Source organism: Galliscardovia ingluviei, from assembly GCF_014635685.1.
GTDB classification, from domain to species: domain Bacteria; phylum Actinomycetota; class Actinomycetes; order Actinomycetales; family Bifidobacteriaceae; genus Galliscardovia; species Galliscardovia ingluviei.
This window is the reverse complement of record NZ_BMDH01000003.1, coordinates 1-115,343: the sequence shown is the minus strand read 5'-3', so window position 1 is coordinate 115,343 and position 115,343 is coordinate 1. Positions and strand designations below refer to the sequence as shown.

95 protein-coding genes, 2 tRNA genes, 1 other RNA gene and 2 pseudogenes (1 of these 100 running past the window's edge) are annotated in these 115,343 nt (G+C 46.3%); 56 read left to right on the top strand and 44 right to left on the bottom strand.

Translation table 11 applies throughout. The annotated features are described in order from the left end of the window. A protein-coding gene (locus IEU85_RS06565; RefSeq protein ID WP_188355456.1) for a transglycosylase domain-containing protein crosses the window boundary here: on the bottom strand, positions 1-907 show its start. 1,505 nt of this gene lie to the left of the window's left edge; the window shows 907 of its 2,412 coding nt (coding positions 1-907); it begins with the start codon at positions 905-907; its stop codon lies off the left edge, out of view. Positions 908-1,192: 285 nt separating this feature from the next. On the opposite strand from IEU85_RS06565, the gene IEU85_RS06560 reads away from it, so the two are divergent. The 21 genes from IEU85_RS06560 (at position 1,193) to IEU85_RS06460 (ending at position 22,399) form a co-directional block, all read left to right on the top strand. Further along, the gene (locus IEU85_RS06560) at positions 1,193-3,526 is read left to right on the top strand and encodes a sulfatase-like hydrolase/transferase (RefSeq protein WP_229714810.1); all 2,334 of its coding nucleotides are present in this window, start codon (positions 1,193-1,195) and stop codon (positions 3,524-3,526) included. Between the two features lie 72 nt (positions 3,527-3,598). Continuing rightward, positions 3,599-3,695: signal recognition particle sRNA small type (gene ffs / locus IEU85_RS06555), an RNA gene on the top strand. A gap of 108 nt (positions 3,696-3,803) precedes the next feature. Continuing rightward, the gene (locus IEU85_RS06550) at positions 3,804-4,286 is read left to right on the top strand and encodes a hypothetical protein (RefSeq protein ID WP_188355455.1); all 483 of its coding nucleotides are present in this window, start codon (positions 3,804-3,806) and stop codon (positions 4,284-4,286) included. A 240-nt stretch (positions 4,287-4,526) separates the two neighbouring features. Beyond that, positions 4,527-4,757, top strand: coding sequence for a hypothetical protein (locus tag IEU85_RS06545; RefSeq protein ID WP_188355454.1), 231 nt, complete (start codon positions 4,527-4,529; stop codon positions 4,755-4,757). Then, positions 4,727-4,924, top strand: a complete 198-nt coding sequence (locus tag IEU85_RS08905; protein WP_188355514.1) for a hypothetical protein — start codon at positions 4,727-4,729, stop codon at positions 4,922-4,924. Before IEU85_RS06545 ends, IEU85_RS08905 begins: the two co-directional genes overlap by 31 nt. 9 nt (positions 4,925-4,933) lie before the next feature. Next, positions 4,934-5,395 carry a DDE-type integrase/transposase/recombinase gene (locus IEU85_RS06535; protein ID WP_188355513.1) on the top strand — a complete coding sequence of 154 codons (462 nt, stop codon included), beginning with the start codon at positions 4,934-4,936 and terminating at the stop codon, positions 5,393-5,395. A 687-nt stretch (positions 5,396-6,082) separates the two neighbouring features. After that, a complete protein-coding gene (locus tag IEU85_RS06530; RefSeq protein ID WP_188355453.1) occupies positions 6,083-6,601 on the top strand; it encodes a hypothetical protein in 519 nt (172 codons plus the stop codon). Further along, positions 6,598-7,272 (top strand): class I SAM-dependent methyltransferase, encoded by a 675-nt coding sequence (locus IEU85_RS06525; RefSeq protein ID WP_188355452.1) that lies wholly within the window; start codon positions 6,598-6,600, stop codon positions 7,270-7,272. The genes IEU85_RS06530 and IEU85_RS06525 overlap by 4 nt, the downstream gene beginning before the upstream one ends. 138 nt (positions 7,273-7,410) lie before the next feature. Next, positions 7,411-8,655, top strand: a complete 1,245-nt coding sequence (locus IEU85_RS06520; RefSeq protein WP_188355451.1) for an aminotransferase class III-fold pyridoxal phosphate-dependent enzyme — start codon at positions 7,411-7,413, stop codon at positions 8,653-8,655. 3 nt (positions 8,656-8,658) lie between these two features. Next, positions 8,659-9,702: an iron-containing alcohol dehydrogenase gene (locus IEU85_RS06515; RefSeq protein WP_188355450.1), complete on the top strand. Its 1,044-nt coding sequence runs from the start codon at positions 8,659-8,661 to the stop codon at positions 9,700-9,702. Beyond that, entirely contained in the window at positions 9,695-10,897 is a 1,203-nt protein-coding gene (locus tag IEU85_RS06510) for a YcaO-like family protein (protein WP_188355449.1), read from the top strand. Before IEU85_RS06515 ends, IEU85_RS06510 begins: the two co-directional genes overlap by 8 nt. An 81-nt stretch (positions 10,898-10,978) precedes the next feature. Continuing rightward, on the top strand, positions 10,979-12,235 hold the full coding sequence (locus IEU85_RS06505) for a phosphatase PAP2 family protein (protein ID WP_188355448.1): 1,257 nt from the start codon (positions 10,979-10,981) through the stop codon (positions 12,233-12,235). A gap of 95 nt (positions 12,236-12,330) precedes the next feature. Next, positions 12,331-15,285 carry a type I DNA topoisomerase gene (gene topA, locus IEU85_RS06500; RefSeq protein ID WP_188355447.1) on the top strand — a complete coding sequence of 985 codons (2,955 nt, stop codon included), beginning with the start codon at positions 12,331-12,333 and terminating at the stop codon, positions 15,283-15,285. A 59-nt stretch (positions 15,286-15,344) separates the two neighbouring features. Continuing rightward, positions 15,345-15,986: a dTMP kinase gene (tmk, locus tag IEU85_RS06495; RefSeq protein WP_188355446.1), complete on the top strand. Its 642-nt coding sequence runs from the start codon at positions 15,345-15,347 to the stop codon at positions 15,984-15,986. Between the two features lie 9 nt (positions 15,987-15,995). Then, positions 15,996-17,138: a DNA polymerase III subunit delta' gene (locus IEU85_RS06490; RefSeq protein WP_188355445.1), complete on the top strand. Its 1,143-nt coding sequence runs from the start codon at positions 15,996-15,998 to the stop codon at positions 17,136-17,138. Positions 17,139-17,195: 57 nt separating this feature from the next. Then, positions 17,196-17,819: a YbhB/YbcL family Raf kinase inhibitor-like protein gene (locus tag IEU85_RS06485; protein ID WP_188355444.1), complete on the top strand. Its 624-nt coding sequence runs from the start codon at positions 17,196-17,198 to the stop codon at positions 17,817-17,819. Between the two features lie 107 nt (positions 17,820-17,926). Further along, a complete protein-coding gene (locus IEU85_RS06480) occupies positions 17,927-19,522 on the top strand; it encodes a C69 family dipeptidase (RefSeq protein WP_188355443.1) in 1,596 nt (531 codons plus the stop codon). A gap of 268 nt (positions 19,523-19,790) precedes the next feature. Continuing rightward, complete coding sequence (locus tag IEU85_RS06475; protein WP_188355442.1) at positions 19,791-21,308, top strand: formate--tetrahydrofolate ligase; 1,518 nt, start codon at positions 19,791-19,793, stop codon at positions 21,306-21,308. A 134-nt stretch (positions 21,309-21,442) separates the two neighbouring features. Continuing rightward, positions 21,443-21,516, top strand: a tRNA-Lys gene (locus IEU85_RS06470). A 146-nt stretch (positions 21,517-21,662) separates the two neighbouring features. Continuing rightward, positions 21,663-21,998 (top strand): nucleotidyltransferase family protein, encoded by a 336-nt coding sequence (locus IEU85_RS06465; protein WP_188355441.1) that lies wholly within the window; start codon positions 21,663-21,665, stop codon positions 21,996-21,998. Between the two features lie 98 nt (positions 21,999-22,096). Continuing rightward, positions 22,097-22,399 carry a HepT-like ribonuclease domain-containing protein gene (locus tag IEU85_RS06460; protein WP_188355440.1) on the top strand — a complete coding sequence of 101 codons (303 nt, stop codon included), beginning with the start codon at positions 22,097-22,099 and terminating at the stop codon, positions 22,397-22,399. Positions 22,400-22,474: 75 nt separating this feature from the next. Here IEU85_RS06460 and IEU85_RS06450 read toward each other — a convergent pair. Beyond that, positions 22,475-23,038: pseudogene (locus IEU85_RS06450) on the bottom strand (ISL3 family transposase). A 320-nt stretch (positions 23,039-23,358) separates the two neighbouring features. Between IEU85_RS06450 and IEU85_RS06445 the strand changes: the two are divergent. From IEU85_RS06445 to IEU85_RS06420, 6 genes are read left to right on the top strand one after another with little or no spacing between them, the layout of a single operon-like run. After that, a complete protein-coding gene (locus IEU85_RS06445; RefSeq protein ID WP_188355438.1) occupies positions 23,359-24,285 on the top strand; it encodes a TOMM precursor leader peptide-binding protein in 927 nt (308 codons plus the stop codon). A gap of 7 nt (positions 24,286-24,292) precedes the next feature. Beyond that, complete coding sequence (locus IEU85_RS06440; RefSeq protein WP_188355437.1) at positions 24,293-25,585, top strand: YcaO-like family protein; 1,293 nt, start codon at positions 24,293-24,295, stop codon at positions 25,583-25,585. Positions 25,586-25,594: 9 nt separating this feature from the next. After that, positions 25,595-26,383 (top strand): SagB/ThcOx family dehydrogenase, encoded by a 789-nt coding sequence (locus IEU85_RS06435; protein WP_188355436.1) that lies wholly within the window; start codon positions 25,595-25,597, stop codon positions 26,381-26,383. A gap of 1 nt (position 26,384) precedes the next feature. Then, positions 26,385-27,614, top strand: a complete 1,230-nt coding sequence (locus IEU85_RS06430; protein ID WP_188355435.1) for a hypothetical protein — start codon at positions 26,385-26,387, stop codon at positions 27,612-27,614. Beyond that, complete coding sequence (locus tag IEU85_RS06425) at positions 27,598-28,482, top strand: ABC transporter ATP-binding protein (protein ID WP_188355434.1); 885 nt, start codon at positions 27,598-27,600, stop codon at positions 28,480-28,482. The genes IEU85_RS06430 and IEU85_RS06425 overlap by 17 nt, the downstream gene beginning before the upstream one ends. Then, positions 28,475-29,224 (top strand): ABC transporter permease, encoded by a 750-nt coding sequence (locus IEU85_RS06420; RefSeq protein WP_188355433.1) that lies wholly within the window; start codon positions 28,475-28,477, stop codon positions 29,222-29,224. The genes IEU85_RS06425 and IEU85_RS06420 overlap by 8 nt, the downstream gene beginning before the upstream one ends. A gap of 505 nt (positions 29,225-29,729) precedes the next feature. On the opposite strand, the gene IEU85_RS06415 is transcribed toward IEU85_RS06420, so the two are convergent. Both IEU85_RS06415 and IEU85_RS06410 read right to left on the bottom strand, forming a co-directional pair. Then, positions 29,730-30,533, bottom strand: coding sequence for an IS3 family transposase (locus IEU85_RS06415; RefSeq protein ID WP_229714808.1), 804 nt, complete (start codon positions 30,531-30,533; stop codon positions 29,730-29,732). 5 nt (positions 30,534-30,538) lie between these two features. Continuing rightward, positions 30,539-31,084 carry a helix-turn-helix domain-containing protein gene (locus IEU85_RS06410; RefSeq protein ID WP_188355431.1) on the bottom strand — a complete coding sequence of 182 codons (546 nt, stop codon included), beginning with the start codon at positions 31,082-31,084 and terminating at the stop codon, positions 30,539-30,541. A 412-nt stretch (positions 31,085-31,496) separates the two neighbouring features. Here IEU85_RS06410 and IEU85_RS06405 point away from each other — a divergent pair, with 412 nt between their 5' ends. The 8 genes from IEU85_RS06405 to IEU85_RS06370 all read left to right on the top strand — a co-directional run bounded on the left by IEU85_RS06405 (position 31,497) and on the right by IEU85_RS06370 (position 42,974). Then, entirely contained in the window at positions 31,497-32,417 is a 921-nt protein-coding gene (locus tag IEU85_RS06405) for an aldo/keto reductase (RefSeq protein ID WP_188355430.1), read from the top strand. Positions 32,418-32,901: 484 nt separating this feature from the next. Beyond that, positions 32,902-35,283 (top strand): 5-methyltetrahydropteroyltriglutamate--homocysteine S-methyltransferase, encoded by a 2,382-nt coding sequence (gene metE, locus IEU85_RS06400; protein ID WP_188355429.1) that lies wholly within the window; start codon positions 32,902-32,904, stop codon positions 35,281-35,283. A gap of 109 nt (positions 35,284-35,392) precedes the next feature. Continuing rightward, positions 35,393-36,220 carry a methylenetetrahydrofolate reductase [NAD(P)H] gene (gene metF / locus IEU85_RS06395; RefSeq protein ID WP_188355428.1) on the top strand — a complete coding sequence of 276 codons (828 nt, stop codon included), beginning with the start codon at positions 35,393-35,395 and terminating at the stop codon, positions 36,218-36,220. A gap of 262 nt (positions 36,221-36,482) precedes the next feature. Continuing rightward, positions 36,483-37,571 (top strand): linear amide C-N hydrolase, encoded by a 1,089-nt coding sequence (locus IEU85_RS06390; RefSeq protein ID WP_188355427.1) that lies wholly within the window; start codon positions 36,483-36,485, stop codon positions 37,569-37,571. Between the two features lie 153 nt (positions 37,572-37,724). Then, on the top strand, positions 37,725-38,720 hold the full coding sequence (locus tag IEU85_RS06385) for an NAD(P)H-dependent glycerol-3-phosphate dehydrogenase (RefSeq protein ID WP_188355426.1): 996 nt from the start codon (positions 37,725-37,727) through the stop codon (positions 38,718-38,720). 187 nt (positions 38,721-38,907) lie between these two features. Continuing rightward, a complete protein-coding gene (locus IEU85_RS06380; RefSeq protein ID WP_188355425.1) occupies positions 38,908-40,050 on the top strand; it encodes a D-alanine--D-alanine ligase family protein in 1,143 nt (380 codons plus the stop codon). A 391-nt stretch (positions 40,051-40,441) separates the two neighbouring features. After that, positions 40,442-41,635 (top strand): SLC13 family permease, encoded by a 1,194-nt coding sequence (locus tag IEU85_RS06375; RefSeq protein ID WP_188355424.1) that lies wholly within the window; start codon positions 40,442-40,444, stop codon positions 41,633-41,635. A gap of 130 nt (positions 41,636-41,765) precedes the next feature. Continuing rightward, positions 41,766-42,974 carry an ATP-binding protein gene (locus IEU85_RS06370; protein ID WP_188355423.1) on the top strand — a complete coding sequence of 403 codons (1,209 nt, stop codon included), beginning with the start codon at positions 41,766-41,768 and terminating at the stop codon, positions 42,972-42,974. Between the two features lie 115 nt (positions 42,975-43,089). On the opposite strand, the gene IEU85_RS06365 is transcribed toward IEU85_RS06370, so the two are convergent. The 3 genes from IEU85_RS06365 to IEU85_RS06355 all read right to left on the bottom strand — a co-directional run bounded on the left by IEU85_RS06365 (position 43,090) and on the right by IEU85_RS06355 (position 45,487). Then, positions 43,090-44,691 carry a C69 family dipeptidase gene (locus IEU85_RS06365; protein ID WP_188355422.1) on the bottom strand — a complete coding sequence of 534 codons (1,602 nt, stop codon included), beginning with the start codon at positions 44,689-44,691 and terminating at the stop codon, positions 43,090-43,092. Positions 44,692-44,753: 62 nt separating this feature from the next. Next, a complete protein-coding gene (locus IEU85_RS06360) occupies positions 44,754-44,963 on the bottom strand; it encodes a helix-turn-helix domain-containing protein (protein ID WP_188355421.1) in 210 nt (69 codons plus the stop codon). Next, the gene (locus IEU85_RS06355) at positions 44,963-45,487 is read right to left on the bottom strand and encodes a DUF2975 domain-containing protein (RefSeq protein WP_188355420.1); all 525 of its coding nucleotides are present in this window, start codon (positions 45,485-45,487) and stop codon (positions 44,963-44,965) included. Before IEU85_RS06355 ends, IEU85_RS06360 begins: the two co-directional genes overlap by 1 nt. Before the next feature lie 112 nt (positions 45,488-45,599). On the opposite strand from IEU85_RS06355, the gene IEU85_RS06350 reads away from it, so the two are divergent. Continuing rightward, on the top strand, positions 45,600-47,369 hold the full coding sequence (locus tag IEU85_RS06350) for a DUF4153 domain-containing protein (protein WP_188355419.1): 1,770 nt from the start codon (positions 45,600-45,602) through the stop codon (positions 47,367-47,369). 156 nt (positions 47,370-47,525) lie between these two features. On the opposite strand, the gene IEU85_RS06345 is transcribed toward IEU85_RS06350, so the two are convergent. From IEU85_RS06345 to fucO, 4 genes are all read right to left on the bottom strand, one after another. Then, on the bottom strand, positions 47,526-49,949 hold the full coding sequence (locus tag IEU85_RS06345; protein ID WP_188355418.1) for a PASTA domain-containing protein: 2,424 nt from the start codon (positions 49,947-49,949) through the stop codon (positions 47,526-47,528). A 204-nt stretch (positions 49,950-50,153) separates the two neighbouring features. After that, on the bottom strand, positions 50,154-54,068 hold the full coding sequence (locus IEU85_RS06340) for a discoidin domain-containing protein (RefSeq protein WP_188355417.1): 3,915 nt from the start codon (positions 54,066-54,068) through the stop codon (positions 50,154-50,156). 72 nt (positions 54,069-54,140) lie between these two features. Beyond that, positions 54,141-57,677, bottom strand: a complete 3,537-nt coding sequence (locus tag IEU85_RS06335) for an Ig-like domain-containing protein (RefSeq protein ID WP_188355416.1) — start codon at positions 57,675-57,677, stop codon at positions 54,141-54,143. 475 nt (positions 57,678-58,152) lie between these two features. Then, on the bottom strand, positions 58,153-59,304 hold the full coding sequence (gene fucO / locus IEU85_RS06330; RefSeq protein ID WP_188355415.1) for a lactaldehyde reductase: 1,152 nt from the start codon (positions 59,302-59,304) through the stop codon (positions 58,153-58,155). Between the two features lie 311 nt (positions 59,305-59,615). Here fucO and IEU85_RS06325 point away from each other — a divergent pair, with 311 nt between their 5' ends. From IEU85_RS06325 to IEU85_RS06300, 6 genes are all read left to right on the top strand, one after another. Then, positions 59,616-60,737 (top strand): LacI family DNA-binding transcriptional regulator, encoded by a 1,122-nt coding sequence (locus tag IEU85_RS06325; protein ID WP_188355414.1) that lies wholly within the window; start codon positions 59,616-59,618, stop codon positions 60,735-60,737. 49 nt (positions 60,738-60,786) lie between these two features. Further along, the gene (locus tag IEU85_RS06320; RefSeq protein WP_188355413.1) at positions 60,787-61,719 is read left to right on the top strand and encodes a tyrosine-type recombinase/integrase; all 933 of its coding nucleotides are present in this window, start codon (positions 60,787-60,789) and stop codon (positions 61,717-61,719) included. A gap of 82 nt (positions 61,720-61,801) precedes the next feature. Next, a complete protein-coding gene (locus IEU85_RS06315; protein ID WP_188355412.1) occupies positions 61,802-62,062 on the top strand; it encodes a hypothetical protein in 261 nt (86 codons plus the stop codon). Positions 62,063-62,064: 2 nt separating this feature from the next. Further along, the gene (locus IEU85_RS06310; RefSeq protein WP_188355411.1) at positions 62,065-62,358 is read left to right on the top strand and encodes a ribbon-helix-helix domain-containing protein; all 294 of its coding nucleotides are present in this window, start codon (positions 62,065-62,067) and stop codon (positions 62,356-62,358) included. Between the two features lie 122 nt (positions 62,359-62,480). Continuing rightward, positions 62,481-62,699, top strand: coding sequence for a hypothetical protein (locus IEU85_RS06305; RefSeq protein ID WP_188355410.1), 219 nt, complete (start codon positions 62,481-62,483; stop codon positions 62,697-62,699). A 680-nt stretch (positions 62,700-63,379) separates the two neighbouring features. After that, positions 63,380-63,871 carry a hypothetical protein gene (locus IEU85_RS06300; protein WP_188355409.1) on the top strand — a complete coding sequence of 164 codons (492 nt, stop codon included), beginning with the start codon at positions 63,380-63,382 and terminating at the stop codon, positions 63,869-63,871. Between the two features lie 53 nt (positions 63,872-63,924). Here IEU85_RS06300 and IEU85_RS06295 read toward each other — a convergent pair whose 3' ends face one another. Genes IEU85_RS06295 through IEU85_RS06285 form a run of 3 tightly spaced genes read right to left on the bottom strand, consistent with a single transcriptional unit; the run spans position 63,925 to position 65,566 of the window. After that, positions 63,925-64,467 (bottom strand): hypothetical protein, encoded by a 543-nt coding sequence (locus IEU85_RS06295; RefSeq protein WP_188355408.1) that lies wholly within the window; start codon positions 64,465-64,467, stop codon positions 63,925-63,927. A 51-nt stretch (positions 64,468-64,518) separates the two neighbouring features. Then, positions 64,519-65,169: a hypothetical protein gene (locus IEU85_RS06290; RefSeq protein WP_188355407.1), complete on the bottom strand. Its 651-nt coding sequence runs from the start codon at positions 65,167-65,169 to the stop codon at positions 64,519-64,521. Then, a complete protein-coding gene (locus IEU85_RS06285; protein WP_188355406.1) occupies positions 65,162-65,566 on the bottom strand; it encodes a hypothetical protein in 405 nt (134 codons plus the stop codon). The genes IEU85_RS06290 and IEU85_RS06285 overlap by 8 nt, the downstream gene beginning before the upstream one ends. Before the next feature lie 1,178 nt (positions 65,567-66,744). On the opposite strand from IEU85_RS06285, the gene mobC reads away from it, so the two are divergent. The 5 genes from mobC to IEU85_RS06260 are packed head-to-tail and all read left to right on the top strand — an operon-like array spanning position 66,745 to position 71,562. Next, positions 66,745-66,954: a plasmid mobilization relaxosome protein MobC gene (mobC, locus tag IEU85_RS06280; RefSeq protein ID WP_188355405.1), complete on the top strand. Its 210-nt coding sequence runs from the start codon at positions 66,745-66,747 to the stop codon at positions 66,952-66,954. 2 nt (positions 66,955-66,956) lie between these two features. After that, on the top strand, positions 66,957-68,432 hold the full coding sequence (locus IEU85_RS06275) for a relaxase/mobilization nuclease domain-containing protein (RefSeq protein WP_188355404.1): 1,476 nt from the start codon (positions 66,957-66,959) through the stop codon (positions 68,430-68,432). Positions 68,433-68,459: 27 nt separating this feature from the next. Then, positions 68,460-69,155 (top strand): DUF3801 domain-containing protein, encoded by a 696-nt coding sequence (locus IEU85_RS06270; RefSeq protein WP_188355403.1) that lies wholly within the window; start codon positions 68,460-68,462, stop codon positions 69,153-69,155. A 5-nt stretch (positions 69,156-69,160) separates the two neighbouring features. Next, a complete protein-coding gene (locus tag IEU85_RS06265) occupies positions 69,161-69,814 on the top strand; it encodes a hypothetical protein (RefSeq protein ID WP_188355402.1) in 654 nt (217 codons plus the stop codon). Beyond that, a complete protein-coding gene (locus tag IEU85_RS06260) occupies positions 69,805-71,562 on the top strand; it encodes a VirD4-like conjugal transfer protein, CD1115 family (RefSeq protein ID WP_371866654.1) in 1,758 nt (585 codons plus the stop codon). Before IEU85_RS06265 ends, IEU85_RS06260 begins: the two co-directional genes overlap by 10 nt. On the opposite strand, the gene IEU85_RS06255 is transcribed toward IEU85_RS06260, so the two are convergent. From IEU85_RS06255 to IEU85_RS06175, 18 genes are all read right to left on the bottom strand, one after another. Next, positions 71,559-72,818 (bottom strand): hypothetical protein, encoded by a 1,260-nt coding sequence (locus IEU85_RS06255; protein ID WP_188355400.1) that lies wholly within the window; start codon positions 72,816-72,818, stop codon positions 71,559-71,561. The genes IEU85_RS06260 and IEU85_RS06255 overlap by 4 nt on opposite strands. An 11-nt stretch (positions 72,819-72,829) precedes the next feature. Next, positions 72,830-74,443: a CHAP domain-containing protein gene (locus IEU85_RS06250; RefSeq protein WP_188355399.1), complete on the bottom strand. Its 1,614-nt coding sequence runs from the start codon at positions 74,441-74,443 to the stop codon at positions 72,830-72,832. Further along, the gene (locus IEU85_RS06245; RefSeq protein WP_188355511.1) at positions 74,440-76,824 is read right to left on the bottom strand and encodes a VirB4-like conjugal transfer ATPase, CD1110 family; all 2,385 of its coding nucleotides are present in this window, start codon (positions 76,822-76,824) and stop codon (positions 74,440-74,442) included. The genes IEU85_RS06250 and IEU85_RS06245 overlap by 4 nt, the downstream gene beginning before the upstream one ends. Then, on the bottom strand, positions 76,824-77,183 hold the full coding sequence (locus IEU85_RS06240; RefSeq protein ID WP_188355398.1) for a PrgI family protein: 360 nt from the start codon (positions 77,181-77,183) through the stop codon (positions 76,824-76,826). Before IEU85_RS06240 ends, IEU85_RS06245 begins: the two co-directional genes overlap by 1 nt. Before the next feature lie 2 nt (positions 77,184-77,185). Then, positions 77,186-78,025, bottom strand: a complete 840-nt coding sequence (locus tag IEU85_RS06235) for a VirB6/TrbL-like conjugal transfer protein, CD1112 family (protein ID WP_188355397.1) — start codon at positions 78,023-78,025, stop codon at positions 77,186-77,188. A 9-nt stretch (positions 78,026-78,034) separates the two neighbouring features. Continuing rightward, positions 78,035-78,271 (bottom strand): hypothetical protein, encoded by a 237-nt coding sequence (locus tag IEU85_RS06230; RefSeq protein ID WP_188355510.1) that lies wholly within the window; start codon positions 78,269-78,271, stop codon positions 78,035-78,037. Between the two features lie 464 nt (positions 78,272-78,735). Next, positions 78,736-79,716 carry a HipA domain-containing protein gene (locus IEU85_RS06225; RefSeq protein WP_188355396.1) on the bottom strand — a complete coding sequence of 327 codons (981 nt, stop codon included), beginning with the start codon at positions 79,714-79,716 and terminating at the stop codon, positions 78,736-78,738. Next, the gene (locus IEU85_RS06220; protein WP_188355509.1) at positions 79,694-79,933 is read right to left on the bottom strand and encodes a hypothetical protein; all 240 of its coding nucleotides are present in this window, start codon (positions 79,931-79,933) and stop codon (positions 79,694-79,696) included. The genes IEU85_RS06225 and IEU85_RS06220 overlap by 23 nt, the downstream gene beginning before the upstream one ends. Before the next feature lie 228 nt (positions 79,934-80,161). After that, positions 80,162-84,031 carry an LPXTG cell wall anchor domain-containing protein gene (locus IEU85_RS06215; protein ID WP_229714806.1) on the bottom strand — a complete coding sequence of 1,290 codons (3,870 nt, stop codon included), beginning with the start codon at positions 84,029-84,031 and terminating at the stop codon, positions 80,162-80,164. Between the two features lie 495 nt (positions 84,032-84,526). Beyond that, positions 84,527-85,600 (bottom strand): colicin transporter, encoded by a 1,074-nt coding sequence (locus IEU85_RS06210; protein WP_188355395.1) that lies wholly within the window; start codon positions 85,598-85,600, stop codon positions 84,527-84,529. Positions 85,601-85,689: 89 nt separating this feature from the next. Then, positions 85,690-85,911 carry a hypothetical protein gene (locus IEU85_RS06205; protein ID WP_188355524.1) on the bottom strand — a complete coding sequence of 74 codons (222 nt, stop codon included), beginning with the start codon at positions 85,909-85,911 and terminating at the stop codon, positions 85,690-85,692. 93 nt (positions 85,912-86,004) lie between these two features. Next, complete coding sequence (locus IEU85_RS06200; RefSeq protein ID WP_188355394.1) at positions 86,005-86,622, bottom strand: AAA family ATPase; 618 nt, start codon at positions 86,620-86,622, stop codon at positions 86,005-86,007. 121 nt (positions 86,623-86,743) lie between these two features. Beyond that, positions 86,744-87,175, bottom strand: coding sequence for a WhiB family transcriptional regulator (locus IEU85_RS06195; RefSeq protein WP_188355393.1), 432 nt, complete (start codon positions 87,173-87,175; stop codon positions 86,744-86,746). A gap of 4 nt (positions 87,176-87,179) precedes the next feature. Continuing rightward, entirely contained in the window at positions 87,180-87,470 is a 291-nt protein-coding gene (locus tag IEU85_RS06190) for a hypothetical protein (protein WP_188355392.1), read from the bottom strand. Between the two features lie 28 nt (positions 87,471-87,498). Continuing rightward, on the bottom strand, positions 87,499-88,932 hold the full coding sequence (locus IEU85_RS06185) for a helix-turn-helix domain-containing protein (protein WP_188355391.1): 1,434 nt from the start codon (positions 88,930-88,932) through the stop codon (positions 87,499-87,501). Further along, positions 88,929-89,060 carry a hypothetical protein gene (locus tag IEU85_RS08795; RefSeq protein WP_268234213.1) on the bottom strand — a complete coding sequence of 44 codons (132 nt, stop codon included), beginning with the start codon at positions 89,058-89,060 and terminating at the stop codon, positions 88,929-88,931. The genes IEU85_RS06185 and IEU85_RS08795 overlap by 4 nt, the downstream gene beginning before the upstream one ends. 270 nt (positions 89,061-89,330) lie before the next feature. Next, complete coding sequence (locus IEU85_RS06180; RefSeq protein ID WP_188355390.1) at positions 89,331-89,579, bottom strand: hypothetical protein; 249 nt, start codon at positions 89,577-89,579, stop codon at positions 89,331-89,333. Continuing rightward, complete coding sequence (locus IEU85_RS06175) at positions 89,563-89,844, bottom strand: helix-turn-helix domain-containing protein (protein ID WP_188355389.1); 282 nt, start codon at positions 89,842-89,844, stop codon at positions 89,563-89,565. Before IEU85_RS06175 ends, IEU85_RS06180 begins: the two co-directional genes overlap by 17 nt. 91 nt (positions 89,845-89,935) lie before the next feature. Between IEU85_RS06175 and IEU85_RS06170 the strand changes: the two genes are divergently transcribed. After that, complete coding sequence (locus tag IEU85_RS06170; RefSeq protein WP_188355388.1) at positions 89,936-90,205, top strand: helix-turn-helix transcriptional regulator; 270 nt, start codon at positions 89,936-89,938, stop codon at positions 90,203-90,205. Between the two features lies 1 nt (position 90,206). On the opposite strand, the gene IEU85_RS06165 is transcribed toward IEU85_RS06170, so the two are convergent. Together IEU85_RS06165 and IEU85_RS06160 are read right to left on the bottom strand one after the other, a co-directional pair. Next, on the bottom strand, positions 90,207-90,515 hold the full coding sequence (locus IEU85_RS06165) for a hypothetical protein (protein WP_188355387.1): 309 nt from the start codon (positions 90,513-90,515) through the stop codon (positions 90,207-90,209). A 245-nt stretch (positions 90,516-90,760) separates the two neighbouring features. Beyond that, the gene (locus tag IEU85_RS06160) at positions 90,761-90,946 is read right to left on the bottom strand and encodes a helix-turn-helix domain-containing protein (RefSeq protein ID WP_188355386.1); all 186 of its coding nucleotides are present in this window, start codon (positions 90,944-90,946) and stop codon (positions 90,761-90,763) included. Positions 90,947-91,072: 126 nt separating this feature from the next. Here IEU85_RS06160 and IEU85_RS08895 point away from each other — a divergent pair, with 126 nt between their 5' ends. Continuing rightward, positions 91,073-91,426: a helix-turn-helix domain-containing protein gene (locus IEU85_RS08895; RefSeq protein ID WP_188355507.1), complete on the top strand. Its 354-nt coding sequence runs from the start codon at positions 91,073-91,075 to the stop codon at positions 91,424-91,426. Here IEU85_RS08895 and IEU85_RS06150 read toward each other — a convergent pair. The 4 genes from IEU85_RS06150 to IEU85_RS06135 all read right to left on the bottom strand — a co-directional run bounded on the left by IEU85_RS06150 (position 91,388) and on the right by IEU85_RS06135 (position 96,180). After that, positions 91,388-91,460 (bottom strand) — tRNA-Lys (locus tag IEU85_RS06150). The genes IEU85_RS08895 and IEU85_RS06150 overlap by 39 nt on opposite strands. A 326-nt stretch (positions 91,461-91,786) precedes the next feature. Beyond that, positions 91,787-92,554, bottom strand: a complete 768-nt coding sequence (locus tag IEU85_RS06145) for a thymidine phosphorylase (RefSeq protein WP_188355385.1) — start codon at positions 92,552-92,554, stop codon at positions 91,787-91,789. After that, a complete protein-coding gene (locus tag IEU85_RS08835) occupies positions 92,544-93,674 on the bottom strand; it encodes an NUDIX hydrolase (RefSeq protein ID WP_188355384.1) in 1,131 nt (376 codons plus the stop codon). The genes IEU85_RS06145 and IEU85_RS08835 overlap by 11 nt, the downstream gene beginning before the upstream one ends. A gap of 253 nt (positions 93,675-93,927) precedes the next feature. Next, positions 93,928-96,180, bottom strand: a complete 2,253-nt coding sequence (locus IEU85_RS06135; protein ID WP_188355383.1) for an RNA degradosome polyphosphate kinase — start codon at positions 96,178-96,180, stop codon at positions 93,928-93,930. A gap of 244 nt (positions 96,181-96,424) precedes the next feature. Here IEU85_RS06135 and rsmI point away from each other — a divergent pair, with 244 nt between their 5' ends. After that, positions 96,425-97,444 carry a 16S rRNA (cytidine(1402)-2'-O)-methyltransferase gene (gene rsmI / locus IEU85_RS06130; protein ID WP_188355382.1) on the top strand — a complete coding sequence of 340 codons (1,020 nt, stop codon included), beginning with the start codon at positions 96,425-96,427 and terminating at the stop codon, positions 97,442-97,444. Positions 97,445-97,504: 60 nt separating this feature from the next. On the opposite strand, the gene IEU85_RS08725 is transcribed toward rsmI, so the two are convergent. Together IEU85_RS08725 and IEU85_RS06120 are read right to left on the bottom strand one after the other, a co-directional pair. Then, a complete protein-coding gene (locus tag IEU85_RS08725) occupies positions 97,505-97,930 on the bottom strand; it encodes a variant leucine-rich repeat-containing protein (RefSeq protein WP_229714805.1) in 426 nt (141 codons plus the stop codon). Continuing rightward, positions 97,927-99,120 (bottom strand): hypothetical protein, encoded by a 1,194-nt coding sequence (locus tag IEU85_RS06120; RefSeq protein ID WP_188355381.1) that lies wholly within the window; start codon positions 99,118-99,120, stop codon positions 97,927-97,929. The genes IEU85_RS08725 and IEU85_RS06120 overlap by 4 nt, the downstream gene beginning before the upstream one ends. A gap of 305 nt (positions 99,121-99,425) precedes the next feature. Between IEU85_RS06120 and metG the strand changes: the two genes are divergently transcribed. From metG to IEU85_RS06100, 4 genes and pseudogenes are all read left to right on the top strand, one after another. Next, entirely contained in the window at positions 99,426-101,288 is a 1,863-nt protein-coding gene (gene metG, locus IEU85_RS06115) for a methionine--tRNA ligase (protein WP_188355380.1), read from the top strand. Between the two features lie 1,014 nt (positions 101,289-102,302). Continuing rightward, positions 102,303-104,021, top strand: a complete 1,719-nt coding sequence (locus IEU85_RS06110; RefSeq protein WP_188355379.1) for an SHIRT domain-containing protein — start codon at positions 102,303-102,305, stop codon at positions 104,019-104,021. 3 nt (positions 104,022-104,024) lie between these two features. Then, on the top strand, positions 104,025-104,978 hold the full coding sequence (locus tag IEU85_RS06105; protein ID WP_188355378.1) for a TatD family hydrolase: 954 nt from the start codon (positions 104,025-104,027) through the stop codon (positions 104,976-104,978). Between the two features lie 250 nt (positions 104,979-105,228). Then, a pseudogene (locus tag IEU85_RS06100) lies at positions 105,229-107,400 on the top strand (KUP/HAK/KT family potassium transporter); the annotation flags it as partial. A 630-nt stretch (positions 107,401-108,030) separates the two neighbouring features. Here the strand turns inward: IEU85_RS06100 and IEU85_RS06095 are convergent. After that, complete coding sequence (locus IEU85_RS06095; protein ID WP_188355377.1) at positions 108,031-109,188, bottom strand: ATP-binding cassette domain-containing protein; 1,158 nt, start codon at positions 109,186-109,188, stop codon at positions 108,031-108,033. Next, entirely contained in the window at positions 109,181-110,473 is a 1,293-nt protein-coding gene (locus IEU85_RS06090; RefSeq protein ID WP_188355376.1) for an ABC transporter permease family protein, read from the bottom strand. The genes IEU85_RS06095 and IEU85_RS06090 overlap by 8 nt, the downstream gene beginning before the upstream one ends. A gap of 379 nt (positions 110,474-110,852) precedes the next feature. On the opposite strand from IEU85_RS06090, the gene IEU85_RS06085 reads away from it, so the two are divergent. Next, positions 110,853-111,545: an HD domain-containing protein gene (locus IEU85_RS06085; RefSeq protein WP_188355375.1), complete on the top strand. Its 693-nt coding sequence runs from the start codon at positions 110,853-110,855 to the stop codon at positions 111,543-111,545. 226 nt (positions 111,546-111,771) lie between these two features. Here IEU85_RS06085 and IEU85_RS06080 read toward each other — a convergent pair whose 3' ends face one another. Next, the gene (locus IEU85_RS06080; protein ID WP_188355374.1) at positions 111,772-112,170 is read right to left on the bottom strand and encodes a (deoxy)nucleoside triphosphate pyrophosphohydrolase; all 399 of its coding nucleotides are present in this window, start codon (positions 112,168-112,170) and stop codon (positions 111,772-111,774) included. Positions 112,171-112,480: 310 nt separating this feature from the next. Continuing rightward, positions 112,481-113,947, bottom strand: coding sequence for an EAL domain-containing protein (locus IEU85_RS06075; RefSeq protein ID WP_188355373.1), 1,467 nt, complete (start codon positions 113,945-113,947; stop codon positions 112,481-112,483). A gap of 201 nt (positions 113,948-114,148) precedes the next feature. Between IEU85_RS06075 and IEU85_RS06070 the strand changes: the two genes are divergently transcribed. Continuing rightward, entirely contained in the window at positions 114,149-114,919 is a 771-nt protein-coding gene (locus IEU85_RS06070) for a phosphatase PAP2 family protein (protein ID WP_188355372.1), read from the top strand. Positions 114,920-115,343 lie beyond the last annotated feature (424 nt).

Genomic DNA, 115,343 nt, shown 5'->3' with positions numbered 1-115,343 from the left:
CACGCATAATATTGATAACGCGAGTAAAGCGCTTTTGTGCCATTTCCTTATCCACTGCCGGATCCCAATTATTAGGCGAAGGAATAATGCCGGCGAGTGTGGCTGCTTGCGACAGCGTTAAATCTTTAGCCTCTACGCCAAAATAGGATTTAGCTGCTGCTTGAATACCATACGAATTACGTCCGAAATAAATAGTATTCATATAATTGCACAACACTTCTTGTTTACTTTGTGTTTGCGCAATTTTCAGGGCAAGAATCGCTTCTTTGACTTTACCTTTGTAAGTTGTGGTTTCTCCTAAATAGTAGCGTTCTGCATACTGCTGAGTAATCGTAGAACCGCCTTGACGTGTGCCCTTGGTGATGTTATTGAATAATGCCCTGCCGATGCCTTTCAAATCAATGCCTTTATCAGTCCAGAACGTGCGATTTTCTGAGGCAACAATGGCATTACCTACATAGTCTGGCAATGCTGAGCAGTCGATAATTTCCCTGTTTTGCTGTGCAAACGTGCCAATTGGTGTAGTGCCGTCTGCATAATACACAGTAGTTTTCTGCGCCATAGCCATTTTTTCAGGACCTGGCACTTCGGTAGTAGCATACAAGAATGCAAATACTGCAATACCTGCAGCAAATAATGCGGCTAAAGCAATAAGAATCCACCGTAGAATATGTCGTTTTTTCGGTGTTGTATGTGCTTTGCGTGAGTTATGGTTGCCGCGATGTGATGCGGAGTTGTTGGTTTGTGCAGCACGTCTCGTAGTGCGTCTGGCACCTGTGCTCTGCGAAGTTCTGCTGTTATTTGTTCTTGCACGTGGTTCAGATTGTGTGCTATGTGTACGACTACTGGTCGATCGTGAAGAACGCGGAGAACGATTTGCAGTGCGATTTGTATGCTGAGAAACCATGAGACTAGAGTAAACGCGAGATATGGATATCACGTAATTACTCCATAGTTTTTGATAATTTCTTTGCCAAAGCTATACATAAGTTGCCAAAATATATAGTAATGTAAGGATTTTTGTATCTGCCTTACAGCATATTCTGGGAGAATTTGTAAGCATTTATCATTAGATTCCTGAAGATGGTGTAGATTGTGGCGCTTAGACTTGAGCTGAGATTACACTATTACGCAGTTCTCTCGCGCTCTATAGGGCTTATGTATGAGGCATGCTGGACATGCAAGGAGTGATATGGACAACCATATGGATGATGTTCTTCAACGATTACAGGAACAGCCTGGAGTTGTTGATACTACCCAACTATCTGCGGAGGAATTTGAGCAACTGAAAGCGTTGAATTTGCGTCCAGCTCAGCGTCCTGCAATGGCTTGGTGGGTATATGGTATCGCATTCATCTTTGTAGTCTTTATTGCTATTGGTTTGCTGCAGTGGTGTGTGTGGACAGTAGAACCTTTGCAGGGTTACGGCGGCTTTATTGGTAAAGCGTTTACTGGTAAAGGTGAGCTTCAATTTTTCTTGAACTTCCTGCTTATTAGCGCGCTATACGGCATATTGATAGCATTAACTAATCGTTTTTGGTCCACAAGTGCTTTTTTGCTGTTATTAGTTGGTTTTTGTGCGGTAGTAGAGCGTCTAAAAGTTGGTATCCGCTTTGAAACGGTAAAGCCATCTGATTTGGACTTTTTGAAGCATGATGCCGGCAATATGTTTGATTTTACGCCCCCAGGTTTAGATCGTCTTATTGCTGGCGCGGCAATGTTCACGCTTACGGTATTAGTTATTGTGTATTCGTTGGCGCATCGTGATGGAAGAAAGTATATTATTCGCACACGTATTCGCGCCTTGGGTATTGCGCTGCGGGCTGGTATTGCAGCTGTGTTAGCAGCATTATTGGCATTATTTACTATTGGTGTTTCTACTGCCGGTTCACCTGCTAATAGATTTGCAACAGCATTTGGTGACTCTCCAAAACTCTGGGATTCTGTAATTGATGCTCAAGCTAATGGCACGCTTATGGGATTTTTGCGCTTTGTGAACCCTAAAGTTATGGAGGAACCATCCGACTATTCGCAAGCTACTATGAATAGGTTGGTGCGCAAATACGCGAATGTGGCACATCAAATTAATGAATCACGCGCCTACAATATGAATGATTCCACAGTGATTATGGTGCTTTCTGAGTCATTTTCTGACCCAACGCGCGTTCCCGGTTTGCAGCTGAACCAAGATCCTATACCACAAATTCGTCAAATTAAACAGAACAGTACTAGTGGATATATGCTCTCTGCTGGTTATGGCGGCGGCACTGCCAATATGGAATTTATGGCAATGACTGGGCTTTCTATGGCTAATTTTGATGCTTCGCTGAGTTCTCCATATCAGCAGCTGATTCCGAAATTATCGTGGATTCCTACAGTAAATCGCATGTGGGATAATGGCAAAGAATCGCAAGCCTTCCATCCATATGAGGCGTCGATGTATTCCCGTGAAAGCAACTACAAGAAGTTTGGGTTCACACATTTTTGGACGTTGAATAAGCCAGATGTGATTGCGCATCAAGAACGTATTGACAGTAGTCCTTATGTGAATGATTCTTCTGCATACCAGAGTTTGTTGGAAAAAATTGATATTAATAAAAGTCAATTCCTTTCAGTACTCACCATGCAAAACCATATGAGCTACGATAATTGGTATAGCAATAATCAGTTTGTAGCGTCGAGTACTACTGGCATGCCGCTTGGACTTGACGAGACGCAGCAGATTCAGACGTATGCAAAAGGTATTAATTATACTGATAATGAGACACAGGTATTCTTAAATCAGTTAGATAATATCAATAAGCCGATTACGGTAATTTTCTATGGTGATCATTTGCCGGGTGTGTATGCTACTGCAGGACGCGATGACAATAATTCAGTAGCCTTGCATGAAACGGACTATTTTATTTGGTCTAATAAGGCTTCTGCTTCGGCTGGTACTAAGCTCCCTGATAGCACTGCATTGTATACCTCTCCTAATTTCTTTATGGCGCAGGCCGCGGAACATATGAATGCAAAAGTTAGCCCATATCTTGCATTCTTGACTGCTCTGCATGCCAAAGTGCCTGCTATGGAACCGCCGGTAGTTAATAAAATTCAGGGTTGGTCGAGGATTCCTGACGGTCAGGCGATTTATTTAGACGCTCAAGGTAACCGCGTGGATATTCGTCAAGCAGATAAGGAAACGCAGGAATTATTGCATGACTATCAGCTTATTCAATACGACATCACTGCTGGTGAGGGATACTTAAAGGATACTGCATTTATGTCGTTGCCGAAGGATACGAGTGCTCAGGAGCAGCAGATAGAACCTGGCACTAAGAATGCTGGTGAGACTCCGGCTCCTGATAAGGCGGCAATTGCTGCCCGAGCTAAACAACAGGCTGAGCAAGCGGCAAAAGAACAAGCAACTGAGCAAGCAGCACATGCGCAAAATGCCAGTGAGCAAAGTGCCAGTGAGCAAACCAAGCCAAGTGACACTCAGGCAGAACAAACACAGTCTGAGCAAACGACTACTGGTCAGTGAGGTAAGTTTGCAGTAGTGACGAGTTGCAATAATGACGAGTTGCAATAGTTCATGCTGTGGTATATAGTAGGAACTCGGTCCCTGTGTGGCGTCATGCCGCCCAATCCCCCCAGGGCAGGAATGCAGCAAGGGTAAGCGGTCTCTGGCGGGTGCGCAGGGGCTTTTTCATGCCATTTTAGCCGTTTTGGTGTTGATTGCGGACGAGTGCATTTGGCTTATAGGAACTTTTCGTCCACGACTCTTCGGGACCACGGACATAATGTTGGAAGGTTTTTCAATGAATGTTCGGTATTCTGAGGAACAGAAGAAGAAGGCAGTGGTTACGTATTGGCGTCTAAGGTCTGTGTATAAGACTCGGCGGGAATTAGGGTATCCTGCCGATGTTCATGTACTGCTTAATTGGGTACGAGAAAGAAATAAGCTTGGGACATTGTTGTCTCGTGATTTTCCTGGAACTCGCAGATATAGTGAGGAGGATATGGTTTATGCAGTAACAATGTACTGGCATATTGGTAGCTATAGTGCCACGTCAAATTATATTGGGTATCCAAAACGGCCGGTGCTTGCAGTGTGGGTAAAAGCACGATATAAGAACGGCAAGCTTAAGAAGCGAAACGAAGAGTCAAAGAAGGCTAAAAATGTCTATACGGTAGAGCAGTGCGCTCAGGTTGTTGAAGCTGTCTGCACGGAAAATATTTCAGTGTTAGCTGCTGCTAGGCGTTTTAATATTGACAATCCTGAGCAATCTATCCATGGATAAGCCTTAAGAAAGCAGGTTTAACATTGGATTTAGTACCGAGACGTTCACGCACTGATAAAGGGGTGCAAGAGCTTGTGGAGTAGCAAAATAAGCTGGAACATCCAACGGTGTCACAGTATCTTAGTGAGTTGCCTGATGATGTTGAGACACTCAAAAGTATGCTTATGAAAAAACTGCTAAGCTGGTACTGTTGAAAGAACAGGGCGATTAAAAAAACTAGGCATCGATAGTTTTAGCTGCATGGCGCATTTGACAGCTCGAGCTATTGATGCCATAAGAGCTGCGTTTCCTTTGCCAGTACTTCTTGACATTGCCGGAATGGCCCCTTCAACTTTTTATTATCATCGTAATCATGAAGATCCCAACCAAAAATATGAGGTGTATCGAGCTGTTATCGAGCAGATTGCACAAAAGCACACTATACCTATGACGCGCATCGCATCTGGCAAGCTCTTAATCGCGAAGGAATAAGGCTCAGTGAAAAGGTGGTAAGACGTCTCATGAAGCTTTGTTCTATTTCGGTGCATTTTAGCAAGAAAAAGTCTAAACCGTATAGCAACTATGTAGGAGAAATCACACCGGTGCCAGATGACCTTCTTCAACGTAACTTTCATAGTACCAAACCCAATGAGGCCTAGGTCACTGATATTAGTGAATTTAGCTGTGGTGAGAACAAGCTCTACTTTCCACCTATCACTGACGTATTTGACGGTAAAGTTGTGAGCTACCGGCTGCGACGCAATGCTCAAGAAGAACTAGCGACACAGTCCCTTAAAGAAGCGGTCGCAACACTTGAACCACATGAGTCTGTGACATTACACAGTGATAGAGGATGCCATTATCGAGCAATTGAGTGGATTGAACTCTGTCGTGAGGCTCGCATTACACGCTCTATGTCTGGTAAAGGTAACAGTGGAGATAACGCCGCGTGTGAAGGCTTCTTTGGTCGCATGAAAAACGAAATGTATCATGGATTTAGGTGGGACAAGATTGAGGAACTTGAACATGCAATACAGATCTACATTAAGTTCCATAACACACAAAAGCTTCGCGCGAAAACCGGCATAACTATCCCTGAATACCGCGCAAAGCGCGGTTATACTATATAAGTAGCACTTTTCTACAAGAAAATGTCCAAGGTCCCAAAACATCAGCTATTAGCATTTCAAATAATTGATGTTAGTGGTGGCTGGTAATATGGATATTACCGTATTATTAGCCACTCGAGAACTTAGGCATTCTAAATACTACAGTTTATCAGAGAGGTATCTAAGTGAGTAATGATTCAAACAGCCGTAAGCAACTACAATTAGTCACCGTTATAACCGGCGTAATGGTTCCAATTATCATAGCTCTCGCCATTATGGAGTTGTACTATGTGCTTGGAGTAGCGATTGTAATAGAATTAGCTCTTATTGTCTGGACAGTCGCACTCGTGAAGTTGAACAACAAGCAGGATCATTCTACAACTAAACAATGATCGGTTAAATGGATAATATTACACAAGCACGTGTTTTACAGCTCCTTAGTGGAGTAGATGCATCATATTCTAACGAGCGTCCTCGTCTAGCTTGGGTACGAGCAGAGGTGTCCCCTGAGTGTTTGGGGAATTATACGACGCTGTTCAGTAGTATCCCTATAGATCGACCATATATTCAACTGCTCGGTGATTTGGGGAGTGAAGGCGACGAAGCCGTTTTTTGATGATGGTCTTATAGTTGAAACTTGTTCGATTTCTGGATTGCCATATATGGATATTTTTGGTCCTACTTATGTTAGTTTCGAAACAAAGGAAGATGAGAAAATTTTTACGAGATATTTTCCTTACATTTCAAGAGACTGGAATCTTACCACCGTTGGTAACCCACCCTGCTGTCGTTTTTGAGCTATCTGGTTTTGCCCCAGAGCTGTTCGATGTTGAGCGTTCTATCGTCAGCGGTAGCAGGGAAGAGCCATGGCCAATATCTGATGCAATCGTTCGGATACGCGAAGAGTTTCCAACGTTATCTCGCCAGTTTATTTATGCAGTAATAATGGCGAAACGCATGCGGGACACAGGATCTGAATTTGTATTCGATCTTCCACTTGAATTATTAGCAGATGAGTTCAATGATTTATTGTTGGCAAGAAGTAAGTCAGCATACCGCTGTATGAATGTAAATAGTGGACGAATTTTTTCTCTTGGGTATGATATGTATCGTTTGTTGTTGTCTATTAAGAATCCACGTAATCTTGAACAACTTCCTGGTGTGAAACTAGATGATGATGTGCGACGCGAAGCTCTTGAACGTCTAAGGAAGATTGTTCTCATATGACAGAAGAAAATATTGCCTCGCTTTTTGCGAAATCTTTTTCTAATTGCACTCGCAGAGATCTTTACAGATCGGAAGGGGCGCAAATTTACCGAAATTTAGTTCATAATGATAATGCAGAGATCTCTGAGGTTAAACAAGCTGGTGCGAGTCTAGATTCAGACGCAGTAGTTGGTGAGCTTGCAGCAGGCGAAGGTCGACTACTGCTCAGCTTGTCACCCAATTTAGTTAAAACTTATGTGGCGGTCGATTCGTCGCCAGTCTTACTTAGTGCACTAGTTGAAAGAGCGAGTAGAATGGGACTGGAATCTGGTCGTGTCCTTTCTCTTCAGAAAGACATTCTCACATGGGAGCCGACACCAGAATACTTTGATCTTTTGATCTTCGGTGCAGGTACGGCTCGTCTTTTCAATGAAAGTCAGCGACAGGCCATTTTTTCTTCCGTACGAAGAGCACTCAAGAAGGAAGGTCTATTTTACATTTCGACGTCAGAGAGTCTTGCAGGCGTTGATAGACTTATCACACTTGGGCAGGCGACATTAATGGGACGAGAGAGCGTTGTTTTTTCTATGATATCTCAATTATGGATGATTCCGCTCGGGAAATTGGCTTCATTGTTACGCCGGTCGGAGAGCCTAATCCGATTGCCCGTATCTACAGCTCAACCGTCTTAAATCTTTCGCCTGACAGACTCGCAAATGAACTGAAGTCCGCCGGATTTTCGTTGATTGAATCCACTGAACGAGTATACAATAGTATTGCAGGGATTGATGAGAGAACCACCTCATTCATCTTTGGTGTTTAGGAGTAGAATGCTTTGGGAATCCTTATTGCCACCCTCACAAATGGGTAATCCTGCGAGGATGATTATAAGTGCAGATGACTATGAATTGACATTTGGTGACGGAAATAAAGCCATTTGTTTGACCAGTGGCTTATGGAACGTGAACTTTGGTTACGGCAATAAATATATTGAGAACCGTATCAAACGTGTTTATCCTAAGATTCATTACGCGACACTGTTTCGACATTCCCACCCCGGTGCCCACGAGGTAGCAGAGAGACTATTAGGGAAAATAGGCTGGGTAGACGGAGCTGTTGTATTTTCTACAAGCGGTTCGGCTTTAAATGATGCAATAGTTAAGCTGGCTTTACAACGTGCTGCGCTAGTTGGAAAAGGTAATGCTAAGACTGTAGTTAGTGTCATAGGAAGTTACCATGGCATGACCATTAACTCGATGCAAATATCTGGCGAGAATCTCAATCAAACTATGTATGGAGCTAGATCTCCTCGATATATACATTTACCTGCAGATGACCCAGAACAATGGGAAAAGTTCTTTGTAGAACGCGGTTCGACTGTTGCCCTTGTTATTCTCGAACCGTTACGTGGAACAGGCGCATTTCCGCTATCGCTCGAAGTTCTAGATGTTATCTTCCGAGCTTGGGAGCGGCATAACTTTTTGGTCTGTTCCGATGAAGTTGCTGTAGGGTTTTATCGTCTTGGGAAATTGGCTGCCTCGCTTGGATGGCCTGAATCTCCTGATGTCATTGGTTTTTCAAAAGGTCTTACGAACGGTACTGAAGCAAGTGCGCTCATGGTGATTTCCCCCTCGGTTGCAGGGGAGTTTGTGAGAACTGATTCAACATTCGTTCATGGTGAAACCCAAGCAGGGTCACCTATGGCTACGGCTGCTATTCTTGGTGTTCTAGATTTCCTTGATGCAGTAGATATTGAAGCTATCTACAAACAGTTGAGTACAGTTGTGGATTCTGATTTGCAGCGGATTGCTGGTCAATATGATTGCGAGCTGAGAGGACAGGGACTATTTAGATTTTTAGGAGTACCCAAAAGCTTGTTAAACGAAGTAAAGGGAGATCTTCCTGCACTGAAGCTGCATGATCATTTTCTCTCCCATGGAATTTCTGTACAGCCATCAGCTGAGGCTGGAATTCAGCTTGTCCCTCCAATTACTTTACCTATGGGAATATGGAAAGAAGCAGCTCGGCGTCTTGAGAATGGGATCAGAGATCTTGTACAGATGGGTGAGTTGTGAGCAATGACACTCCTTATTTACGACCAAATTTGGGATACTCTTGGTGCTCCGAACACTATCAGAGAACTTAGAAACTCTGCTGATGAAACTCTTGCAGTTACGGCTACATGCAGCATACAAGAGGTTGAGGAGCTTTCAAAGGTTACCATGCAACATGAGAATTTGTACGTGTTTGGTGGAGGCAGCATCCTCGATAAAGTCAAGCTTGCGAGGTGTAATCAAGATGAGAACATTCGACCTTTTGTTTCACATGGTCGTGCTGGCATAGCTACAATTCCACGAGGAAACTTTAAGGGTATTACATTAATTCCTACTACGCTCGGAACAGGTTCAGAGGCTAATGCAAACGCCGTCCTCCAAGTTAGTCCATGTCGGCGGAGACTTGTGATGCCTCAATATAGTGGCAAAATTGTGTACAAACATGATCCGACTGTATACGCTCATCTCACCAAGCAACAGATAATGCATGGCGTTCTCGAAGTAGTTTTGAGAACTGTAGGAATAGCTTTAGTTACCAAAGAAGCAGAGGATACTAAACGTTTTATAGAAATGTTTAGCAATGCCAGTCGGTATGCAGAGCAGGCATTTCAAATGGAACAAGTGGGTGAGGATCGATCTCTAATGTCTAAAATTGCTGTACTGTCTGCTAAAACTCATCAAATACGGCTTAGTGCATCGCATACAGTTTGGGTCTGGCCACTTTGGTATCTTGCCAATGAGCTTTCGTCTCTTGCCGAAGTAACAAAACTTGAAGCCAGCATTGCCCTCATTAGGCCTGTCGCGTCTCATATTGGCGAATTTGGTTACGGTTCGCAAACAGTTCTATCTCAGCTTGAAAGCGAATTAGGGGAGCCTTTAGCAGACTTTGTTACGAGGGTTGGCATGCCACTAACTTCAAACGCGACAAAGAGTATAGTGAATGTCAATCATGAAGCGCTAGTGAAACAAACACTTAGCCAGTGGTCTGGGAGTCTGCTCCCACTGAGAACTGTGCATCCAGCATTCATAAAACAAATCTTTTCAGAAATGTCGTCTCAATATGTGTGATCCAAGAATATTTTCAAAGCTTCTAGACCCTAATGTTGGATTAGTTTCAAGCTATAATCTAACCGCCGTAAATTCGACTCCAACAATCTACAATTTAATCATTGATGTAGGGCAGAGGCTCGGAACATCTGATTTCGGTATCGACGACAGAGTTGGGGCATGGGATTTAACTATGGTAGGTGTATTACGTCGAGGCGTTGGAGAAGCTATCGAACGTTATGCGTTAAGACCTCCATTGGATTCAGATAGATATCTTCACAACACCACCATGGGTGTGGATGTAGACCTGCCTCGAATTACTAAAGCGCTCCGGTTGCCCTTGCCTGAAAAGGACGTGCAGTGGGTATATGCTCAACGTGCAAGGTCGAAGAACTGCTATACGGCTATAGATACTGTGCTAGTAGACTTAGACTGGGTGAACTTACCCACAAGCAAAAATGCGCAAGCAAAACACTGGTTTGGCACACCTTCTGGAACGGCATCGCATTTTGGGATTGAGAGAGCCATTGATTCGAGTCTACGTGAACTAATTGAGAGAGATGCTGTGATACGCGCGTGGTACGGCTTGAGTGAAATAGAACGGGTTCAGTCAGTTAGTGTCGAGTGTGTGTCCTCAAGGAAGCTCGAACGTTTACAGCACAATTTCCCATTACATTTATATCGTGTAAAGTCCAGCATTGGATCGGCGTATACCTATATTGCATGGAACGTTCACGATGGCTATGTTGCAGTGGGAAGTTCATTAATGATGTGCCCCTCTTGCGCAGCACTACATGCTTCGATTGAAGCATTACAAGTAGGATCGCTTTTATATGAAATAATAAGTCGAAAGAAGCCTCGGTCATCGGACGAAACTACCGATACCTTTGCAGGCTTAAGTGAGCAACGTATGAGCTTTTGGGCTAGTCGTAAGGGAGTGTCAGCTTGGAAAGCTTGGGACGCGATAGCAAAAAATACGAGTGTTCAAGCTTGTCATGAGGAAGCCTTGTTGACAAGTAGCGATATCGTTGCCGCGGGTGCAAGTCACATTTGGGTGGATCTCACCGATCGACTTCCTGAGTTAGTGACTAATGAGGGTTTTCGAGTTGTTAAAAGCTTTGTCCCTGAACTACTGTCTCTACCAATGAGTGAAGGCGAGTCTTGGAATTATGTTCCAAGTGGAAAGCCATTGGCTGATTGGGAGCCTCTTCTCTAAGATATTGCGATTCGATATATCTATAAGTCGATTACATTTTCTGCATTGCAAATTTCCTCACTCACCTCTAAAGTCAATGTCATGCACCACTCCGAAGAACAAGCTAAACAACAGCCGATAGATTCAAGTGCGCCGGTACCTGCACCTCCTGCTATGCGCGATGCCACAGCTGAGCCGCATGACATAACCGAGTCTCATCATGCGGCTACACAGGATACGGCTGTGCATGCTGATGCAGATATGCGTGCTCATTCACCATCAAGTGCGACGCTTGACGATACTGCACACGCAAATGAGCAAGTGCCTGCATCGGTAGGAGCATTCCCGGATCTTACGTTTGCTCCGAGTGTGACTACGATGAGTGAGGCCAGCGAGCATGATCCGCTGCAGCGCCGCCCTAAGGTTATTACTCTATGTGTGAGCGCAGTATTCGGTGTGCTGTTTCTTGCGCTTGCTGCAGGGTGTTGGTGGTTACTGGTGCGCACGCTTGCCGGACAGCAACTCGACAATATGGTACTTGAGGGTTTCGCGGATAATCTGCCTTTAGTATTGCGACTGCCTGCACGAGCACTTGCTGTCTCTTTTGCTGTAGGTCCAGTCAGCATTTCAGTGAGTCTTATTCTTGATGTTGTTATTGGCGTGCTAGCACTTGGTATTGTATGTGTGCGCAAACGTTGGCGCTTATTAGTGCAAATAGTGGTGTTTGCGACCATTGCTATTAGTGCTGCAGAAGTTTTGAAGCGCGTGCTTCCACGTACGATGATGGACAATTCAACATTAAGTCCTGCGGTAAATACGTCCCCTTCTGGACATGTTGCTATTGCAGCAGTAAGCGTGTGCGCACTGCTGTGTGTGGTGCCGCGAGTGTGGCGTGCTCTATGCGCAGTATTTGCAACGCTATACACTGCTGAGGTTGCATTTTCAGTTATTGTTGGCGGTTTCCATCGTCCAGGGGATACTATTGCAGCGATGCTATTAGTCTTTGGTCTAGCATGTCTTATGCTGTGCGCTACCGGTGGTTCTGGTATGGACGCTCCTGGTACGCGCCTTTCTTCTGCGAGTATTCAAATTGTTGCGTCACTGATGATTACTATTGGAGTATGCGCACTGATGTATGCAGGGTATGTGTTGTATCAGCTTGCTCCTGGCATTATGTTCCACGCTATGTGGGCCACTTGGGCATCGCATATTGCTATGAATTTTATAGGGTTGGCGCTTCCATCGCTTGGCTTTGGCATTATTTTGGCACTACGCCACGCTACGGCATCGCCACTTTCGCGCCTTGGTATGTTAGGCGCACCACCTGCGCCACCATCGCGTAAATCCGCATCTCGGTAATGTGGGTGGGGTAATGTGGCTTGCAATACAGCATGCATACCGCATTGCTCCAAGTTTGTGGTTATGATGCTGATAGGAACTGGAAGGAGAAGACAATGGCAGGTAGCACTAAGCTAGTAATTGTCGAGTCACCGACCAAAGCAAAGAAAATTGGCGGGTATTTAGGCAAAGATTATCAGGTTATGGCATCAGTCGGTCATATCCGAGACCTCGCCCAGCCTTCTCAGATTCCAGCAGCAAGTAAAGAACAGTACGGGCGCTTTGGTGTTGATGTCAATAACGGATTTGCGCCGTATTACATTATTGGCGAAGGTAAAAAATCCACAGTTGCAGAGTTAAAACGCGCGTTAAAAAATGCTGATGAACTCTATCTGGCAACTGATGAGGATCGTGAGGGAGAAGCAATTGCGTGGCATTTGGTGCAAACGCTTAAGCCAAAAGTACCAGTAAAGCGCATGGTATTCCACGAGATTACTCCTGCGGCTATTAAGCGTTCGCTTGAGCATACGCGCGATGTTGACGCTCATATGGTAGATGCTCAGGAAACGCGGCGCGTGCTCGATCGCTTATACGGTTATGAACTTTCCCCAGTGCTGTGGCGCAAAGTGGGACCTGGCTTATCTGCAGGTCGTGTGCAGTCTGTTGCTACCAGACTGATTGTTGAGCGTGAGCGTGAGCGTATGGCGTTTGTGCGCGCTCAGTATTGGGATGTAGTAGCGCGTGTATTGGCAGCAGATAGCGATAGTGAAGCGTTTAATGCTCGCTTGGTTTCCCTTGATGAGCGTCGGGTTGCGGGTTCCAAAGATTTTGATAGCTCTGGCAAGCTCACTGCTGCCGCTGTTGATGACCGAGTGAAAGTTATTGATCAGGCGACAGCGAATGCATTAGCTGATGCGGTAGCAGGTAGTGATTTTGTAGTGCGGTCTTTGGATACGAAGCCGTATCGTCGTCGTCCACAGTCTCCATTTACCACATCGACCTTGCAGCAGGCAGCAGGTAATCGTTTAGGAATGGGTTCTCGAGCTACTATGCGTGCTGCTCAAGTGCTCTATGAAAACGGCTATATTACGTATATGCGTACCGATTCGGTAACGCTCTCTCAAGAAGCTATTCAGGCAGCGCGAGCAGAAGTAACTGAGCGTTTTGGCAAGCAGTATCTCTCTGCAGAGCCTAAACAATACGTTACGACCAGTGCCGGTGCTCAAGAAGCGCACGAAGCGATACGTCCTGCAGGTTCTAGTTTCAAATCTCCTGAAGAATTAGCTTCGGTGTTGCCTCCTGATCAATTGCGTTTGTATACTCTGATTTGGCAGCGCACGTTAGCGTCACAAATGGCTGATGCTACAGGCTCTACAGCTACAGTGCGCCTATCGGCAGATGCAGGAAATCTTGGTACTGCAGTATTCCAAGCGTCTGGCACTGTGATTACATTCCCGGGATTTTTGGCAGTAGATAAGCGTAAAGCAACTTCATCTGCTGATCAGGGTGCGCATACGCAAAATAGTGCGAAAAAAGGCGAAGAGCAGAGTGAATCGTTGCCACAAATGCAGATTGGTGACGTGCTTTCAGCAAGTGAAGTTAGTGCTGATGAACATACTACTCAACCGCCTGCTCGCTATACTGAGGCGTCACTAGTGCGCACTCTTGAGGCTAAAGAGATTGGTAGACCTTCTACATATGCCAGTATTATTGCCACGATTATGGATCGCGGGTATGTGTATGAAAAAGGTCGCGCGCTTATTCCTTCTTGGTTAGCATTTTCTGTTATTACACTATTAGAATCGCATTTCCCGCAGTATGTTGATTACGAGTTTACTGCGCAAATGGAGCACGGGTTAGACCAGATTGCTCAAGGTCATGAAACGAGTGTGGATTGGTTGACGCGCTTCTACTTCGGTACTGGTGCTGACTCTGCGAAGAGTAAGGAAGATGTTGCTCTCGGTTTGCATGAGCAAGTTGAGCAGCTTGGTGATATTGACGCGCGAGCGATTAACACCATTGCTATTGGTGATGGTTTGCAGGTGCGCGTAGGTAGGTATGGTCCGTATTTGGAAGATACCAAACATCTTGACGATGACGGTAATCCTAAGCGTGCTTCTATCCCAGAAACACTCGCGCCTGATGAGCTTACCGTTGCTGTGGGTCATGATTTGATCGAGCATAACGCAGGTGGACCTCGCGTTCTTGGTACTGATCCGCAAACCGGAGGCAGTGTAGAATTACGCACGGGTCGTTTTGGTCCGTATGTGGCATTAGTAACTCCGGAAGTCAAAGCTGCAGAAGAGGCTGAGCGTGAAGCAGAGCGCCAAGCTCAGGAAGAAGCAAAGCGCGCTGAAGCTGCGGGAGAAAAGCCTAAGCGTCGTACTCGTCGCAAGGCTACGGATATGCCAAAACCTAAGATGGTATCGCTGTTTAGAAGCATGACCCCAGAATCATTGACGCTAGAAGATGCGTTGCGATTACTGAGTTTGCCAAGGACACTAGGCACTTTAGAAGAAAATGATGACCAGGGCAATACCGTGGTGTATACCGTACAAGCCAATAATGGTAGATATGGTCCGTACTTGACTAAAACTGCTGTGTCAACTGATGGCCAGTCGGCTTCATCAGCAAAGCCAGAGACACGCTCATTAAGCTCAGAAGATGAAATCTTTACCGTAGATTTAGCCAAGGCGAAAGAGCTATTTGCTCAGCCGAAGTATGGTCGCGGTAGAGGTCGAGGTGCTACGAAGCCGCCGCTGCGAGAGCTTGGGCTTGATCCTGATACTCAAAAGCCGGTGACGATTAAAGATGGACGGTTTGGCCCATATATTACAGATGGTGAAACTAACCGCACTTTGCCTCGTCAGTTCACGCCTGAATCTATTAGCGTCGAAGAAGCCTCGCGATTGCTTGCAGAAAAGCGTGCTGCGGGACCGACTACGCGCAAACGTACTACACGTGCTACAACGAAAACAAAGTCGAAGTCTACGACAAGTACCAAGAAGAAAAGCGCGAGTACGACCAAGCGTGCTACAACAGCAAAAGCAAAAGCTAGCGCAAAGAAATAGCATGTTTACAAGGGGCAGTAAGTAGCACAAAACGAAAACGATACGTAGAAAGTAGTGCTGTGGCAGGATACTTCATTTCTTTTGAGGGCGTTGATGGTGTTGGCAAATCCACACAAGTGGAGCTGCTAGAACACTATCTACAGCTGTATGGGTATGAAGTAGTGTGTACGCGAGAACCTGGTGGTACAGAGCTTGGCACAGTGCTACGCCAAATATTATTGGATGCGAAATCGTCAGATATGGCGCTTAGTGAGCCGATTAGTGACCGTACCGAGGCACTACTGTTTGCCGCCGATCGCGCACAACATGTTGATACGGTAATTCGACCGGCACTAGAGCGTGGAGCAGTAGTAATTAGCGATCGTTATGTTGATTCTAGTCTTGCCTACCAAGCAGGAGGACGAGGTATCAATGATGCTGCAGTGCGTCAATTGCAGCATATTGCTATTGATGGTGTACTGCCACAACGCACGTATGTGCTCGATATGAGCGCGCAGCAGGCACATCAGCGATTACAACACAGTGATGATCGTATGGAAGCTGCAGGTGATACATTCTTTAACCGCACGCGCCAGGCATTTCTTGAGTTAGCTGCACAAGATCCACAACGCATGAAAGTTATCGATGCGTCACTGCCAGTTCAAGAAGTATGGAAGAGTATTAAACAAGATATTGATATGCTCTTGCATACTGGTGATTAAAGAGTTGATATGAGCGTATTTGAACATGTAGTCGGACAGCAGCACGCTATAGCACAGTTACAATGCGCGGCTGAGCATCCGCAGGAGCTTGCGCAATCGTGGTTAGTGTGTGGTCCTGCTGGTTCTGGACGAACGCAGCTTGCACGATGTTTTGCGGCGGCACTTGAATGCCCAGATCATGGTTGTGGCGTCTGCTCAGTGTGTCAGCATGTGCTCCGCGGCACGCATCCTGATGTTACGGTGCTGAGCACTGATCAAGTGACGCTGAGTATTGATCAAGTACGCGAAGTAATTAGTAAATCTGAGCAAATGCCTGCTACTGCTGCTTGGAGAATTATTATTATTGAAGATTTCGAGCGTATGCTTGAACGCACCACGAATGTGCTACTTAAGGAAATTGAAGAACCAAGCGCGCATGCCATTTGGATATTATGTGCTCCTTCTGCCCAAGATGTGCTGCCAACAATCCGCTCGCGTACTCGCGTAATTCATTGTGCAATACCGACTACTGAGCAGATAAGCCAGTATTTGCAAGAGTCTATGCATATTGATCAAGAGCAAAGCGTGAATATCGCTCGTTTTGCGCAGGGCAATCTTGAGCTTGCTCAACAGTATGCGCAAGATAGTGCTCGCTTGCAGACCCGTAATAGCATGATTAGTCGAGCGCTCACGATGCGTAAAGCTTCGGAAGCTGTGCTTTTGGCGGATAGTATTATTTCTAGCGCTCAAAAGCAGGCACAAGTCGATGCTGATATACAGGTATCGCAAGAGCAGCAGGCATTTTTGCATGCCAATGGGCTTACCGGGAGCGATGCTATTCCGGCAAAATTGCGCAGTGCCTACAATGCATTGGGTAAAAAGGACGTTGCTAAGCGTTTAGCTACAAGACGTTCGCGTGATGTGTTTGATCATATGCTGATTGCTCTTGCAAGCGTGTATCGTGATGCTTTAGTGATTGCGCAAGGAGCTGATCAGCGGGTCGATCTGGTGAATAGCATATTTGAGGATGATGTGCGTGCTCTTGCCCAGCGTATTGGTGCAGAGGGTGCTATTAAGCGTATTGAGGCTATTCAAACAGCGCGCGCTCGTCTTGCTGCTAATGGCAATACAACGTTGGTGTTTGAGGCTCTGCTCTGCTCGCTGCTGCCATGATTATTGCCGTGATTGGGATGTGTTAGATTCTTACGTACCAAGTGGCACACTAGAGACATGAAGATTCGTACTCATTTTGAGACCATGCCTGATTTGTATGCAAAGACTGCACCAACGCAGGCAAAAGTGCATGGTATTCCTGTAGTATCATTCCCTTTTACCGTTGAGTTTGCGGTTGATCAGATTGCAAGGCAAAGCTCAGCTCAGGTACGGTATTTGCATTGGGCGTTCACAGACCCAGATTCCATTCCAGTATGCGGGTTTGAGTGGATTCATTGGACAGTAGCCAATGTGCCAGTATCAGCGCTCGCTGTATCGGGTGATAGTGCCCAGTCTAAGATCTATGAAATTCCTGAAGATTTCACGCATTATATTGATAGTGAAGATGCGCTAAGCGGCGTAGTGCAGGGGAAAACATCGCAAGCCTCAAGGTTTGTGGGCGGTACTGATCCAGCTATTACCATGCATTACAATGGTCCGCAACCTCCTGATGTTGATCACGAGTATTGGTTGCGTGTATGGGCGACAAGCGAACCATTGACACAGTTGCATACTGGATTTTGGTTCAATGAACTTACAAGAGCATTGCGTTTGCAAAAACAAGCGGGGCAGTCTGAGCAGTCTGGACACTCTGGGCAGTGGCTTGATTGTGACGAGCTGCGCATTATCGGTCGCGCGTAGTGGTAGTCGAAGATACAGTGCGAATATGTAGCGATTGGTTATATAGTGAAGAACTATAACTATGCGTTGTATATGTTGAAGAACTTGATAGGTAAGGGGACAAGGAAATGGCTTGTACAACAATTTTAGTCGGTAAATATGCCAGCTATGACGGGTCAACTATTATTGCACGCAATGAAGATAGTGCTCAGGGAGAGTTTGATCCGAAGAAAATGGTGGTGGTGACACCAAGTGAGCAGCCTCGCCATTATCGCAGCGTAATTTCCCATGTGGAAATTGAGCTTCCTGAAGAACCATTGCAATATTCAGCAGTACCTAATGCTGACTTGCATATTGGGCTATGGGCAGAAGCTGGCGTAAATGAGGCTAATGTGGCAATGAGCGCTACAGAAACCATTACTAGCAATGAGCGTGTGCTTGGCGCAGATCCATTAGTGGAACTTCAACCGGCGCGTGGTAAAGAAGGCGATGCTGACTACCAGCCAGAAGTACCGGGTGGTATTGGTGAAGAAGATATGGTGACTTTGGTATTGCCATATATTCGCTCTGCTCGTGAGGGTGTACAGCGCCTCGGTGCTTTGCTAGAACAGTACGGTACCTACGAAATGAACGGCATTGCATTTAGTGATGTTGATGAAATTTGGTGGTTGGAGACCATTGGTGGTCATCATTGGATTGCTAAGCGTGTACCTGATGATGCATATGTGACTATGCCAAATCAGCTCGGTATTGATGAGTTTGATTTAGAAGATGCGCTGGGCGAGCAAGAAGAACATATGTGCTCTGCTGATATGGAAGAGTTTATTGAGCGGCATCATTTGAATTTGGCTGTAGAGGATGTATCCCCGCTTAATCCACGTGATATGTTCGGTTCGCATTCTGACCAAGATCATGTGTATAACACGCCTCGCGCATGGTATATTCAGCGATTCTTAAATCCATACGACGAACTGTGGGATAGTCCAACAGCACCACATACGCCGTCGAGCGATGATATTCCATGGTGCCGCCAGCCGGAGCGCAAAATCACGATTGAAGATATTAAGTATGTCTTGAGCTCACATTATCAGGGCACGCCATTTGATCCGTATGGCAAACTTGGTGATGATAGTACGCGCGGCTCGGTGCGCCCGATTGGCATTAACCGCCAAAATCACCTTGCAGTGATGCAGATTCGCCCATACCGTCCTGAATCCTGCCGTGCTATTCAGTGGATGGCGTATGGTTCTAATCCATTCAATACCTTGGTGCCAATGTATGCGAATGTGAATACGGTGCCTGAATATTTGGCAGATACTACTACTCGCGTAACTTCGGAGAATTTCTATTGGGTGAATCGTCTGATTGCTGTTATGGCAGATGCTCATTTTGCAGATTGCATTCCTCATATTGGCCGCTATCAGGAAAAGACTGGTGGTATGGGGCATCGCATGATTGAGGCAACTGATGAGCAGGTTATGCGACTTGATACCAATCCGGTGGATGTTGATGGTTTGGCTGATGAGGAGCTGGAGCTCACTGGTGAACGTGATGCTGATGCTATTATCGCGGCAGTGCGTAATGACGAGGTGCGCGATATTTTGCAGGCTGCAAATCAAACTATGGCCGATCAGTTGAAGCGTGAAACTGAGGATCTATTGGATAAGGTGCTGTACGCGGCAAGTATGGGCATGCGTAATGGGTTCCATTTATCTGATAACTAGTATGTCTGGTGAAATAAGTTCACTAAAGCACGTGTAACTCACTGCCTATAACTCGTTTGCTTATGCTGCTAACTGTGTAATTGCGGCACAGTAATGCAGTGCTTAAGTAATAGCTATAGGCAGTTTTTCATACATTTTCTCACAAAAAAGAACATGTAATGTTAGTTTTCTTAAGAGGATTCCAGCACGTGGGACACGCAGTAGTATAAGTGCGCCCCTACGGTTACAGTAGGTATTGTCGGCAATCGTTTCATGATCTGGAGAATCAATGGCTACCATTGACGATTTCACCAGCCAGTATGGTTTGGTTAAGAAAATTGATGCATTTGGCTATCTCAATCAACTCAAGCAGAACCCAAATATAACACGCAAACATGGCAAAATCGTGTTAGTTACCGCTGATACCCCGCTCAAAGCAAGCCGCGGTGAAGGCAAAACCACAACCACTATTGCTCTTATTGACGCACTGCGCGCTCGCGGTATCGATGCAGCTGCTGTACTTCGTCAACCAAGTATGGGTATTACTGCAGCTGGCTCAAAGGGCGGTGCTTCTGGCGGTGGTAAATCTTCGCTCTCACATCCAGAACTTATTGACTGGGGTCTGTGTGGAGAAATGGCAGCTATTGAAGCGGCACAGAATCTACTGGTATCTTTTGCGGAAAAAGCAATTGATGAAGGCAAACTCGATACCGTACTGGTGCCGCGCGTTTCTGAAGTGCCGTCTCGCTCGCTGCGTTCCATTGTAGTTGATGCTGGCAAAGGTGATGTGCCTGAGCGTATGGTACTTACGCCAACATGCGAGTTGATGCAAATTGTAGTGCTATCCCGCTCTATGCAAGAGTTAGAAACGCGCGTAGGCAATATGGTTGCCGGTACTCTGCAGGACAAGCCAGTACTGTTTAAGGACTTAACTGAGCTGTGGCGTATTACTAATATTCTTACTGATGCCGTAAAGCCAGCGCTAACAGAAACAGTTGCAGGCTCTCCTGTTTATGTGCATGGTGGCCCATTCGCTAATGTTTCTTTGGGTATTCCAACCTTGGTATCCGTAGAAATGGCGCAAACACTGCATGATGTGGTTGTAGTAGAAGCTGGCTATGGTGCTGATGCGGGTGCGCAGAAGTGGCTTGATATTGCATGCCGTGAATATGATGCTCCTTGGCCAAGTGCAGCGGTGGTAGTAACCCGTGCTACTACATGGCGTGATGATGAGGCTTTGCAGTGGCGATACCCATTCCATGTAAATCGTCTGGAGAAGCTTGGTATTCCAACATTCCCAATGATTAATTTATGGGAAGGTGAGGATGATTTAGTTCCAGGATTGCGTGAACTTGCTGCGGAACTTGGATTCCGTACTCCAGTTGCTGGCAACCTCTTCCGCGATGGTGGCGAGGCTTTGGCTTCGCAGCTGGATGCAATTATTGATGTATTGCAGGCAGATGCAGTTCCTACTCCAGGGGCTAGCCATGCTGGAGAAGATGTTCTTGAAACAGTGCGCTGGATTGCGCAGCATGCCTATGGTGTGCCAGCACAGCGTGTAGTAGAGCGTGATGGTTTTGCGCAATCGCTTGACGAAGCTCGAGGGCTTGCTTCCGCACTGGGTAAGGATTTGAATGATTTTGCAGTATGCGCTGTGAAGTCACCTGCCACGATGACGGATAATGATGCGGCTGCCGAACAGGATCGCACGATTACCTTGAAGAAGGTTGAAGTGCGTGCTGGTGCTGGAGTAGTACATGTGAATCTCACAAGTTCGCTTACTACACCAATGCCAAAGATTGTATAGGCGCTGTAGGGTAATGCGATATGCCGTAAGGTACTGACAATGCATAGGCTAAGCTAGTTGCGACACGCCGTGAGTGGCTTCAAGTTGCATCTTATACGATTTTGAGTATAGTTATCTCTCGGTTCAACTAGCCTGCCCCTTTAGCTCAGCTGGTTAGAGCAGCGGACTCTTAATCCGCGTGTCCAGGGTTCGAATCCCTGAGGGGGCACCGATAAGCTACAGTTTCGGCTGTAGCTTTTTTGCTATTTGCTGACTACCGCTGTCGTACTCGGTTGCGTATTGCTTCGCGCCACTCGTATACTGTATCTAGATATTCATTTCTACTTGTAAAAATGCAGTGCAAGGAGGTGGAGCATGCTATCAGTACAAGAAATCGGTGATATTGCTGCTCCCATTGCCAGAAAGGTCGGGGTCAGTGAACTCTATTTGTTTGGCTCTCAAGCAAAGGGCACTGCAACGAGTAGCTCAGATATTGACTTTATTTATGATTTCCCTGAGAATTTAAGTATGAGCGAGCGGGCTCAAAACTCTCGCGCACTGCGTGCTAAGCTTCGCGAAGCGTTTGGTACAGATGTTGATATGATCCGTAAAACGTATTTAACGGAGAAAAAATCAGATCCAATGAGCGAACTTATGAGAGTAGCGTTTGTTTCAGACTTGAACACCTATACCGTATATAGGATTGTGTAGAGATTACCACGAATCACGATATAGCAGTGCTGGCTTCTATCCAGTTCTATCTTTCTCGAGCACAGAACTTCATTGGCGATATGTCGTTTGAATAGTTCTTGACTGATGAACGTACCCAATTTGCGTGCGCTATGGCAATAGCTCAAGCTGGAGAGAAAGTGAAACAATTATCTCAGCAATTGCGTCAGAAAACATCCCCAGCTGATTGGAAAGGACTTACAGGCATACGCGACTGGATTGTGAATGGATATGACGATATAGAGTATGACATTTTATACAATGCCATTACTCAAGATTGTTCTCGCGTCATGAGTCTTATTGCTCGGTTATTAGAGTCATATCCTGTAGATGATACGGTGACGCCATTAGATAACGTGCAATGGTATAAGGATGCAAAGTAGGGTAGTGTTTTTGCGCGTGTAGTCATGAAGAGCTACGCACAGGTACTTTTAAGGCTCTTGAGATTTTGGTGGGGTTTAGGGGAAGATGGTGTTGAGTAGTCTCCAGTTGGGGTTGCCGGCGTATAGGAGGATTCTGGTTCGGTAGTTCGTGAAGTTGGTGAACCCGTATCCGGTGTGTTTGATGTGTTTGATGAGGTTGTTGATGCTTTCGGTTGGCCCGTTGGAGAGTTTCGTGTGGTGTCAGGCGAGGATTTGTGGTTTCCAACGGTTGAGTGTGCGTGCGAGTTGTTGTACTTCTGGTGGGCTGCTCGCGCGTTTGGCTGTGGTGATGAGATGGTCGAGCATGGGTTCGGCTTGCGTGTAGTGGTGTTGTTGGTAGGTTTCCCATAAGCGTTCTTTGATCCGGTAGGTGAAGGCTACTTCGGCGTGAGGGTCGCCGAGTTTGAGCATGCTGGCTAAGCGTTGACTGGTGTCGTGGGATACGTGTTCTTGCGCGGTGATCAGCGTGCGGCGAATACGGTAGAGTGGATCGGTGCCCCGTCCTCGGTGTCCTTGGGTTTCAACTTGCACACGACGGCGTACCCTGTCGAGGGCACGGTTAGCGAGTTGAATAACATGGAAATGGTCAACAATCTGCATGGCAAGAGCCACCAAAACCACTATGAATCCCGTACACAACCCCCTGCTTCCAAGCTCGTAGCGTTCAAAGCAACCACTAACCGGACAAAACGAGACAAAAGGATATTATGCAAGTCAGGTTATGATACACTACCCTTGCACATTGGGTTCGGTAGCTCGATATCGGCTCATTCTCATATTCTAAGGAGCGCATCATGGAAATGAAAATGCTGTATGAACCGGATGCTGTTATGTCGTAGCCTGCAGAAATGAACGCGATTTGGTGTTGTTGCTGCTACTTCTGCTGCTCGTGCGCATAAGTTTCTGACCTAGGAGGGACTATGATAAAGATTTCTCAAGGAGTGCAGTTTGTTGTTGATGGAAATCGCGTTCTAGCAAAGAGGCAGGGTACTTTATGTAGCTTAGCTGGACCCGACGTGCAACAAATTCTAATCCCACTACTGCCTGAGTTGGAATTGGGTTTTAACATCGAGGAATCCTCGGTACTTAAGAACTTTGATGTTCAGAAAACACAAAAGATTCTAGGACAGTTGTTGGGAGCTAAGTACCTTACACTTTGCGATGAGACTGAACATGTCGAAAACAACAATAAATCTCCTGAGTCTTCAAGTTATGCCCCTTCTTTGGGAGTGTTAGGTAGCGAGAAACTCTACCAAGAACTAATCGCTACCTTCACTTCCGCGTTTCCTACTTGTATAGTAAGAAGCTTAGATGCAGCGCATCTACAAGAGGCAACTGAATGTGATATTGTTATATATGTCAACCATGGGATTGATGACTCAACAACCCTCTCCTTGGCCGATTGCATGTATAACATGCATATTAACATTGTTAATGTATCAGTAGATGAAAATAATGTCAAGGCTGGTCCATATATAACGCAAGATACTGGTTGTTTGCGCTGTTATAATTCACGCCGTCTTTCTAATTTGACTTATGCCTACGAGGCTCGATTATTTTCTACTGCAGACAAAATCTTTGAAGATCAAGAGCCTACAGAACTATCGCAAATTGAGGTCAAGTTTTTAGCCGGAATTCTAACTGAACAATGCCAACAAATCGTTAATACGCCTAGCATGTTTCAATCTCCGCTTCAAGAACGGATTATTACTTTTAATTTGTCTACTTTGCAGATTACTACTGAGGAGTTTTATAGAAATCCTCGTTGTTATACATGCGGGCATGGCAACGAAGTTTCAACTGAGGTTAAACAATGGTCTGTTAATCCTTTTTTAAAAGAAGACTAGGATGATAATGACTGACTTACTTTCCCCCAAATTACTTGGTTCTCGATTGGGACTAATCAAAGAAATTACACAATGGCTACCAGAATACGATGATCCTCGTATTTGTGTTGTTGCTGCTCTCGTATCAAATGTAGAGTTTTTAGGCCTTCCTAAATTAGGATCCACGCTCAATAGTGGAGCAGGTATTGACTTCAAGGGAGCCATGCGTGCAGCTATAGGAGAGTCTTTAGAGCGTTACTGTTCTGCCGTCATTCCTGATGATTTGCTACTAAGTTCATTTAAGAATCTAAATGGGAGAGCGACGCATCCCAGTAAGTTTCAATTCTACTCAGATATTCAGTATGAAATGGAAGGTTTCCCCTTTCAAAAGTTTCTTGAGACGAGTGAAATTGCATGGACTGAAGCGGTTGAGATTTCCTCTGGTGAAAAAACGTATGTGCCAGCTTCTACGGTATTTCTTCCTTATTTTGCCAAGCGCGAAGGCGAGGTAAACATTTGGGCGCCAGTATCGAGTGGTCTAGCCTGCGCTAACTCTCCTGAAAGAGCTGTGCTGAGTGGGCTCTTTGAAATAATCGAAAGAGATGCCTTCATGCTTTTCTGGTTGCTCGGTAGAAAAGTTAAAATGCTAGATTGGCACAGTAGTATTGGCTTAGGTCGCTTTGTTACCCAGTACTTCGAGCATAATATTCAATACATACGACTGCTTGATATCACTACAGATATTGGTGTACCAACCGTTTTGGGTGTTTATAACAAGCCAGGTGAAGGTCTATTGGTTGCAGCGGCTAGTCGAGCGACATATGAGGAAGCTGCGAAAAAGACTTTGATTGAATTGGCCCAAGGAAGAATAACTTGGCGAAAGTCATTTGAAAACGCATCAGTACAAGATGTGCTTATTCCATCCTACGATAGCGTTAGAACTTTTGAAGACCACGTTAACTTATTTATTAATCCTAAGATGTCATCTAAAGTGCCGTATTTGTATCCGGAAGAGGCGGTCTCTATTGAGGAGTTGCAAGCTCTGATTGATCCTAACTTGAATACTGTGTTAGGTCTTTCTGCACATTTGAAGAGTAGGGGTTATGAGAGTTATTGCGTTAATTTAACCCAAGAAGAGGCTGCAGAGAGTATGAACTGTGTCTATCGTTCTTTAATTCCAGGTCTATTAGAGATATCTAATGATCACGTTTGGCAGCGTTTGGGAAACGGTAGAATCCTTCAATTTTATAATACAAACAGTGCTACTGATTTCACGTTTCAACCCGATTGTCTTAATCCAATACCTCATCCTTTTCCATAGGAGTTAGTTATGGATAATGAATTTTCATTCACTGAAATAGCTTCAGCTACTGCGCAACTTAGGGAATCTGACGTTCCTACTGTCTATGAACAGTACCATCTTTGTTCATCTTTGGATGAGAGACATTTGGTAGAACTTAGTTCTAGTATTCAACGAGCTGTGTCTCAAGAATCTATTGTTAGTTCCTTTGGAAAGACCATAAGTGCCAAGAATTTGCCTTCTGTCTCGCTTGGTGATGTATCAGATTCTTCATCGCAACAGATAATTGATATTTGGAATAAGCGAAGTTCGACGCGTATTTTTTCTTCAGAACCTGTCAAGCTACATCAGCTATCGACTATTCTTAAATCTCTAGTTGGAACTTCACCAACGCTACAGCACCGTAGTTATGCATCGGCTGGAGCTTGCTTTCCTAATGAGATTTTTGTTAACGTAAGAAATGTAAATGGAGTTTCAGCTGGTTTCTACTATGTAGATTTGAGCAGCATGTCTTTGCGTCTGCTTAAGCAAGGATGCTTTAGACTAACGTTAGATGAACACGAACCAAACGCAGCTTTATCCATTGTTATAATTTCACTGTTTAGAAAAATTACTTACAAATATGGTGAGCGTGGCTATAGATTTTCCCTGCTTGAAGCAGGTGCCATGACACAGATTGTCGAAACAACAACAAACCTCATCGGTCTAGGTTCTGTTAGCTCTGGTGGCTTTAGAGACGATATCATTCTCAAATTGGCTGAACTTAATACTCCACAAGCTGGCGTCATGGCTGTGGTACATGTTGGGAAAAAGGAGTAAAATGAGACTTTGGAAAACAGCAAAGATTCTTGATGAATCACATATTACAACTGTGCTCATTCTCCCAGCAGGTTCGAAGAACGATACATTTCCTCATGCACACCATTTGCTTGAACACTTAATTCTCGAAATGGAAATGCCTAATGGAATTACATTGCGAGAATATTTAGACATAAAGGGTATCGAATCTAGGGCAGCAACTTCTCGCGATTTGATAACGTTTGCTTTTATATCACCAGCAACGAAACAGCATGCATGTTTCATTGAAGAGGTTTTCTCGAACATCAGGTCATCTCAATGGGATAAAAAAACAGAGAGCAGCGTTGTATCAACTTTAGAAAATGAGATGTTCGCTATTCCTTCGAACATGATAAAGGCTGCACGGATTAGTGCTGAATTCTCATATTGGGGTGAAGTCGCAAATCTTGATCCTTCATACGTTCACACAACGATGAACAAGGTTTCAAAACAGCTTCCAAGTTACTTGATGACGCTTATAAACAAATCACTGATACTGATTGACGATCCAACCAATTTACTTTACGAGTCTATGCTCAATAAAATTACAACGGTTGAAGATAGCTCGCACAAATCAGAATCTTGCGAAGCACCATTTCAAAATCAGAATACAGCTTTTCAAGTTCCTGCACGTCCAACCAATTTAACTTCAATTGTTTTTGGTCTTCGTAGAAAATTATCCACTCTTGAGCAACTATCTATGCTCGCAGTTTCTTACTCTCTTTCTCGAGGCATGAGGAATGGGATCCTTTGGCATGATATTCAAGCTAAACAACTTGCTTTATATCATCTATTAGCGTGGTTCCAAGCCACATCTAGCGATGCAATTCTTACAGTTGATTGGATTTCACTTCCTGATAAGGAGCTACTAGTTAAACATGCAGTGCTCAATATTCTAAATCAGCTCACAAAGAATCCGAATTTGTTAAAGAAAGAGCTTCCGTTTGCGATAAAAGATATTCGGGCTCAAGGTCAAACTGTAAAAGAAATGCCTGTGGTTGAACGACTTAAAGCAATGGCACCAGAAATACTTGATGGAAACGACAATCCTAGCTATGAAGGCCTTTTTAGTCAGGTTGATAAAATTACCGTAAATACATGCTTGAATCTTTTAACTGAGTTTATGGAAAGTCCTCTCCTGTTTATTAATCAAAAAGGACGAGCGCAATTTCAGAAAAACATTGAAGGACATAAATATGAGTTTAACAATTGACAATCTTGTTGTTCAATATTCAAAGCAGTCAGATCCTGCCTTGCGTATTGAACATTTAGAGATATATGAAGGTGTTATTGCTGTTATCGGCGAGAATGGTGCTGGGAAAAGTACGCTGTTTAAAACGTTGCAAGGCTTCTTGCTGCCAAGTACCGGTGCTATTTCTAAAGCTGGTCAATCGAGTAAGTTCTCATCAGTTCAAGTCTTTCAGTCAGAGCAATGCTTCGAGCATGTAACCGTGAAAGAATGGATTGAGTTTCAAGGTCTTCTTCGAGGGATGGAAGTGTCTCCTTCTGAGATTGCTACTTGTGTTGAGCACGCTCAGCTGCAGGGCAAAGAAAAGCGATTAGTTAATAAACTATCTGGTGGTCAACAGCGTAAGCTGAACTTACTATGCGCGTCATTTGGAAATCCAGACCTCATCATTCTTGACGAACCAACAGCAGGACTAGACCAAGAAGCGCGCAAAGAATACTGGACGACAGTCACTGCATATCGTCACACTCATTCTAATACTATACTGTTTAGCAGCCACTACATGGATGAGGTAGAAGAAAATGCAGATCAAGTCATTCTTCTCAGTCATGGACAGGTAATTTCAAGTGGCTCCCCAAAAGAGCTTATCGATAATCTTCACCTCGAATACGTTGCTACTGTTCCTCAACAGAAAGTATCGCTCTTCAACCTTAATAAAATCAGCTACACTATTGAGGGTGAGCACTGCGTTTTCTATATAGCAGATGCTGACGGCTTCTTCTCTACGTACGGTTCTATGAGTGAGCTCATTAAGCAAGGGGTTCAGCTCCGACTTCCTGATATGTCTGACGTATATACACTGCATTATAAGGAAAGGGCTCACAGTGCGTAAGCATCTAAAACTTATCTCTATCTTTTTGAAAATGGAACTACGTAACAAGGCGTTTCTTGTTCCTTCTTTTGTCTTTCCACTCCTCATGCTGACGTTGATGTCTGTCGCGGGTAGTAAAGACGGCGCAAGAGAAGGCATGACCTATGCGAGCTTCCTCACGCCTGGCATTCTGTGTATGGCCTATGCTGCGGTGGCTCTCGTTGCCATTCCGGTTATGCTCTCTTCTTACCGAGAAAAAGGACTTTTACGGAGTTTTAAAACCTCTGAGCTATCAATGAGTAGCATCATCTTTGCTATCATCGTCTCACAACTTGTATTTATGGTACTTCAAACCGTCTTGTTATTAGCTTTTGCTCACTTCGTACTACAAGCCGAATTTAATCTTATCCCCGCGAGCTGGATGGCAATACCCGTGGTTTTAATAGGACTCTTTTCGTTACTATCTTTTGGTTTTTCCATTTCCTCATTTCTTCCAACATCAAGGTCTGCGACCATGGTTGGGAATCTCAGTAATCTTGTTGCTATTTTTCTTGGTGGCGTATTCTTTCCGACCGATGTATGGCCATCATTTATACAACCAATCATCTGGATAAACCCGTTGACTTGGATAATTGAAGCACTTAGGAAATCTGTGCTCTACGGCACCATGGAGCTGGCGAATATGTGCATTGAGTTAGGAGTTCTTTTCGCAATTGGCGTAGTCTGTTTCTTCCTTGCACTCAAGCTATTCAAATACGAATAAGATTCAAGCAATGGGACCTCGGACGAAAAGTTGGAGGTCCTTTTCTGCCTATATGCCACTTTTTGTTAAAATCGTATACTGCATCGTAATGAGTCGGCGGACAGGTGGGTGACTGATGTGAGCATTACATTAGAGATTCCAGATATTGATAATGACGCTTTTGCTAATGCCGGTGTTGCTGCTCGTGATGCTGGCACAAGTCTTGTCGATGATATTCGTGCATATATCAACTCCTAATACGCTATTATAAGGAAAACCCCTCATGTCCTGTCTACAGATGTAGTGCTGCATTCTCGAGAAGATGTAAGCGCATATTTTGATTCTTTAAGGATTCTTGGGATTTGAGGATGTTTGGTGTGAGTGTTTGTGGCAAAAGTGGCTAGTTTGGAATATCAGATGTTTCAAATCGTACGGAATAAAGCAATGCACTGTACCCCAAATGTTGGATTGTTTTATTGTATCGGTGTGGTGGGATTGGGGTGTGTTTTGCGGTATTGGCTTGGTGTCATGCCGTTGAGTCCTTCTTGGATTCTTTTGGTGTTGCACCAGTGGACTCAGGTCGGATTGCTTGTTTGAGTTCATGTAGCGTGGTAAACGTGTGTTGGTAGAACAGTTCGGTTTTAATGTGAGAGAAGAAGTTTTCTGCTAGAGCATTATCGTGACAGTTGCCTTTGCGTGACATGGATGGTATCGCTTGGTGTTTGATGAGAATCTTCTTCCATGCTGCACTCTGGTATTGCACTCCCTGATCGGTATGCACGAGTAATCTTGGGGCGGGTTGAGCTCGTTTGAACGCGTGGCGTAAACTCTCATTGGTCAGGTCACAATTCGCTGACGTGCCGAGAGCAAACCCGAGTACACTATGGTCATACAAGTCAATCACGGGAGACAAGTAGAGTTTGTGCTTACCTATGCGAAACTCACTGACATCGGAAACCCACGTATGATTCGCGTGTGGAGGACGGAACTTGCGATCCAGTATATTAGGCACGATTCTCGATACCGTTCCCCGATACGCGGTATAGCGTTTACGTGCACGCACCCGACATACCAAGCCTTCCTCACGCATGAGTTTTATCGTGAGTTTACGACTCACACGCACCCCTTGACCCTGCAAGGCTAGACGGATACGACGATGCCCATACCGACCATGAGCACGCTCAAACACCGTCCTCATCATCTGCCGCAATTGCGCATACTTATCCGGCCGATCCAAACGCGCAAGATGATAATAATACGTCGAACGAGCAAGACCCACAGCCGCTAACAACTCTGATAATGGATACTGGGACTGTAACTGGGCTATCACGCGTGTCAATACTCGCGAGCCCGAGCCAAGTCCCTTAACCCTTTTAAAATCGCATGCTCCATCTCCAGCTTATACAGCCGCTTTCGTAACCGGTCAATCTCATCCCGCTGCTCCTGCACCACACGATCCCGAACCTGCTCCTGCGCTCGAGCCTGCTCCTGGGATTGCAATTGAGGTTGAGAGCGAGGGGTACTCGGGCGTCTGCCACGAGGCTTGTTATGCAATCCCGACTCGCCTTCCAGCCTATACACGCGCACCCAATGATGGACCGTTGATGGGGATGCAAGCTGTAAATCCTTAGCAATACTCATCGCGGTTTCACCCCGCAAAAACCGAGTAACCGCCTCAAGCTTGACCTCAAAAGGATACCGTGTTTGCACTGGCTTATTCATAAGCACTAGTCTGCCATGAAGCCGCCAACGATTACAAACATCCTGAGCAGAACCAAGATTACAACTAACAATACGAGCAGCCTGACCCCAGCTCACCCCAGACTCAAACAAATCCGACAACTGCTCACGCATCCGAGCAGTCATCCTCTTACCAGCCAACACCACACCCTTTCCCAAAAGAAAAACAAAACACAGTCCAACTTTCGGGAGACAGTGCACAGCTATTCAATCCAGTACATAATACGAATGCAGGCTACCAAAACCTGCTAGTTTACTACTAGCAACCGGTAGTAAGCAATACAACCACCCTCGCACCCCAAGAGTCGCTTTACTACCCACCCTATCCAAAGAATTATATTAGAATTCAACGTATTTGCAGTCATGAAGAGCTGCGCACAGGTACTTTTAATGCGAATTGGCGCAATGGCTAGGTTATACTTGATAGATTATGTGTGGCATTAGGCAAAAAGTGCTGCTAGGTTATGCTTAAAAATAAAAACGCCTAGTAACAAAGTATTATTCGATAGACTGCAAGAGTCCCCAATTCTAACTGTTCCAACGAAGGATACTTATGAAATTTGCAGAACTTGGAACCAGTGGTGTTGTGGCTTCTCGCGTAGCACTTGGTGTTATGCGTATTCACGAAAAGTCAGCACAAGAGGCAGTAGACATTGTAAATGCTGCTGTTAATTCTGGTATTAATTTCTTTGATACCGCAGACTGTTACACCGATGGCGAGAGTAGTCGTGTTCTCGGGCGTGCGTTGAAGGACGCTGGTATCGATCGCAATAGTATTTACTTGCAGACAAAGTTTGGTATTGTTGCTGGAAAGCGTTATGACTTTTCTAAGCAGCATCTAATTGACGCTTTGAACTATGAATTAGAGAATCTTGGCGTCGATTATGTTGATTTTGTGCTGTTGCACCGCCCAGACACTTTAGTGGAACTTGACGGTTTGGCTGAGGCATTCAATGAGCTGTACAATGCTGGCAAAGTTCGTCATTTTGGTGTAAGCAACGTCAATCCTTGGCAGACCGAGCTCTTGCAAAGTGCTGTTGAACAAAAGCTAGAGGTCAATCAGTTGCAATTTGGTTTAGGTCATACCGGCATGATTGAGCAGGAATTCCATGTGAATATGCGTGATGATTCCAGCATTGACCATGATGGTGGCTCCATTGCATACACTCGTTTGAAGAAGATGACCATTCAGGCTTGGAGCCCATATCAGTATGGCTTCTTTGAGGGTGTATTTATTGATAATCCAAAGTTCCCAGAGCTTAATGCAAAGCTTGAAGAAATAGCAACGAAGTACCATACCACTAAGAATGCTATTGCTACTGCTTGGATTTTGCGTCATCCTGCTCGTATGCAAGTGATTTTGGGATCGATGAATCCTGAGCGCATTGTACAAATGGCTGCAGGCGCTGATGTCACCTTGGATGCGCAAGAGTGGTACGATCTGTATTTTGCAGCAGGCAATGATTTGCCATAATGCAAGATAACACGCGTTAGCGTTTAGTAAATAACTAATTGGCTGCTTTACAACGGCGCTAACGAGTTAAGAATTATTGATAAGCTGGCTATAGATGCTATAGTCAGCTTTTTGCTTATAAGCTCCAGTTATACCGACATGCAACAGTAGCTAATATCATACTGAAGCCGGTTTTACGCTATGCTGTGTCTAACAGTTTCGAAACCTATGCAGCACCAGTACACAATATGCCTGGCATGTGCTGCCGCAGTATGTTGCCATATATGCGCAATCAATATATGCACAACCATACGAAGTACAACTACAAAGCATACCTACTACTGTATTCAGCTATCAATACGCGGAAATATCAATGCGCATAACCATTGATAACACGTAACTATTGATAACACGTAACTATTGATAGTGCTGATAGCGCGAACGGATATGTTCAAACTCATATCAGCTGCCCTGACAAGGCTTACACATAGCTTCTGGAGGAATGATGACCCAGCACACTACTGACACCACTGGCGTAACTGCAAACCGAGAGCCTGTTTCAACACCATTGCAAACCTCAGTATCTGGTTTCCCTAGAATTGGTGCACATCGAGAGCTTAAACGCGTGATTGAACGGTATTGGAAAGGCGAGTGTAGTATTGAGGAAGTGCGCTCACAAGCCCAAGAATTGCGCAGGACGCATTGGCAACTGCAAGTAGATGCTGGTATCGATTTTATTCCTAGCAATGATTTCAGTTTGTATGATCAAGTGCTTGATACGGCTGTGCTGCTGAATGCTGTTCCGCAGCGATACGCACAGTTGCAGTTTGAACAGCCAGAAGATACGTATTTTGCAGTAGCGCGAGGCTATCAGGGTGCGCATGGCGATATTGCAGCGCTGCCTATGAAAAAATGGTTCACCACCAACTATCATTATATTGTTCCAGAAATCGAATCTGTGGATCAGATTGCAGTTACTGGCACGAAACCATTTGATGAGTTTATTGAAGCAAAAAACCTTGGTATTACTACTAAACCAGTGCTTATTGGTCCTTTTACTTTCCTGAAACTTGCGCGGGATGCTCAGAACCAGCCTTTGTCATATGATGAGCGCACGCTAACTGCTTTTGTGAAAAGCTATGTAGAGATTATCGCGCGTTTTCAAGAACTTGGCGCTCCTTGGGTGCAGCTTGATGAGCCTTGGCTTGCGCACGGCGTTGACGAAGTAGATCTTAATGCATTGCGCGCTATCTACGAGCAGATTGTGCGCAACAAGGGAGCAGTGAAAGTACTAGTTAATACGTATTTCGGGCATATTGCAGATTCGTATAAGACTCTCGTACAGCTCGGTATTGATGGTATTGGTCTTAACTTTGTTGAAGGACGCCAAGATAATCTTGATATCTTGCAGCAGGTTGGTATTCCTCAGTCAGTTACATTATTTGCAGGTGTGGTTTCTGGTAGGAATATTTGGCGCAATAATTATGAGCTTACGCTTGGCGTGGTAGATCAGTTGCGTGATATTACGCAGCAAGCTCATGCTAATTTAGTTATTGCTACAGGCTGCTCGCTACTGCATGTGCCATATACTGTCGAACTGGAAACACAATTAGATTCCGAAATTACTCAACATTTCGCTTTCGCGCAGGAAAAACTCGGCGAGCTGGTGCAGCTGGGGCGCTTGGCTACATTGTCAGCAACTGATCGTGAAAAGGATAGCGAGTATCGTGCCAACCGCAGTTTGCATAGTGGCAATCGTGTGGCAACAGATGAGCAGATCCGTAATCAAGTTCAGCAATTAGACGATAGTGATTTTGTGCGCTTGCCGCATAGGCAGGAGCGACTGGAGATCCAGCAGCAGGAATTTGATCTGCCACTATTACCAACTACAACGATTGGCTCATTCCCGCAAACCGCGCAAGTGCGCAAAGTGCGAGCGCAATACCGCAAGCATGAACTGACGGATGAGCAGTACACGCAGTTTATTCAGCAGCAGATTGATGAAGTTATTGCTCACCAAGAGCGCATTGGGCTTGATGTGCTCGTGCATGGTGAGTTTGAGCGCAATGACATGGTGGAGTATTTTGGCCAGCATTTGAATGGCTATGTATTTACGCAATTTGCGTGGGTGCAGTCGTATGGTACTCGTTGTGTGAAGCCTCCGGTTATTTACGGTGATGTCTCACGCCGTGAGCCTATTACGGTGGCATGGAGTGAGTATGCGCAGGCTCAGACCAAGAAGATCGTTAAAGGTATGCTGACTGGTCCGGTAACTATTTTGAATTGGTCGTGGCCGCGTGAGGATATTGCTCAACGTGAGCAAGCATTACAAATTGGTTTAGCGATACGCGATGAAGTATTAGATTTGCAAAAGCACGGTATTCGCATTATTCAAATTGACGAAGCTGCATTGCGTGAGAAGCTGCCTTTGCGCCGTAGCCAGTGGCATAGCGAGTATTTGGATTGGGCTATTGCAGCATTCCGCCTTGTGCATAGCAAAGTGGATCCAACTACACAAATCCATACACATATGTGCTATTCGGAATTTAATGACATTATTACAGACATTGATGCTATGGATGCCGATGTTATTTCTTTTGAGGCATCACGCGGTGAACTTGTAGTGCTTGATGCGATTGTGCAATCCGACTTCCATACACAGGTTGGTCCTGGTGTATATGATATTCATTCGCCTCGTGTGCCTGCCGTAGATGAGCTTGCGCAACGTATCCGCACGATTGTATCGAGAATTGATAGTAGCCAAGTATGGGTTAATCCGGATTGTGGCTTAAAGACTCGCGGTAATCAGGAAACGTGGCCAGCGCTTGAACACATGGTTGAAGCAGCTGTGCAGGTGCGTCAAGAGTTACAAAACAGCGGTAAGTGAGTATGACAGTACAGCCAGTAAGACGGTGTGCTGTACACATTGTGACAGTACAGCCACCTGTAATTCGGCAGTATGTCGTTTTGTGAGTAAGTAGGAAAGGTGAAACGCTATGTTTTCGCTTGAAATTTTTCCGCCGAAAGCCTCCAGTCCTGTTGGTACGCTGTACGACACGTTGGATGGACTTGAAGGAGTCAAGCCTTCGTTTATTTCGGTGACGTATGGCACTGGATCTGATACTGATTTGCTGAGGACTGCGCGCATTACGCATACTATTAAACATGAGTATGGTATTGATTCTGTAGCGCATTTAACGGCACTGTATGCTTCACGTGAGCAGATTGACCGTACGGTTGACGCGTATGTAGAAGCTGGAGTAAGTGCTGTGCTTGCGTTGCGCGGTGATGAGCGTGCTGGTATCGAGCCAACTGGGCAGTTTCAGTACGCGAGCGATTTGGTTTCATATATTGCTCAGCGCTATCCGCAGCTTGCTATTTATGGGGCTTGCTACCCGGAAGGGCATCCGCAGTCCATATCAATTCAAGAAGATGTAGATCATTTGAAGTTCAAAGTGGATAGTGGTGTCAGTCATCTGATTTCACAATTATTCTTTGATAATAATGATTTTTATCGTTTCCTTGAACGCACACAAAAAGCTGGAATCAATGTGCCTATTCATGCAGGTATTATGCCGATTATTCAAGCGCAGTCGGCGTATCGTATGACGCATATTTGCCGTTCTCGTATTCCAGCTAGAGTGCAGCGTTTACTTGATCGCTGGCATGATAATCCGCAAGCATTGGCACAGGCGGGCATTGTGTATGCAAGTGAGCAGATTGCAGATTTGCGTGCTCAGGGCGTGGAGCATATTCATTTATATACGATGAATAGACCATGTATTGCACGAAAAATCTGGCAAAATATACATGATTTCATGTGAACTGCATGCAGATGTAGTGCGATTATATGGACAGATGCATAGCAATGCCAAGTAAATACTGCGATGTACCGATGTAGTTGATGCGCAGATGTAGTGCGATGTGCGGCAGCTAGGGTGTAGGTATTATGCCCTAGCTGTTGCCATATGCGGTTAGGTATTTGGTAGATATTTTGTAAGTGCTTGGTATGTATTTGGTATATACCACTTTGCTATGGCTGTGTTGTGCTCGAAGAGGTAAATAAATAAGAGTACAGTCAGTAGTATGTGTACGACTTTTGTATTACCAACTTCAGCTGGAACATTTGCAGGAAGAAATCTTGATCTTGATATGCATTTCGGTGAGCGAGTGGTGCTTACTCCACGTAATGTGCCAATCGCATTTCGCAATGGTGCTACGGTATCGACACATGATGCGCTATTAGGCATGGCAACTGTAGCGCAAGACTATCCTTTATATGCGGAAGCAGTGAACGAATCCGGTCTGTATATGGCAGGATTGTATTTTCCAGGATCAGCGCATTATGTTGCACGTGAAACATTACAGAGTGCAGACCATGCTCAAACAAGCAGCAATACGAGCAATAATGGTAGTGGTAGCGACAGCATCGGAGATGGCGACGGTAGTGTTAGTGGCCTTGTTGGGGTTGCATCATTTGAACTGATTACCTATACGCTCACTCAGGCGCATAATGTTGAGCAAGCGCGCGAATTATTAAATCATTGCGCTATTACCGACGAAGTATTTGCTCCACAGATGCCAGCAGCGCCCCTGCATTTCTTCTGCGCAGACCGTACTGGTGCAGCCATCGTTATCGAACAAACTGCCGATCGCATTGCAATATATGACAATCCAGCACATGTATTGACCAATAATCCTCCGTTCCCATTCCAATTAGAGCATTTACGGTATTTTATGGGGCTTAATACAGTAGCTCCAGAGAATACGTTTACAGCCAAGGCCAGTGATGCTTTAACTCTTGCGCCTAATGGCGAAGGTTTTGGGCAACTTGGTTTGCCAGGAGATTCCACACCAGCCTCACGTTTTATCCGTGCTGCTTTCCAAGTGCAGCACTCTAGCGCAGTAAGCACGCGGCAAGAAGCAGTAACACAGGTGCTGCATTTGCTTGATAGCGTGTTGATGGTGAAAGGCTCTACAATTAATGCACACGGGCGTGAAGAATACACCATGTATAGCGCCGCTCTTGATTTAGAGCATTTTGCATACTATGTCACCACCTATGAAAACCGCAGAATTATGGCAGTTGAACCACAAAGCGCGGCTCTTGATGGCAATCAACTTGTGCAGTTTGCTCTGCAATCCGAACCTGATTTTGACAAACTCGGTAACTAAGCTCCTCCATGCGCGTTACACTATTGCCTAGTTTGTGTGATACATCAGCGTTGTATACCACACATTGACAGACCGAAAAATACGAACATACGCATTGCTTAACTGCTTACTCAGTGAGGAGCTAAGCAATGGCAGGAAATCAGGAGGAATAGCATGAAAATTGCAGTACTAGGAGCAGGCGCTTGGGGTACTACGGTCGGTCAAGTGATGGCAGATGCTGGCAATGACATTGTGATGTGGGGAATTGAGCCAGTCATTATTGATGATATTAACCATAACCATCGTAATACCAAACGTTTGCCAAGCGTAGAGCAACTACCTGCAAGCATGACAGCTACAACTGACCGAAAACAAGCAGTTACCGGTGCAGAAATTGTAGTTATTGCTATTGCAGCACAGGCAGCACGAGAAGCACTGGCTGCATTTCGAGAGCTTATTGAACCGCAAACTATTGTGGTATCGCTGATGAAAGGACTGGAACGCTCAACTGGCAAGCGCATGGACGAGGTGGTATGCGAGGCTCTGGGGTTGGATGCAGATCGATTCGTGGCGCTTTCTGGACCAAATTTAAGTAAAGAAGTCGCTGCTCGAGAACCATCAGCAACAGTGATTGCCTCAGCTAATCAAGAAGCGGCAATGAAAGTTGCTCAAGCATGTGTGACGCCTTATTTCCACCCATTTGTATCGCATGATGTGATCGGGCTAGAATACTGCGGCTCACTGAAAAATGTTGTAGCGCTCGCTGTTGGCATGGCGCGCGGTGCAGGTTTCGGTGAAAACACTGCTGCAATGTTGGAAACTCGTGGGCTTGCTGAACTTACTGCATTAGGCGAGGCAGCGGGGGCAGATCCTCGTACTTTTAGTGGTTTAGCTGGCGTTGGTGATTTAATTGCGACTTGTGGCTCGCCGTTAAGCCGTAATTACACCTTTGGTGCTAATTTAGGTCGCGGCATGAATGTTGCTCAAGCAACGCAAGCAAGTAATGGTGTGGCAGAGGGTGTGCCAACAACTGCTGCTGTCGTAGCATTGGGCAAGCGTTTGGGTGTAGAAACTCCGCTTGCTTGTGCTATGGCTAAGGTACTTGATGAAGGCATCTCTTGCGAGCAGATGCTTGCTGAGCTTTTTGCAACAGGCATAACCGTTGAATAATAGGTGAAGTAGTAAAACTATTGCAAAATTGGTATTGCAAGACGAGCTTTGTAGTATAAGTCTGGTAAGAGCTTTGCAATAGCTAGAATTGTGGTAATGACATACTGCAATAGCAAGGCTACTTGGATAACTTGGATAGTCGCGTAGCTCAAGTGGTGCTAGTGCGATTGGTACGGAAGGACAGCGAATGAGCCAGAAGGTTCGCGTTGCAGTGCTCTACGGTGGTAAAGCAGATGAGCACTCCATTTCTTGTGTTTCAGTTGGCAGTGTATTGCGTGCAATTGATACTGATCGATATGATGTTCTTCCAATTGGCATCACCAAAGATGGCGTGTGGATTGTTGATGGAGAAGATCCACGTGCATGGTCATTGAACTCTTCACCACTGCCGACAGTGCAGGAAACGGAACATTCTCGCCGCGTGGTGCTTGACCCTTCTGCAGGTGCTTTGGGATTCATGGCGCAAAATGCGGATGGTTCTGTAGATTCACTGGGCGCTGTTGATGTGGTATTCCCTGTATTACACGGACCTTATGGCGAAGATGGTACAGTGCAAGGTCTGCTGGAAATGATGAATGTGCCATATGTGGGTTGTGGTGTGCTCGCATCTGCAGCTTGTATGGATAAGCATTACACGAAAGTGCTACTGAGTGCGGCTGGTATTGCCGTTTCTCCAGGGTTTACGCTTGATGCTCGTAAGGCTGACACGGTTACTGGTACAGCGGTTGAAGCGCAGGTGGAGCAGGAGGGGCTTACCTGGCCACTATTTGTTAAGCCGTCTCGCGCTGGTTCAAGTTTTGGAGTGACTAAAGTAGAGTGGTCAGATGATCGAGGTGAGCGTCAAGCTCGTTTAGCTGCTGCTGTACAAGAGGCGGCTGAACATGATTGGCGTATTTTAGTAGAGCAGGGCATTGATGCCCGTGAAATTGAGTGTGCTGTATTACGCAGTACAGCAACAGGCGAAGCAAGAGTGAGTTGGCCGGGAGAAATTGTGTTGGATTCGCGTGCATCGAATGCGGATTCATTCTACGATTTTGATAGCAAATACATGGATGCTTCGGCTTCCCACGTAGAAGTGCCGGCAAATTTGCCAAAAGAGACTTTACAGCGCGTGCGTGAGGTTGCAGCTCGTGCGTTTGATGCAGTTGATGGTATGGGGTTGAGCCGTGTGGATACTTTTGTTACCCCTGACGGTGATGTGCTTGTCAACGAAATCAATACTATGCCTGGTTTTACTGCTATTTCCATGTATCCAAAAGCATGGGAGGCAAGCGGCCTGCCGTATAGTGATTTGATTGCTACTCTGATTGAGGGTGTGCGTCGCAAGTAGCAGTTGCAGTTTTGCTGTTACATTTTACTATTCCAGTTTTCTTTTGCGGTAGCACATCTGCATCTCCTTGTAGCGGCAGGTATGCTGACTGAGGTGTGCTACTGCGGGTATTACTGTGATCTAATTTTTTGTCAGCGGTCGGAAAAGTTTTCCAATAATAGCGCGCTTAAGGGGTAAAACTTGAGTGCAGCGGTCGGAAAAACAACGCGCCGAACGGCCTTAAAACGCGCGAAATTAAGCCAAAGTAAGCACACCATGTACTACAGTACTATCTAGAAATAGTCAGTAGCACAAGAGTACAGATACGTATGGCGCCACCTACTTGGCGAGTACGGGGTTACAGAGTGCCAAGTGTGATGTAGGGTGAAACTCATCTTACGGAGGAGTGAGCGTGCGACGCTGGTTCGTGGAATTTGTTAGGCACGAAACTGTACTAGTTGTAGCTACAGTTCTTGCTGTGTTTTCATGCATTTTGGTGCCGCCAGATGCGCAATATTTAGGCTATATTCATTGGAATACCATTAGCCAGCTTGCATGTTTGATGCTGGTAGTGTGTGGATTCCAGCGTATTGGCGTATTTCGTATTATTGGCGCTAAATTGCTTAGGCGTGTGCGCACGGCGCGAGGCTTAGTGCTTACCTTAGTTGCTTTGCCGTTTTTCTCCGGAATGCTGGTTACTAATGATGTTGCGCTGGTAACTTTTGTGCCGTTTGCTATTGCGGTGCTTATTATGGCGCATATGGAGGAGCATATTGTGCTCGTGGCGACCTTAATGACACTGGGTGCCAATTTGGGTGCCATGCTCACTCCTATCGGTAATGCGCATAATTTATATCTTAAGGCCGTCTCGGGGCTGTCTACTGGCAAGGTTATCGAGATTATGGCCCCGTATACAGGGCTTGCTGCGGTGCTGCTGATTGTGGTTATTTCCATAGTTTTTGGTTCTCAGCGCGTTTCTGAGTTTTCACAGTTGGATGCTACTGGTATTGAGCAAAGTGTGCTGGCTCCGAATGCGCAAGGACATCAGCCAGATGAGATCCGTATTACCGGCTATGGCGCTGGCTATGGCGGTTGGCGCACGTTGGCGTATGCGGCTCTGTTTGTGGTCTGTTTGCTTGGCGTGGGTGGCAAACTTCCATTATGGCTGATGGTGGTCATCGTTTTCGCTGCGTTTATGTTCTGCGACCGTCGTGCATTCACTCGGGTGGATTGGTTTTTGCCATTAACTTTCTGCATGTTCTTCGTGTTTATTGGCAATATGCGACGCGTGCCTGAGTTTGCGGGAATTGCGCAGTCGCTGGTTGGTCAATATCCGCTTGAGCTTGGTGTTGGTTTCTCGCAGGTGATTTCTAATGTGCCAACATCGCTGTTGCTTTCTGGCTTCTCTACTGATTGGGAACCGCTGATTATCGGTACCAATTTGGGTGGTTTGGGTACGTTGATTGCGTCTATGGCTTCGTTAATTTCTTATAAGACGGTAGTTGATAAGTATCCAGAGCATCGTGGTCGATATCTGCGCGTGTATACGATGTGGAATGTTATTTTCTTAGCTGCTTTGCTTGGTTTGGCATTAATAATCGAATAAGTATGATACTTTTTCAGGTCTAGCCTTAAAAACTTTGTAAAATATGATACTTTTTCAGGTCTAACCTTAAAAACTTTTCTATACTGGAATTACACTGAGTAGTTATCTAGTGAAAAGTTGGTGAGTGTGCATGGCTGGTTATATTGAGCGACCACTATATCTTGAAGCGATACGCCCTTTTATTGACATGCCGCTAGTGAAGATTTTAAGCGGCGTTCGTCGCTGTGGAAAATCAACAGTATTACAGATGATTCGAGATGAATTACTTAAGCGAGGTATAGCTGCTGACCACATTATTAGCAAGCAGTATACACAAATGGACATGCCTGCACATATGTCTGCAAAGCAAATGTATGACGATATCACCGAGCAAATGTCAGGTCAAAGTCGCTATTACTTATTGCTTGATGAGATTCAGGAAATAGATGGTTGGGAACGAGCAATTAACAGCTTGCTTGAAGGAACAGATGTTGATATTTATGTAACCGGTTCTAATTCCAAACTGATGTCAAGTGAAATTTCGACATATCTCACTGGGCGTTATATTACTATTCCGGTATACCCGCTTTCTTATAAAGAATATCTTCGTTTTAAGGAACCGAGCGATAAATCTCGAAGAGCGTTACTTGATGAATATATCCGCTTTGGTGGGTTTCCTATTGTGGCATTGAGCCAGCTTGAAGCACAGCAGGCATATCAAGTTATTAATGGAATTTACTATACCGTGGTTTCTAGGGATATAGTAAACAGGCATCGTATTAATAAGCAAGACTTATTTGATCGAGTAGTAAAGTACATTATCGATAATATCGGGAAGACATTTTCTGCAAATTCTATCGCCAAATTCCTTAAAAGTGAGCATAGGAGTATTTCGGTAGAAAGTATTTATAACTATTTACGTTGGCTTGAGCAGGCGTTTATTATTTATCCGTGCGAACGCTACGACATTAATGGTAAGAATATTCTTAAAACGCAGGAAAAGTTTTATTTATCAGATGTTGCTCTTAAATACGCATTGCTTGGATTTAATAGAACAATGCTTGATGGGGTATTAGAAAATCTCGTATTCTTAGAGTTAAAAAGACGTGGATTTCAAGTCTTTGTCGGTAAGGACGGCAGTAAAGAAATTGATTTTGTTGCCACACGGCGTGATGAAAAAATCTATGTGCAAGTCTGTGTGCAAATTCCTACTGGGTCAGCGAGAGAAGTGGGAAATCTTAAAAATATACGGGACAATTATCCAAAATATGTGGTTACACTCAATGACCTCGATATAGGGATTGAAGATGGTATTAAGATCGTTCACGCAGAAGACTTTTTATTAAGTGAAACCTGGTAATTGAATAGTTTATGCTAGGTGCAAGAGCATGTGGCACAAACAAAACTGCCTCCTGTACTTTATACAGCACGGGAGGCTAATTTACATACTTTTACATACTGTGCATGGGGTATTGCTACGCCCAACGGTCGGAAAGCACGAATGAGTTGCGCATAAGATTGCTGACCGTGTAGAGCACGCTATCAAGAAGCTTGGCAGTGCGCTGCTGCAAGTACTGCGCCATCTGTTCGTTGGCTGCTTCGAGCGCTTGACGTAACTGCTCTTGCTGCAGTTCCTGTGTGGCAGGCTCTTGGGCAAAGCGCTGCTCAAGATTGGCATCGGTAGTTGCTACATGGCGGTAGCCAAAACTGTGCACTTCTTCAATATACTGTTCAATAGCATTGCTGGTTTCATTAAAATGACTATCAGCAAGTGCTGCAATAATGCGGTTTGTCCAATACAGTGAGTCTGTTGAAGCAGTTGGCGTAGTGTCACGCAAATATGCAGGAGTGTCTGTGACATTTGCATACAGCGGTGCTACTGCGGTAAAAGGACCTGAACCGAATGAAGCCCAGTACACGGTGGCAAACGCTGCTGGCTTATCGCCGCGCTGCTCGATAGCAACCATATGCCCAGTGCGATTGATACCAATCGTACGGTAGCGGTGGCGTGACTCTGGTGTGCCAAGATTGCCATAAGGATCATATGGCGTGCCTTCAAAATGCGAGCTTAATACGCAATCCACATCTTCGATACCAATTTTGCGCTCAGGAACTGCACACCAAGGAATATCATCAGAAGTAGGCGTGTAGATGGCTTGCTCACTATCCCAATCGAGGCTTGGGTTGAAATAGCGCTGCATATACCAAGCACGTGGCGTATTATAAATATGATCTTTGTGTGTAGCTGTGCCAAAGGCGTGGCGCGGGTTAAATATGCCATGATTGCCAATTCGGACAATATCATTTGATACGGCGCTTGCTTGGTATCCCACAGTTGGTGTGGCTGCTGGCATTGTCATATCAAGATTATTGGTCAGCATAAATTCTGGTAAATCAGCGCTGCACATATACTCGTGGCGCTCACCAAAGGCATCGTTAAGATCAAATCTGTCGATACCAAGTTGGTTTGGAATTGTGGCGTATGCATTGTCTGGCACGCGACGCGCAATCCAATGATGACCGCCAATGGTTTCTACATACCAGATATTGTCTGGATCGCTGAAAATCACGCCATTAGCTTCGTATGTGCCGTATTGTTCAAGAAGCTGCCCAAACCGCAGTACCCCTTCACGTGCTGTGCGCACATATGGCAATACGAGGGTAATAATATCTTCTTCGCCAATGCCGCCAAGAGTTTCAGGCTGATAGGAGGTGTCGCCCGGAGTACCGTGCGCTGGCACATACTCAACCATGGGGTCGGCTGCAAGCACGCGTTCATTAACTGCGATAGTTTCTGTAGCGCTCATGGCTACGTTGTATTCGTTGGCGCCAGCCTCAGCAAGTACGCCACGATTTGGCAGTACATTAGGAAAAATACTGTAGTTGCAAGGGTTGTCAGGCAATTCAATTGCAACATGAGATAGTACACTGGTGTAGTGGCGTGGCTGATCCTCTGGTTTTACTGCAATAAATCGCTTTGGATCGTAGCGGCCTGATCCAGAATCATCATTGCGGGCAATAATTGTTGAACCGTTATAGCTTGCTAGCTTTCCAACCAATAATGTAGTACAAGACATGAGCACTACTGTAGGACGATAGGTCGCTTAGAGCAAGTGTGTGCTGCGCTACAGTGAAGCGTTTACTCATCTTCTACGTAGGTGAGAATATCACCTGGCTGGCAGTGAAGTGCCTTGCAAAGGGCGTCAAGTGTGCTCAGACGGATTGCTTTGGCGCGGCCGTTTTTCAAAATAGACAAGTTTGCTGGAGTAATGCCAATCTGCTCGGCAAGTTCACCTACTCCCACATGCTGTTTAACCATTTCGACATCTAATTGCACTTGAATAGCCATTAGATTACTGCCTCCAATTCAGTTCGATCAGCTGTGGCACTGTCTAAAAGTTGACGCATGACTAGCATAATGAGTACAAAAGTGATACCAAAAATTACAATTGCTGCCAAAATGCAGTTAGTAAACACTGTGCCAACGTGGGCAATCAATGTAATGTGAGCGAGTAAGAGTGCCAAGAGTATGGTATCTGCGCCTGCACAGTAGATAATAAGAGTTACCCAGTATCGTGATGGTTGTGTAAATACGGTGTTTCGTTTAACGAGAGAGAGTAATTTCCAGATAGCGAATAATCCTAGTTCAAAACCGCCAATAATAGCGCCACACCATAGGGTGTATGGCAGCTGCAAATATGCTTTAGTTGGGTCTTGGGCAGCTTGTTGTGCTGCGAGAGTAGGTAGTAGTACAAATTGTGTAATAACGGCTCCGAGGAATAGTAATACAATCATTACTTGTGCAGCGAGCACATGAATATGGGGTAGTGCTGCTGAGTGTGATGCTTGTTGAGGCGTTGGTTTAGTGTTCATACTCTCATTGTATTGATATGCAATACAAATATATCGAAAAACGATATGAATAGATTGTGAAAGAATATATATGAATGGTTTTGCATATCGAAAAACGATATATTCTGCAATTATGAAAACGTACAACAATCATGAAATACACGCACATCTTGATAATCATGAAGAACATGAAATGCAGTACGATACGGCAAATACTGGATCGAGTGAACAAGCCCGGCTTGGCAGTCTGAAACAAGCTAGTGATGCGAAGCAGCCTATTGACCTGAAGCAGTCTAGTGATGTGGGACAAGCTAGCAATGTGAAACAACCGATACTCACGCGAGTACACAGTGCTATAGCATTAGCAAGTGCGCTCGCCATTGCTATCATTGCTGACCGAGCAGCCTATGCTATGGCGCATGCTACTTCCACGTATGATTCGGTAAATAGCAGTTTGACAGCATCTATGCCAGTATTTACACCATTTGTATGGTTTGGTGTGTTTTGGCTGGCGGCTTTTGCTGTGGTTACCGTGCAGTTTCTGCGCGTATGCTGGCATCGCTCACGAGCTGTTCGTGCAGGATACTGTGTTTTTGCAATACTCGGGTTAGCCTTGAGTGCTGCTGTAATAGTAGAAAACTATCTTGCTCCAAATAATACCGAGGATGGAAGTGCTATTCATACAGTACTTTCGGCAATCATAGTGTTGCCTGCGCTCGCCGTGTTCCTGACGCAAATTCCAACTGAATTAGTGCATGCCGAGCAGCCAAAAAATAGTGTATTACGCTGGTTACGTGGTTGTGTGATTGAGCCTTTCGCTAACTGGGGAGTGTGCGCGCGCTCAATTGCTGCGTGGTTTCATCAAGGAACCCATGTCTCGCTAGGTGTAAGTGCTGGTGATGTGAATGCTGCTAGTGCGTCTGTTGATAGTGGACATGCTGGTGATGTGAACACTGCTGGCGTGAATGCTGATAGCACTCATGCTGCAGCCCAATCTGCTGCTCTCGAGCGCCCGACAACTGCGCGTGGTAGGGGGCACGAGATTCTGGTCGGTCTCCTCATGCTGATCCCAGTTTGTATAGTGGCTGTCCCATTATTGATGCAATCCGATGAAATATTTAATGCGCTTGTGCAACGGGCTGTTTTTTCTTTTGATATTACTGCGTTCCTAGGGCATACCATATTTGTTATTTGCTTTGGATGGCTGCTTTTTTCACTATTTGCTGGAGTTTGGTTGCGCATAGAACAAGGCGTGGCTTCTGCAATGCAATCTGAACAGAGAGCTACAAAAGATGCAGGTTTTACGCGAGATACGGACCTTACGCAAGATACTGGCTTTGCTCAGAACGCCTCTATTACTCCTACTTCCACGAGTATTGTGCTGCTTGGTATTCTTGCCTTGTACGCTGTATTTTGCGCCATTCAAGTTCGTTATTTGGTGTTTGGGCTATTGACCGAAGGCACCATACAGCTACCAGCTGGGCTGACGTATGCACAGTATGCGCGCAGTGGTTTTTTCCAGCTTATAGTTGTTGTGCTACTTAATCTTGCTATTTTTGGTTTGGCAATACGATATTGCAAAGCCTCGCGCGTAGTGCACGGATTATTAGTCGGTTTGCTTGGTTTGAGCATGCTTATGGCAGGTAGTGCAGCGCTAAAACTGGGTATTTATATTGATGCGTATGGTCTGACTTGGTTACGGTCGGTTTCGGTAACTTTTATTCCTGTTGTTGCAATCATTATTGTGCTTGCTGGCATTCGTTTACGTGTGAACAAACTGCCGTTAATTGCAGTGAGCATGGTGCTGGTGTTGATATGGTGGATAGTGCTGGGGATTGTGAATCCGTCGAATATTATTATGTGGTTTAACACTGCGTTTGGGTATGATCAGCCGTACATGTAATAGTGCTTTGCGCTTTTAGATTGGTATAGAACCTGTTAGAAGTATTTAGAACTATATAGAAGCGCACAGAGGATGGGCGGCTATGGAAAGGGAAAGTGCCGCCCTGCAAAACTCATGTTGCGATGCGGCACTATCGATTGGTTTGGTGAGCTTATCTTATTGCCAAGGCTCATCAACATTAAAATAGGCGAGATCTCCGTTCTCATTGCTGGCAACAATGACCGGATACTGCGTTTGTTTGCTGAGATATGAGTCGTCGCCGTTCCATGGTGCCCATGTTTGGATATCGCGTGAAAAATCTGCAATATTGTATCCAGCAGGATAAATGGTTATTTCTGAATAGTCTTTTAATTGACTGTCTGTAGTTTCAGTTTCGACGCCATCGATATCTCGAACTTCACCAGCAGTGCCATGGAGTTTATAGGTGATGGACATGGTGATGGTACCGTCATCATTCTTCTTGGCTTTGCTGAGTCTGCCAGAATAATTTGCCACGTATTGCTGTCCGTTAGGATATTTATCAGGATCAGAAGCGCCACCCATGTTGGTGTCATGGTAATCGCCTTCATAGCTGCCATCCTGGTTAATGGTAAGTACATCAGCCCATGCCCCTGCTCCAGAGGAAAGCATATACTCTCCGGCAATCTCCTTTAAGGTATCGCGCGTGAGCTTATCCGCATGCTGCAATGGATCGATTTGCTTGGCACCCTTCACCTTGGCGTCCTGTAACATATCCCAATCAGGATCACTTTGTTCCACCAAGTAATACACTGTTTTATCGCTAATTGCCGGTTTCATTGGTACTACGCGTGAGTTGCGATAACTAGAGCTAAAGAATGGCATAAACGAATCATGAGTTTCCCATTCATCAGCAGAGTATGAGGTTTCATCGTAGAGACTACTATCACGTATCACAATGAATGGTCGAGACGTGTCTACTTTCTTATCGCTAGATACTGATTTCTCTGCATCCTTATCAAAATATTCGCTCTTTTGCCATGCTGTAATATCTGTGCCAACTGGCGCATAAGCTAAATAGTCTTGCATAACATAGTTCATCGATTCCTTGGGCTTATCGAAATTGGATTTAGACCATTCGTCTGGGGTGTATATTGTTCCTTGAGAGCATACAACCATAGAACCTTCATCGACATACTCATCACCACACTGCAATGCATTTTCGAAAGTAAAGATTTCGAATGCTCCCCAACCTTTATTAAAGAGCATTTTATCGTAATAGCTTTCTCCGCTTGGAGTCTTCGAATCGAGCGGTATGTAGTTTTGCGCGTACGGGAAAACATTCATAACGTTTTCACTATCGTTTAATGTTATTCCCGTCCAAGAGCCACCGAATTTCATTTTTTGCTTGCTTAGTGTCACACAGTCTTTATTTGCATCCGAAATTGTTGATTTGCAATACAGACCAGTCACGGCATCTGTATGGAGACTAGGAGCAGTACCGTAATCATTGCTTTCCGTGATAAGATCCATCGTCTTGCTGGCATCGGCTCCAATATACAGAGTTATACTATCGCCTTCATCTAGGGGAGAGCCAGGAGCAGGGTTGGTTGCAGCAACCTTATCCACATACTGTTTTGAACTGAACTTATACTCGGTCTTAACTGTATAACCCATATCTTCAAGCATCGTTTGGGCGTCATCTGGATTCATCCCTTGAATATCAACAGGAATGCCGTCTTGGTCGCTGGCAACACCTACCATAATGCCGCGCTCGGTATCAGCCTCAGCAAGTGGCATGCCATCTGCTGGGCTAGTGAGCACTACGCTACCGACAGGATGCTGCTTTTTGTCATGCACTGCGACCTGCTTATAATGCACAGGAACCCCCATATTTTGCAGTGTAGTCACAATCTGATCTGCAGGCTTGCCGACGGTGCCTTGAGGAACTCCAGGACCTGCTGATTCTTGAACAGTGATATGTTGGCTCAGCGATTGTCTGCTATCTGCATCTGCTCCTTGATATCCCACGAATGTTCCCGGTGTATTGCCGCTGAACACTCGCTCGATTTTCACAGTAAACCCTTTGGTTTTAAGGTGTTTAGCAACATCCTTTGCCTTGAGTTTTTTGGCATCTTTAACCTGTAATTCTTGGGCTAACGCTTGTTGGTTGGGCAGTGTTTTACCGCCCCAAAGTTCCATTTTCCATGTGACAAATGTTGCGACAAGAGCAATAACGATAAGTGCTGCAATAATGCTCAGCACAATAGTGAACGTGTGCTTTTTGCGCGGTGTAGTATTGTGGGTTTGCTGAGCCGATGCAGGTGTTTCAGGTGGTAATGCTGTCGGTGGCACTGATGATGGTGATGTTACAGGTGAATTGGTAGTGTCACCATTTGGGTGTTGTGCGTCTGATGGTGTTGTGTTGGACTGAGTGCTTGGTATCGGTTGTGTTGTTGGTACTGGTTGCGATGTCGGTTGTTGTGGAGCTGGCTGTGTAGCCGGTACTGGTTGTTGCGCTGCCAACGATTCAGTTTGCTGATCATATATGAGTTTGTTGCCGCACTGCTGGCAAAATACATCATCATCGGTGTTCTTAAATCCACATTGATCACAAAACATAGTTCTCTCACCTTCCCCCTTGAATTGCTCTATATAAGTACCCAGTATATAGGAAATATGTTGTGTGCATGGGTAAATACTGAGCTTTGAACACGTATGGCGAGTTTTTGGTATAAAAATGTGCTCTGCAACCAAAGGTACAGAGCACATAATTCGCGAAGCAGTGCCATATTTATATACAGCGTTTAATATGGTGAACTCATTTTAAACTTTGCGTCGTAGTAGTATGGCGGCTCCTGTTGTGGCGAGTATGACTAGTGCGAGCAGGCTTGTTATAGCTACGCCGGTTGATGCCAGATTATTGGTGTTGTTCATGGCTGTTTGTTTGCTATTGCTATCGTTGCCGGCGTTACTTGCGTTATCGGTGTTGCCGGCGTTGTCATGATTGCCTGTGTTTGACTGCTCTCCCTGAGATGGCTTGTTATCGGTTTGGTTATTTTCATCTTTACCCGGTGTGGTCGGATCGGTTTGTGTGCCTTCATCCTTACCGGGCTTAGTTGGATCAGGTAGCTCTCCAAACTCGATAGTTGTAGTTGTCTGTTTGGAACCATCTGCAGCAATGACATGAATAGTGGCTTTGCCGCCATTGTCTTTGCTTGGTTGCTCAATAACAATCTGTGCGGCATTGTCAGTCGCATACGCCTGGATAAGAGGGTATGTAGTAGCATTAGAGTCAAGTGTTGCCTTATATTGAGTCTTATCTGGTTTAAAACCTTCAATTCTCTGACCATCAACTCGCAAATCACTGAGAGTGGCATCAGATGCAGGAGCATTGCTGATTTTCGCCATAATTTGTACTTCGGCAACTTTAGTAAAGTAATCTTCATCAGCTTTGTTGCCATAGGCTAACTTCAAGCGAACAGCATCGGTTGTTGTTCCAGATGGTAGTGCAATTACTGTTGGCTTGCCGCTTTCCGTAATAATCTCATTACTTGAGACTGTATCAACCCATGCTCCAGTTGCATCCTTAACCTGCACAGTGATATTGCTTACTGCTGCTTCTGCACGGTTCTGATCAACATAGAACCGAATTTCGTCCACTGGATATGTGGCATCAAGATTGTACTGTAGCCAAGGATTGTTGTCACCTCCACCATTTCGCCAATTCGACCAATTAGTATTGAGTTTTCCGTCGATAGTATTCGATGCGCTGTATCCGCTTTCTGTACTTGATGCCGACGCTTGAGCGTGAGATGGAGCGATATTTTCTGCAGTATTACGTTCGGTAATAAACACAGTTAGTGTCGCTGGCAAAGTGTTGCCATTGCTATCATCAGCAGTCCCAGGAACAGTGAACTGACCCGCTGTTGCAAACTGAGTATCGGTAACCTTGCTGAAATCCCATGTTACTTTGGTGTCAAATTCTGGGGAAGTGACGACATGGGCGTGAACAGTATTTGGAGCTGCTTGAGCGACATCACTTACTTTACTATTAACCCCAACGGTGATAGATGCGGGATCCACTACAGTAAATTGTCCAACATGTACATGTGCTGTAACGGGTACTTTGCTACCGCGTGCAGTACTTGCAATTCCTGCAATATCAAACGTACCTGCTTGTCGGACATGCTCAGCTACGCCATCTGTATTCCAAGAAACTGATGTAGACTTAGCAGTGCCCCACTCGTAGTTGATGGTTACTTGTTGTGGCAGTTGGGGCTCTGTATTGACAACAGTATGAACATTGATATCTTGTGCGTTTAATGGTTCGACAGTATGCAGATACCATGCTTGGTGTGTGCCACCGCCAGATAGCCAAAGCCCAACTTTTGTCCCTGAGGTTTTGCCTTGCCCATCCACATCAATAGCTTGCTGAGCGGCAACATTAACAAAACTCCATGATTCTCCGTTTTCGGTATTTACTACCCACAGTGCCGCAGGATTATGAGTAGCTTCATCGATGCTCATGGACTGCAAAGCATTAGTTCCGTTACTTGATACCAGTACCATATCGTTTGGTCCGGTAATAATATAGCGACGTAATGTTGGACGCTGTGCAGGTGCTGCTACTTCATGGAATTTCCATGTTTGACTCTGTGCAGTTTGTGATGTAGTTGCTGCATCCTGTAAGGAGAGTGCTGAATCACCTACTCGCTGAGCAGTAAGTGTTTTGCCAGATGCTTGGCCAATAAGCTCATATGATGCGTTGTTTTCTATTCCAGCTGTTGGAGCAATGCCGGTTACACCAGTGAGTTCGATTGAAGCAATAGACTTTGCTGGAACAGTAACGGTTGCAGTTTTAGCTACTGGATCGATGTGTACAGCATTTGGTTGCTCAACATTGCTGAATGTATTCATATACTCAGGTGTTGCTCCAAAGAATGCTGTGGTACCTTCTGCTTTTGCTGGGGCGGTAGTCAAAAAGAGTTTTCCAGTAGCTTGTTCGCTGATTTTGCCGAACTTGGAAAGATCAATGACAAATGTTTGAGCTTGTGCTGACTTATTAGTGTGGATAATACTTTGTGTGTTTCCATCTTTTGATGTGGCAGTAAGTGTGTCAGCAGTGCGGTTATTGGCAATAATTGCATCGCCTTCATGAACAAACTTGGTGTATGCGCGAACAGCGTTGTATTTGGAATTTACAATCACAGAGCATGGCTGTAAGCCTTCTGTTTTGCCTCCATTATTATCAACGTCACGCTCGGAATATAGATTACCATCTTCGTCTGCGACAGTACAGTCGAAGCTGATGAATACTGTGCCCCAATTGGTGTTTTCACCCTGTGGATTGGCGGTATGTCCATATACGTCTTGTGTACCAGTAGACATATTATAGAGGTCTTCTACAACTTGCCAGAAGTTGAAATCCTTGGATTGCAGAGCATAGATATCGCTATTGATTTTACCCGCCATGCCAAGACCATTGCTGAACTCGTATGGATTGAACCCGCCACTTTGCCAAGCGCCATCAACCTCGCTCATTGACAGTTTCTTGCCATCGGTTTGTGCGATATCGCGGGCCACTCGCTGCCTGTTAGTGCCGTAGGAGTGGGTGTTATATTGTCCTATCATGTCGCGCACTGCTTGCGGATACTCATTATATGAGTCAACCATTTGACCTGAATCAGTTGCATCCGTTGCTACAATCTGTGTATGGTCGTTGGTGCCCATTGCGTTGCGTAGGGCTTTGATTGTTTCCTGCTGTACGCTATTGTCAACGTGCATGCCTTCTTGAGGCTTCTTCACAGCAGTGGTATACGGCGTCACTGATTTGTTTTTATCAGTAAAGTAGCGTTGCCAGTATCGGTTGATAAGTTCCGAATTTGTAGTATCATACTTGTCATTTGCGAATGAATTAGGAGTACCCCAATAACCGGTTTCTGATTCGTTGAATGGTTCAAGTGTATTAATTTCAAGACCGTATTGCTGCTCCAAATGATTGGTGACAGCAACCATATATTGTGCAAATTTTTCTGGATCTTGTAAATTATTGCTTCCAGAGTTAAACCCGCCAGTGGCGTATCCACTTGTTGTTAAGAACCAAGGGGCAGAGTTGGCAAATGCTTCAATATGAGTAATATCGCCAGTTTTGTGTCCCTGATTAATCCACCATTCTTGTGAGGCTCCCTTCGACCAGTCGTATTGAGCATCATTGGACGGGTCAAAACGTTGGGCAATTTGCTCCTTGTTTGCTTGCGTGGTCGCTGCGCCACCATAAAGGTTTTTAGCTCCTGTGGGGTCGTCAGCCCAATATCCTGGGACTGCAGCACCTTGACGCATAAATGGGAAATCATAAGCTACGTCAGACGCGTTGCCGCCGCCAATATTGTAGCGAGCCATATTAAGATCTAGGCCTTGCTCGCTGAAGATACTATTATAAAAATCTTGTCGTAATGCCTTACCGTGTTCGAGAGCTTTGTGATAAGCTTCGTCGCTAATCTGATCTCGGTTGGTGATAAAGCCTTCTTCTCCATATTTGCCAGTAGCATTGGCGAACCAAGCTAGTGAAGTACCCCAGCCTTCAAAAGGACCATTAGCATACCATGGGTTTGGGGTTACGGTTACTGTCTCATTATCTGCTGCATTTGCTGTGGCAGTAATAATTGTTGTGGGAATAATTGCTCCCACGCTGAGTGTAGCTGCAGCTGCAAGTGCTGCAACTGTTTTTCGTCTCTTCATCCATTCCTCCTTTGGTGGTGAGACGGTTTGGATGGCCTACCGCGATAGACCATCCAAAGTTGAATATTGGTATTAGGCTCTGCGGGTGAGCGCAATAGCAGCGGCAAGAATTACTGTAGTAATAGCGATTGCTGCTGCAATAATAAGCGTTATACCTGTGGAAGCAAGAGCATAAGATTCGTTGTGTGTATCGGCAGTATGCTCTTCTTCCTTCATGGTGTTATGAGGCTGATTATCATCACGTTCGTTGGTAGTGGTGGTATCGCCTTGTTGGTTTTCGCCAGGCTGCTGCTCCGTTGGGCCGGTTTGGGTATCCTCATCTTTGCTTGGGTTCTCTGGTTCTGGGTCGGTTTGTTTTCCCTCGTCCTTGCCCGGATCCTCTGGTTCTGGGTCGACAACTTTTGTAGCGCTAATCCAACTCAATACGGGTCCTGATCCGTGTTCGGATTGCAAAGTAATCATTACAGATTGTGGTGCATCACCATCGATGGTAATGGTCTTGGTTGCAATGGAGTTGTATTGTGTTGCTGTAGCAGTAGCGAATTCTTGAGGCTGTCCGTCACCAAGGGTGTACGTGATTGTTGTTGCCCGCTCATGATTCCACCAATCATGCATAGCAACGGCTAAATCATGTTTGCCAGGCTCTAATGTCAACCTGTAGGACAATGGCTTATTGGCACCAGACTTTCCTGCATACAATCCAGACAGATATGGGTTATCTGAATTGGTATATTCAGTCCCATAATCGCTTGACGTATTACCCCATGTGCCATCGTCGTTTTGATCACCGCTGCGATTGAGTAGCGTATTGCCTGATATCGTATCTATTGCTGCAAAAGCTGGTGATTTCGGACCATTGACATCAATGAAATACTCAAGATTGGCTGGAGCGACGTAAACATTTGCTGTTGCTGGTAATGTGGTACCTTCAACTACACCACGCACTGCTGCTGGAGCAAACGGTTGCAGCCCTGTTGGTACTGTTTCCCAAGTAACTTTGCGTTTTTCACTCTTGCCATTAGCCAAGGTAACGTCAACCGTCGATGGCAGGTGAGCGTTTTCTCCTTCTTTGACGCCAATTGCACCTGTTGGCGCTACGCTCACTGCCTCATCATCGCCAGCGCGCACAACATTGATCCAACTAAGAATTGGATCAAGATTATTTACACTGGAACGTTGAGCAGAAAAAACTATGGTTTGTGGTTTATCGAGTGTAAAAGTTAGTGCTTGTGTGGAGTTTGATTGTTTGGCAGAGACATCATCACTGGCCAGCTGCTTGCCAGTAGCATCGTTTATAGCAAAATGTACTGTGCGATCATTCCATTGGGCCCACCAATCATGTACGCCTGCGGTAACAGTATAGGTGCCCGCTGGTAGATCTGCCTTATAATCGATAGATTTACCTTTGTTGGCGTACCAGCCAGTTTCATAGATATCACGAGAATCTGTGGCGTAGCGCATAATATCTTTATCTTCGCCAACGGCGCTGGTATATCCCCAAGTTCCATTGGAATATGGTTGATCAGCGGTTTGCTTGTTGATCAAATTCGGGGCGTTGTTGCGAATGGACTGGTAATATTCAGATTCGTGTTGTGCATCACTTCCGGCATCAATGAATAGCACAGTGTTCTTTGGATACACGGTAACGGTGAAATTAATGCGCGCTCCCTTTGGCTCGGTCAGTGTGCCATACACAGTAACTTGACCGGCTGGTTGGTCTGGACCGTAGTATTGATCCCATACAACGCCTGTTGTAGTTGGAGTTGTTGATGATCCGCGCAGAATATTTACTGTGGAAGGTAGAGACTTCATCAGATTAGACATAGAGCCGGTTTCCGTTGGGAACTGTGAAACAACTTTAATTGGTTCATACTTGTCAAGAGTATCCAGCGTCCAATCACCATGAGGGTAGATTTTTACTTCGTCTCCGCTCATTTGCAATGGTGTCATCACGTATCTAGATTGACTAATATCGGCGCCATTGTCTGGATTAAACCAGCGGTCTCCCCAATAGATAAACTTTCCTGCTTGGGCATCTACTGGAATGACATAGCTTGACTGAGTATAGAAGGAATTTGAAGGATTTTGTTGGTATCCTTCTCCTTTAATAAATGGGGTTGTATGTGATACATACGGCCCTAAGAAGTTGTCAGCAGTGCTAGAAATATATTCGTTTTCGTTTGGAGCCCATCCAGTGGTGTGCGAGTAAATGATATGGTACTTGCCATTCCACTTAAATGGTGCAGGTGATTCACGAGAATCGGTGGCTACAATATTGTAAGTGTCGCCTGCTGCAACATCAGTACCTTTTTTCTGCTGGGCGTTAGGTACAACTAACTTAGTGTAGGTTGAATCAAGCAGGGAGATAGTTAAATCTCGGTTTTCGTTGCTTGAATACACCAAATATGCATCATTAACGCCGTCATTATTAGCATCTTTGTCGTCAACCCATAGGTTCATATCACGAGCCATACCGGGATTATTGGTGTTATTTCCTGGGCTCATTCGGAAAGAGCCGAGATACTTGTACGGTCCGGCTGGGTTTGATCCAACGCTAATAGCTACGCCGGCTTTTGCTTTTGAATATGTTGCTTTTGATTCGTCTTTATAGGTCGGTCCATCGGCATGGAACCAGATAACCCACCGACCAGTTTTCTCGTTATAGGCCATTTTGGGTCGTTCGAAGACTGCGCTTGATGCAGTTGGGTTTGAGCCATCTCCTTTTAATGATTTCAAGTCCCACAGCAGTCTGTCTAGTGCCTCTTCAGGACTGGAAATATTGCCGTTGGAGCTATCGTTAGCGAAAGCTTTGAAATCTTTACCATAGATATTGGTGTAGTCAGGATCTTGGCTCATATTTGCGACGTTGTAATACTGCTGATAAGTAGGATCTGATCCGTTAAGTTTGTCGGTTAAATCCTTGTCGCCTAGATATGTTTGGAATCCACGACCTTTATCTACCCAATTCATTAAATCATCCGAGTAGTAAATTCGTACTCCATGGGCTATAAGCCTATCGGTTTTGTCTTCGCCCATCCAAATCCAAACGTATCCATCGCCGTTTGCGTCGAGGGTTTGGTCTTCCTTTGCAAGAGTAGAAGTTTTGGCTTTAACGAATCCCGCGCCGTGAGCTTGGATGAGATTGCCATTGTTGTCAAAAATTCGTGCGCCATTTGTTCCAGTAATGCCTGTGTAATGATGGATGAAGCGCACAGCTTGGAAGGCATCGTTGAGTTTTTGCTGTGCTGCTGTTATGACAGAATTATCTGTTGATTGGGTGTCAATCAACTGCTGTGCTGCCTGACGTGCTTCGTTCAGTTTTGCTATATCGCTATCATTCGGTTTCACACTATCGTATGGTGCGGTACCTGAATCATTGGAACGGAAGCCAGAAGCTAGCGGTTGAAGCTGATTGGTTTGGGTATTATCGAGTGTTTGTCGTAACGCCTCAAGTGGTGTACTTGTCGACTCTGATGCTGGCTGTGTCGCTATTGCTCGCGGATGCTCATTTGCAGCATCTGTCTCTTGAGCCATAGCGGCACTTCCGCCAGCAAATAGAGTAGCTGTCGCAACTAGTGCTGCTACAGCTTTTCCTGTATGTTGTTGCATGGTCCTCCTCTTTCCATGCGCACATTCTTCGATGAATATGCGTCGCATACGTAGTATGTATGCTCAAGAGTTAGTAACACTTATTTACGCAACATGGTAGGTGTACTTATGTTGCGAGAGGTGCTTAAACCGGTAACAGACCGCGAATCTGCTATCAGTTTCGAGACTTGGCATATGCTGTTGCAGACGCCGGTGTCTGTACTCACTAACTCGCTTATATTCTAGAGTGTTTACGCAAACATAGCAAGATAACATGGTATATGTTCATTTATGGGGTGCAACTATAGGGTAATGCGCGAATGATACATATGAAGAAGGGTCTGCATATGCATACAGACCCTGTTATTTACCATAGATGAGTAGTTATAGTGTTGATAGTGCTAACTACTCATCGGATATTGTTATTACTGCGTTTTGCATAATGCGCGACTATATAACGCGGCAATAGACGGTATGAAAGTAAAACAATCCGCGCTTACATTAGTGAGGTATATAGTGCCAGAATATCCTCATATGTTGCTTGGCGAGGATTTCCTGGAGTGCATACATCGGCAAATGCATCATGAGCAAGACCTTCGAGATCAGCTTCAGTAGCGCCAACTTCACTAATCTTGGTTGGATTGCCTAGATCGGCAGTCAACTTTGCTACTGCAGCTACTGCTTCATCGCGCACATGCTCTAATTCGCCACTGTAGGCATCTTCGACGCCAAAAGCGTCCGCAATATCACGATATTTTTCACCAGTGTAGTCCTTGTTGTAAGCCATAACAGGTGCTAGCAGAATGCCATTAGCTACACCATGAGCCACGTCCAGACGACCTCCTAATGGATGTGCCATACCGTGAACAAGACCCAAGCCAACATTGGAATAAGCCATGCCAGTAATATATGATGCATACGCCATCTGCTCGCCAGCAGCTACATCACCATCGGCGCTCAGTGGCAGGTTCTTAGCAATCATACGAATTGCTTGCAGGCTTAAGCAGTCAGACAGGCTCCATGCGCCAGGAGTAATATACCCCTCGATTGCATGGGTTAGAGCATCAAGACCGGTAGCAACTTTGAGTGCGCGAGGCTGGGTGTCGGTAAGATCTGGGTCCACAAATGCCACTACGGGGATGTCATGAGGGTCTACTGCTACGAATTTACGCTGATGCTCTGTATCGGTGACTACGTAGTTAATAGTGGTTTCGCTAGCAGTACCAGCTGTAGTTGGCACACCAAAAATTGGCACACTTGGATTCTTAGTATCAGCCACACCTTCGAGAGAAAGTACGTCTGCGAATTCAGGATTCGCTACTACAATGCCGATGCCTTTGCAAGTATCTTGTGGGGAACCGCCGCCTAAACCGATAAGGAAATCGGCACCAGATTCCTTAAATTTTGCAACTCCGTCTTGAATGCATTCCACTGGAGGATTTGGCTTCACATTGTCAAAAATTTCATATGGCAGTTCTGCCTTGTCGAGTACAGCGGTCACTTTATCTACTGTGCCAGTTTTGAGTAGGACTGGATCAGTGACGATAAAAGCCTTATTGAAACCACGCGCCCTTGCTTCTGTAGGAATCTGTTCGATGGCGCCGCGACCGAAGAATGATGCTTGATTCAAAATCATGCGATATACCATAATGCTCCTTTGCAAATTGTGATGGTTATTGACTAACCATGCACCCATGGATCAGTGTAACGCGTTTTAGAAGGAGAAATGTTAACGTTCACATTTCTTCACAAAGTTTGACTGAAGTAGGGATGTTGAATTATGTAGAACACTGTGTCGTGCTGCGGGAATTAAGAGGAGCATTGTTCAGCAAGGTATGATGAATAAGAAGATCGTATAAGCGTATATAAGCAGCATATGAGCATGTGCAAGAGTTACAATGCTTAAGTTTTTAAGCTACTATGAGTAGTCTGGATAGTCTATGAGTATAGGGGGAAGATGTGGCTAGGCGAGCACAACAGACGACACGCACAGGCATTCTTGCCATTGCTCAAGAGGCTGGTGTTTCACCATCAACAGTATCGCGTGTAATTAACGGTACTGCTGGAGTAACTGATGAAAAACGCAAAGCAGTAGAAGCAGCTATTGCAAAATATCATTATGAACCCAACCGTTTTGCCCGCAGCTTGGTCACGCATCAATCCCATATTATTGGCATACTTATTGACCGTTCTATTCGGTATGCAACAGCTAACACTTTGGTGCAGCTCGAAGAAGTAGCTTCTAATGCTGGCTATATGTCAGTGACACTGACTATTGATAAACCGTGGAAAGTAAGTTTGCAACGCGCTCTTGCGCAACTGCGTAGTCTATCTATCGATGGACTTGTGGTTATCGCTCCTAGAGTTGGTCTGGCTGACGCACTTGCTGCCAGTGGGGTGCAGTGGCCGCTAGTTATTATCAACAGCTTGTTGTTACCGTATGCGCATGGCATTAGCGTGGTAGGCGAGCAGCAGCTAGAGGCGTCAAAGCATCTTACGGAGCACTTAATTGCACAAGGGTATACGCGCATTTGGCATATGGCTGGTAGTGCAGATTGGCATGATGAGCAGCAGCGTGCACTCGGCTGGAAGCAGGCTTTACAAGAGCATAATCTGGAACGTTTTGGCAAACTTATACAGTGCACTTGGTCGGCTCAGAGCGCATATCAGGCAATCATGGCTGAGGATTTTAGTGACGGTATGCCTGATGCGATATTTGTAGCATCAGATCATATGGCATATGCAGCGATTGCAGCGCTTCGTGCACGAGGAATACGAGTGCCTGAAGATATTGCTATTGCTGGATATGATGATGCTGAAGGCTCAATATTTCTTGATCCACCATTAACTACCATTAAACAGGATTTGCCCGCGGTAGCTCGTACTGCAATGTATACGCTGCTACAAAAGATTGAAGGAAAACCCACAGACGACGTGGTAGCAATGGAAGCACAACTAATTGTAAGACAATCTTCAATACGAGCACAACAAAAGTGCCCCCCCAGGGACTCGAACCCTGAACCCACGAGTTCTCAAGCATGGTGGTTACAACCCAATTTATTCTATCATCCCTTCTTTTAAGTGTTACTACAATAATCACTATCAACAATGACAGTTGGTGGTGAGTTTTATGAGGATTCCTGCATTTGATCGAGTAAATCGTGATTGGCAAGCATGGATTAATCCATGGATAACAGATATGCGTGTGCACGGTAACACGGAACAAACAATCACGCATTGGCATTATCAAATTTGTTTTCTAGCGCGATATACTGGCGCTAATCCAGATACTATTACGAGTACAGATATAATTGCATGGCTCAGCAGGGGAGTATCACCCAATACTGTCAGGTCTGATTTTAATGCAGCAACAGCATTTTTTACATGGGCACAACGCGCAAAGTATCGAGATGATAACCCTATGATTGTTGTGCCAATGGTTAAGCGCGTGAAGCATAAACAAATTCCTGCGCCACAAGAAGCAGTTAATCGAGGGCTCTCACATCCTGATCCGCAAATACGGCTTATGGTGTTGATGCTGCATGATACGGGGATGCGCCGCACAGAATTATCTATTGCTCACACCAAAGATATTATTGATGACTTGTATGGCAAAAGTATTATCGTGCATGGCAAAGGGCATAAAGACAGAGTAGTGCCACTTAGTAATCAATTAATTGCCTTGCTTGATGCAGTGCCTGATGGCTATATTTTCCCTGGCGAGGCACAAGGGCACATTTGTGCAGACACTGTTTATCGGTGGGTAAAGGAAGCAACAGGGTATCCACCGCACGCATTTAGGCGCAAGTTTGCGACCGATATGTGGCGCGCAACACATGATCCATTAAAAGTCAAAGAATTTTTAGGGCATGAATCACTTGATACCACGCAAGCGTATATTCAGACATCGATCAATGACCTATATCCAGCCATTAGCGCTTTAACCAATTATCGCCAGCATGAAGGCATACCAATGAAACATCCAGAGCGACTGCTGCAAGCATACAATGTGCCCGATGTAGTAATCCAACTTTTTGCAGATGCTATTGCAACACGTAATTAAGTGTATTACATATACAAATATGTATACAAAAATGTATACATTAGTGTATACTGAGAGATATGAATAAGCGAAAGGTGAGTACATGGAGATCGTAGTGCATCCGCGAATCCATGAGCGTCATGAGAATATTAGTGAACGAGATGTTATTGAAGCGATGAATAATATTATTGCTTCAGCGCTACGTGGCAATGGGGATTGGTGCTCTATCGGTTTTGATTTACAAGCAAGACCAATAGAGATGGTTTATAAAGTTGTTGGCGATGTTGCTATCGTATATCACGCTTTTACGCCGCCAACGAAAAAGTTTCAAAAGGAAGTAGGCTTTACGCCGAAAAGAGGATAATCATGAAAACCTATACTCGAGAAGAACTTAATCACATGCTTGGCATGAGCGAGCAAGAACAGGATGCTCAGGCGCGACTACTCGAAGATGAAAGTCAACCCGATGGGTATACAGGTGTGGTAATCAATAGTGTGCCGTGGAAGAAAGCACAGGCAACTCAAGTGCACACTGTGCGTTTAACTGATGTACAATCTGTTGAAATTAAACAGCTTGCGCGCCAACATAAAAAATCAGTAAGTGATATTTTGCGTGAGGCTGTAAATTACTATCTCACTGCACAACCAGCACAGTCGTAATGCCTTCATGCTCTGTTTATCAGTGATGACTACGACGCGGCTGAGATGAGTGCTAATCCGCCGTGGCAAGCGGATGAAGCACCTACCGCGTAAAAGATTTTGGGTTTGTAGAGAGAGGATTAATGATGCTGAGCGACTTGTTGGATGCGGCTCTTGACGGATGGTGGTTGCTGCTTGTGCTGCCTTTTTTAGTATACGGTGGTGTGCGCGTGATTGATGTGCTGGTGGATGCGCTTACGGCTGCGCTTGAGCGTTGGCATGAGCGTGTTATTGATCAGTTTAAGCGGCAGTGTCCACGCTGCGCGCAGCTTCTTGATCTGCTTGTGCAAAGTGGGCGGTAATGATGGATAAAACATTTATAACTGCTTATGTATCTACGTTGTTTATACCATTGGCGGGGTATTTAATTTGCCGCTTATGGGATTTACTGGTCTGCTGGTGTAATTACCGGCATGAGCACCAGTACTTGCTCAAGTGGCATGAGCAGTATCACCTGTTGGATGATCACACTGACGCAAACAAGGGGTAGCGCACATGCCGGACGCAAGCTATGCAAAGCAATACAGGTATCGTATATTGTGAGGCGCGATCGGTAAGCGTATGGTGCTTCATCGTGTGATTGTGCTTGCTTGTGGCACTTTGTGACTGCTTGGCACGTGCAGGCATTGTGTAGGGGTTGGTGTGCTACTGGTATGGTGTGGTGGCGGTTGTATCGCCAATCATGCGATGGTCAGTGCTTGGTGGTGCTGTTGCCATCTTGTTGCTGGGTAGCTTGTGGTCTCGGCGATTGGTTGCGATGCCGGTATATGCGTTTGGGTAGGGCTGTTCTTTCTTGAGCTGGTGGTTGTACGCCGTCAAATGGCAACTCTCGGACTATAGCCCACTTGCCTTACTCGATGTCAAGTTACCCACGCCACACGCAAGCGTGGTCGTGTTTAACGTTGACATCGCGGCAGTGGGCTTCGTTTCGAGTGTCCATTTTCGGCAACGGTACAACCCGCAACAAGAAAGGAACACTCCAATGTTCACCGCATACTACACTGGTAACCTGTTCACCAACCTATACAGCTTCGAGCCAAGCGTACTCGCACGCACCATCTCCGAGCTTACTGACCACGGCATGGATGTCGATGATTTTCTCACCAACTACACGCCATTCGACAGCCTCGACGAGTACGACACCATCTACCGTGAACTGCAAGCACGCGAAGCAGGCTACGCTAACTGGCAAGACGTTATCGAGCAAGACGTTGAAGAAGACGCTGCCGAAGAGGATATCTTCTTCATCCGATACTTCAACATGTATACGCCACTAGGCGCAGCGCTTTGCGACTGGTATCACTGCACCCGCTATGAGCTCACGCAACACATCCGCAGTAGCTATCTAGATGCAGCAACCAGCACTATATACTACGTCACCGGATGCGGCTACAGCCACATTGATCGTAATTTGCTTGGCGGTAACGGTGATGGCACTGCTGAACAAACATTCAGTGCTCGATACGATAACTAAAACACGTGGTGGCTGCGCCACAAGGCGCAGCCACTTACTGTGCGAGCAACAGGTTACATGCTCGCGTTCTTGTCTTGTGTGACAGGAGTGTTGCTTTCAAGGTAGGTTTCGGTAGTGTCTACCGCAGTAGTGTCAATGATCTGCCGATCAGGCAACGTGTCAGCTGCCGTTGGGGTAGTGGGCGTGTACTCGTGTACCACGCGCACCACTTGTTCTTGCGGCTGGCGTAGAATGTCCATAATTTTGCGTTCCGCGCGCGATGGGCGATCAGCAAGCCTGCCGAACAATGACGACAGTACCCCGCACAGCACAATCACACCAATGACCATGCCAAACCCCACAGGGTACGGGTACGCATGACTACTAATCAAGCGCAATGGCTTATCATGTGGTTCACCAAACCACAACAACAAGGCGAATAATACAGCTAACCCGCCGATAATCGCGCACCCGTATTGTAAGATCCGTAATGTGGTTTGGATAGGATGCGCTACCAGCGCGGTAGCGCCAACCAACAGTACTGCGAGCACGCGAATCAATAACCCAACTAACCCTAATACCGCTGCGGCAATCAGGAACACTAACACTACAGGCATACGCCAACTCCCTCCCCGTTACGCAATAGGATTATTGTACTATGCTTGCCGCTAGCGTGCACGACCATACGGGTGCATCAGGTCAGGCAGCACTGGCTCACTAACAGCAGCGGGCTGCGTGTGGTGAGGCTCTTGCTCCTCTTGCATGCTGCGATCCACCTCACCGCGTGTAGTGTCGTCGCGCTCAGGTGCAGGCTGGTGCGCACGCTCGTAAGCGGTGCGCTGCTCTTTGAGCACATGCACAAACGTAAACACATTATCAACCTTGATGCTATCGGTAACTTTCGCGCCCTGCTCATCTATCGCGCGCAGCAGGTAATCGTAGCGTTCCTCGAACATGCGCGTAGCGACCCCGTCGCCGTTGCCGAGCATGTCTTTGTCGATAACATCATACCCATAGCCGGCAGCAACAAGGATATTGCCATCATCAGTAAGATACCCTCCACGCAAGTATTGAGGTACCTCATGCAATTTACAGTTGTACCAGTAACATAACGCTATAGCCATACGTGACGCTACAGGTATACGAGCAATACGAGTAAGACTAGAGGGATCAACCTTATCTAAAGCGCAATGCTGTGCCGCAGAAAACAGGCTAGGGTATCCTTCATCGCGTGCTGCCACTTCAGCAAGCCAGATGGCATGATCATCAAACTCATGCAAATCATCAAAAAACTCAATGTCATCAAATAAGCTAGCCATGATACTCACCCCACTGCTGAGCAGTATCCTGCACCTTCTGCACCACATCATCACCAGCGCCACTGTTCTGCGACTGCGCTGTATCTGCATCCTGCCCGCTGACAGGCTCAGCAGGCTCTGGTATTGCACTATCACTGCGTTTACGTGCACGCGCTGGTGCAATAAGCCCAACCAACCGCGCCTCAACATTCGACAACGCAAGATCATGAATCAACTGCGACTTACTCGTACCACTAGCACTCATATACTCAGCTATCGCATCACTAGCCGCCTGCTCAGCCTCACGTAGCGCTACCAATGCTTTCGCTACCTGTGCTGCTGACGTTTTCATGCGCTTAAGGCGCGCTTCCGCGTCACCAAGCATCAGCTCCACGAGCTGCTTACTCTCATCCTGCATACACACTCCTTGCTCAATACGACCACTACCACCGTGGTCACAACACAAGTGTGCGCACACCACTTATGACGCTTGGTGCGACAGTTAGCCTTTTTTCACGCGCAAACAGCAAGCACCATAGAGCGCGGTGTACCGGAGCACACTCCCGTAACATACCCATGCGATGCCGGTTACACGTGCATGCTGTGACCTACCAAGCGGTAGGTGCAAGAACAGGACATGCACCAGCCCACATACAGATGCAGACTGGCACATGCTCTATACTCATTGCCCTTGATAGTGCAAAATGACTTATCCACCGGTGGATAAGTCAACAAGAGAAAGTTGGCAAGCGACCCCAGTTGTACGTACAACTGGAAGCTTGTCAGGGGTCAAAGACCCTAAAACCCATAGTCGCGCGACGCGCTCCAATCAAAAAACCATCAAGGTTTTTCTGATAAAAAATAATCGGAATCACAAAAATCACCGTGCCCTTCACGAGAAGAACACGGTGACCTATCACACTACTTAGTCATCAGATAGCCAACTATCACGGCTAATAGTAGATAACCTACTATGTTGCTTGAAGCGGCAAGAGCCACTCCTATAGCTGCTAATGCTCCAATAACTTCGCTGTGTGTATTGTTATCATGGTTCACGATGAACCTCCGACTAGAGCCGCACGCCATGCAGCGCACGGCATACGTCACAATGCGATTGCATTGCGGTTGTTCACTCCGTGCAAATGGAGCTACTTAACATGGTTAAGCTTATGTTGTATAGTAGATATTGACAGGATGTGGCGTGCAAACTTCCCCTTATCTTTGGGTGCGCAACATAGACTTTTGAGGGGTTGGCTACAACTGTTAGGGCATGTTATCTGTCCTCGATTAGAGCATTGGGGGACTCTTGCGAGTCCCCCAACTTATTATTCGCGCATGTCATACGCATAAAAATTTCCTACTGTCGCACCAAGCAGCACAAGAACTCTGCAACAATCCTCACTAGAACTAGCTAGCAAGAATTGCGAGGATCACCTAATGAGTTACGCTCGTCATAGAAAAAGAAAAATACGAAAATCCATAAACTTCAGCGTTGAAGAGTGGGCACAAATACGCGAAGCATACTGTACATTCAATCGCCATCACCGCTACAGAAATATCACTGAATACATTAGGGATATCGTGATTCATGCGCGCGTGATACAGATCCAAACGCTCGTGAATACTGACGAATACTATCGCATGTTCCATGGTATTGGCACGAATATTAACCAGATTGCTCACAAAGTCAATGCAGACAACACGGTCACCGTGGAACAACTGCAAGCAGTGCAAGCACAACTCGGCGAGCTCAAAACCATGTTTAACGAATGGGCAACTATGTGGCGCAATGCACAAGGAAACTAATTATGGCAATCCTCAAACTCGGCAAAAAAATCACGGCACGCAAAGACCAAAACATGAAAAGCACCGCCACCACGCCCATATACGGGGTCATTAAATACGTCATCAACGGTGAAAAAACCAATGAAGGCACGCTCGTGAGCAACAACTATGTAAACGATCAGGACGCTATGAGTCTTGCTGAAGGCATGATATTCGATCTCAAACATGCACCCTACGGTATCGATGAAAAAACAAGGTGGGCACTGCACCTGAAGCACTCATTCTCCCCAGACGAGCAGGTCACCCCAGAGCTTGCGCACCAAATCGGTATAGAACTTGCCGAAGCCATCACACAAGGCGACTACAAATATGTTATTGCCACTCACGTGGATCGTCACCATATTCATAACCATATTGTCATCTGCATGGCGGGGCAGTTACCGCCGCATAAACATATGCGCCTACATAAAACAGCTATCCAGCAGTGGCGCAATATCAGCGACGACTTGTGTAAGCAATACGGGCTCAGCGTCCTCGAACCAGCCAAATCCCAACCAGACAATTACGCGAAAACCTTCGAAGAACTCTACAGCGAGCTTAAAGGTATTAGTAGAAAACAAGCATTGCGCAGCATGATCGACGAAGCGGTTATTACATCACAATCCTACGATGAATTTGTTGATGCATTGCAGGAGCGAGGCATCAGTGTTGCTGTGCGCGGTAACAATCTCGTATACACCAACCTCGCTACCGGCATGAAAGTGCGCAGCAGCAAACTCGGCTACGCCTACACGCCACCAGCCATCATGAGCCGCGTCCAAGGACAAATCCTCGGCTGGGTCAGCATCAACGAGACACTCATCAAAAGTCAAAGCACTAACACCATCACCTTCTACCTGCCCAAAAGCAAACGCCAACTCCTCATGAGCGTACCACGAGAACAACTCATCCAAAGCAACAAGACCTACCATATTTTCTTCGCCGAAGACGCTCAGATTGTACTCAAAGACAGGCGAGGTCGATACGTCAAAACCATAAACAAGCAAGACCTCTACCAATACTTCGGTGATAAAACGTTGACAGCAATACAGCAGATTGCACACAGTAACCGCGGTAACAGGCAGCACGTGGTTATGGGTAGGAGCGAAGCACACAACAGGTACTTACGGTATCAAGCGATGCGCATTGACCAACTCAATGATCGTATTGACCAGCTCATGAGCGTAAGGCAAACCATGCAACAAGGCATCAGTATCGATACGCGCATCACCCAATTAAATAATGACATTAAAACCTTACAGCGGGAAATGCGAGCAGGACTTACCGCGCTCATCGATGCAGAACACAACAACGACTACGAAACCCGAGCACAAGTACAAGCACAACTCGAACAGCTTGAACAAGACCTCACCAGCACACAACAACAACTACAAGAACTACAACGCTTCACACAACGCGAGCAAGAACAACAACGTACACGCAAACATCCAAGACGCTAACCAAACACTATAAGGAAAGGAAACATAATGATAGAAGAACAAATCGAACAAGGCTTACGACGCGAAGCCGTAGGCATCGGCGCAAAAATCATACAATTCACACTCATGATGCTCTACAACATCAGCAAATGGGCACTACGCCAAAACGGAAAAATCCTCCACAAAATAGGTGAAGGCTTACAAAAAGTAGTCTACCAACAATTACACGAAGGAAAAATCAGCGAGAAAACCCTGCAACGCGATAACGGTAACATCCACCAAACAGCGCCCATTGCCAAGCAGGATCTCAAAACCGTAGAACAGAGCCTGAAGAAATCTGGCGTCAAATATGCGGTGGAACAAACCCCAACTCCAGCAAACCAAACACCCACCTATATTATCCACTTTAGAGGTGAGGATGTAGCACACGTAGAGCACGCCATCAATCGTGCCGCAGCTGAGCTGCAACACGACATCACCGTGCTCCCATCACAGCAAACAGACACAACAACACCAACCCAAGAGCAATCCAACGTGCAGACCACCCCGGTGAAGCCCGATGCGACAACTGCGAAGACCGCAAACCATCCATCAGAGGCTGCACCACCCAAGCAGCAGCATGATGGGAAGCAACCCAAAATGAGTCAGCAAGACGTGCTGAACAAACTCACGAAGAAAACCGAAGCCATCAAAGCAAAACAAGCCATCAAACCACAAGCCCCAATACACCAGCGCCACAGGTAAGCCACATGGAAATCATCATTGAAGGCATTATCCAGTCAACGAGCGCGCAAGCACAACTGATCACCATCAACCTCGAAGTTATCCGCGCCACAGGGCACGTGCCAGACACTATGACCATAACCTGCGACCGCGCAGCATACGCAGCATATTTTGAGCAGGCGCGCGTGCATAAAAACACGTACATGATCACACGGCTCATGGTCGAACAGGCGACTGCAATCAGTGTGCAATGGATTGCCATACCCGCCATGACCGCGCAAATCCAATCCATTGTCAGCAACCATCGCCGCCAACGGCAACTACAAACCATCGCCAACTACAGTCCACAGGAGCACAACAATGCAGCACCAAACAGCGCGAGAACTACTGCTCACTCAGCAGCAAATCCAACAACTACAAGCTCGCATCGACATGAACGACAAAGTACTATCCTCGCTGATCAACCTTGTGACACAAATGGCACAGCTGCAAGCAACAATCTTGCAAACACACCACAACAACATCCAGCAGGCAAAGCGCCAGCAGCGCAAGCGCACGAGCCAGAGGCGATCACCGCGCGCATGAAAACCAGCGATATCGTGCTCGCCACCCTCCAACGCGCCACAGGAAGAATCCAGCAGCACCAAACAGCAAGCTATAAGGAGCATAGATACGCATGATACGTCGCCTCGCCCCACACCTCATCATCACTATTATCACCTACTGGATCGTGAACATTATCGCACACGCCATCCGCATAGGACTCATAACAAAACAGTCCCCATACCAGATTACTAGTAATACGATCACCGCATTGCAAACCAGCCTACCGACAAGCCTGCAAGCCCAAGATGTCTGTATTAGTCTTGGTGCAATAGCGTTAGCCAACCTCATCTACTACGCCTACCAAGTAAGCAAGAAAACCTATCGCGATAAAGAAGAATACGGTAGCGCAAAATGGGCACAGCCACAAGAAATGGCACGTTACACTGACCATGATCCGAAATATAACCTACAAATGACCGCAACAGAAGGACTAAGCCTCGACACTAACGCCACCTATCGTAACCTGAACGTGCTCATGCTTGGCGGGTCGGGTGCACGCAAAACCAGCTGCTACGTACTACCCAACATCAAAAAAATGAACATGAACATTGCAGTAACCGATCCAAAAGGCGAAATCTACGATGCCACACACCACATGCTAGAAGCCAGCGGCGAGTACGATGTGCACTGCCTCGACCTCGTAGATCTCACTCATGAAACGCAATTTAACCCGCTCAAGTACATTGACCCGATAAAACCGGATATTGCTATCATGCGCCTAGTAACCAACATCATTGCCAACACGAAAAGCGCAGAAAGCGCCAAAAATACTGATGACTTCTGGGTCATGAGCGAAAAAAGCCTACTAACCGCGCTTATTGCCTACGTGTACTACACCAAAGTCGGCGAACACGCTGATCAATGCAATCTTGTCACCGTCACCCAGCTTGCCGCCAAACTGCGGGCAAGTGAAAATGATGAAGATCGTATGAGCGAAGTAGACTGCATGATGCAAGCCGCTGCCGAACTCTACAACGAATATGTCGGACACGAAACCGAATACACGCCCGAAGCGCAACGCATGATCGAAGGCTTACGCTTCGCTGCTGACCAATACAACCCATTCACCCAGGGCGCAGGCGAGACGAAGAAAAGTATCATCATTAGCCTTGCTGTGCGGCTTGCTCCATTAAACGTGAAGCAAGTGCAAGACATCATGTGTGCAGACAATATTGGTATCGACCACATTGGCAGGGGCAACAAGAAAGTAGCTATTTTCTTAAAACTACCGGATGAGGACACCACCTTTAACTTCATCGCCGCCATCTTCTACCAGTGTCTCTTTGAGAACGTTCTGCAAAGAACCCGCAGTATGCCTGGCGGCAGACTCCCACAACCCTTGCACTGCTACTTGGACGAGTTCGCCAACGTGGGTAAAATACCAAACTTTGAGCGCCTCATCAGTACCATTCGCTCACGCAACGTGTCCGCAAGCATTATCCTACAGACCCTAGGGCAGCTCAAAACCATGTATAAAGATGGGTGGGAGACCATTACCGGTAACTGCGATAATATCCTTTTCTACGGAGGTTTTGAAAAAACCACCACCGAATGGGTGTCAGCATTGCTCGGTAAACAAACCATTGACACCAAAGACACCAGCCAGTCCAAAGGACGCAACGGCAGTTACAGTATCAACTACCGTCGCACCGGTAGAGAGCTTATGCAGCCGAACGAACTGGCGAAAATGGACAACAACTACTGCATCTACATTCTGCGCGGTGTCAACCCCTTCTACAGTCGCAAAATCGACTTTAACGGGCACATTGCTAAACCAGTCAGCCGCCTCAAGCATTCCAAACAATGGAAAGATGCGCATTAAAGACTACCATCACTGTCCGGTAGTGGATTAGAGCTTGGTGCAGGCACGCTCCATGTTGGCGGAGTAGGAGCTTGCGGTGCAGCAGGAGCAGTCCGTTGTGGCGCGGTCACATAATGCGGTGACGGGGTAGCCGCTTGCGGCTGGGCATCTTGGGCAGCTTGCTGCTTCGCCCGCTCATCCGCCTGCACTTTTGCGTCAATGCTTGCCTGCACTGCTGCCTGTGCATCCACAAGGCTTTTACCCGCAGTAATATACGACTGTATATCGCTCACATTATTATCCTGATACACGGATCGTGCCTGGGCAATCGCCCGAGCAAGCGCATCCCTTGTAGCATCATCTGCAACATTGCCACTGGACGAATCAAGTAAGGCTTGCGCCCCGTTAATCGCCACTTGTAACTCGCCACGCTGGCCATCGAGTTGCTTACGATGCGAGGATTGTACTGCCTGTATTGCTTTACGTAACACACTTGTACGCTGAGTAAGCGTATCCGCTAACGCTGTATGAGTATTGGTCACATCCTGCAGTGCGCTTACGGTATCGCCTGTGCATTGATGCAACGTTATCTTAGGAGGTTGTGCAGCGTGATGCAGCTGTGTGAGCACTTGTTTGTCTGCAACATCCTGCTCGATGTACGCTAACGCCTGCTTGGTAGATGCAGTATCCACGAGACGCTGCCATGCACGCTGCCTATCCTGCACCTGCTGTATGCTCGCTCGACAATCTGCTTGCGCCTGTGTAAATCGTTGCTGCTGGGTGTGCCTGTGCCACTGTACGCCACCAATCACCAGACCAACAAGCACTGCACACATTACAACTGCTATGCCAGCACGTTTGACAACACGCCAATCAAAACCAAGCGTCACACTATCATCAAACGACTCAACCGATTGATCTGACTGCAACGGCAAATCACGAGCAGCATCCTCCCGCAACGTTTCAGTAGGCAGATCGCTTAACTCGGATTGCGTACCACCACTGCGCGCACCCTGCTGCTCCTGCACATACGCATCCACCTGCCGTAACGACGGTATCCTGCCTTGACGAGCAAATAGTCCACGTGCTTCCGGCTCACTCGGCTTGGGCACGATACCAAACTCTCCAGTTTCCTGATACTGCTCATACCACGCCTGTAGCGCAGCATATGCGTGATCATGTAAGACGATGAGTGGCAGGATTGGCTCAAAATCAGGGTTAATCGCCATATGATACAACTGCCACGACGTAAGACGCTTATCCAACACTAAGCTCACACTCTCACCGCCTAATTATGGATGTATTCAAAATTTGACGCGCGCTGATACGTCTCATAAAACGGGAATGTAGCAAACCCAATACCACCCTGAGACACATATACTGATCCGTCAGCATTCACACGCTCTACAATCGCAACATGCCCATAGACCGGATCAGTGCCTGCCTGTCCACGTTGGAAGACCATAATCGCACCCGGTGCAGGCGTATGGTTCACTGTATAGCCCAACCTACGCGCACTATTTGCCCACTCAGCGCCATTACCCATATGCGACCCAACTGGCAACCCAAGCTGCACACGCCTCTGATACGCCCACAACGTGCAATTACGAGGAGGATACGCATTACCAGTATTACCAGTAGCATGACCATAACAGAACGTTTGCCATTCACCGCAATTACCCAGCTTGCCAGCAACCTCACCGACCTGTATCGTGCCGCCTTGATTACCAGTAAAATAACTCATACGTTCAGTAATACGCCGCACATACCCTTGAGTCTCACCGAAGGAAGGCACACCGTGTGCCTTCTCGACATTACCAATACCAGCGTTATATGCTGCAAGGGTCAACGCAAGTTGATCGCCTTTCACTTTGCCGCTACTTAAATCACGCTCAATAAGACCGGCAAGCTCACACATGTACAATCCTTGAGAATAAATCGCATCATGAGCATTCCACACATCCGCCTTACTGTCCCCATCACCATCTTTACCGTGAGTAGACCACGTACCCGGCATGAACTGCGCAATACCCTGAGCTCCAGCAGAAGACGCCGCACGAGGATTAAACCCAGACTCAGCCTCCAACTGTGCCGCAATCACCTGTGGCGTCACCGTAGGGCAAATACTGCCAGCACGCAGCACATCATCCAAATACTCAGACGGCACATTACCTACCGAGCTCGTATCACTACCAAATAAATGAGAAACCACAGTAAACAGCGACACCACCAGCGAGAACACTACAACTACTGCAATCAATGGGGCAAGCACCGTGGTAACCATGCTCAACGCTGCCGATGCAACAAAAGTCACCACATGCACAATCACACTACGAGCAGCATTCAATGCCGCCGCAGTCGTGCGCACCGCGCGCGACGCGTCTTTAAGATCACGATATACGCGCTTAGCACGCAAACCAGCACGAGTAGCACGACCAAACACACGACTATGAGACAATTGAAACTGTCGAGCCGCACGCCTCGACTGCCGTACCGCATCACGCAAATCCTTATGCGCGCTGCGGTACGGTTTCACCCTCAACAGGCTCTTACGATCCCACGCCTGCTGCGCAGACTCAATCACACCCTCCAACGCGGGATCAGACAAGCGCTTGGCGCGCTTAATATCACGCTGCAAAAGCTTTTTTGCCTTGGTGTGCTTACGCCGACGGTGGGCAATCGCGCCTATCGTCTTACCAGCAGCGCGCACAGGCAGCATATCCGCTTTTACCGCGATGCTTGCGCTATCACGCTCCAACGTAGATGCTGTACCAGTCTCGCCACTACCCACAGCAAACAGGCGTTGTGAAGTAGCCCGCGCATGACGCGATATGAGCCGAGAACTCGCTACCGACTGATGACCAATAATCTTGCCGCTTGCAGCAGCCACACGAGCACTCATACACGCCCCTTACCGCCAACCGCAGGAGTAGAAGTGTCCTTAAACTCAGTGGAATACAACTCATACAAACTGCTATCATTGGCAATACGCGCATTAAATGGCACAAACGCATTACCAATCTGCAACAATCCCTCACCCGGCATCACGCCAGTAAAATATTGACGCTGCTCATCCGACAAATCCAACAGTTCACACAGCTGATCCGCATCCGTAGGCTTCTGCGACAGCAACATGAGAAAATCACTATTAGACAACATCAAACGCGCATCATTATCAACAAGCAGCTCCTCAATATTCTGCGTAATACCCGTTACACCAAGACCATACTTACGAGCACGCTTAAACAAATCCTTAAACTGAGCAGAAGAATACGGGTTCGAGAAAAACCGATGAAACTCATCGACATACAACCACGTGCGCTTACCATGCAACTTATTCAGCACTACACGATTCCACACATGCTCAATCACCACCATCATGCCAAACGTGCGCAGCCCACCAGTTAAACCGGACACATCAAACACCGTAAACCGGTTCGTACTATCTACGTTAGTTTGACCATTAAACCCAGCAAGAGAGCCAGCCACATACGTTTGCAGCGCCAATGCAACATTATGCACTTCAACATTATCAACATGACGCAAACGATCATACAATTCCTGCAACGTAGGCTGAGTGATCATGCCATTGCGATAATCCTGATACAACTGCAACACTGTGGTATCAATCAACGACTTCTGCACACTCGACAAGCCCTGATCACCGCCAATGAGCGCACCAATCATCGCGGTAACCGCATTCGTCTTTTCCTTCACCGGGTCAGTTTCTAACGGATTATCCAACATAATATCCAACGGATTCAAACGCGTGCTACTACCAGCGCTCATCTGGATAATTGACCCATGAAACGCTTGCGCTAGTGCACAATACTCGCGCTCAGGATCAATAATAATGACCTCATCATCACGATTGAGGAACATCGCGCCAATCTCTTGCTTCACACTAAAGCTCTTACCGCCACCAGAAGTACCCAGCACAAACCCGTTAGCATTCATATGCGAACGACGGTCAGCGACAATAGGATTACCCGTTCGCGCATTCGACCCATAGAAAATACCGCCCGGCTCATACACCTCTTGCGCAGTAAACGGAATCAGTATAGCCGCAGTATTCGTAGTCAACGTGCGACGCATCGGCAACGGATTATTCGCCAATGGCAACTCAGCCACCAGCCCCTCAGGCTGCATAAACGCTAAAGTCTCCATCGCGCAGCTCTCAGCTTTCACCTTCGACTGCACTTTCTGACACACTAACCGCAATTCATCCAAACTCTCAGCTGAAACACCAATCACAATTGCAGTATTCATCAACTGTTGATTAGAATGCTGCAACTCACTCTTCAAATCGCTCATCTGCTCAATCTGATCGGCAAGATCAGCCGGCAAATCATCCGGATCCAACCCCTGCTTACGATTCTTACGCCGCTGCTCCATCTCCTGCATCTTCAACTTAGCATTCACACGCTTAACCGTCTCCAAACTTGTCTCACGATCAAACGGCTGCAAATGCAAACTCACATGCACCTTCGCCTGTAAGCCCGATAACGATTGAATCAACTGATCCGTCAACTCAGGTGGATACTCACTAATCCACAAGGTGCGATGATAATACTCATGCACACCATACGTAACATGTAATTCTTGTGGTTTACGCGCATCAATAGCAAACGGCGCACAATAATCCTTCACATCACGATGCTTCGCATCAAAATACCGCTCACTAAACACACACTGCTCTTCAGGACGCAACAACTCACTCAACAAACGCACACGCTGCTCGCGATTGAGACGATAAGCACGACATCCCTCAATCGCATGCAACTGCGCTATCAACGTATTACACAACGCGTTCAGCGCATTCACCGCAACATTACGATCATGCTCAACCAAACCAACCGTTAACACTTTAATCGTGTCACTATCGCGAGAAGCCATCTCAAGACGCTCACGCACAATACGGTTATAATCCTCACGCAACGCATCAAACGCATCACCACGAGACGCAAATCGCACATCATCCATAGCTTGACTTACACCACGAGAACGTGTAAACACGCTAATCTGCGCACACTGCGATCCAGTAAACGTGTTCAACAGCTTCGCCCAACGATCAATAATCTCCATCTGCAACGCTTCAGGCGCAAGCTGATAATTAATATCCTCAAAAACAATACTCGCACTCCACCGGTCATCACCCAAATACGCAATCCCATTACGCAGCAAGCTATCAAAACCAAGCAGCTGCTTCACTGTCTTTGAGGGACGCTGATGCTCAGCTGCTTGCTTTTTCTCTACCTGCTGCTTACGCTTACTAAATATCATCATCGAGCCTCCTTGACCGTAGGTTTTGCGCTCACGCGCACGCTGCGTGCCTCACCATCGAGAAAATACAAATTCTTACCCCAGTAATGACGCCACACATAGCCAATAAACCGCTCAGGCATCATGCCGTGAGGACGCCACCAACCAAACAACGCAAACGGCAACGCCACCACAAACAAAACAAACATTTGCCACGTAGTAATATCCAAAGCACCATTAACAGCAAAAAAGAGCGCACACAACCCACCATTAATCACTACCATTGGCACAGTCGCAGCAAGCTGACGCCACGACAATCCCAACAGCACCAGCGCCTCAATCTGGCTAATCTCCCGATACACCGGCATTTGCAACGCCATGATCACTCGCCTCCAAACAAGCGTTTAGCCACACTATTACTCATGAAAATCGCGCACAACAAGAGCACGGACGAGCCAATGAGACCAGTGAAATTATCAATAAACCAGCTAATACCAATATCACTGGAAGCTTTCGGTACAGCAACCGCAGTCTTCACCAGCACGCGATACAAGTAAAACGTAAAAAATAAGGTAACCGACTGAAACACCACCACCGCATAAGACTTAAAATAGCCAATACCCCAAGCGCGCGTATCCTGATGAGCAATAAACGCAATTGGAAGCGGATTAAACGCCGTCATCACATACAACTGCATAAACCGCAACGCCACCACAACATGCACCGCAATCGCAACGCCCTGTGACACCAAAAACGGGATCAGTAAAATCGCAAACGCACCAGCCTGCTCCATACCATGCATCCCAGCAATCGCATCATGAGCCTCATCGCCCAGCTTCACCGCATCAGCACCCGAAGACGATAAGCTCTTGCTGAAACCGCCAATAATAGACGTGCCAATCTCATTAATCGCCTTCAAAAACAATGGCGCATTCACCGCAGCCATATACACCAGCGCAATCTTAAACATCGCCGCTGCCACCATCTTGACCCCAAGCTGACGATCACCATCCACCTGAGCGCCAACACGAGCAAGCTCCAAAGTAAACACAATCGCCAAAATCGTAGCCGCAATAGGCTTCACCGCCGTATTAGCCACCGTGAAACTCACATCATACAATGCCTTGTTATAATCCTGCGGTGTTTGCAACAGCGTACTCAACGCGCTATCAGATACACCTGATCCCAGCGCGTTAAGCATCGCCACAATCCAATCAGTCATCAGCAAACCTCAGAGCGTCACCGAATGGAACAATAACGCGGCAGCTACAATAAGTCCACCGCCAACCAACTGCCACACACCCGACTGGATCTGAGGACCATTCTGATCCTTCAAACCGCTTGCCAAGACAATAATGCCCCAAATACCCCAAAGTGCACCGCCAACCGTGGCAAACTGAGAAAACAAATCCAACGCCTGAGTCAACACATTAGCCCCAGCAGCCGCAACTATAACTGTGCCCAACATCATTAATCCTTTCCACAAACTGCATGGACACAGCCAGTCTCATAGAAAAAACACGCCGCTTGGTGCGACAGTTAGCCTTTTTCCACGCGAGACACCTCAAAAATACCCAGCCCCTAACCGGGGCTACTACCGCGTGGCATCGCTAGGGCAATACCACTTGCTCCAAATACTGAAATAAAGAAATACCGAGATATCGAAATAATGAGATATTGAAATAAAAGAATGCTGAAAGATAGTTATAGAGAAAACTGAAAAAATATATATGATAGAAAAACTTATCGACTGCGAGATTTGCTACGTCGCGCAGAGCGGTGTTCCTGGCGAACACTAGGAACACCGCAACAACTACCGCGCAAAGACAACATATAGGCAAAAATCCCACTGCTATCAAGGATAACAATGGGAAATGGTTCAAGAGTATTTACCGACAGGCGGATATAATACATGTTTAGTATATCGCGCGCTCACCGAATATGCTTCTTATGTCGGCGAGTGGGTGACCTTAGAGGTTCGCTTTGCTTCAAAGTATGCTCACGTTCTTGCAAAGCGAGCTCGAATGCAGGCTTCCATACCACCTCACGGCGAGTATGTAATGTAGTCCGGTAAAAATCGCGCCTTATATCACTGATACCGGGCACACTCATCACAATCTCATCAAGCACCTGTGGTGTAAGACAATCATGCAGATTGATAAGCTGTGCTCTAAATGGCTTGCCTTCATCAGAGAGTAAGAAATAATTAAACTTACGGCGCTTATTGCGCACATTCATCGACATGTACGGTGCATCCATATTCGCTTGACGCATCAAACGTGGATCAGCTAACCGATCTCGCATCGCATCCTCAGATAAATGCGGTGCTAAACACGAACCGCAATCATACACTGGCGCAAGAGCAACAATATTGGTATCGGAGTCAGCGATAAAACCCCAATTATTCGAGTGACGATCATAATTACCAATCAACGCATCCACGCATACCATCTTGTAATAGCGATCGAATACTTGACTCCGTAATGTTGACAGATACGGTGAATCTGTCATTACATGTCGTACAAACTCCCAATCAGGACGAGCCTTGGACAAACTACTCTCACCTGGCATACTAATCTCAAGCTGCTTAAAATGCAGCAACTGGTACGAGCTCGGATACTGTTGCATAAAATCACGGCACGCCGCCACAGAATGCTCACCATACGTACCCAACATCACTTCCTGCGTAGGAATACCTGAAGCCTGAAAAATACGTGATCCAAGAAACTCATTAACAGGGATATTCGCATAGCTCGTGCGTGACGAGCGTTGCTGCTGCTCATCAACAGTGTACCCGAACTTCACCATATACCGCTGATCACCGATATACATAGTCTGCTTACCAGCAGCACCATCATACCGACTCACACGCAATGGAAACATAGAAAAATCATGCAGAATCTCTAACATCATCCATCCACTCATTCCCTAGGTAATAATTACGAATAACCATCTCATCGCGCTCATTGCTCATCTCGCGACTGCAACTATCAACTGCATCATAATAAATATCCATAAAATGCTTTTCATCGCGAGCTAGAGCCGCAATAAAATCATCAATCGCTTCAGCAGTAATCTCAGGTACGGGAAAATCCCAATCATGAGCACCCTTAATACGAGAAACATCCATCACACAACCTCCAGCCCATCAAACCAATTAATATCAGTATAAAACGAGTTAACCAACGGTCATACATAAGCTAAGAGCAATACTACCAAAGAACACTAAATACAAAACTTTATATCGACGGTAACTACGAATATGCCACATCAGAACTCCTCCATAAAATCGCAGATAAAAACCGCCGTACCACACCATGAGATGCAGTACGGCAGAAAGTACAAGTGATGTAGAGCGCTAGGCGATATGACGTGCACGAGCACGACGGCGTACCGTGTGTAAGCCGAGAGCGCCAGCCAAGAGGCTACCTGCAGCAAGCATGATCATGGTAGCGGTTTGTGCACCAGTCTCAGCCAAAGTGAGCTTGTAGCCGCTCCAATCATCCGTGTTCGATTCCACGTCCGTGCTCTTGCACAACGTGACATCCTTACCATCCAACTGAACAGTCACACGATCAGCATCAACAGACTCCTTATCTGAAGCCTCCGTGCTATCAGCAGTATCAAACGGATGCTCATCACCAACAGGGCATTCCACCAGAGGTGTGCCCGTAACCTTGACACGATCAGTATGCGTATCGCCAGCATTCACGCCCTTGAGCGTGCCAGTAACCACCGTGCTTTCACCCGGCTTCAAGATCAAGCTATCCCAATCTTCTGGATACTTGAAATCTTCAACCTTACCTACACCAGCAATAGTCTGATCATCCAACTTCAAGCTCTTAGCAGCAAAGTAAGCGCCCTTACCAGTCTTAGCGTCTACCTTGCTGGTGTTAGTGATTTTGAACGCGATCTCAAGGCTATCGCCATGCATTTGCAACGCATCCTTGACATCATCACGATCACCCAAAACCTCACCAGTCTTAGTGTCATACTTTTCAATATGCAGGCTTGGGGTCAAGTCTGGAGTATATGTCCACACAATATTTGACGTAAGATCCTTGTCACCAACATGCTCAACAAACTGATTCTCATGACGCTCAGTAGTTTGCACACGCTTAACCTGAATATACGCACGCCAAGCCTGCTCATGAGCCGTATCAACAGAAACTAGATGCAAGTAAGTTGCAGTTGCCTGAATATTCACCTTACCGGTCGCAGGATCAAGCGAAGCAGTAAACAAGTCACCACCAAACTTAGCAGAGTTGAAATTGCTACCACCGATCTTGTCACCTTGTGCAGCAATCACTTGACCATCCTTGATGAGGTCACGCGCCGCATACACAGCCCACTGACCGGACAACACGTCGTATGTTGGGTCAAGCTGATCATCAATACCCCACTGGCTTACCTCAGGATACGCGCGATTCACCGGCAAGACCGAACTATCAAGCTGATACAAGAAGTTCGAGTCAAGATACACTGCCTTACTATCAACCGATGCGCCACCAACCTTGACAGTGACATCCTTTTGTGGGTTAATCACTTCAACAGGATTACTCACGGTCTCCGTCTGCTGCTCGACATCATTCGTAATCTGCGCTGCCGTGTTCTTCACGACCGTGCCTTTACCGCCAGCGATCACCGTGTAAGGCAAGCTAATCGTGTAAGTGTGACCAAGCAACGCTTGATCAATCACTGGATCATGGAGTGGCACATACTTGCGGTCAACCTTCGCGTAGGCTGCAAGATCCTTTGGCTGAGGATCACCCTTCACGGTTTCACCGGTCGCAGGGATCTCAGTATCAACGTTCTTAGCGTAGATGTAAGCCACACCGTCCTTAATCTGGACGTTAAACTTGCCGGTCACATCCTTACCCGTATCACTCATAACGGTAATATCTTGTGGATTAATCTTGACGTACCGCTGATCAAAATCATCGGTCATGCCCAAACGCCACACTTTATACGCCGTATCCTTTTGTGTAGCGTCTAAGGTCAACTGATACAAGCCCTGCTCACCAACCAGCAGTGTCTTACCATCAATACTCACGCTTGCATTCTTGACACTCTTATCAGCCTTATGAGGATGCTCTTCAGGCGGCGTATTAACCACCGTATTCGACGGCGTGATGCTGTTATTCAAAGTCAGTTCCCACTGATTATCCACGGTACGTTTAGCAGGCGCATCCTTGGATACTGTGCCTTCAAAGCGCACTAATAAGCGAGGATTTTGCCCGTTAGCCCAATGCTTCGCCACATAATCCTTGCCGAACGTGAGCACAAACTGGTGCTTAGCATCATCCCAAGCAGTCTTATACTCTTGCTTGCTGATCATCTTCGCAGCCGCCAAATCGGTAACCTCAACCGTCTGCTTATCAGCAAGCAAATACTGATCAAACGTATCAGTAATCACCACCTGCTCGACGGTGTAACCAAGATCTGATGGCAGTTGTGGTTGCGTCTCTAAACGATACTCCACCTTTTGCCCTGGGAACACCACCTTGCTATCCACTGATTCCTGAGATCCAGCCTGAGATGCCTCACTAATCACATCCTTCTTCACCGGTGGCACATATACGCAAATTGGAGGCTCATTGGTAGCAACCTTATGGTTGTTCAACTGCTCAGCACCCGCATTGGTGAGCCTACTACCGGAATTAGAACCCCCTGCTGGGTTTACGCACGTGGTCAGCTCATCACCCGGCTGCTTGCCAAAATCGCTACGCGCCTGGGCTGCGCCCTTACCGTTCGCCAAGTTAATCGCACCAGGAATGAACAAGGTCACTTGCTTCGGCTGAGCCAAGCCCTTCAGGGTCTTTAAGTACGCAGGCTTGGCGGTAGCAGTCACCACCGTACCTTTAACCGTAATATCCCACTGATCGGTTACGTCCTTACCCGTGTTAATAATGTCTGCGACACTGCTCTTACGGTCAGTGGATGCGTCCGTCTCGTACACGCGCATCTGCTTAACATCCTTAACGGTGTCCCACACGTAATCCGCGTGCGCGTAGTCGTCAGTCAAGGTCAGGGATTCTGGGGCGGCAATCAGGTTGGCACTCACCGTGCCATTGACTACAGACCCTACCTTGTCGCCATCGAGGAAGGTCATGGTGTCCGCGCCCGTAGTGTTACTATGCTCAGGGTCGATAACCGCCTGCCACTTACCCGCAGCTTTATCAAACCTAATCCACGACTTATCAGGCTTAGGCTGCCACGTCGGGAACTCATACTCTTGAGTAGATTGTGGCTTGTGATTCCAATCCACTGTGGCTGTATCCTGCACCTGCTTGAAATCAGATGGCTTATCCACAGTCACATCAAAAGAGAACCGCCAAGTATGCTCTTTAGGCAGCTTACCGTCAAACGTAGCATTAACAGTATTATTCTGCTTATCCCAGGATAAAGTAGCGCCCTGCACGTCCGCATTATCCGTGGTATCCAACAGACGCAGATTCTCCACACGATAATCAATACCGTTTGGGGTAATCGTATCGTAAATATGAATATTCTTACCGCCAATACCAGTACCTGTTTCAATAGTCGTGGTATTAGTCATACTATCCGCACTCACACCCTGCTCAATAGCCTTAGTTGGTGGAGCAGGAGGAGTCTCAGGAGGCGCTGGCTCATACTTATCCAACACAATAATGATAAGTCCACGCATCTCATTGTTATGTGGCATAAGACTGTTTGCAATGCTATCTACGCTACGACTTGGATCGTCATCAAATGGATCGCTTGTATGGTAGTGTTCTGTGCCAGCATAGGCGTATTCATATGGTTTAACGAGAGTGTCCCAACCGTGCTGCCATTCGGTAAGACCCGTCCACGCATTATCATCCGTATACGATTTCCCATCAACAATTGCTGCACCCACAGCAACGACACGACACTCACCATCACCCTCATTCGGATGACGCGCCATAAACCCGTTCGCACACTTGACACGTGCACCCTCCAACGTATCGCGGATAGATTTCATACCATGCGTAGTGTCAATGCCAGCAGCATTAAACGCATTAACCACGCTCTGCGGGTCAGTAGCAGGACCGAATGAGCCAGAAGCATCATCCTTATACTTCCACATAATGCTCATCGTGCCGCCACCGCCTGCACCATTATGCTCATCGCCATCACCAGCAGCGTACGCTGCGATAGCGCCAGTACCGAGTGTGGCTGCGGCAACCAGTGCCGCTATCACGGGCTTAAAAAGTCGATGTTTCATAAAACATCCCCTCAATTACTAGACTATATTGCAATTGCAACCACACCCACACTGCACCAAAAAGACGCAGTGCAGGCATGTCACCCACCACTATGCCAAGCGCAACACGCCGTTTGGTGCGACACCTAGATTTTTTTTCACGCGCAAAAAGCAAAAAATATGGGGCACGGTAAGAGGGGATATCACCGTGCCCCACCAAGGGGATAGAGAGAAAATCGACACAAGCTGCCGATCAGCAACCAGTATGCGCGCCAACAAATCATGCTTGGTGCGACACCTCAAAAATATTGCTCAGCCCCTAACCGGGGCTACTACCGCGCGGCATTGCCAAGGCAATACCACTTGCTCCAAATGAATTACCGAACAAAGGAAAAACAATATTGAAATACCGAAAAACCGAAAGATGGAAATATGAGAATAGGCGAACAGTAAAAAATAAAACATAGTTAAAAGAAAGAGTCCTACCAGATCACTAGTAGGACTCAAAATTAGAAATCAGTGATGAATGACGTGCCCCGGTTGCCAACTTCCATCAGGTTTTACACCTTCTCCACCGCCGATAAAGCCACCAAATCCTCCACCTGAGGATTGCGGTTGTGGTGCACTGTAGTTTCCGCCTCCACTGTTGCGTGGGGCTGTGTATCCGCCTCTGGAATATCCTCCACCATTGTAGCTGTAGTTGCGTGGCGTACTGTAGGTTTGCTGCGCTTGCGCAGCCGCTGCTGCTTGGCGTGCAGCCTCCTCTTCTGCTGCCTTGCGCGCTGCTTCCTCGTCTGCTTGACGTTTCGCTTCAACACTCTGGTTTACGGTGTTGATGGCGTTGTCGAGTTTGGCTGGCTCCTCCTGCAACTGCTTAACCGTGGCTTGCTTGTTGGCGAGGAGTTTGTTTGCATTGTCTATGGCAGCTTGCAACTGGTCACGGGTCGCGTTATCCGCCACTTTACCATCTGAATCGGTGAGCGATTGTTGCGCAGCATTCACCCTATCAGTCAGGGCTTGTTTCGCATCCGCTAGTTGTTTTGCCTCCACTGATGCGTTCACTTTTTTGATCGCTTTATCTAGTTTGTCACGCAACTGGCTGGCAGTGTCTGCATCCTGAGCGTAGGCTTGTTTCGCGCTCAACGCTTGCCACAGGAGCGCCTGATTGACATCCTGCTGGCTGACCCCAAGATTGGCTTTCGCATCATCCAACGCACGTTGCAATTCCGTGAGTACTTTCGCGTCTGCAACCTTACGCTTATCGAGTTTGGCGAGTGGGGTGGCTGTGTTCACGCTCTTGACAAGCTGCTTATCCACCTTCTGCGCCTGCGAGTACGCGCTTTCCCTGGCGTGATTCTCGTGCACCGTCACCCCAGCGTATACGCCAACGGCAGCTAAGAGTGCGATGATAATACTGATGGCAATGATGAGTGTGCATTTACCCTGGGCGGACGGTACAGGTGTGGTGTCTGTAGTCTGCTCTTGAGCAGTAGTTGCTTCGTGTGATGCAGTGCTCTCATTGACTTGCGTAGTTGCTGCGTGTGATGCAGTGCCCTCATTGACTTGCGTAGTTGCTGCGTGCTCTTCCATTAGAAACCCCCTATATGTGTAGTATATGGAAAACTGGAAATATTGGAAACTTGAAATACCGAAAAACCGAATTAATGAAATACTGATAGCTATATAGCGTGATCGTTGAGATACGCGGTGAGCGCCTCATCAATAACCTGCTGAATCGTCGTATCATGGGTTGCGGCATAGGATTTACATGCCTGTCGCAGTTGCTTACGCAAACAAATACTCGTTTTCACCCACTCACCATCAGTATGCATGGACTGTAATACTTTACTCATACTCGTCTCAGCGTTCCGCGCAGCCGGGGTAAATGCAAGATTCTTCATGCTTCTGCTCCTTATACATGTAAGTTGATTTATTGAAATACCGAAATACCGAAAAAGGGAAAACTGGAAATAGGGAAATAGGGGAATACAGAGTTATTGATGCAGTTGGTCAAGCACGCCAACCAGCTCCCCAACCACGCCCGTATACTCATAGAGCTTCTGTGGTATGTGTCCCATTGCTTGCTTAATCTCCTGCCGTTTCAACACGGTGGTGTCAAACCGTGGGGTGTGCTGCTCATCTAATGCTTGTACGGTAGCGCGATACGCTCTCGTATGCGGTTCAGCGCGCACCAATAGTACTGCGTATGGTGTGCCTGCTGGTAGAGCGCTAGCGGTAGCCCATGCCTGCTGCACATCTAACGGCGTATCGGACGTGGGGATCATCACAAAATCAGCCACTGACATGCTCTGTGCTAACAATGCACCCTGCGGGGGAGCATCCACAATCACTATATCCCGTGCACCCTGCGATGCTGCTTGCGTGCGTGCGCGGCGTAGCGTACTTAAATTCGCCGCCTGCACGTCCACACCCCGCCATTGTTCACCCTGCTCCACAATCAGATCAGCCCACAAGCTCGCACTCGATTGCGGGTCAGCATCAAGCACGGTGACCTGAGCGGTAGGGTAGCGGCGCACCCATGCCGCTGCTAAAAACATCGCACTCGTGGTCTTCGCCACACCACCCTTAGCGTTTGCTAACGTAACAATCATGATTACTCCTTATATATGTTGATTTATTGAAATACCGAAAAACTGAAAACTTGAAATATTGAAAACTGGGAATAGGGGAATACCGATAGAGGCTACTGCCGCAAGCGACAGTAGGATGGTGTTAATAGTGCAAGATGATAGACGGAGTGGTCTGCGCCATGCTGGTAATCGTGCGCACGCCACGCATATACTCGCGCGTATACTCACGACGTCTCCTGCTATTGCGCTCACGACGCTTATACCGCCGATAGGCGCTACGCGCCTGGGCAATCGCCTCAGGGTGCTCTTGCAAATACTGCACCACATCCCGATGCGTCAGCTGCGCCTTACGTAACGCTTGCAGTATCCTACGCTGCAATAGCACGCGCTCCTCACGATTCAGCCCACCCATGCAACTGTTGCGATCATGCGATAGTACGAGCGTGGCAATACACGAGTACTGTAATGGGCAATCCGCACACAACTGCACCGCAGTACTCTTGCGATCCAACAACACATCCAATTGTGCCGCTGGAACACCAGCACAATTACCAGCCCCACGACGACTCATCATGCGCCTAATCCTTACGCTCGACCGTAAAACGACTACCTACAGCTGCGCGGATAGCAGTAGTCAACTGTCGTACACTCGCCAGATCCGCGCCATTGTCAGCCACAAACCGCGTGAGCATCACGTTATAATCACGCACACCAACCAGATACGCAAACACAATCACCTCATCCATACTCCAATCCCCGCGCACCACCGTGTGAAACGCATCCAAATCAGGCTCAACCTGCGGCAAATACGCGCGTAAATCAGCCGCCAAATCAAACAACGGCACGCTAAAACCAGTACTCATGCTCATAACTTCCTCTCTATAATCCCAAAATCTTTTATGCTGTAGGTGCTTCATCCGCTTGCCAAGGCGGATTAGCACTCATTTCAGCCAACACTTGTCGTTTAAGCGCGCCTTCAGCGCTATCCTGATCAATGAACCGTTGCATAATCTCACGCAATCGTGCAGGATCATGCTGCAACTCCTCAAGCTCATCAAGCGTGTTATGCTCCAAATAGCACGGCAGCCATAAGCCCCACGTATCGCGATCCATTGCAACCTGGAAATCATGGCTATACCTCTGTAAGACGCCAGAGCCAGCCAGCTCGAGAATGCTCGCCTCAGGGTGCACTATGCGCACAAACTGTAATTCTGCCTGCTCGTATAAGCTATCCAACAATGCCTCACGTCGCTGCTGTTGCGTATGGTCAAACAGCACTTGTGCTTGCTCCACCGCACCGCGTAGTGCAGTATCTTCATCATCCGCACCATCATCAAGCTGCTCTTGCAACAACGGCGCAGTGAGATCGCGTAAATGCGCGGGCACGTCAGGACGCTCCAGCAAGCCTTGCAAACGCTGTTGGCGCTGCATATCAGCCAACGCTAAGCGCTTTGCCACCACACTCACATCCTTGCCGCCACCGCCTGAGAGCTGCTCATCCAGCAAGCGAGCATCAGCAAGCTCATCAAACACCCTCGCAAAAGCCGCAGCAGTACGAGTACGCTTCACCCACCAACGCGACGACTGCTTGGTATACACCCATTCCAACATGTCCAACACACGATCCAACCCATGCTGAGCAACCAGTGCCGCCACCGCAGCATCGTCACGACGCGACGAACCAACCGACAAACCAGCCTGAGCACGTAAATCAGCTAACCGGTCAATCACACGCCGAGCAGCATCGTCAATTCCAGCATTAGCATTTTCATCCAGCTCCTGCCCCTGTGGGGAAGTCCGCGCAGCGGCAAGGGGATTATTAGGGTTAATATTTGTTTTAATATTTGTTACATATATAGGGGTGTCACCAGTGACAGGTCTAGAGGTATCAATTTGACAGGTCTGTACATCTAGAGGTGTCATTTTGATACCACCAAAATCATCATCACCAACACCGTGCTCAACAGCCCGACGCGCACGCTCAGCGCGTGCTTGCTTACCCGGCTTTTGTGCAACATGTTCCAACGGCGCACCCATACAGCACTCCCAAACCACCGGACGATACTGCTCAGGCAAAAACCTACCGTGCTCATCACGAGACGCAAGATCTTGATTACCGCGTCGAATAGTGCCAAGAGCCTCCAAATCACGCAGAGCGCGACGCACAGAAGCCTCACTCGCATGAGCCTCAGCCATCAAAGTCTGAACCGTTGGCCACGCACTACGCCCATCAGGCTGACAACGATCAGCCAACGCAATCAACACCAAACGAGCCGTAGCAGTAGGACACTCAGCCTCACGCAACGCCCAAGACGTACACTGCCAACTCATCGCTTACCCCGATCATCCGGTTGTGGCAAATCATGCTTATCAGGATCAGCCCAAGACGCCGCCTGCGCCAACGAAAACGTAAACACGCCAGTCAACGCAAGCACACTCACACCAATAATCACCATCACGATCACCACCCATAAAAACTTGTCCGCTCCCACACCCAATACACGTAAAGCACAGCTACAAGCAACAACATGAGCTGCTCACGATCCAGCCGTGCGAGCAGAGACGGGAGTAAAAAACACCCCGGGATGCAAACAAAAAAGCAAAAAACACCCCACCAAATCAGATCAGAATGTTGATCTTTCAGCCCATGGGCTATAAGAAACGCACCAGCAACAACAAACCATAAGGCAGCTAAACTCACCAACACATGCATCACCAATCACCATCCGTCACCGGTATCGGTTAGTCCACGTCACAACTGCCGATAACACAAAGCATCCAAGAAACAGCCACATGCCATCAGGAATACGAGGAAGCCAATCAATTAAATGCGGCAACAGCATAGCCAGCACAGCGAAGCCAGTAAACAGTCCAGCAAACCACAACCAAGTGATATCCTGATACACCAAAGCGCGCCCAAGAGATATGGCGGTAGCAATAGCGCACAACCATACTGCGAGATTAATAAGAAACGACATCAGGATCACCACCATCAGCGCGTGAGCGTAGACATTGATCACTTGCGAGAGATAATAAATCTCCCGGATTCTGACGTAAGAAAAATGCCACAGTAATAAACTGGTCAAGCGTCATGCGGTGTTTTCTAAACCAAGCATTAACACTCTGCCGCGAAAAACCCGTGTGGTCAGCAATTTGTTGGCGAGTAACACCTTGCGCTTTCGCGCAACGGTTAAGATACTCAACAGCGAACTGCATCACACTATTGGTAATATTTGTTTCCATACCACTAATGGTAACAAATGTTACCACTTTGTCAAGTTGCGTTACCGAATAATATTTGGAAATATTTTTTTCCGAACGTATGATGGTATTCATGGCACGAACCTCAAGACAATGGACAAACCTAGACAAAGCTGCTATGCAGCTAGTAAAAGAGCTAAAAACACAAGATTCACGTGATATGTCAATGCGCACCATTGCTAAAGAAATAGGTGTCACGCATCCAAGAGTTAGCGCATTACTATCTGAAAATGGTGCTCCACCAACTGTGGATGAATTTAGTGACTTATGTATACTGTTTAACGCTAACCCCGGAACAGTATTAACCCAAGCGCTCAAAGATATTGGTATTACAGGGGAGTGACTCATGCTGCCTCCCTAAACACTAGGGCATGGGCATTCATGCGATAAAAACAATCAATCTGAGGTAGGCAATAAAACTCACGTGCACGAGCATCTAAACGAGTAATATAACCTTGCGACTGCAAATACTGGATAGCCTGACGTGCCTGCATAGCACTACAGCCTAAATACCGTATAACAAGATGCAATTGCAACGGCACAATAAATGCACTATCACAATACTCAGCAACATACGATAATGCCCTAAACTCTAACTCAGGCATAGCGCGCGTATCAGCACGCAACAACAATCTACAAGCTCTACTACTCACTATAATCACCACTTTGTGGTCCCGTGCGAAGATTGGACTGTGTATACAAGCGTGTTGATTGTGATAGTTTTTCGAAATCAACACCACATTCAGGATTTTGTAAGCTAAACCTGTTATATTTAGGACTACTCATTGAGATACCTTCTTTCTTAACTTTTATTTCAGTGAGCCTCACCTCTCCATTCGAGCCCTAGACAAGTTGTGAATGGAGAGGTTTTCAGTACCTCTGCTAAAAGCAGAGAAATCTAAGAACGATTGTCAACAAGCATTACATCAAGAGGTATTTGGAACTGTTCATGCAATTTCATAGCATCCTCAAAAGTTAATTTTGTTTGATGGTTGACAATGCGTGATACGTTGCTTACTGATAAGCCGAGGCAGGCGGCAATATCTGCTTGACCAATTTTATGATTGCGAAACCAGTCACGCATATTAAACACCTCCTAAAGAATGAAATATATGTCATATTGACATGTTCTACATAGAAGATATAACAAATTTGTAAAATATGCAAATTCACGATAAAATACTTGTCATATTGAAAAGAGGTGATAGATATGACAGCTGTTATGCCTTTGTCTGTGGGAACGTTGTCTCCTAGAGATGAAGCTGAATATCAGATGTACATTGTGTCGTTTAATATTCGACAGCTATTTCAAGCTAAGCATAAGACTCTGAGTGATTTAGCAAACTACTTAGGTATCCAACAGGCAAGTTTGTCTAATAAACTCAAGCGATCTTCATGGAGACTGAGCGATGCACTGCTTATTGCTAAGTATCTTGGCGTGGATGTGGAAACGCTCACTGACGACTCATTGTACCGAATGATTAACGGTGATGATGCGGCAGAAGAGCTTAAAGCAAAAATACAGTGCCCCCCCAGGGACTCGAACCCTGAACCCACGACTTAAAAGGACGCTGCTCTAACCATTGAGCTAGAGGGGCAACGGCTAACAATTATATGCGGTTTTTTTGAAAAATCAAATTATTATATGGGAGTGTTGCGTGTGTGCTTAGCTTCTAGAAAACGTCAGTGAATACAGCTCATTCAGATACTATTCATCCAAATGTAGCTTACTTAAAAACAGATTGTTTGAATGTAGCAATGCAAAGAAGTGCGCTGAATCGCGAATGCGCCTGTCGGCGCAAGGGCCGCTCTCGGCGGCAATAAATGGAGCCCGGGGCAATGCACGACCCAGCGCGCACACCAGTGTACGGCAAGAATACTTTTTCGTCCACTTTTGCGCTATAAGCGTGTATTGCATTGCCGCTTACTCAAGTTCACCTTTACGCCAGAGTTTGGCAGCAATCTGAAAATCACGTGCTGTTTGTTGTAAGGAATGTGCAGTTTTAGCAATTCCTTGTGGTGATTGCGGTGAACGTGGAGACTGCGCAGATTGTTTAGCCTGTCCCTGAGCATCGTGCATATGATGTTGTGTGTCAGCAAACGCAGTATGGCGTTGTGACTCCTTGGCAAGCACTGAGCTAATTACTCCGCAGAAAATGCCAGCACGTTCAAGCGCCACTGCAAAATCTCCAGTAAACGCGCCAGAAAGAATAGAGTCTGCAGTGCGTTCAATATCAGTAGCATCAGGGGCTTGGTCTACACCTACAATCGCTGAGGCAGAAGTTGTAACCATCTCAGCTACACGCCAAATTCGGCTAATAGAAGCACCATTACGGCGCATCCAAGTGCGGAGCATATACAACCGCCAGAGCACGCCCGGTAGCGACTGCGCATCAGCATCACTCCATAATTCCGCCACTAAATCCACGCCCTCGCGCTCTACTAATGTCAGCACACGCTGCACAACTTGTGGATCTTGCGTATGATGCACGCGATCAAGCAGTGCCGCAGCCGTGGTATGACTCATATCGGTTAATTGTTGAGGATCTACTCCTCCAGAAAGCTGCGCTACTAAGGCATCATCAAGCTGTGCCGGTCTGGTAAAACGTGCTGAGCCTGTGCGAGACGGCGCAAATGAAGCCCCTGCTGCGCGAACCGAAGATGAGCCAAAATATGATGAATTAGTAGACAATTGGTGCAACCTTTTGAATATCGATAATAAGCGGATCGGAATTAGTATGAACAACAGTTAAGACTACAGCATGACCAGTGGGCATGTACGGTGTTTTCGCTGGAAGAGCACGTGCCACAGCCTTTGAAGCACATAAGTTACGCAAATGCTCAAACATGCCACCAATTACAGGTCTATGCATACCAAGAGCAAGCACACTATGCTGAGCGATACACTGCTCCATGATACTTTGCATATATTGCCATGATGTCTCAGGGTTTTGAGCAAAAGCATCCTCGGTCATTGCTGGAGCGCTGACGACCCCTTGTCCTGTTTGCCAAGCAAATGGCGCCATAGTATCCATACAGCGTTTCCATGGTGAAGAAGCAACATGGTTGATACCAAAGCATGCAAGCTCGCGGGCAATGGCATATGAGGCTGCTGCTCCTTTTGGCGTTAACGGCCTATCTGGGTCTCCACCACGCCATACTTTGCGTCCTTCTGCTTTACCATGCCGTACCAGCACGAGTGTGCCGGCATCAAGAGCACCTTGCTTGACCAGTTCTACAAAAGAAGCGAGTGCTTCAACATCGGCAATATGCGTGAGCTTCTTGCGTGCTTGTTGTATAGGTAGCCATTGCACGATATCAACATCATCACCGCGCTCCACCGGACCAAGCACTGCCTTTTGCAATTGTGCTGCTTGCGGTTCAAGAATACGAGCAATCCAGTAATGGACGATTTTTCTAGGGCTTTTTGGGTCAATGCGCTTCTTGCCGCGCTTGCCTTCATCAGTAAGCGAGTATTCTACAGATTGAATATAGGCACCCAATGCTGCCGGGTATCCGGTTTCTTCTTGTATTTCACGCACTGCAGCTTGGTAAATAGATTCGCTAGCATCAAGTTTGCCTTTTGGCCAGCTCCAATCGTTATATTTGGGTCTGTGTACCAGGCACACTTCAATGTCATCTAGCGCGGTGAAAGTTGGTGGATGAGCAGGCTGGGAAGTAGATGGGGAAGCATTAGCTGCTTCAGTGACAGAGTGAGTATGTGAATCAAAATCAGTGGAATGTTGCGTATGCTGGTTCTGCTGAACGCGGCGGTATAGGATGCCGCCAGCTGCAATAATGACATTACTCATAATAAGCCTATTGTAGCGCGTAATAGTGTTTGAGAGTGTGTATTGCACAAAAGTGCGGAAACACAAAAGTATAAAAGGAAGTAATGAAGTAATAGAGCAATGAAATATAAAGAGTGGTATGAATGATTACTCACCCACACCACTCAGTACTTTGCCTACTATGTATCGAACTAGGCGTGTATCAAACTAAGCGTATATCGATTCTAGTATATCTGACTTAGCTTTGTTGCTAGTGTATTTACTAGCATTCACCTTAATGCTGCACTCGAATGCGACCACGTGGTTTGCGAGTATGGCGACGAATAAGCTCTTCTTGACTATCCAGCAATGGCTTACCTTCATTATCGCGCGAATGACGCACATACGTGCCATCAGACTGCATATGCCAAGAACTTGTAGTATCCGCCATTTGCAGATCAACATAGTTAATCAACTCTTCAATCTGATCTGGAGCAGTAACACGAATCAGTGCTTCCACTCGGCGATCAAGATTGCGGTGCATTAAGTCAGCAGAACCGATCCACACTTCTGGTCCGCTTGCTGGACCTTCTCCAATCTGTGGTCCCTGGCTATTAGCAAACGCGTAAATACGGCTGTGTTCCAAGAATCGTCCCAAAATTGAGTGGACACGAATATTGTCACTCATTCCCGGAACTCCTGGTTTCAGAGAGCAAATACCGCGTTCGACAATATCAATTTTGACGCCAGCCTGACTTGCACGATACAACGCGTCAATAGTGGCTTCATCAACAATAGAATTGACTTTAATCTTAATCCATGCCGGTTTGCCTTCACGCGCTGCATTCTCTTCGCGGCGAATGCGCTCAATCAATCCTGTGCGCACGGTACGTGGAGCTACAAGCAGACGGTGGAAACTGGATTTTGGAGCATAACCAGAAAGCTGGTTAAACAGTCTTGTCAAATCTTGACCCACTACCGGATCGCATGTAAGCAAGCCCAAATCAGTGTACAAGCGTGCAGTCTTTGGATTGTAATTTCCAGTGCCCACGTGGCAATAACGGCGCAATCCATCAGCTTCTTGGCGTACGACCAAAGACAGCTTGCAGTGCGTCTTCAATCCAACAATACCGTAGACCACGTGTACGCCGGCACGCTCGAGCTTGCGAGCCCAAGCAATATTAGCGTCTTCATCAAAGCGTGCTTTAATTTCAACCAATGCCAAGACTTGCTTACCGGCATGGGCGGCATCTACAAGCGCGTCAATAATTGGCGAATTGCTTGAAGTTCGATACAGCGTTTGTTTAATAGCAAGTACTTTTGGATCAGCAGCAGCTTGAGCAAGGAATGCCTGTACTGATGTTGAGAAGGAATCATAAGGATGATGCAACAAAATATCATGCTCACGAATCGAAGCAAAAATATCTTGTGCACGACTTGATTCAACTTCAGCAATCTGCCGGTTAGTTGCTGGAATAAACTTTGGGTACTTCAAGTCAGCACGGTCAATAGCGCCAAGCTCAAAAAGCACAGTAAAGTCAAGTGGGCTCGGCAGCCTGTACACCTCGTCATCACTTACGCCAAGCTGAGAAGCGAGCAAGTGAGACAAGAATGGGCTAGTGCTATCAGAAATTTCCAGACGAATTGGAGGTCCGAAGCGGCGGCGCAGTAGTTCCTTCTCCATGGCGTTGAGCAGATTCTCTGCATCATCTTCTTCAACGTCAATATCCTCATTACGAGTAACTCTAAATGAGCGTGCTTCTTTAATAATCATGCCCGGGAAGAGTGATTCCAAATGCGCGATAATGAGGTTTTCCATAGTGACGAATCCGTAGCGCACATTGCCTGAATCGTCCTCAGTCATATCGTCTACAGGCACAAGGCGTGGCATATTGTCTGGAATCTTCACGCGAGCAAAATGCGACTTACCAGATGCTGGATTTTCAACAAGCACTGCCAAATTCAGCGAATTGCCAGAAATATAAGGGAATGGGTGAGCTGGATCTACAGCAAGTGGAGTTAATACTGGGAACACTTGCAGGCGGAAGAAGCGCGACAGCTTTTCCTGCTCAGTAATAGTGAGCTGACTCCAGCGTAATAGAATAATATTTTCTCGCGCTAGATCTGGCAAAATATGATCAATAACATAATGTGCATGCTCATCTTGTAATTGGTGAGCCTGCTCAGAAATTGCTCGTAACTGCTGGCGTGGGCTTAAACCACTTGCGGCTGTTACTGCAAGTCCGGTATCGATACGGCGCTTCAATCCTGCTACGCGAACCATAAAGAATTCATCGAGATTCGATGCGAAAATAGCAGCGAAGTTAGCACGTTCAAGAATTGGAACTGATTCATCTTGGGCAAGCTCAAGTACGCGCTTGTTGAACTTTAGCCAGCTGAGCTCGCGATCGAAGAATCGGTCTGCTGGTAGCGGCTCATACAAAGGCGCATTGGAGTTATCACGGTCTTCTTTTGGTGTTTCCGCGATGTGTTCTGCAATCTGACTTTTTAAGATTGCTTTTGAAGGTGCGTTGAATATCTGGGCCATACTATAACTCTAAGTGTTTTTGTGTCATTTTGGTATGCCAACCCGCATAACGTGACGAAAAATTTACTTGGCGTGTCGTTATTCTTGCGCATAAGTCTGCTGTTCGGGTGTGTATTGGTCAGCAGCAATCTGATGCTGAGATATTTTGGGACACTTGAGGAATATCTAGTGTGCCAAAGTGTAGTTCTTTTGGAATGTATATGGCATGCACAGTAAGTCGGTAATCTATAGCACACTTGCATATATGAGCAGGCAAGAGGTTTCTGATAATTTCCAGCAGGCAGATACGTGGTTCAGTCAGCAGACAGAGCAGCTGCTGGATGAGCAACAGGTAGATACAGCGATAGATGGCATATCATCGCGCTATGTGCCACAAGCTACCGTAGTATTAGCTGCCACGCCTATTGGAAATACAGGAGATGCTTCCCAGCGTCTGCGCGAACTCCTGCAATATGCCGATGTGGTTGCAGCAGAAGACACAAGACGAGTGCTGGATCTTGCCCGACGGTTGAATGTGCGTATTAGTGGCAGTATTACTGCATTCCATGACCATAATGAACGAGAAAAATCAGACCGATTACTCGATGGGGTGGAGCAAGGCGATTGTGTGCTGGTAGTGTCTGATGCGGGGATGCCCACTATCAATGATCCTGGTCTAGCAATTGTTCGTCGGGCTATTGAGCGAGGCATTGCAGTAACATGCGCGCCTGGACCTTCTGCAGTACTTGATGCGCTGGCACTGTCTGGACTTCCTACAGATCGTTTTTGCTATGAAGGATTCCTGCCTCGTAAGCACACAGATCGTATGCGACATTTACGTATGCTGCAAACAGAGCCGAGAACTATAGTGTTTTACGAGACAACGCATCGTATCGCACAGTCTATGGATGACCTTCTTGAAGTATTTGGTCCTGATCGCCCAATGGCCTTGGCTCGTGAATTAACTAAAGAATACGAGCAGATTAGACGCGGAACTATTGAGCAAATCCGTCACAGTGTGCAATCCGATCCTCCGCGCGGTGAATTGGTGTTAGTTATTGGTGGGGCAAGTGCTCAGGAAATTGCTGCACAAGCCGAGCATTCAGGGGCAGTGTTGAGCGTGGAACAGGCGGCTCAGCAGGCAATTGAGCGCTCGCAGCAAGAGCATATGCGCATGAAAAATGCTATTGCAACTATTCTTGATGAGCATCCACTACCTGATGGTTCTACACTGAATCGTAAGGCGGTGTATCAGGCTGTACTTGATTTGCAAGGCAAACAGTAAACAGATAGTTAGGCAGATAGTAAACAGATAGTTAGGCAGACCGTAACTGTTAGAAGCTGGCTACTTCATACTTGAAAAGAGCGCCTCAAATGCTTGTTCAACACCTGGACCGCCTTGCTGAGCAATATATTCAAGAAGCTGCGCATCAGCAGCGCTATTAGCTATTACCCATTTTCGTAAACGGGGAATGTGCTGAGCGATATGCCACAATACGAGAATATGCGTATCGGGGTCGCTGGCAAGATTGGCGTTGAGCTGTTGTGGCGGTCGTGGAGGAGCAGAAAATTGCCGCACTGTTTCTATGGTCTGTGGTCCGTCACTACCTCCTAAGTGAGTGTCAGTATGCTCATAATGAGCATACTTGGCTTGATACGTTTGGGATTGAACTCGGCTAAGCCTATCGGTTTGTTGGCGTTGTTGATGCGTAATGCGCTGACGAGCAGCAGAAGTATGTTTGCCCGTACGACCGTGGTTGGTAAAGTTCATGGCAGTCCAGCATATCCGTAAGCGTATTGCTGAGTGTAATCGTATTGCGCGGAATTGGGATAATCTGCGGTATAAGGGCTGAGCGTAGTCCAACGACGTATACCAATGCTGCGGTCAGGCCAATGATTATTATCCCATAATTCGGTTAAGCACTCACTAATAGCAATATCATACTCGGTAATCATATCCTTCATACGTTGCAATACTGCCGATTCTTGGCTCCGAGATTCTGGCAAGGTGACATCGCAGCCATACCATGAACGCACAGTATTGTGATACCGTCCCTTATTCTCGTACTCATTGTGTGATTGTGCGCTATATTGCTTGCTGCTACGGTTTGTGCGGATTGACGGAGCAGGAGGGGCATGGTGATTGCCTTTCATGCGAAAACAACTGATATCGCACACAGTGCGTATTGGCGAAGTAATATGTAAACCATGTGCCGTAACAATATGGTGATCACCAAGTATTCGATTGGTAGCATGTACAGGTCGCTCATGGAGTACAGACCAGTAGTGTGATGCTGAAATAATGTCAAAACAATCAGGGAAGGTGCCGCCCATCCAAACCCAATATGCAAGCAATCCTGAAGCTACGGTATTTACAGGAATAAGTTTGCTAATAATATGGGCTCTACTGGATACAGTGTGCTCCTCTTTGATGAGGTAGCCGCATGATGAATCAAGACGATATAGAATACCTCGTTCTGCTAAAGACCATAGTGCTAATGGACCGCAAACATCGGTGCTTTTTATTACTGGGGAATATGAATATGAGGATGTATATGTGGTATTCCTCGCGTCATGTTTCGCTACAGTTTGTTTTGGCTGAGCGCCGCCTGCTATTGGACTTGTGCGCACTATGGCTACTGATTGAGCATTGCTGGTATTGGCACATAGCGTTGGACTGTGACTTGTAGAGTGTCGCCGTAATCGTTTAGCGGGCGCGCGAACTTGCGAACCTACCTCTTGATCGGTGCTCGATGCATTACTGCGTACACGATTGTTAGGGTGCTCAGGTGCAGGGTGATGCGCGGCATGACTGTGCGTTGACTCTGGCCGATGCGGCGCAGGACTGCTTGCAAGAGTATGCCTCGTCGTGTTGGTCGTACTTGGGGTGCTTAGTGCACTTGTTGTGCTTGGCGTACTCGCTGCTAATGGAGTTTCAGATGGTATGTGCTGTATAGTCATGGTTTGCAAGCATAGGCGATGACTTTTTCTCATATGTCTGAGCAATATTTTTTGTGGAAAAACAGGATAACTCTTACACATATGCACTCACTTTTCCACAAAAACAGTGTGAGGCATTATGTTATCCACCATTATGCACCGGCAGCTCAAATCAAGACTGTGTTATCCACATATGCTCACACAGCTTTATCTCAATATCTTTATCCTTACCTGTATCCGTATATCTACATTGCTGTATATCTCTAAGTACCTTTGTGCATGCTTTTTGCATTGCTGTGTCCTACGCACTACACATAATCGAACGTATGAGTCATATTCTTATCAGTGTTGCTTGGCCATATGCTAATGGTCCTCGCCATATCGGTCACGTTGCTGGATTTGGTGTACCTTCCGATGTATTTGCACGCTATATGCGTATGAAAGGCCATGATGTGCTGATGGTTTCAGGCACTGATGAGCATGGCACACCAATCTTAGTGGAAGCAGAAAAAGAAGGTGTTTCTGCACAAGAACTTGCCAATCGCTATAACCGCGTTATTGCTAAAGATTTATGCGATCTCGGGTTAAGCTATGACCTGTTTACTCGCACAACTACTGGCAATCATGAGCATGTGGTACAGGAACTTTTTAAGCAGTGCTTGAAAAACGGCTATATTTACAAGGATAAGCAGCAGGTAGCAATTTCTCCTTCCACTGGTCGTACACTACCAGACCGCTATATTGAAGGTGAATGCCCAATTTGTCATGATCCTGGCGCTCGCGGTGATCAGTGCGATAATTGCGGCAATGAACTTGATCCAATTGATTTGATTAACCCAGTTTCCAAAATCAATGGTGAAACCCCACGCTTTGAAGAAACTGAACATTATTTCCTGGATTTGCCTGCGCTCGCTGATGCTAATGTGGCATGGCTGAATACTCGTGAAGGTTGGCGCACTAACGTTATTAACTTCTCTCTAGGCTTGTTCAAGGAAGTTAAGCCTCGCGCCATTACCCGTGATATTGATTGGGGTATTCCAGTTCCAGTAGATGGATGGATTGATAACCCAAATAAGAAACTGTATGTCTGGTTTGATGCTGTTATTGGTTATTTGTCAGCATCTATCGAATGGGCACGTCGTCAGGGAGACCCTGAGTTGTGGCGCAGATGGTGGAATGATCCACAAACTCCGGGCTACTACTTCATGGGCAAGGATAATATTACGTTCCACTCACAAATTTGGCCAAGTGAAATACTGGCATATAACGGTCAAGGTAGTAAGGGTGGCGAAGTTGGTGAGCTTGGTCCGCTTAATCTTCCTGAGCAGGTTGTGGCAAGCGAGTTCATGACTATGGAAGGTAAGAAGTTCTCGTCTTCACGTGGCATTGTGATTTATGTTAAAGATATTTTGGAACGCTACCCTGTTGATGCAGTACGATATTACATTTCGGTAGCCGGACCTGAAAATTCTGATGCTAACTTTACTTGGGAAGAGTTTGTTCGCCATAATAACGAGGAACTAGCTGCTTCTTGGGGTAATTTGGTAAACCGTGTGGCTACGCTGATTCATAAGAATTTTGGTGCTATTCCTGAGCTGGTTGATGCGCAAATGACTAATCAGGATCATGAGCTACTTGAGGAAACTGCTGCTGCTTTTTATACGGTTGGTAATTTCATTGAAATGCAGCGCCAGAAGGCGGCTCTTGGTGAGGCTATGCGCATTGTTGGAGAAATTAACAAGTATATTTCTGCAACCGAGCCTTGGAAAATCAAGGATAATCCTGAGCGCTTGGGTACTGTGTTGCATGTTGCTGCTCAGGCAGTAAGTGATGCTAATACCTTGCTTGCGCCGTTCTTGCCTCATGCAGCACAGCGAGTGTTTGAAGCTCTTGGCGGTACTGGTGTATTTTCTCCACTGCCTCATATTGAAGAGGTAGAGGATTTGGATAAGCCAGGATTTACATACCCGATTATTACTGGGGAGTATAAGCTTGGTGAAACTGTACATGCTTGGGCACGCGAACCGTTGGTTCCAGGTACGGCAGTGGCTAAACCAAGTCCTATTTTCGCTAAGATCCCTACGGAGGCTGTTCAGGAAGAGTTAGAGCGCTTTGAGCAGGAACTTGCAGCACGTAAGGCTAAAGAACAAGCTCGATTTGAAGCGGAAAAAAGTAAATTAGCGCAGTAAGCTATTAGGTGTTCGCTTCTGCAAGAGCCTTGCAATTAGTTGAGAAACTGATTGAGTTATGAAAACAAATACAAGGCGGTACTGTTTATTTAATGCAGCACCGCCTTTTGTTAAATGAATATCTGAAAAAGTTGACGAAATAATCAACTTTGTCAGTTTTGTCAATTCTTTGTATCGACTTGCATATTAAACGCGTTTGATACGCGATAAACACATATTGTACACAAATTCTTCACATAACTTTATGGATATTCTCAGATTACCCTATTAGTTCACTCAGCTAACCATGGTTATATAAATACCGTCATCGGAAATGATGATGAGATTCCTTACCGAATCTGATAACTGGACCCTTCTTCTCTCTTCTCTCTAGCCGGTGGTTTTCTCTCCCGCCGGCTTTTTTCTTTTGTTTTTCAACAGTTTCGAAAGAGATGTTATTTCCTTTTTGAGAAAAGATGTCTCCTCGACTTACCCCCTATTGCAATTGACATATATAACTATTCGTCAATTTTTTATTGGATCGGAGTTGAGTGCATCTTAAAATTGATATCTGCACATTGAAAATGACTTATATTTGCAAAAGTATGTCAGATGGGACGACGGAAATATATAACACGCTGAACCTGCCCCCCCCCCCTTGTAAAAACAGGGGTTTTCGATACAATTTAAACAGGGTTCTTATATAAGGGGAAAAGAGTGAAGAGAGAGTTTGCTTTGATACGGCTGAGGCGGAAAGTTGCCGCCTGCATAGGCGTAGTGTGCGCGCTATGCTTTGCTGTATCTTGTTTGGCTTTCCCCGCTGTATCTCAAGCTCTTGAAGAAAATGCTGCACCTGCATCTGTACAGTACTCAAATACTCGTGCGATGGAACCCATCAATAAGACTAAGTATTTTATACAATTTGTAGATATTGAATCTCGCCAAATACTATTTGTGAATAGCGTAGAACGAGGCGGGAGTATTTATGCTCCGCTACCCAAGAGTCGACTGGGGTACACATTTATAGGATGGAAAGTGCCAAGCGGAGAAGTATATCGTCCAGGTGACATGATTCGCAATATTACCTCTGCAATGGTATTCAGCGCGGTATGGGAAAAAACCGTATACACGGTGACGTATCAGTGGAAAGGCAGAGCACCAGCTGGAGTATTGCTCCCAGAATCATCAAGTGTGTATTGGGGTGAGAGTCCTCAACTAGATGCAGTGTTTAATGAAGGATATGCTGTCCAAGACACTATGGTTGATGCTTTAGGTAATTCGCATACTGGAGTATGGTTCTTTACTGGCTGGCATGCTATTCAAGGTCTTGATGAACAAGGGCATGCCATAGGCAATGTCGTATATGAGGGTGAATGGTCATTTGGCGTGACCGGTGACACTGATAGTTCCAGTGATGACCGCTCAGCTGGAACAGACTCTTCGAATACTACTGCAGGAGATACGAGCGAGCCTAGCGACCCTAATCTTCCAAGCGGTGATGATAGTGATAAGCCGCTTGTTGATATTGACCCAGACCCAGATACGGATACAGGTATTGGCGATGTTGACACAATAATGCATGTGATTACATTGCATATGAACGTTGATGAAGCGCGCAGTGTATTAGCTCAAGAGGGCAAGCCTTTCCAACTACCTATGCTAGCGGACACAGCGTCTGAGCATTTTGTAGGCTGGCGTGCAGTGGGCGATAGCAGTACATACACGAGTGTATATCCTGATGTGCGCGAAGATACAGTCTTTGACCCCATTTGGGAGCCAAAAAAGTTCACACTACAGTATCAATGGCACAATGGAGCACCTCAAAATATTGCTTTGCCAGAGAGTAAGCAGAATATCACCTATGGCGAGACTGTAAACCTACCGCAGATGCCGTTACTTGGATATCGCGAACGCGGTACCATGGATGGTCAGACGGGCATATGGATATTTAATGGGTGGCATGTAGTAGATGGCGTATCTGCAGGTAATACTGTTCTTGGTGATGTCATTATTGAAGGCATGTGGGATTTTGAGGCGGATGAGCCAACCCCTGTTGATCCAGATCCATTGCCGGTAGATCCAGAACCGGAAGTGCCCGTAGATCCAGATTCGGAAGAACCAACGCGTAATCCAGAGATAACGGATCCAACAACTGAACCTGAATCTCAACCTGATGTCCAGCCAGTACAGCCAGCGTATGGTGAAGACTCAGCAATATCATCCCAAGACGGTGTTCATACTGCTGAAAATAACTCTGGTCAGGAAAAGGAGACGTCATCTGAGCAGAGTCAGGGGACAGCTACGCAGAGCACCAAACCGCAGCAAACCAATCTTGTGAACCGTCAAGTTGGCAATAATGCATCAACAATGCAGACTTGGCGTGATGTTTTTAGTGGCGCGGGAAGTGCTGCTAACCATGAGATCCACAGCAATACAAAGGCATCGCAACGTCGGCTTACCCAATCAGATTTAGGAAGCTCTACTCAGTCTGACAGTGTCCAGCAAAGTCACCGTCAGGAACCATTAGTGCTTGACTCTGCTTTGGCACATGATACTAAACCGCGCTATGAAGTCAATATTGATCCTGATATTGATGGGGAAAATGATACTGCTCAGGTAAGTGAATTTCACCGTGCTACGCAAAATGCTTCCTTTATCGCTGTTGCAGCAGGAGTAGTAGCTGTTGGCGCGGGCAGTGTTGCACTATTCAGTGGTATACGTCGCCGATTCTTCCCTAGCATTAAGCATAATTAGGCTATGGCAAAACATCATCGTAATCGGAATTGGGCTCCAGCTCCTGTTCCACTACACGAGTGGAGTATTGACAATCATACACATATTCGCTCAGTAGTGCCCTTTGCTAAAGCTATGAGCTATGAAGCACAGCAACGTGGACAAGATCCCGTGCCAGTGTACAGTGAAGCAGAAATTATTGAGCAGGCGCAGCAAGTAGGTATACGGCATAGTATCGATGTTGGCTGCGAATATCCACATTTACAAGATGCTGTTGATTTAGCGTTGGAATTCCCCCAGCAGATTCATGCCGCCCTCGCTATTCACCCGAATGAATCGGTACTGCATGGACATCATGGTGCTTTAGGTCCGGACGGATTAGCGGTGCAATATAAGCCATGGCATGATGTGCCATTCGAAGAGGCATTACAAACTGTACACCGTTTAGCTACAACCTACACGCAACAAGTAGTGGCTATTGGTGAGACAGGTCTTGACTATTTTCGCACAGGTGAAGCATCGCGAGCTTTGCAAATAGAAGCATTCCGAGCTCATATTGCGTTAGCGAAAGAATTGGGACTTGCCATGCAAATACATGATAGAGATGCTCATGAAGATTGTATTGCGACATTATTGCGTGATGGCGCTCCTGAAGGTACAGTATTCCACTCATTTTCTGGAGACGCAGATATGGCAAAAGTTGCCGCTGAGCACGGATGGTATCTGAGTTTCTCTGGAACAGTAAGTTATAAAGGCAACGAATCCATTCGCCAAGCTCTGTCATTAATGCCACGTGACCATATTCTGGTAGAAACAGATGCCCCATATTTGACGCCAATGCCATATCGTGGGCGGACGAATGCCCCATATATGGTGCCATACACACTACAAGCAATGGCAGAAGTTTTGCAATGCAGCGTCGATGAAGTTGCACAATTAACTAGGAATAATGCGATGCGCGTGTACCATTTAGCCTAGTATCTAGCCCATAATATATCAGATAATCTTCACGTATTGTACAAATATGCCTAAGTAGTGGTAGTGTAGCCTTTCGCTACGTTATTACTAGCAGTGGAATTGCAGTACATGCTATTTCTAGTGTGAGTAGTACGCGAACAGAAGTTGGAGGTTTCACGTGCCGGAAAAGACTAAGGTCACTCAGGGTGAGCAAACCACTCAGACAAGTCCGTCTGCGCCGTCAGCGCAGACGACAACAGTGCGAGTGCCAATGACCGCTGAGGATTCCGGCTCGCTTATGCCCAAAGAAAGTATTACCAAGGCGCCGAAAACATCGCACCATGTAACACTTCCTGGAGAAAAAGACGAGGCTGAGCGTGCCAAACGAGAAGCAGCATTAGCTGGCAAAGCAGCACAAAACCCACCAAAAACAGCCATAGGGCGTTGGTGGCGCAAGCTGCAAGCAAGCCAAGACCGCATTACCTTAACCATGGCTATTGTGGCACTTGGTGTGGTATATGGCGATATTGGAACTTCGCCACTATATACCATGCAATCATTTGTTGCCGGTCAAGGCGGTTTGCAATACACTGACCGTCAATCAGTGCTTGGCGTGCTTTCGCTACTCTTCTGGTCAGTGACGCTGATTACCACTATTAAATATGTGCTCATCGCTATGCGCATCGACAACAAGGGTGAGGGTGGCATTTTTGCACTCTACTCATTGGTTCGTCGCTATGGAAAATGGCTTATTCTGCCCGCTATGATTGGTGGCGCTGCATTTTTAGCAGATTCAGTGCTCACTCCTGCAGTCTCTATTTCTTCCGCAGTAGAGGGTCTGAAGTCTATCCCGCAAATTGAGCATATTTTTGAAGGCAATGATCATATCACGCTTGGCATTACGGCTGTGATTATTATCATTTTGTTCAGTGTGCAGTCGCGTGGTACCGAAAGCATTGGTCGAGTATTTGGTCTCGTCGTGATGATTTGGTTCAGCTTCCTTGCTGTTATGGGTGTTATTGCCATTGGCTCGAATTGGTCTATTCTTGAGGCGCTCAATCCAATCTTAGGTATTAAATTCCTGCTTTTTGACCCTAATAATAAAGCTGGTATAGCAGTGATGGGTACAGTATTCTTGGCAACTACAGGTGCTGAGGCTCTGTATTCTGATATGGGTCATGTTGGACGCGGCAATATTTATATTACGTGGCCATTTATTAAAATTGCGCTGATGCTGACATATTTTGGTCAGGGTTCATGGATTCTTGATAATCAAGACAATACTGCTCTGTACAAGGTAGATGGGTTGAACCCATTCTTCCAATCCATGCCAGGAAGCACTATGCGAGCCATTGCTGTGGTCATGTCAGTAGCTGCCGGTGTTATCGCATCTCAAGCATTGATTACTGGCGCATTCACTATGGTTTCCGAGGCTACCGGTTTGAATTGGATGCCTCATCTGCAAGTGCGCTATCCTGCGCGTACTCGCGGTCAGCTGTATATTCCAGCAATTAACTTGGTATTGTGCGTAGCAACTCTTGGTGTGCTTGCTATTTTCAAGGATTCTGAGCATATTACAGCGGCTTATGGTTTGGCATTAACTATTACCATGATTACTACTACAATTTTGTTAGCAGTATATATTTGGGCTGCTTGGAAGCGCCACGTTTTTGCTATTGTATTCGGCATTATTTTCTTGGCCATTCAGATTATGTTCTTCCTGTCCTCAATGTCTAAGTTCTTCCATGGTGGCTGGTTTACCATGCTGCTAACCATGGCAATTTTGGGCATTATGTACACTTGGGATCAGGGTACTAAAGTTGAGCGTGCACAGCGTAGGCATATGACGCCGAAAGAATTCTTACCGGCGCTGGATGCCTTGCATAGAGATTTTAAGATTCCATATTTTGCCGATAACTTGGTATATCTGACGTCTGATGCTGATTTGCGCCGCCTTGATACTGATATTTTCTATTCAATTTTTGCTAACCATCCAAAGCGCGCGCGTGCATGGTGGGCAGTATCGGTGCAGGTAACTGACGATCCGTTTACGCGAGAGTATTCAGTTGAAAACTTCGGAACGAGCTATTTATTCCGTGTTCGTATACGACTTGGATTCAAAGTTCCGCAGAATGTGGCAACATATCTACATCAAATTATGCATGATTTGATTGATGATGGTACTTTACCGAAGCAGTCAGTGATCTATCCAAAGGTGGATGAGGATCCACAAGTTGGCACGATTCAGTATGTGCTTGTGCATAAAGCATTGATGCCTGAGTCAAAGATCACCTCCCGCGGTGCAACATCATTGCGTATTAAGTATGCAGTGCGTCATGTGGCAGGAAGCCCAAGTAAGTGGTTTGGTCTTGCAGCATACAATCCTATGATTGAAGTACAGCCACTCTTCTTGTCTACTAATAAAGTACCTGCTTTAAAGCGTGTGGCATTGCGTATGCCAAAACGACCAATTACCTTGCAGCAAATTCGAGAAGAAGAAGCTGAAAAAGAGGAAATTGAAGAAACAGCAGTACAGCGCGCAGAGGTTCTTGTAGATGATGCTATTGAACATGGCAGTATGGCTGCTGTTGCTGTAGCAGTTGGTGGTCGTCAAACTGCGCGAGCTGTGGATACGAGTGAGCACGATGCTACTGTGCAAGAAGCTGCAAAATCTGCAAAGTCAGCAAAATCAGCAGAGGATAAGGCTGACCAAGCGGGACAACAGCGACAAGCAGCTCATGTAGAACATGCTGACGAGCCAGTAACAGCTAGTGATCAGTATAAAAGGCATCCGCGTCCTGGCTCATCGGTAGCACGTGCAGCAAAAGCATCTGATGCAGCAAGGTCAGGCGCATATCCTGCAAAGCGACGTTCTACGCCGAATTTTGATCTCAGACCAGCGTCCTCAGTTGGAAAACCGCAAGAGGATGACACCTCCGCTACGAAGGAATGATAGTACGCGCTGAAGTGGTCTAAAGAAACATAAGCCGAGTACCTTTGTAAGTACTCGGCTTATTGCGTTTAGTCTGTATTTTAGTTTGTATTTTGGTCAGTGGAGTTAGCAGTAAAAGTGTTATAGGCTATATTGAATATCAGCTTGCTGAGCAATATCAGCGTCGCTGGTTATTACAATTACCGTACAATCACGATGCTTTGCTATATTCCAAATAGTAGTGAGCACTTGTTCGCTACCATCTTCGCCTAATTGCAGTGTTGGCTCATCGGCAAGCACAACATTTGGTTCGCAGCACAATGCCTTGGCACATTGTACTAACGCGCGTTCCCAAGCGTGTAGCTCCTTAACTGGCGTGGTATTGCGTGTGAGATCAAAACCAACCTCACGTAGTACGTCATCTGCTACCAGAGGCATAGTTTTTAAGAAGTTTCTGCCAGATGACTGCATGGTGTATACCAGATTGTCACGAGCCGACTTGTTGGGAAGCAAGCCAAAGCGTTGCGTAATCATCCCTAGGAAATGCCCACGCCAATCATGACGGGTAATTTCTGCAAGCGGCTGGCTTTTGAAGGTTACCGTGCCAGAATGTGGTGCTACCAGTCCGCTGATAATACCAAGGAGGGCAGCACGTTGCTCATTATCGTGTACCAAAATACTATGTGTTTTACGAGCAAAGAACTCAAAAGAAACATCATCAAGCACGGCAGTATGAGTTTTGCGTTGTAGTACGGTGATGTGTTCGAGTGCAAGTGAAGGATAGCGACGCAAATTGAGCATGGGATCGCTTAAATCTTGCTCAATTTCCTGTGCTGTCAGGCTTGTTTCTACAGTAGCTGCTTCAAAGGTAGTGCTGTTATTGTCGGCATCGTTATCGACACTGGAATCAGCTTCATCGATATCGTCAGTTTCATCAGCTTTATCGCCATTGTCATCTGGATGCTGATCATCTTCGTTCTCGGTATTGGTATTTGTATCAGTGCTATCGCTATCGCTTTGCTCAGAGCTACTCTGCTGTGTGGCTTGCGCAGGCTTTGCATTATCTGCCGATGCTGGTGTTGCGCTATCTGATGTTATTTCACTGTCAATAGCTTTATCACTATCTGTAGGAGCTTCGCTATTTGTAGCTTTACTGCTACTCTCATCGCGCGCAATGGCGATTATTGGCTCTTGCACAATATCTTCTTGAGCCATAATATCCCACGCTGACAGTACTTCGGTTTCCTCAGTTTCTTCAGGGGTGCTGGCTGGCATCTGATCCTGTAAATCTTTACTCATGCTCCACCTCCAAACGAGAGCCCAGTACAGCAGTCTTAGTAACCATAAGTGTGCGGATCCAAGCAAATACAAGCGTGACAACTAGTGCTAATATGCCACTCCACACAACAGTGCCAATAATGGACAGTGAAGGCGTTACAGCATGTGTAATGCCTAGAGCTTGAGCAATGTGTCCAGTAGTAAAGCCACATGCAAGTGCCCCGATAATCCATCCGACAACCACACTTGGCATAATTTGCATAAAGAACTGCCAAGCAATAGCGAGACGTGAGCGACCAAGTAGCATCAGCATACCAATCTCTTCATTGGCGTCTTTCCATGTAAGAGCAAGAGTGATAAGCAATAATAATGCTGCAATGCCAATCAAGGCAGGCAGTGCGATACGTGCAATATCAGCGCGCTGCACCAGTGGGGCAATGGAGGCGTTGTACTTATCAAGTGTGGGAGACACCAAGGTAAAGTCGTTGCTTAAACCAGCCTTTTTCATGGCCTTATCAATTTTGGCAACATCTTCTGGAGTTGGCACACCAACAGAAATATCAAGATAATTCGTTGTGGCATCAGGATCTTGCATCTTAATACCAAGCTGAGCAAGTTCATAGCGTGAGCTGTATATTGCTGTTTGAGGGTCTAATCCTGTTGCGTCCCCATCAACAGATTGCTTATTTTGATAAATACCGCTTATTGTAACTTCGGTAGGTTGTGCTCCAGATTTTGCAATAATGCTAATCTTATCGCTAACCTTCCAATGATTAGCCTGAGCAAGTGCTTGTGGAACCATTACTTTTCCAGCACTATCAGTGTCAAAACCAGGGAATTTACCTTGAACAAGAGTAAATGGTCCGTTTATAGCGTTATCCAGAGCTGCTTGTTCAGAAAAACCAGTTAGTGTTAGCGTGGTGCTGCCCTGAGGTAGCTTAGCGTCTTGAATGGCATCAAGCGTTGCAGTTTCACTATAGAATGCTGTAGTAAATTGGATTTGTGTTTGCTCAGAAGCTGTCTGCGCATATTGCAGGAATTTGGAGAGCGTGAGCTGATGTTTACTCCAATCAACATCAGATGCTTTGCTCGCCCCTGCTTTTTTCATCACGCTTGTTCTATCTAAGCGAATGCTGACAATGGGCTGTAGTGCATTATATTCAGTTGTTTGTGCTGTGTGCGCAGCTGAGGTAATCGATAAACCGACCATCATGCCACCCGCGACAAGAGCGGCGAGAAGCGTCAATCCAAGTGTGCGCCAACGGTGGTGCCTCATGGCTGACCATGCGTTCTGTAGTACGAACATGCGTATCTCCAGTTTTGACCAATACGTTCTTTCATGCAACTCAAGCGGCGCACTAGAGTGAGCCCAAGTCTATTGTGCATGAATCTGGTAAATTCCATGTAATACTATGTGCCCTACGGGTGGACGTTATCCGAATATTGCTTGAATATTCACTTGAGCTCCACTGAATGTTTGCTGAATGCAGCGTGCAGAGTATTCTATTTGCTTTCCGTGTGGTTTGGAACATCTGATATTGCAAAGTAGCGAGATTGATGCGCGGAAGTGTACTTGTTTGAAGAGTTGCTATTTCGAAGTAGCGGAATTGGTATGAGAAAGTTGACACTTGTGTATGCGCTCAGCAAATGGTAAGTTTCGCCAAAAAGCACGATACAATACCAGTATGATTCCAAATTTTGATGAAATTGATGAACTACACCGTAAGTACGCGCCATCTCAGGAAGCCTATGAGCTGGTATACCGTCACTCCATGATTGTTGCAGAAATGGTGCAGGAACTCAGTAAACGGCATAATAATTTGTTTGTGCGACGTTGCACACTGGGTGAGGAAGCGATTGCAGAAGTGACTTCTCGTGTTCCACCTCGGCTTATGGACACCAGTAAAGCTGTAGTGGGAGCCTTGCTTCACGATATTGGCACTTATGGTGTTATTGATAATGATGGGTCGAATGGTGAGCCAGTAAGCTTCGATAAAGACCGCTATATTTTGCACGGCATTATTGGCTATGATCTGCTCAAGGCAGAGGGTGTTGATGAAGAGATTGCACAGTTCTGCCGCAATCACACTGGAGTAGGGCTTACTGCAGAGCAAGTACGTGAGCAGCACCTGCCATTGCCGGAAGATGATTACGTGCCAATGAATCTTGAGCAAGAAATCGTGATGTATGCGGATAATTTCAACAGCAAATCCAATCCTCCACGCTTCTATACTGCGGCAAAAGCGATCGAACGCTGTGATAAATTTGGAAAAGAAAACGGTGATCGTATGCGCGAACTTGTGAACGTATACGGCGAGCCACAGTGCATTACTGCTTTAGCAGAGCAGTACCATATGCCAATTATTGATGTGGACTAGGCGTATTGCGTATCACATGCACAGCTAGATAGTCTTGTAAACGTATTCAACGTATAGGCGCTCGGATTGTTCGGGCGCCTATATTTGTATTGTCTAAATCGCAGTATGACAATGAAACGCAGCTTTATACAAATAGCTTCGCGCGCGTATTTCATGTAGGTGCTCTGTACGAGTACTCCGCGCAAGTATCCTGTGTATACGGCTCAGTGCGTGTGTACACCGCAGTTTAGTGTTCAAAATGCATAGCAGCAATTGCTGTCACAGCATCGTGATCGGCCGGCGCCCACTGTAACTTTGGCATATCCTCGGGCAACACCCAGCGAAACTCTTCATGTTCTGTGCGCCGTGGCTCACCGCTAAGTAGATGACAGATAAATACAGTAAGTTCTACTGTCCCAAAATCGTATGTGTAAGAAGCAGTATTTACTTGCTGACCAATAGCAACTTGGCATAAGAGTTCTTCTTGGATTTCTCGTTCAAGTGCTTGTTGTGGGGTTTCGTGAGGCTCAATTTTGCCTCCAGGAAATTCCCAAGCGCCGGCGAGTGTTTTTCCTGCGCCGCGCTTTGCGCATAATACTTTGCCGTTTTGCACAATTGCCGCTCCAACAACGCGGATTGTTGCCATTTCCCCACTCCTTAGCTTAATCATTTCAGGTTTTATATAGATAACTCATGTGATAGATTGCTTACGGTTGCTATGCAGTTACCCAGTTATGCAGTTACCCAGTTATGCAGTTACCCAGTTATGCAGTTACCCAGTTATGCAGTTACCCAGTTATGCAGTTACCCAGTTATGCAGTTACCCAGTTATGCAGTTACCCAGTTATGCAGTTACCCAGTTATATAGTCACGCAGTTATGCAGTATAGACGCAGTATGACCTAGAAGCTACTGTTGCGTTGCCCTACTAATTCGCGATAGCAGCATTATGTATTATTATTCCAATTCCTCATTGTCGCCACTATTGCCGAATACGGGCGGCAAATCGACTTGCATTCCCATAGTTTGCCAACGCATAAGCCATTCTTGAGCGCTCATCGGATTTCCCGCCAGCGCGCCGCGTATGTATGTTCCATGCAACTTACGCACAAACGCCAGCTGATCACGCCCATCCACACCATCAAACACTAGTCCAAAGTTATCCACTTGCATAATTGATGCAGTATTCATGATTATTGCAGCAGTACGCGAATCATTACAACTGCGCATAAGCACAGGATCAAGTTCTCCGAATACCACAGGGAGTGTGGCAAAAGCAGCAGTTTCAGAGTAGGTACTACCGATATGCGTTAAACCAATGCGTATGCCAGGCAGTGTTGCAATAGAATGCAATTCATCATCTAAACCATTACGCAGCACATGAATAGCATGAGCGCCAAGCTGCAAACCGACGATAATATTCGGTTGCATAGGATCGACGTATTGCTTCGAACACGACTCAAGTAATTCATGGAATGCTGCAGAAGATAATTCATCACCAGATAGGCAGATATTAATCCTGCTCAATTGTGGCACGACCTGTTGCCAGAGTATAATATCACTCAATGCCGTCTGCAAAACAGCAATAGTAAGTTCAGCACTTAGCCCCAGTCGTTTTGCTTCATGAGTAATCAAGGATTGCTCAATAACCTGCCCACCTGCATCATGCAAGCAGAATAAGGTATCAAGTGCATGAATTTGCTGCGTAGTGATATCAACAATTGGCTGATAGAGCACTTCGATGTGCTGCTTCTCAATAGCCTTGCGGATAATGTCAGAGACTTCAAAACCTTGAGCAAGAGCAAGTTGTTGCATAGCAGCGCTCGAGCCATGGCTCGTAACATTTGCTGCAGAGGTAGCTGTCGAAGTGTTACTTGGGATTGCAGCCAACCGCGCCAAGGACACGTGTGCTGAAGAGCTAGCTACTTGAGCTATATTATGCGTTGTAGAACTTGCCGACGTGTATACATGAGCGCGCGCAGAAGTGAGCAAAGACAGCATAGATTGATATTCTTGTGAATACACATTGCTACCGCAAACACTTACCGATACGGCGCCAGCATGAGTTTGTATCGGCACGCTTGCTGTAGTGCGCATAGTTTGTGCAATGTGGTCAACAGCTTCGATGCTCATGCCACTGTGCACGAGAGTAAGAATACTTGGCATCCAGATAATGGATAGCAAATCAGTGGCAACAGACACCAAAATGCGAGAGAGCGAGTATTCAAAAAGCGAATCTTGGATAGGAATATCCACAATTTCAAAAACCAAATAATCACACAGTAAGCGAATAAGCGGCGTAGTTACTACGATACTTAACAGCGGAATGAGGCACAGAGACATATGCTCTTGCTGAGCAATACTATGCGTGGTAGTAATAGCGTGCAGCAGCTGCGTACTGATATGGTCGAAGAATAAGTGCACTAGCGGTAGTGTGTGATGCCTGTATTTGCAATGTTTAGACGAGGTTGACTAAGTTTGCTGAATGTTACTGGGTTTGGATGAATTTGGCTCGTTTTGGCATACTGGCTAACTCTGGTGTGCAGACGGCTAGCATGCTGTTGAATCCCAATATGCTCTGTTAGGCTATGCCTCCATCATGTAATCATCATGTACTATGGAATGATGGCTGAAACTTTTGGGGTGCATACTCGTAAACGGCGTACTGGATTGGCGCTGGCTGGCTGCATTATTGTATTGGTAACAGTTTTTGGTTTTATTATTCGGCATAATCAGTTGCTGACTGGTGTAGAGACGGCATTGTTGCGGTATCTCGGTCAAGCGCCACAGTGGATGCACTCGTTAAGCGCTGTGATTGCACATAGTTTTTCAACCATTGGTTGTTTTGTGTTTCTTGGTATCGGCGTTGTTATTGAAGTGCTGTTGTTGCGTCATTATTACCCAAAAACTTTATCTATACGACGTGCTGTTTTGATACGGCGCACAGTTTTAGCTGATATTTTGGTAGCGTTTGCTCCAATGCTGTATGTGATGGCTGTTAAATGGATAGTGATGCGCCCTCGTCCAATAACTTCCGTGGGTAATGCGTTGCTACCTTGGGATCCGAGTTTTCCAAGTGGACATACTTCGGTTGCTTCGCTGGTGGCCGTGATGGTGTGGCTTATCACTGCACATTGGAAGAACTTAGCAACTGCTGGTGTGCGTGCTGATAATGCTGATAAGAATATTGGTAGTGCGAAAGCGTTGGATATACACACAGTACGTGTGCTATGCAATATTGCCCGAACTATCAGTGTGATATTGGTGATTATTGTTGCGTGTTCACGATTGATTTTGGGATTACATTATCCTACTGATGTGCTTACTGCTGCTGCGGCGTACCCATTGTTGGCATACGCTGTATGGCTAATCGTGCAGAGTTTTGAATCTCGGTAAATTACAAAGTACGGCTTTGAAATATGAATATGCATGCGGCAAGCAAAGTCACACAAAGTATGAATGTGCTAAGAGCAAACCGCATTAGGTTGGTAGCAGGCTGTATCAAGTTGCATAGAGCTGTAACACGTACTGCACGTATCAATATACGGTCATTTGCCCAGAAAATTGTTTTGTGACACAGGTTGTTGTGGCAATAAGAGAGGAAAAAATCAAATACTTTGGCATATTGGGAGCATGCAAGCATAAAAATCAAGAAAGAGGATAGTTATCCACGGATTTTTCGACACGCCGATAAGCTATTGAAAATACAAGTGTATGAGACATTTTGAGAAAGCCAGTTTGTGTTTGGGTTGGTTTTGGTGTAAGTTTACTTCTCGCTGCCGCTCAGCTGATGGGATTGTGGTTCTGGTTTGGTTGGGTG

Excerpts from the sequence above, each read along its gene's own strand:
- metE (WP_188355429.1), top strand. The coding sequence starts at position 32,902 with ATGACCCAGCACACTACTGACACCACTGGCGTAACTGCAAACCGAGAG.
- IEU85_RS06250 (WP_188355399.1), bottom strand. The coding sequence starts at position 74,443 with ATGAGTGCTCGTGTGGCTGCTGCAAGCGGCAAGATTATTGGTCATCAG.
- IEU85_RS06170 (WP_188355388.1), top strand. The coding sequence starts at position 89,936 with ATGGCACGAACCTCAAGACAATGGACAAACCTAGACAAAGCTGCTATG.
- IEU85_RS06285 (WP_188355406.1), bottom strand. The coding sequence starts at position 65,566 with ATGCAGGATGAGAGTAAGCAGCTCGTGGAGCTGATGCTTGGTGACGCG.
- IEU85_RS06370 (WP_188355423.1), top strand. The coding sequence starts at position 41,766 with ATGGCTGGTTATATTGAGCGACCACTATATCTTGAAGCGATACGCCCT.
- IEU85_RS06405 (WP_188355430.1), top strand. The coding sequence starts at position 31,497 with ATGAAATTTGCAGAACTTGGAACCAGTGGTGTTGTGGCTTCTCGCGTA.
- IEU85_RS06235 (WP_188355397.1), bottom strand. The coding sequence starts at position 78,025 with ATGACTGATTGGATTGTGGCGATGCTTAACGCGCTGGGATCAGGTGTA.
- IEU85_RS06300 (WP_188355409.1), top strand. The coding sequence starts at position 63,380 with ATGTTCACCGCATACTACACTGGTAACCTGTTCACCAACCTATACAGC.
- IEU85_RS06465 (WP_188355441.1), top strand. The coding sequence starts at position 21,663 with ATGCTATCAGTACAAGAAATCGGTGATATTGCTGCTCCCATTGCCAGA.
- IEU85_RS06275 (WP_188355404.1), top strand. The coding sequence starts at position 66,957 with ATGGCAATCCTCAAACTCGGCAAAAAAATCACGGCACGCAAAGACCAA.
- IEU85_RS06525 (WP_188355452.1), top strand. The coding sequence starts at position 6,598 with ATGACAGAAGAAAATATTGCCTCGCTTTTTGCGAAATCTTTTTCTAAT.
- IEU85_RS08835 (WP_188355384.1), bottom strand. The coding sequence starts at position 93,674 with ATGAGTAATGTCATTATTGCAGCTGGCGGCATCCTATACCGCCGCGTT.
- IEU85_RS06350 (WP_188355419.1), top strand. The coding sequence starts at position 45,600 with ATGAAAACGTACAACAATCATGAAATACACGCACATCTTGATAATCAT.
- IEU85_RS06545 (WP_188355454.1), top strand. The coding sequence starts at position 4,527 with ATGGCGCATTTGACAGCTCGAGCTATTGATGCCATAAGAGCTGCGTTT.
- IEU85_RS06220 (WP_188355509.1), bottom strand. The coding sequence starts at position 79,933 with ATGGATGTTTCTCGTATTAAGGGTGCTCATGATTGGGATTTTCCCGTA.
- IEU85_RS06195 (WP_188355393.1), bottom strand. The coding sequence starts at position 87,175 with ATGATGAGTCGTCGTGGGGCTGGTAATTGTGCTGGTGTTCCAGCGGCA.
- IEU85_RS06530 (WP_188355453.1), top strand. The coding sequence starts at position 6,083 with ATGAGAAAATTTTTACGAGATATTTTCCTTACATTTCAAGAGACTGGA.
- IEU85_RS06315 (WP_188355412.1), top strand. The coding sequence starts at position 61,802 with ATGGAGATCGTAGTGCATCCGCGAATCCATGAGCGTCATGAGAATATT.
- IEU85_RS06085 (WP_188355375.1), top strand. The coding sequence starts at position 110,853 with ATGATTCCAAATTTTGATGAAATTGATGAACTACACCGTAAGTACGCG.
- IEU85_RS06205 (WP_188355524.1), bottom strand. The coding sequence starts at position 85,911 with ATGAAGAATCTTGCATTTACCCCGGCTGCGCGGAACGCTGAGACGAGT.
- IEU85_RS06485 (WP_188355444.1), top strand. The coding sequence starts at position 17,196 with ATGAAGATTCGTACTCATTTTGAGACCATGCCTGATTTGTATGCAAAG.
- IEU85_RS06175 (WP_188355389.1), bottom strand. The coding sequence starts at position 89,844 with ATGGAAACAAATATTACCAATAGTGTGATGCAGTTCGCTGTTGAGTAT.
- IEU85_RS06135 (WP_188355383.1), bottom strand. The coding sequence starts at position 96,180 with ATGGCCCAGATATTCAACGCACCTTCAAAAGCAATCTTAAAAAGTCAG.
- IEU85_RS06265 (WP_188355402.1), top strand. The coding sequence starts at position 69,161 with ATGGAAATCATCATTGAAGGCATTATCCAGTCAACGAGCGCGCAAGCA.
- IEU85_RS06225 (WP_188355396.1), bottom strand. The coding sequence starts at position 79,716 with ATGATGTTAGAGATTCTGCATGATTTTTCTATGTTTCCATTGCGTGTG.
- IEU85_RS06290 (WP_188355407.1), bottom strand. The coding sequence starts at position 65,169 with ATGGCTAGCTTATTTGATGACATTGAGTTTTTTGATGATTTGCATGAG.
- IEU85_RS06380 (WP_188355425.1), top strand. The coding sequence starts at position 38,908 with ATGAGCCAGAAGGTTCGCGTTGCAGTGCTCTACGGTGGTAAAGCAGAT.
- IEU85_RS06475 (WP_188355442.1), top strand. The coding sequence starts at position 19,791 with ATGGCTACCATTGACGATTTCACCAGCCAGTATGGTTTGGTTAAGAAA.
- IEU85_RS06095 (WP_188355377.1), bottom strand. The coding sequence starts at position 109,188 with ATGAGTAAAGATTTACAGGATCAGATGCCAGCCAGCACCCCTGAAGAA.
- IEU85_RS06080 (WP_188355374.1), bottom strand. The coding sequence starts at position 112,170 with ATGGCAACAATCCGCGTTGTTGGAGCGGCAATTGTGCAAAACGGCAAA.
- IEU85_RS06335 (WP_188355416.1), bottom strand. The coding sequence starts at position 57,677 with ATGCAACAACATACAGGAAAAGCTGTAGCAGCACTAGTTGCGACAGCT.
- IEU85_RS06210 (WP_188355395.1), bottom strand. The coding sequence starts at position 85,600 with ATGGAAGAGCACGCAGCAACTACGCAAGTCAATGAGGGCACTGCATCA.
- IEU85_RS06200 (WP_188355394.1), bottom strand. The coding sequence starts at position 86,622 with ATGATTGTTACGTTAGCAAACGCTAAGGGTGGTGTGGCGAAGACCACG.
- metF (WP_188355428.1), top strand. The coding sequence starts at position 35,393 with ATGTTTTCGCTTGAAATTTTTCCGCCGAAAGCCTCCAGTCCTGTTGGT.
- IEU85_RS06215 (WP_229714806.1), bottom strand. The coding sequence starts at position 84,031 with ATGAAACATCGACTTTTTAAGCCCGTGATAGCGGCACTGGTTGCCGCA.
- IEU85_RS06345 (WP_188355418.1), bottom strand. The coding sequence starts at position 49,949 with ATGTTTTGTGATCAATGTGGATTTAAGAACACCGATGATGATGTATTT.
- IEU85_RS06365 (WP_188355422.1), bottom strand. The coding sequence starts at position 44,691 with ATGTCTTGTACTACATTATTGGTTGGAAAGCTAGCAAGCTATAACGGT.
- IEU85_RS06160 (WP_188355386.1), bottom strand. The coding sequence starts at position 90,946 with ATGCGTGACTGGTTTCGCAATCATAAAATTGGTCAAGCAGATATTGCC.
- IEU85_RS06185 (WP_188355391.1), bottom strand. The coding sequence starts at position 88,932 with ATGAGTTGGCAGTGTACGTCTTGGGCGTTGCGTGAGGCTGAGTGTCCT.
- IEU85_RS06240 (WP_188355398.1), bottom strand. The coding sequence starts at position 77,183 with ATGGCGTTGCAAATGCCGGTGTATCGGGAGATTAGCCAGATTGAGGCG.
- IEU85_RS06440 (WP_188355437.1), top strand. The coding sequence starts at position 24,293 with ATGACTGACTTACTTTCCCCCAAATTACTTGGTTCTCGATTGGGACTA.
- IEU85_RS06305 (WP_188355410.1), top strand. The coding sequence starts at position 62,481 with ATGATGCTGAGCGACTTGTTGGATGCGGCTCTTGACGGATGGTGGTTG.
- IEU85_RS06490 (WP_188355445.1), top strand. The coding sequence starts at position 15,996 with ATGAGCGTATTTGAACATGTAGTCGGACAGCAGCACGCTATAGCACAG.
- IEU85_RS06520 (WP_188355451.1), top strand. The coding sequence starts at position 7,411 with ATGCTTTGGGAATCCTTATTGCCACCCTCACAAATGGGTAATCCTGCG.
- IEU85_RS06550 (WP_188355455.1), top strand. The coding sequence starts at position 3,804 with ATGAATGTTCGGTATTCTGAGGAACAGAAGAAGAAGGCAGTGGTTACG.
- IEU85_RS06230 (WP_188355510.1), bottom strand. The coding sequence starts at position 78,271 with ATGTTGGGCACAGTTATAGTTGCGGCTGCTGGGGCTAATGTGTTGACT.
- IEU85_RS06355 (WP_188355420.1), bottom strand. The coding sequence starts at position 45,487 with ATGAACACTAAACCAACGCCTCAACAAGCATCACACTCAGCAGCACTA.
- IEU85_RS06445 (WP_188355438.1), top strand. The coding sequence starts at position 23,359 with ATGATAAAGATTTCTCAAGGAGTGCAGTTTGTTGTTGATGGAAATCGC.
- IEU85_RS06320 (WP_188355413.1), top strand. The coding sequence starts at position 60,787 with ATGAGGATTCCTGCATTTGATCGAGTAAATCGTGATTGGCAAGCATGG.
- IEU85_RS06385 (WP_188355426.1), top strand. The coding sequence starts at position 37,725 with ATGAAAATTGCAGTACTAGGAGCAGGCGCTTGGGGTACTACGGTCGGT.
- IEU85_RS06070 (WP_188355372.1), top strand. The coding sequence starts at position 114,149 with ATGGCTGAAACTTTTGGGGTGCATACTCGTAAACGGCGTACTGGATTG.
- IEU85_RS06245 (WP_188355511.1), bottom strand. The coding sequence starts at position 76,824 with ATGATATTTAGTAAGCGTAAGCAGCAGGTAGAGAAAAAGCAAGCAGCT.
- IEU85_RS06105 (WP_188355378.1), top strand. The coding sequence starts at position 104,025 with ATGGCAAAACATCATCGTAATCGGAATTGGGCTCCAGCTCCTGTTCCA.
- IEU85_RS06560 (WP_229714810.1), top strand. The coding sequence starts at position 1,193 with ATGGACAACCATATGGATGATGTTCTTCAACGATTACAGGAACAGCCT.
- IEU85_RS06310 (WP_188355411.1), top strand. The coding sequence starts at position 62,065 with ATGAAAACCTATACTCGAGAAGAACTTAATCACATGCTTGGCATGAGC.
- rsmI (WP_188355382.1), top strand. The coding sequence starts at position 96,425 with ATGAGCAGGCAAGAGGTTTCTGATAATTTCCAGCAGGCAGATACGTGG.
- IEU85_RS06295 (WP_188355408.1), bottom strand. The coding sequence starts at position 64,467 with ATGCCTGTAGTGTTAGTGTTCCTGATTGCCGCAGCGGTATTAGGGTTA.
- IEU85_RS06270 (WP_188355403.1), top strand. The coding sequence starts at position 68,460 with ATGATAGAAGAACAAATCGAACAAGGCTTACGACGCGAAGCCGTAGGC.
- fucO (WP_188355415.1), bottom strand. The coding sequence starts at position 59,304 with ATGGTATATCGCATGATTTTGAATCAAGCATCATTCTTCGGTCGCGGC.
- IEU85_RS06505 (WP_188355448.1), top strand. The coding sequence starts at position 10,979 with ATGCACCACTCCGAAGAACAAGCTAAACAACAGCCGATAGATTCAAGT.
- topA (WP_188355447.1), top strand. The coding sequence starts at position 12,331 with ATGGCAGGTAGCACTAAGCTAGTAATTGTCGAGTCACCGACCAAAGCA.
- IEU85_RS06425 (WP_188355434.1), top strand. The coding sequence starts at position 27,598 with ATGAGTTTAACAATTGACAATCTTGTTGTTCAATATTCAAAGCAGTCA.
- IEU85_RS06090 (WP_188355376.1), bottom strand. The coding sequence starts at position 110,473 with ATGTTCGTACTACAGAACGCATGGTCAGCCATGAGGCACCACCGTTGG.
- IEU85_RS06180 (WP_188355390.1), bottom strand. The coding sequence starts at position 89,579 with ATGTCGTTTCTTATTAATCTCGCAGTATGGTTGTGCGCTATTGCTACC.
- IEU85_RS06480 (WP_188355443.1), top strand. The coding sequence starts at position 17,927 with ATGGCTTGTACAACAATTTTAGTCGGTAAATATGCCAGCTATGACGGG.
- IEU85_RS08895 (WP_188355507.1), top strand. The coding sequence starts at position 91,073 with ATGACAGCTGTTATGCCTTTGTCTGTGGGAACGTTGTCTCCTAGAGAT.
- IEU85_RS06435 (WP_188355436.1), top strand. The coding sequence starts at position 25,595 with ATGGATAATGAATTTTCATTCACTGAAATAGCTTCAGCTACTGCGCAA.
- IEU85_RS06510 (WP_188355449.1), top strand. The coding sequence starts at position 9,695 with ATGTGTGATCCAAGAATATTTTCAAAGCTTCTAGACCCTAATGTTGGA.
- IEU85_RS06430 (WP_188355435.1), top strand. The coding sequence starts at position 26,385 with ATGAGACTTTGGAAAACAGCAAAGATTCTTGATGAATCACATATTACA.
- IEU85_RS06360 (WP_188355421.1), bottom strand. The coding sequence starts at position 44,963 with ATGGCTATTCAAGTGCAATTAGATGTCGAAATGGTTAAACAGCATGTG.
- metG (WP_188355380.1), top strand. The coding sequence starts at position 99,426 with ATGAGTCATATTCTTATCAGTGTTGCTTGGCCATATGCTAATGGTCCT.
- IEU85_RS06515 (WP_188355450.1), top strand. The coding sequence starts at position 8,659 with ATGACACTCCTTATTTACGACCAAATTTGGGATACTCTTGGTGCTCCG.
- IEU85_RS08725 (WP_229714805.1), bottom strand. The coding sequence starts at position 97,930 with ATGAACTTTACCAACCACGGTCGTACGGGCAAACATACTTCTGCTGCT.
- IEU85_RS06340 (WP_188355417.1), bottom strand. The coding sequence starts at position 54,068 with ATGAAGAGACGAAAAACAGTTGCAGCACTTGCAGCTGCAGCTACACTC.
- IEU85_RS06190 (WP_188355392.1), bottom strand. The coding sequence starts at position 87,470 with ATGAGCATGAGTACTGGTTTTAGCGTGCCGTTGTTTGATTTGGCGGCT.
- IEU85_RS06120 (WP_188355381.1), bottom strand. The coding sequence starts at position 99,120 with ATGACTATACAGCACATACCATCTGAAACTCCATTAGCAGCGAGTACG.
- IEU85_RS06390 (WP_188355427.1), top strand. The coding sequence starts at position 36,483 with ATGTGTACGACTTTTGTATTACCAACTTCAGCTGGAACATTTGCAGGA.